Origin of the sequence: Bacillus sp. FSL R5-0416, from assembly GCF_037975425.1 — a bacterium.
Lineage (GTDB): Bacteria > Bacillota > Bacilli > Bacillales > Bacillaceae > Bacillus > Bacillus subtilis.
On sequence record NZ_CP150252.1, the window covers coordinates 2,135,273 to 2,250,615 of the forward strand.

The following is a 115,343-nucleotide window of genomic DNA, read 5'->3' on the forward strand; positions in this document are numbered from 1 at the left end:
TTCTGATTCCATTTCAAGCTCTTTTAGATCAAAAGCCATCTCTGAGTAAATGATCTGCACAGGCTCGTCTCTGTCAAGCACAAAAACAGTCCGTAATGCTTCATGCCGATTCACAAGTTCTGTGAGAACGCTTCTCAACCGCTGGCGATTCAGACTTCCGCGTAATTCAAGTACAGCTGGCATGTTATAACCTGTGCTGTCATCTGCCAGCTGGTGAAGAGCATATAATCGTTTTTGCGAGAAAGACAGCGGATAGACATCTCTTTGATCCGCAGGTTCAATCTGTGTAAAAGCGTGTTCTTTTAAGCTCATCAATTTGCCCGCCATGCTTTCAACCGTCGGATAAGAAAACACCTCACTGAGCGGCAGCTCGACATTAAGCTTTTTATGTATTCTTGATACCAGTGCGGCCGCTTTTAAGGACTGTCCGCCTAACTGAAAGAAATCATCACGAATGCCGATGTGCTGTTTATTCAGCACATCCTCCCATATATGTGCGAGATCAGCTTCGATTAAGGTTCGGGGCGCCATATATGTGACACTCGTATTGTTTTCTGGTTCAGGAAGCGCAAACCTGTCAAGCTTGCCGCTGGATGTTAATGGCATCCGGCTGATGTTGATAATACTTGCTGGGATCATATAGGACGGCAATGTCCCGGCAAGATGCTGATACAAGTCTGGGAGGCTGTTTCCCTTTTCTGGAACGATATAAGCAACAAGCTCCTTTTCCTCAGCAGAAACATCACGGGCCAGTACCGCGGCTTCCTTTACCCCCGGTGCTTGTCGAAGAACTGTTTCAATCTCTCTCAGTTCAATACGGTAACCCCTAATTTTTACTTGATCATCAAAACGTCCAATATATTCAATCGTTCCATCAGGCAAGAAGCGGCCTGCATCACCTGTTCGGTATAAACGCTCCCCTTCAAGGAATGGATGATCAGAGAATGCTTTCTGTGTCAGCTCTTGCTGTTTGTAGTATCCTTTCGCAAGACCCGCGCCGGAAATACACAGTTCACCCGCCGCGCCGATCGGCTGCATTTGATTTCCGTGCAAAACAAATACTTTTGTGTTTCTGATCGGGTGTCCGATCGTAATCCTCTCTTTTTCATTCAGATGCCGCAATATTGTTGTTGCCACACTGTTTTCTGTGGGCCCGTATTCATTTGCCAGTTCTGCAGAAGGACAAATCATTTGACTCAACTCAAGCAGATCAGGCGTGACCGCTTCACCCGCAAATGTCACAATACGAAGACTTTTTGCATCGTCAGCAGTCATCACTTCCAATAACACCCTGTACAGGGAAGGAACAATGATCATGTGGCTGACCTTATAACGAGCTATTTTTCGCTTAAGGGCCAGCACATCCTTCGCTTCGTCATCTGTTGTCAGCAGTACGCACGCACCAGATAAAAGCGGGGTAAATAAGCTCGTTACACAGCCGTCAAACACGTACGAAAACAAATGGAGGGATATATCCTGTTCGGTCATGCCATACTCTTCCCGTCTCCATTGCAATGTATTGGCAATACCGTGATGATCAACTAAAACCCCTTTAGGGCGCCCCGTCGTTCCCGACGTATAGATCAAGTAGGCTAGGTCACCTGGCGGCATATTTGGCGCTTCTGTTTGGTAACTTTCTGTATGTTCTATCGTTATCGTATTTCCTTCATAGGACGGAGGGATCAAAGAAATAAGGTCTTCTTCTATCAGCAATTGAGCCGCTTGACTGTCCTTCAGCAGGAAAGAAAGACGTTCTGCTGGAAAATGTGGATCAAGCGGCATATAAGCGCCGCCTGCTTTCCAAATCCCAAGCAGAGCTGCAGGCATTTCCATTGACCGGCCCATCATTACAGCAACGATATCTCCAGATCCAACGCCTTTTTCTATCAGGGCGTGCGCAATCTGATTGGCTCTTATATTTAATTGGCGATAGGTCCAGCGCTCGTCTCCCATTTTTAATGCTGCCGCTTCAGGTGTTTTGCGGGCTTGTTCCTCGAACAATTGGGGTATCGTTTTGTTCACATAAGGACGCTCAGTTTCGTTAAACGATTGGATAACCTGTTGCTCCTCCGGCGGCACGATATTGATGTCACTGACGGCAACATCGGGATTTGTCAAAATGCAATCCAGTGCTTGCTTTAGATGCCCCTGAATCCTCAGCATCTCCTCCCGCTCGTAAACGTCTGCGTTGTAGCTGAATTTGATATAAAATGATTCTCCCGGAACGATAACGATATTAAAGTCGTAATTGGTTTGTTCCGACATTGAAATGTCACTCAGCTTCAGAGCGCCTTCGTCATTTTCACTCTCCACGCTTAATGCCTGATGAAGCTGTACAGGGTAATTTTCAAAAACAAAAATATGATCGATCAACCCTTGCTTCAATGGACTATGGTTTTGAATCTCATAAAGCGGATAATAGCCATGCTGTTCAGATGATAAAATATCCTCCTGTACGGCTTTGACCAGCGAAGAAAACGTTATGCCTTCCGCAGATCGGATTCGCACTGGAACAGTATTGATAAACAAGCCGACCATTGATTCAATCCCGTCAATCGCTGACGGGCGTCCCGAAATGACGGAGCCAAAAACGGCATCATCTGCAGCATTATATCGATGGAGCAGCACGCCCCAAATACTCATAAACAGCGTGTTTAATGTCACTCCCCAGTTTTGGGCAGCCTCTGTCAGTTTCTCAACCATATCCGGCGCTAATGAAAAGCTGACCTGGGCGGCTTTATAATCCCCCTCTGCCGTGCGGCGCCTTATTCGGGGAATAGAAGCAGTATTGCCGTACTCCTTTAAATATTCGCTCCAGTAGGCAGCAGTCTCTTCTTGATCTTGTTCTCCGAGCCATTCAATATAACGGCTGTACGGCACCGTGCTGCCAAGCTGTACAGGTGAGTTATTTTTGAGCGAATCATACATGCTGAAAAACTCTTTAAGAATAATGCCGAGACACCACCCATCCATGATGATATGGTGATGTGTCCAGACACATGTATATTGGCTGTCTCCTCTATCAAAAAGGGCAAGACGCATTAAAGGATCTTTTTGCAAATCAAATCCTTTTTCCCGATCCTTAGTCATAAAAGCATCAATCAGCGCCTGCTGTTCTTGATCAGCCAGGCGAGAAATATCTTCTCTATATACTGTCAATTCCCGGTTTGATAAGACTACCTGCTGCGGACCTGTAAGATCTGGTACTTCTTTAATGAAAATCGTTCTGAAAATATCATATCTAGAAACAAGAAGGTTTAAGCTCTTTTGAAACGAGTCGACGCATAGATTCCCTGTGATCGTAAACGAGGTCTGTTCGATATATGCTTTCGAGCTGAAATCCATTAGTGAATGAAACAGCATTCCTTCCTGCATGTGCGATAACGGATAAATATCTTGAATTTGTGCCGATTGTGCCATCAATTCCACACACCTTTTCAAAAGTTAAAGATCTTTCACGAGATCTTCGATGCTAGATAATGCAGACAACGTTAATTCCTTATTGCTGAAATCGCTCAGTGTTTTTTCGCGTGCTTTTTTCTGCGAACAATGCTCAATCGTCTCGATAAGATGCCTGTGAAAACGATCCATAAAGTACTCAATTGAGTGCTTGCTGAACACCTGGGTGTATACCGCTTTTACTTGAAGCCGTCCGTCCGTAATGAGAGCATTGATGTCCAGCTCATACTCTCGTTCTCTCTCACCCGCTATTTCGTGACGGGGCTGGTAATATGATAATTGAAACGTATCAGCTTCCTTCTCTTCGCTAAATTGACCGAGATAATTAAAGCTGACCTCAGGCTCTTTATGCCGCAGTTCTCCTATGTGTGTTAACAATCCATATCCAGTTCCTTTGTTCGGTACTCTTCTCAGCATATCTTTTGTCGTCTTAATTCGGTATGCGAGCTGATCCTCGAAAGGCTCGGGAATACCCATGTCTAGCAGAATAGGATAAATGGAAGTAAACCATCCAACGGTCCTTGAAATATCAATGTTTGGCACATGCCCTTCTCTGCCGTGTCCCTCAGTGCTGATCACGATATGGTCATGCCCTGTCCATTCAGAAAGCGCCATTCCTAAAGCCGTAAGCAAAAGTTCGTTGGCATCAGTACCATAGGCTTGCTGGGTTTCAAACTGCAATTTTTCAGTCCAGTCCTCGGATAGTACAAACGCTGCTGCGTCGCTGTTCTTTTGGAGTCTGTCCGGCACATTTTCTATGTCCTTAGGAAGAAAAGCAGTGTGAGCGTCTAAAATCGTTTGCCAATACGGTTTCTCTGAAAGCAATTGTTTACTTTCAGCTATTTGGGTAAGACCATCGGCGTAGGATAAATAAGAATCCGTTTTTGGCGGTAATTGGATTTCTTTCTTTTCTAAAGCCTGTTGATATGCTGCAGCTAAATCTTCAAGCAGAATTCTCCAAGAAACGCCATCTATCACAAGATGATGAAGTGCAATCAGCAAATGATCCCCTTCTGCCGTTTTAAACAAGCCTGCTTGCAGCAAAGGCCCTTTTTCTACATTCATTTTGCTTTGAATGACGGTTTCCTCAGCGGCAAGTTTTTCATCAAGATGAGCCCTTTCCAGCGATGCTTTTGTCCAATCTGAAATATAAAGGCCAAACAGTTCATGATCCTTGTGATTGATTCCGCGATTAAACTGAATGACATGGCCGTTTTGGTCATGTTGGAAAATCATGCGAATGGCATCATGATGCTCGGTTATTTTACGCAGCGCTAGATGAAGCGCGTTAGCATTGAATCCTTTTTCACTGAAAAGCATGACGGACTGGTTGTAATGATAGTGAAAAGCATGTACCTGTCCGAAAAATCTTCGCTGAATCGGGGTGAGTTCAGCTTCACCTTCCGCAGGTCCCTGGTCCGCTTGAGATGCCAATGGTGTGATATGTCCGCATAGTTCCTGAATCGTTGAATAACGGAATAAGTCGCGTATTGTCATGCTCCAGCCTTCAGCTGCCAGACGTGCTGCCACTTGTAATGCTTTAATTGAGTCTCCGCCAAGCTCAAAAAAGGAATCGTGAATGCCGACTCGTGACATGCTCAGTACATCTTCCCATATATACGCCATCGTTTTTTGCATGTCGTTAACTGGTGCGGTATATGGACGCGATAACACATTATTTGGAGCCGGCAAGGCATTTCTGTCCAGCTTTCCGTTTAGGGTTAGCGGCATGTTTTCTAAAGGAATCAGATGTGCAGGAATCATATACGCTGGCAGCTCCTTTGTTAAAGCAGCACGGAGAGCATTCGTATTGACGTCTGAAGGCACAATATATGCTGCCAAACCAGCCTGTCCATTCTTATCATGCTGAACGGCAACAGCAGCTTCTCTGACAAGCCCCGTTTGAAGCAGAACACTTTCAATTTCTTCTGTTTCAATTCTGTATCCATTTATCTTCACTTGATAATCCATTCGGCCAAGAAGCCGGATCGTTCCGTTTGGAAGCCAGCATGCTCGATCACCGGTTCTGTACAGCCTTTCTCCAGAGACAAATGGATTTTCTGTAAATTTCATTTGCGTTAAGTCAGGTTTATGATGATAGCCTTTCGCAACACCTGCCCCGCCGATGCACAGCTCGCCGGCAACACCGATCGGCTGAATTTGATCAGTCTGGCTGAGTACGTACATGTGTACATTCGGCAGCGGGCTGCCGATTGGTACGTTATCTCCCGTACACTCTCCACCCATACTGGTTTCATAGAAACTCGAATCAATGGTTGCCTCTGTGACACCATAGCTATTAATGATGCGCATGCTTTGGCCAAAGCGATCTGTCAATGTTTTGAAATCTTGAGCTTTCACCATGTCGGAACCAAGAATCAGCATGTCTAAGTCAGGAAGCTTGAACTGGTTACGGTATACATACTCCATCACCGGGATAATGAGAGCCGGTGTCGACTCCATCACCGTGATTCTCTGAGAGTTCATGATTTTATATATTTCAGCAGGTTCCAGCCGTGTTTCATCTGGGCAAACGATTAGAGTCCCGCCGTTGGTCAATGTTCTCGCCAAATCTCCTGAGAAGACATCGAATGAAAAGCTCGCGATTTGAAGCAGTCTGACAGGCTTCCGATCCAGTTCATAAATTTGACGCCAAGCAAGAGCAGCATGAGTAAAGTTCTGATAGGTGACAATAACACCTTTAGGCGCACCCGTCGTTCCTGACGTATAAATGATATATACCGGCTCTTCAGGAGCAGGAGATAAGTTAAGGTTGCAGTTACTTTCTTCATAAGTGCTTTCATCGTCAAGGCAGATATGAGACATCTCAGATTCAGGAAAGTTTGAAATCAAATGCTTCAACTCTCTCTGTAAAAGAAGAATATCTGCCCCGCTATCACGAAGAATGTATTCAATACGGGCTTTTGGATAATGTGAATCGATTGGGATATACACTCCGCCAGCTTTCATCACTGCCAGCACCCCAACAATTGCATCGATGGACCGCTTGGCTAAAACAGCCACAGTTGGCTTTGGTCCTTTTCTGTTTTGCAATGTTCGTGCCAGACGATTGGCTCTTTCATTTAGAAGGCGATAGCTAATCTCTGTTTCGTTATCAATAACAGCTATATGTTCTGGAATTTCTTCAGCTTTCGCTTCAAATATGCGATGAAAAGGAACATCTTTTTGAGCAAATTCAACCTGAGTTTTGTTTAATCCAAAGACTATTTTTTGTTTTTCTTTATCACTAAGTACGTTTATTTGTGCAAGGCTTGTTTCAGGAGTTGAAAGTGCCGCATGCAGAAATTCGATAAAATGATCGGCCCAGCGTTCAATTGTAGCTTTCAGGAATACTTCTGTACTAAATTCCATTTCGCAGCAAATAGATCCACTTATTTCCGTAGCTATTAATGTGATATCAAATAAAGAAATGTGATGTGCGAAATTGGCAGGCCGGACTTTTATTTCTCTCAGATCTATGTCCTGTTTTTCCACATTTTGAAGGATAAACATCGCATCAAACACTGGGTTCCGGCTCATATCCCGTGTCAATCCAAGCTTATCGACAAGCTCTTCGAACGGGTAATCTTGGTGCTCAAAGGCTTCCAATGCTGTCTCACGCACTTCCTGCAAATACTGTACGAATGGCTTCCCGCCCTCCGGGCGTGTCCGAAGCGCCAGCGTGTTCACAAACATTCCGAGTATCGGCTCAAGATCCTTGTGCGGCCGGCCGGCAATTGGCGAGCCGACGATGATATCTTCCTGTCCGCTTAAGCGTGACAAGAACGCGGTGTAAGCCGCAAGGAGCACCATGTACAGTGTGCTTCCGTTTTCTCGTGCCAGCTTGTGAAGGCCTGATGCAACCTCTTGATCCAGCGTAAATGAGACCTTGTCACCCGCGAAGCTTCGCACCGGCGGGCGGGCATGATCAGCCGGAAGATCCAGCACAGGCAGCTCGCCCTCGAGCTGCTTCAGCCAGTACGCCTCCTGCGTTTTGTACGCATCTCCTGTTTTGAATCCTTCTTGCCATACGGCATAATCTTTATATTGAATGCGCAGCGCCGGAAGCTTCCGATTATTGTACAGCTCGCCGAATTCCCGAATCAGAATGTTGACGGAAACACCGTCTGAAATGATGTGATGCATATCAACCAGCAACAGGTGCCGCTCATCTGATACCTTTACGATTTGGGCACGGAACAGCGGCGCTTGGCTGAGATCAAACGGTTTGATAAATGCGGCTGCGGCCTCCTGTTCGGTTCGTTCGCCGAGAACTGTAGTCTGTAACGTAAACGGCACCTCGTCATGGATGCGCTGCACCGGATTGCCTCCTGCGTCCTGTTCGAAGGAGGTACGAAGCGACTCGTGGCGCTTGATCAGCTCTTTGAAAGCTCTGTCCATCCTTTCAGGGTTGAGCTTCCCTTCGAGCTCTAACACAGCCGGCATATTGTAGCCTGTCCCTCCGTCCTCCAGCTGCTGAAGGACATAAATCCGCTTTTGGACAGAGGAAACCGGATAGGTTTCCTGTTTTTCAGTGGGCTTAATCGCTTCATATGGACTGTCCGATCCTTCACGGATAACGGTAGCCAGTCCTTCTACTGTCGGATGGGCAAACACATCTTTTAGCGGCACCTGTACATCGAATTCTTTAGCGATCCGTGAGACAAGCGCCGTTGCTTTTAAGGAATGCCCCCCGCGGTCAAAAAAGTTGTCGTGAATCCCGACAGGGCCATTTTTCAGCACGTCCTCCCACAGCTGAGAAAGCTTCATCTCAGTCACGTTTCTCGGCGCCGTGTAGGTCTCCGCATCTGCCGCTCCGCCAGGAGCTGGCAGGGCGTTTCGGTCGAGTTTTCCGCTTGGCGTAACCGGCCACTGTTCCATCTCTATCATATAGGCTGGGATCATGTAGCCCGGCAACAGTCTCTCAAGCTGTGCCCGCACTTCGTTTCTTTGGAGCCCTTCTACATAAGCGCATAATTCCGGCTCGCCGCTGTCTGTCCGTACGGTAACGGCCGCCTCTCTTACACCTTCTATACTTCTTAGTGCCGCTTCAATTTCTCCCGGTTCAATCCGGTAGCCGCGAATTTTCACCTGATCATCCAACCGTCCCAGGAATTCAACATTCCCGTCAGGGAGCCAGCGCGCCACATCTCCTGTTTTGTACATGCGTTCCCCCGGGTAAAACGGGTCCTCAAGAAAACGCTCCTCCGTTAATGCCGGCCGATTCAAATAACCTCTGGCAACACCCGCTCCGGCAATGTACAGTTCGCCGGCGACACCGGAAGGCTGTACGGCTAAATGCGGATCTAAAACATACAAACGCGCACCAGGTACGGGCTTCCCAATCGGAATCCGCAAACGATCCCTGTCCCGTTCTGGATCTAACACGTAAAATGCCGCGTCTACCGTTGCTTCTGTCGGCCCGTAGCCATGGATTAATGATACCTGCGGCAATACAGAAGCAAAACGGGCTACCGTACGCGGCGCAAGCGGTTCACCTCCGGCGAATACACGCTTTAGGTTTGTCCCGTCACCAAGCGCTAACATTTCCGCTTGATCCAGAAAGCTATTCAGCATAGCCGGAATAAAATGAGCCATTGTCACTTTTTCCTGATGAATGGCTTTTACGATCAATGCCGGATCTTTCTCCCAGCCGGGCGGAAGCAGATACGCCGAAGCACCGGAAAGAGCCCACCAAAACAGCTGCCACACAGACGCATCAAAGGAAAAAGAGGTTTTCACCATGACAATGTCATCTTCTGAAAGCGGAAACTGGTACTGCATGCCGGTCAGAAAAGAAACAGCCTGGCGGTGCTCAACAGCTACCCCTTTTGGCTGCCCGGTGGACCCCGACGTATAAATGACATAGGCGAGAGATCCGTCGCTAACAGAAGCAGACACATGACGTTTTACTTCTTCACGCTCAAGAGATCTCATGTCCACTTCAAGCGTTTCGCCAGAAAAGTTCGGTGCGGAGCATCCCGGCTGTGTCAGCAAGAGCGATGCCCCGCTGTCTTTCAGCATGTAGCTCAGCCGCTCCTTTGGATACGCAGGATCAAGCGGCAAATACGCCCCTCCGGCCTTCAATACAGCAAGGACAGCGATCAGCATGTCAGGTGAGCGTTCAGACAGGATCCCGACGATACTTTCGTTTGTGACGCCGCGTGCCGCAAGGTGCGCAGCCAGCCGGCTGGCGTACATATCAAGCTCAGCGTATGTCAGCGAACCGCCTGAAAAGCGAATGGCCAGCCGCTCCGGTGTGAAAGCTGCCTGTCGCTCAAACAGCCCATGCAGGGTGAAAACTTTAGGCGAAACAGCTTCCGTCTTGTTAAACTCATACAACAATTTTTGCTTTTCTCTTGTATTCGTCATATCTAATTCTCTTATAAAGCTGTGCGGATGTTGAAGGGCGTTTTCCAGTATGGTAAGCAGATGAGATTGTATTCGTTTAATATCCTCAAGAGAAAACAAGGTATTTTGATAGTCGAAATTTAATTGAATGGTTCCATTGTCTATCCGTTCTTGTATTTGAACTGAAAGCTCGTTCGCGGTGTATCCGCTGAAATAAAGCGCTGTTTCATAGTCAAAATCATCTGCATTATGCCACTGAAGTGGCTGATACTGCATAGATATACCGATAAGGTTGTGTAAATCCTTCTGTTCATTTCTTAATTCATTTACAAGCAAATTATAAGGAAACCGTTGATGACGCATAACAGAAAGCTGTTCCCTGCCTATTGTGCGGACAAAGGAAAGAAAATCTGTGTCAGGATCAACCGTTATTCTGATTGGAAGAGAACTAACGAACATGCCGAGCATTTCTTTTTCAGCCTTTGACCCTCTGTTGCCATAGTAGGTGCCAATGGCAAGATCTTTTTTAGAAGTGATTCGGCTGATGCATATGTAAAATGAAGCCATAAATAAGGAAATGATATTGATCTTGTGTTCTTCGCAGAAGATTCGAATCGTTTGCTCTAGATCAGGTGAAAGAATGATGGTGTCTCTGGATGCAGAAGTGCTCTGTTTTTGTAAGGACGTCTGGTCGGCTAACGAGTGGTATTCCAACGGGTGCTCAAAGGTTTGCGTCCAAAATAAACGGTCCTTTGCAAACCGCGGAGATTGTAGATATTGACTCTCTTTTTCGATGTAACTCAAGTAAGAAGGTTCCGGCTGATCAGGTAAAGGATCTTTCTTTTTCATTTTTTGATAAAGATCTATAATTTGATTTCCCATCACATTTAAAGAGATTCCATCCATTATGATATGATGGAATTTCGCAAATAGCCAAACTTCATGAGAGTCAATTCTAAGGAGGTAAAATTGATAAAGAGGCGAGTTGAACAGTTTAAATGGAATGCTCGCTTGATCCTGAATCCATTGCTCTATTTCTATCATTTCAACATTTGAAAAATCAATTATTCTAAGTGGATAATATTTATATTCAGTAAGGTGCAATCGCGGCTCAAGCTCTTCTCCTTCTAACAGCTGAAATCTAATGGCGTCGTTGCGGGAGATGGAATGATTCAGCGCTCCCTCTAGAGTATCAAGCTCAATATTGCCTTTGAATTTCACACAGGCTGTGAGATTGCAAATGCTGGTATCTGGCTCCAGCAGTTCGGTAAACCACACTCTCCTTTGGGCATGGGTTAAAGAATAAGTATGTTCGCTCAACGGATTCCCTCCAGTTCTCATAATAAGAGGATAAGAAAAAGTAGAAAAAAACAGAAAAATGTCAATAAAAGAAATTATATGACTATATAATCCATATATGCACTATATTAACGGATATTTTTTAAAGTACAATAAAAAACATTAAATTTTTATAACATTTTTTTGAATATAGTATTATTTCTTTATTTTTCGTTTCTTTTTTTATCAAATTTCCGGATATAAAGTGATAAAAGTATTGTTTTACATAAGGTCTTATACACTACTTTTTAATCGAACTAATTTTCTTTTGTGCATCATTCTTCTAATTGTTGGAAGGTTCGACAAAGCGTTATTACAGACATAAAAAAACCTGTTTTCTCTTGGAAAACAGGTCTGCCGCTATTATTGATTTGCCAAAATGACAGCGATTTGATCCTCAATATCTTTTCCATCCTCTTCATCAATCAATCCATTTAGAAGAATAGAGAAAACAAGTTTTTTTCCGCTCTTTGTTTCTGCGTACCCCGATAGAGAGCTTACCGTACTGAGCGATCCGGTTTTTGCTCTTACTTTTCCTTGTGCAGGAGTGTCTTTCATGCGGTTTCTCAGCGTTCCGCCCACCATTCTGTCAGGATTGCCCGCAACAGGTAAAGAATTTAGATAAGCCGAGAACCAACTCTGATCCTGAATGTCATATAACAGCTGTGAAAGTTGATCTGAGGATACAGCATCAATATGTGAGATTCCTGATCCGTCTCTTAAGACGAGTGATTTAGAATCAACACCAAATTCCGGAAGCGTACTGTTTAACACTTCGAGCCCCTTTTCCCAGCTCCCTTCTCCTTTTTTCACTTTCCCCATCTCTTTTACGAGCACTTCGGCATGTCCATTATTACTTAATTTCATGAACGGCACAAAAAGTTTCGATAAAGGCATTGAGCGATGAGAGAGCAGCACATCTGAAGAACTAGGTGCTTCACCCGTCTTGATGTCCCCTTTCACAGTAATACCTTGTTTTTTTAGTGACTGCTTAAATAAATCTAAGGCATATCCGGCAGGCTCCCAGACAGAAATCCATTCCTTTGTCTTGTTTGCGTCAACCGGTACGCTCCCTTCAATTGTAATCGTGTTTGTTCCATGCTCTCTTTCGATTGTGAGGTCTTTCTCTGAACCGGCAGCTGTCGTTTCAGCATCGTTCTTTATCGTTATATAATCGTTTTTTGGAGAGACAGACACGGCAGGCTCTTCCCCTTCTTTTTGATTTGGGGTGACCTCAACAATCACAGTGCCTGCATCATAGTCTTCATTTGGAGACGCTGTTAGAGCGGAGATTGGCGCGCCATAATATGTGTATTCATCGCTCCAAGGCATATCAGGTGATAATCGCATGTCATCATGCCACGTATCATCACCGATCAGATTGCCTTTAATTACTTTTACGCCGGAATGTTTCAATTTCTCAGCCATTTTGTCAAAATCAGATGGTAAAAGTGTCGGATCGCCTTTCCCTTTCAAATAAAGGTTACCATTCAGCTTTTTCCCTTTCAGTGTTCCATCCGTCCGGACCTCGGTTGTAAAAGAATAGTTCTCGCCAAGGACAGAAAGTGCCGCGGCCGCTGTCAAAAGCTTTAGAGAAGAGGCAGGCCTCATTCGGGTTTCTCCTGAATGTTCATATAGAACAGCACCTGTTTCCGCAGAGCGAACGGTGATGCCGGCCATTGCGCCTTCGAGGGCAGGATGATCAGCTAAAATCTTATCGATCTGCCCGGAAAGTGCATCTTGTTTTTCAGCGGCAAGCGCAGCCTGATGCATATAAGGCACCGAAGCAACGACGAAAAGCAGTAAAACAGCAACATAAAGCTTTATGCTTTTTTTCATTCATTTCCCCGCCTCTCTGCGCTTCATCATTGGCTATTGATGATTCAGTTCAATGGTGATACTGCTTTTAGCTGTCGTTTCTTCTCCCGGCTCCAGCACTTGTAAACCAGTGAGTGACGAAGGTAAATCAAGATTCACAGCGTTTGTCACCCATGTGTAAGGTTCAGGGCATAAATACCCTTGTTTTCCGTCCGCATTGTATACAACCCAATGGTTAAAATGTTCATCTGCCTTATAAATAATGCTGATATGTGCATGCTGATGATAAATGACTGCCTGGTTTTCTCCGCCCCTCTTCTGATAGGAAGATAAAAAGACATCATCCAGCTGCTTGTGGCGCAAATCCATTCCTTCATGCAAAGCTTCTTTATTCGGTACATCCATCAGTTTCCCGGTCGGCAGCAGGCGTTCATCCAACTCCCATTGCTGATCTGCTGTCAGGGAGAATAACGAGCTTTCTGCCGGAAACACAAATGTAGTATGATACCCAATTCCCCAAGGAAACGCTTCCTTTCCTTTGTTCATGACCGTCGCATGTTTAAATAGGGTATTCCCCTTGATCGTGTATGTCATCCGAACGACGGCATGATGAGGAAATTGATTCTGCACATGGGGAAGCTCAGAAAGATCAATTTCTGTTTCAACAATCACTCCTTCATCAGTTTGCTTCGTGGTCACGACATTCCACTTTTCATGGTAAAGAAACCCATGAAGATGGTTGTGTTTATCCTTCTCGTTGATATCAAAATGATACGTTCTGCCCCGGAAACTGAATGTACCGTCACTTATGCGGTTAGGCGGGAACAGGATTGGAATGCCATACAATGTTGGTGTGTCGTGAAAACTTTCTGCTGTTTCCGGTTCACGCAAAAGCTGGACATTTGTTGTTTTGTCCACGAGAGAAATGACGTTGCTCCCCCACTCAGGGACAACAATCATTTCTAGATGTTCGTTGCCCGCTTTGATGGCCGGCGTTCCCAAATACGTGATTTTCTCAATAAAGTTTGCCATGTTTACTCAACCTCTCCTTGATTCATTGCTAGTATAAGAATTCAATGTACTGTGCCATATTTCCTCCATTTTATAGTTTCCCCTATCAAATAAAAAAACACCGTTCAAACTTATGAACGGTGTGATTCGGAGGCTATTGGATGAGACGTGTGATTTGTTTCTTTTTCCAGACGAATTGATAATACCCATAAATCAACAGCAAGCTGACGGCAAACGCAGCTGGATAACCAACCCAGACGCCGAGTATTTCAAGCTTTGTATAGTGAGAAAGGACGAAAGCAACAGGTACCTCTACTCCCCAGATTGCAAAAATACTGATGACGGTCGGCCATAAAACCGTTCCGCTTGCCCGCATCGTTGCAGAAATAATTTGGGCATTTCCAAACAGCAAATAGCTCCACAATGTAATCATCAAAAGACGGTGTGCAATGTAAAGCGTCTCTTGCTCGGTTAAAAATAACGATAAAATCTGATGTGAAAAAACATAGATCAGAATGATCAGTACGCCGCCAATGATATAATTCAGCCAAATCCCCACGCGAATGACCTGCTTTAAGCGGTCAAACTCGTTTGCCCCAATCGATTGCGCAGCGAAAATAGAAACCGCAATACCAAGGCTGACGGCCGGCATCTGTACATAGCTGGCCACCTGGTTGACCACTCCGTATGCAGCTGTTGCATTAGAGCCGTAATGATTGACGAATGAAATAACCGCTATCTCTGATAATGAGACAAGAATCATATTGATGCTTGCTGGGACCCCAAGACGCAGCAGGAGAACCAGCAGTTCCTTATCCATTTTCAAATAACGACGCACTGTTTTATCAAATTGCAGCGGGTGTTTTCGCTTTCGTAAATACACCATTAACACGAGAAAAGTCGCAATCGTGGAAATGACAGTTGCATATGCCGATCCGTATATGCCCAGTTTCGGAAAACCAAACATGCCAAGGATTAAGACAGGCAAAAGCGCGATGTTGATGACCGTGCTCACAATCAGCGTATAAAACGGTGTCTTAGAATCCCCTGTTCCGCGCAAAAAGGTAGTATATGCAAAATATAAAAACATAAACGGCATAGCATAAAATAAAATACGTGCATAGTTAGCGCTGACATGAATGACATTTTCAGGCGTGCCCATTAAACGAAGGATATCCAGGGTGAAAATACTGCCGATGACGGCTAACACAACGCCTAATAAAAATGTAAACGTGAGCGTCGTCCCGACAACAGCCTTTAGCCGTTCCTCATTTTTCGCTCCGTAAGCTTGTCCGATCAGAATCGAACTTCCTGAACCGATCCCAATCGTAAATGAGATTAAAAGAAAAAATAATGGGAAAAAGGATGATACAGCTGCCACTGCATCAACACCGAGCCATCTGCCTACAGCCATCATCCCGACTAGCTGGCCGACTGATTGCAGCACATTGCTCAGCAGAAGCGGCACTAAAAAGAGTGACATCGACCGCCAAACTGATGGTTTGCTTTTCTTTTGAGTTACAAGAGGTTCTTGTGATGTTTCCATATTAAAGGACTCCTTTATTTGAAATCGTTTTTAAACATGCCCTCATTTTTTGACAAAAACAGGATATGCAACATGTTATTATTCATCACTGCACATATGAAACCCTTCCCGATTCTTCTAATTTTACACATCTTTTTAGCTTATGAAGAATAAACTAGCAAGTAATGGCGTATTTTTTGTGAGTAAAAGAATAAAAAAATAATTTATGCAAAAGTATTGTAATCTATCCGTAATTATTGTAACATTTGTAACATAAGAGAAAGAGATTTTGAAGGAGAGAGCGATAATGAAAAAATGTCTTCTATTTCTAACAACCATTGCACTTATTCTGTCATTAAGCACAAATGCATTTGCGAAAAATACATCAGGCGATTTATCACAAAAACAAGCATTACAGTTGGCATTATCCGCTAGAGAACATTTTTGGAACACCATGAGCGGCCACAATCCGAAGGTGAAAAAAGCAGTTTGCCCATCAGGCACATTCGAGTATCAAAATCTTCAATATGTATACATGTGCAGCGATCTAGGCACTAAAGCAAAAGCGGTGAATTATTTAACTCCTATTTTTACAAAAACAGCAATCGAAAAAGGCTTTAAAGATTATCATTTCACTGTTTCAAAAGGAAAACTTGCTGTTCCAATCGGTGACGGAGACAATCTTTTGAATTGGAAAAAATCAACTGCTAAACTGATCTCTAAAAAAGGCAGCACAATCACATACGAATTTACCGTCCCTACATTAGACGGATCCCCTTCTGCAAAACGGAAAGTGACATTTGTGAAAGAAAATAAAAAATGGAAAGTCAATCAATTTGACGCAGTTATATAAGAAAAACGCCCGGGATAAGCGGGCGTTTTTTATTTGGTCTGCATAAAGAAAGACAACAGGCGAAAAGTGCCTGTTGTCTTTTTGTGAATATAACGCTCTAGGAGAGATTCGAACTCCCGACCTGCAGTTTAGGAAACTGCTGCACTATCCGCTGTGCTACTAGAGCTTTTGGTATTTATATAGTAGCTCTGATGATCAATATTTTCAAGCGATTTGTATTAAAGCCCTCCAAAAACCTTATACGCGGCTCTTGTTGTATCTTCATCAATACCAATATACCGCATTGTAATTGATGGTGATGAATGATTCAGTATTCTCTGCAGCTCGGCGATGTCTTTCGTTCGCTGATAAAAATGATAGCCAAACGTTTTCCGGAGTGTATGCGTCCCTATCTCCTCAAGTCCGCACGCCGCAGCGGCCTCTCTTAAAATTCTGTAGGCCTGAATGCGGGAAATCGGCTTCCTGGTCCGCACTGATTTAAAAAGATATTCGTTTTCCTTCATGTCTTTCGTATACTCGTATATTTCCTGTTTCAGCGATTCTAAAATAAGAATCTTTCTTTTCTTTTTCGTTTTGCTTTCAGTCGCCCATAAATGATCTTTATTTTGAACGTCCTTCACTTGCAGCGGCAGAATATCAGAAATGCGGAGCGCGCTGTTGATGCCGAAAATAAACAGAAAATAATCCCGCTTGTTTTTGTTAAGCAAATACTGTTTGACTTCTTGGATTTTCTCTAGACTGCGAATCGGCTGTACAATATGCATCAAAAAACTCCTTAAAAACCGTCATGTAACGTTTTGAGGTCTATGTTACTATTATAGCTGAAAAACGTTGAATGTCAAAGTGCGGCGGCGTTTATGTAACATAATATACATAGTGTTACATAAGCTGTTAAAAAAGCTTCTTAAAACCTTCACCCTATAAAATGAGCTTTAAAGCCTCTTATAAAGCTTTTAACCTCTTGGATACTTATCCCCCTACTAATCATCAAAAAACCTCTTAAAACGAAATCTGACACTCCCGATTTTCTGGAGCTTCCGCAAAAATATACAAAAAAAGACACAATTTCAAATTGTGTCCTAATCCTCATCCTTTACATCAATATCTTCCGGGATCGGTTCATTTAATATTTCATGCACCAGTGCTTTGTAATTCTCCAGCTGTTCGAGATGCGTTTTGAACTGTTCCTTATAAATCAAAAATTGCTCCCCGTCATGAACGGCTCTGATTTTCCCTTCGAGCACCAAGCTTTTAATATAATCCTCTGAAAGATTTGTATATTCTGCTGTTTCTTCAATCGTTAAATACATATAGCAGTCCCTTCTTAATCCGTATGCTGATTCTAATATAGCACATGGCTCATATCAATATAATCAATTTTGCACAGAAAAATGGCTTTATGTACTATATAATATACCATTTGTCACTTGTGAAAACGCTGTAATTTTTTTACGCTAAGATTGTAACAATACAGCTTCATATAGGAGGGAGAACATGAAAAGAACGTGGAACGTCTGTTTAACAGCTCTGCTTAGTGTTCTGTTAGTCGCTGGAAGTGTCCCTTTTCACGCGGAAGCTAAAAAACCGCCCAAAAGCTACGATGAGTACAAACAAGTAGATGTTGGAAAAGACGGCATGGTTGCGACCGCACATCCTCTTGCTTCTGAAATCGGTGCTGATGTGCTGAAAAAAGGAGGAAATGCTATTGACGCAGCGGTTGCCATTCAATTTGCACTCAATGTAACAGAGCCGATGATGTCAGGTATTGGCGGCGGCGGTTTTATGATGGTGTATGACGGAAAAACGAAGGATACAACGATAATCGACAGCCGTGAGCGTGCTCCAGCAGGCGCAACTCCTGATATGTTTCTGGACGAAAACGGCAAAGCAATTCCTTTCTCTGAACGTGTAACAAAAGGTACTGCCGTTGGTGTTCCAGGCACTCTGAAAGGGCTGGAAGAAGCCTTGGATAAATGGGGAACCCGTTCGATGAAGCAATTAATTACCCCTTCTATTAAACTCGCTGAAAAAGGCTTTCCGATTGATTCGGTGTTGGCAGAGGCCATTTCTGATTATCAGGAAAAGCTTTCACGGACTGCCGCAAAAGATGTATTTTTACCAAATGGCGAACCGCTTAAAGAAGGAGATACCCTTATTCAAAAGGATTTGGCTAAAACATTTAAGCTTATTCGCTCCAAAGGCACTGACGCTTTTTATAAAGGAAAATTCGCTAAGACGCTTTCTGACACTGTCCAGGATTTCGGCGGATCAATGACAGAAAAAGATTTAGAAAATTACGACATTACGATTGATGAACCGATTTGGGGAGACTATCAAGGCTATCAAATCGCTACTACTCCTCCTCCAAGCTCCGGCGGTATTTTCTTATTGCAAATGCTGAAAATCCTTGATGATTTTAACCTTTCACAATACGATGTCCGCTCATGGGAAAAATATCAGCTGCTTGCTGAAACGATGCATTTGTCATATGCCGACCGTGCGTCTTACGCAGGTGATCCCGAATTTGTAAATGTTCCTCTCAAAGGCCTGCTTCATCCCGATTATATTAAAGAACGCCAGCAATTAATCAACCTAGATCAAGTGAATAAAAAACCGAAAGCCGGTGACCCTTGGAAATACCAAGAAGGATCAGCAAACTATAAACAAGTTGAACAGCCGAAAGACAAAGTAGAAGGCCAAACAACCCACTTTACAGTTGCTGATCGATGGGGAAATGTTGTTTCTTACACAACAACAATCGAACAGCTATTCGGAACGGGTATTATGGTCCCTGATTACGGTGTTATTTTAAACAATGAATTAACGGATTTTGATGCGATACCAGGCGGAGCTAACGAAGTACAGCCAAACAAACGGCCTTTAAGCAGCATGACCCCGACGATTTTATTTAAGGATGACAAGCCTGTCCTCACTGTTGGATCTCCTGGCGGGGCCACAATTATTTCATCCGTTTTGCAAACCATTCTCTACCACATTGAATATGGTATGGAATTAAAAGCAGCTGTTGAAGAGCCGAGAATTTACACAAACAGTATGAGCTCTTACCGTTACGAAGACGGAGTTCCTAAAGATGTCCTCAGCAAGCTGAACGGTATGGGCCACAAATTCGGCACAAGTCCGGTGGATATCGGAAACGTGCAAAGCATATCGATCGACCATGAAAACGGCACCTTTAAAGGCGTAGCTGATTCAAGCAGAAACGGCGCGGCGATCGGCATTAATTTAAAACGTAAATAAATAAAAAAACTGTACTCGCTTCAAACGAGTACAGTTTTTTTATACACATCTTTAAAATAAAAACTGACAAACGTCTTTATTCTGCTAATGCACGTCTACCTTCATCTTTTCATTTCGTTTATCTCATCAAGAAATGTCTGAAACGCACTCGTAATAAAAAAGTCTTTCCTGTATATAAAGACGATCTCTAAGTCTTGATATGCTGGTGGCAATTGATGAATCCATACATTTGTACGATGCTCGGAGCAGTTAACAGCGGACTTTGGGAGCAGCGCCGTACCCATCCCGGCGGAAACACCTTTTATAATAGCCTCCAATGTGCCAAACTCTATGATTTTTTGATTGTGTATGTCTGCTTCCTCTAGTAATCTTTTGACCCTGTCACGATGAGAACAGCCAGCCCCAAAAAAGAGCATCGGCTGCGGAAGCATGTCTTCTGCCGTCCCTTCTCGTGATGAAATCAAAACTAATTCATCATGGGAGACATGGAGTTGTCTAACTGCAGCGTGCTCAACCGGCCCATATACAAAAGCGCCATCAACTTTATGATCAAGAACCTGTTGAATCAAATGATGCGTATCAGCTGTGTTCACTGATAAATCCACTTCAGGAAAACGCCTGAGGAAGGATGCTGCATGCTCAGGCAGATGCGTTACCGCCGTCGTTTCCAGTGATCCGATCCGCAAAGGCCCTTTTGGTTGCCTGCTCATTCGGGTCGATTTTTCAGCTTGGTCTAACAGCGATAGTACTTGATCTGCATATTGTAAAAGATTTTCTCCTGCAGCAGTCAGCTTCATCCCCCGATTCGTTCGATGAAAAAGCCTGATATTCAAATCTTCCTCAAGCTTATGCACTCTGGCTGTCACATTCGACTGAACATAATTCAGCATTTGGGCTGCTTTCGTTATGCTTCCTTCGCGAGCAACAGCCTGAAAAATTTTTAAATCTCCGCTTTCCACGCGCTCTCACCTGCTTGCTATGATGAAAAGTGATATTGGCTATCATATTTGTTCATTTTACTCAAAGAAAACCGCTATGTAAAATATGTAAAGATATGAGAATACAATTCAATGAGGAGGCAGACAGCATGAAAGCTGTAATTCACAACGGAAAAGCCGGTCTTCTGGGGTTATCAGTTCAGGACGTTCCATCAACAAAGCCTGGATACGGAGAGGTAAAGGTTAAATTGAAATCTGCAGGCCTGAATCATCGTGACTTGTTTCTTATGAAAAACAAATCTGAACAAGATCCTCACATGATACTGGGTTCTGACGGCGCGGGTATCATCGAAGAGATTGGTGAAGGCGTGAAAAATGTTACTGTTCAGACAGAAGTAGTCATTTTCCCGACATTGAACTGGGATTTGACAGAGACTGTTCCACCTGTACCTGAGATTCTGGGAGGTCCTTCAGACGGAACACTTGCTGAATATGTGATCATTCCTTCACAAAATGCAATCAAAAAACCTGCTTATTTATCTTGGGAAGAAGCGGGCGTTCTACCTTTATCCGCTTTAACCGCATATCGGGCTCTGTTTACAAAGGGGCAATTAAAAAAAGGCGAGCATCTATTGATACCCGGCATCGGCAGCGGTGTGGCAACCTACGCTTTATTGATGGCTAAAGCGATTGGGGCAACAGTAAGCGTGACCTCCCGCAGTGAGGAGAAAAGAAAAAGGGCGCTGCAATTAGGTGCTGATTACGCATTTGACAGCTACAACAATTGGGATGAGCAGTTGCAGGGAAAAAAGATAGATGTTGTTCTTGACAGCATAGGACCTGCCCTCTTTTCGGAATACTTCCGCCATGTAAAACCAAATGGCCGTATTGTCAGCTTTGGGGCAAGCTCAGGGGATAATCTCAGTTTTCCGGTGCGTTCTTTATTCTTTCCTCAGGTCAATGTTTTGGGAACCTCGATGGGAAGCGGTGAGGAATTTCACGATATGCTCGCTTTCATTGGCAAACATAAGCTGCGGCCTGTAATTGACCGGATATACCCTTTAGAAAAAGCATGTGAAGCATATAAAAGAATGCAGGAAGGCAGACAGTTTGGAAACATCGGGATCGTAATGGAATAAAAAAAGAAACCGGCTGGCAACCAGACCGGTTTCTCTTATATGATAATCCCCTTTATTTACGGAAGAACTGAACTCCCCATCAAATATCGATCCACTTCACGCGCCACTTCACGGCCTTCATTAATCGCCCATACGATTAAGCTTTGGCCTCTTCTTGCATCCCCTGCGGCGAATACACCATCGATATTTGTTTGATAATCCCCATATGCTGCACTGATTTTGTTATTTACTGAATCAACACCGAACTGTTTCAACAGCGGCTGTTCTGTGCCTTCAAAGCCGATAGCGATAAAGACAAGCTGAGCAGGCCATACTTTTTCCGTTCCAGGCAGCTCGCGGAACTCGTATTTACCATGCTCATTTTTCACTTTTTCCATTTGGATGGTATGAAGCTCTTTCAGCTTTCCGTTTTTATCCGCGACCATTTTTGTCGTTTGAATGGAGTATTCTCTCGGATCTCTTCCGAATTTTGCTTCTGCTTCCTCGTATGCATATTCAAGCGTAAAGACGTGTGGCTGTTCAGGCCACATATTGTCATTCGTGCGGGCTGGCGGAAGTTTCGGGTGTTTGCCGAATTGGTGCACACTTTTGGCTTTTTGACGCAGAGCGGTAGCCACACAGTCAGCTCCTGTATCTCCGCCTCCGATTACGATGACATCTTTCCCTTTGGCATCAATGAATTGCTTGTCTTTAAAATTAGAATCTAAATAGCTTTTTGTTGCAAGTGTGAGGTAGTCCATCGCGTAATGGACTCCTTTTGAGTCGCGTCCTTCAATTAAGAGGTCCCGCTGTTTTTGAGCGCCTGTGCATAAGATCACAGCATCAAATTGCTCCTTTAGCTCATCAGCTGTAATGTCAACACCGATTTCTGTATTCGTTACAAAATCAATTCCCTCTTGCGTCAGCAATTTAATTCGGCGTTCTACAATGCCCTTCTCAAGCTTCATGTTTGGAATGCCGTATGTTAAAAGGCCGCCCGCTCTGTCTGCTCGTTCAAAAACAGTGACGGAATGTCCCGCTTGATTCAGCTGGTCAGCACTCGCCAGTCCGGCTGGGCCTGACCCGACAATGGCCACTTTTTTGCCTGTTCGTTTTTTAGGAATTCTAGGTTGAATCCAGCCGTTCTCAAATCCTTTGTCGATAATGGTTCGCTCGATATTTTTAATTGAAACGGCCGGGTCTGAAATCGCTAAAGTGCATGATCCTTCACAAGGAGCGGGACATACCCGCCCTGTGAATTCAGGAAAGTTGTTTGTTTTCAACAGGCGTTCCAATGCTTCCTTCCATCTGCCCCGGTAGACAAGATCATTCCATTCAGGAATTAAGTTGTAAATCGGACAGCCGGATGTAAATCCGTTAATGTCCGCACCGATCTGGCAAAACGGTGTACCGCAATCCATGCACCGCGCCCCCTGCCGTTTCGATGCTTCTTCTGAAAAAGGAGCAGAATATTCTTTCCAATCCTTTAAGCGAGTGAGAGGGTCCCGCTCCGCAGGTTTTTCTCGTTTGATCTCCATAAATCCAGTTGGTTTCCCCATGTTCCTCTCCCCTTCCTTACTGTACTACCGCTTGTTTTTGTCCCGAAGCTGCTGTATTCTGCTTTGGCTTCGTGTTGGCCTCAAAAGCGAACATGATGGCTTCTTCATCTGATAAACCTGCAGCTTTTTGCTCTTCGATGCTTGCGAGCATTTGTTTATAGTTTTTCGGAATGACTTTGACGAATTTTTTCACACTGTCTTCCCATTGATCAAGCAGATCTTCTGCTTTTTGGCTGTTTGTATACGCAGTATGTCTTTCAAGCATTGCTTTGATTTGCTGGATTTCTTTCTCATCCTCTAATGATTCAAATAAAATCATCTCAAGGTTGCATTTGCGTTTAAACGCTTTGACATCTTCGGCCAGTACATAAGCGATTCCGCCGGACATACCTGCCGCAAAGTTTTTGCCTACATCACCGAGAACGACAACGCTGCCGCCAGTCATGTATTCACAGCCGTGGTCGCCAATGCCTTCTACAACTACGTTCACACCGCTGTTTCGAACGGCAAAGCGTTCACCAGCACGTCCGTTAATATATGCTTCTCCGCTTGTCGCACCGTAAAAAGCCACGTTGCCGATAATGACATTGTCATCCGAAGCAGAGTTGAATCCTTCTGGTGACTTGACGATGATTTTTCCGCCAGAAAGCCCTTTTCCGACGTAATCATTTGAGTCTCCGTCCAAATAAAGCGTCATCCCTTTAGGAACGAAAGCTCCAAAGCTTTGGCCGGCTGATCCGGTAAAGTGCAGCTTGATTGTATCTTCAGGAAGCCCTTCTTCTCCGTAGCGCTTTGAGATTTCACTGCCGGTTATCGTTCCGGCTACACGATTTGTATTATTGATTTCAATCGAAATATCAGCTTCTTTTCCAGATTCGATGGCTTCTTGTACAGCCGGGAGAATTGTTGTGATATCAAGCGATTGATCAATTTTATGATTTTGCGGCGATCGGAACGTCCGCACCCCTTCAGGCTGATAAAGAAGTGTAGACAAATCAAGCTGGCTTGCTTTCCAGTGCCCCTTCGCCCGTTCACTTACATGAAGTACATCAGTGCGGCCGATCATTTCATCAAATGTCTTGAAGCCTAACGCAGCCATGTACTCACGAACCTCTTCAGCAATGAACAGCATATAGTTCACAATATGGTCAGGATCCCCCATGAACTTTTTGCGAAGCTCTGGGTTTTGTGTCGCTACACCGACAGGGCATGTATCCAAATGGCAGGCACGCATCATGACACAGCCGAGTACAACTAACGGAGCCGTTGCGAAACCAAATTCTTCGGCGCCGAGCAAGGCAGCCATCACAACGTCGCGGCCCGTCATGAGCTTTCCGTCTGTTTCTAATACAACACGGTCACGAAGTCCGTTCAGCATTAGTGTTTGATGTGCTTCTGCAAGGCCAAGCTCCCACGGAAGCCCTGTATGTTTAATACTGGTTTTCGGAGAAGCGCCTGTACCTCCGTCATAGCCGCTGATCACAATGACATCTGCAGTCGCTTTGGCAACACCTGCAGCGATTGTTCCTACACCTGCTTTTGACACCAGCTTTACGCTGATTCTTGCGTCACGGTTGGCATTTTTCAAATCGTGGATCAGCTGGGCTAAATCCTCAATCGAATAAATGTCATGGTGTGGCGGAGGTGAGATTAATCCGACACCTGGCGTTGACCCGCGGACATCGGCAACCCATGGATATACCTTGTTGCCAGGAAGCTGACCGCCTTCACCCGGCTTAGCACCTTGAGCCATTTTAATCTGCAGCTCATCAGCATTGACGAGGTAATGGCTTTTGACACCAAACCGTCCGGATGCAATTTGTTTGATCGCACTTCTTCTATCATCGCCGTTCTCATCTGGAACAAAGCGTTTGGGATCTTCTCCGCCTTCACCGCTGTTGCTTTTTCCTCCAAGACGGTTCATTGCGATTGCTAAAGCTTCGTGCGCTTCCTTACTCAAGGACCCGAATGACATCGCACCCGTTTTAAAACGTTTGACAATCGATTCAGCGGATTCAACCTCCTCCAACTTCAAAGGCTTGCGGTTTCCGTCAAATGCGAACAAGTTCCGCAAAAATCCGATGCGTTCTTCATCAGCCGCTTTTGTATACTGTTTAAACAGACTGTAATCATTTCTGCGGCACGCCCATTGCAAAGTATGAATCGTTTTCGGATTAAACGCATGATGCTCTCCGCCATTTCTCCATTGGAAGTCACTCCCCGGTTCAAGCGTTTTGCTGTAATCATCCTGATACGCTTCCCGGTGGCGGCGCTGTGCCTCTTCTGCAATTGTTTGTAAATCGATGCCGCCTAGCTGTGATGCAGTACCTGTGAAATAGCGGTCGATCACATCGCGGCTGATTCCTACCGCTTCAAAGATTTGGGCGCCTCTGTAGCTTTGCACAGTTGAAATTCCCATCTTGGACATCACTTTTACGACGCCCTCAGTAATGCTTTTTCCATATTTGCTGACCGCTTCTTCATAGCTGATATCCAAACGGCCTTCATCAATTTCCTGCTTGTAGGTCGCATAAGCGAGATAAGGGTTAATCGCATCTGCGCCATAACCGATTAACGCTGCAAAGTGATGCACTTCACGTGCTTCTCCCGATTCCACAATAATGCTGACCTTCGTACGCAGCCCTTTGCGGATTAAGTACTGGTGCAGCGCGCTTACTGCCAGAAGCGGCGGAATTGGTGTCAGTCGTTCGTTCATCTTTTTGTCTGATAAAATTAACAAACTTACGCCTTGGCTGATGGCTTTCTCTGCTTGTGTGAACATGTCCTTTAATCCGCGTTCAAGATCCTCTGAAAACAGCACATCAATTTTTTGGCTTTTTAAATCTGGATGAACAATCGTTTTCAATGCGTAAAACTGTTCATTGGATAAAACAGGTGTATACAGTTTAATCCGGCGAACATTTCGTTCACTTGGATGAAGAAGATCGCCTTCCGCACCGAGCCAAGTCATCGTTGAAGTGACAAGCTGCTCACGAATCGCGTCGATTGGCGGGTTCGTTACTTGTGCAAACAGCTGTTTAAAGTAGTTAAACAGTGATTGCGCTCGGTCAGATAGTACAGCAAGCGGAGCGTCATTCCCCATTGAACCAAGGGGATCTTTGCCTTCTTTAATAACAGGAATTAGATACTTTTGGATATCCTCATATGTGTATCCGAATGCCTTCTGGCGAGTAAGAAGATCACTAAATTGTTCTTCTTCTCTTGACTCCGGATCAGGATTTACTTGTACAAGCTCTTCTTCAAGCCATTTTTGGTACGGATACTCAGTTGCAATTTGTGTTTTGACTTCTTCATCGGAGATAATACGGCCTTCTTCCAAGTCGATTAAAAGCATTTTCCCAGGCTCAAGGCGGTTTTTATATAAAACGTCCTCCTGTTCAACTTCAATAACGCCTACTTCAGATGAGAAAATAATATAATCATCTTTTGTGACATAATAACGGGCCGGACGGAGACCATTCCGATCAAGGATCGCCCCGATTTGTTTACCGTCAGTAAATGAAATAGCTGTCGGTCCGTCCCAAGGCTCCATCAGGGAGCTATGGTACTCGTAGAACGCCCTTTTTTCCTTGGACATATGCGTATTTTCCGTCCAAGGCTCTGGAATGAGCATCATTGCCGTATGTGCCGGTTTGCGTCCAGCCATCACAAAAAACTCAAATGCGTTATCCAAAATGGAAGAGTCACTGCCATCAGCATTGAGAATCGGCAAAATCTTGTTTAAGTCCTCACCGAAGCTTTCAGAAACAAATTGCTGCTCACGTGCTCTCATCCAGTTGATATTTCCGCGAAGGGTGTTAATTTCACCATTGTGAACCAAATAGCGGTTAGGATGCGCTCTTTCCCATGTAGGAAATGTGTTGGTACTGAAGCGTGAATGAACGAGCGCAAAAGCAGAAACGAATGCTTCGTCTTGCAGATCAGAATAAAATGCATCAACCTGTTCAGGTGTTAAAAGGCCTTTGTAAACAATGGTCTGGCTTGAAAGACTGGCAAAATAAAAATCAAGACCTTCCGTTACTCCCCAATTTTCAGCCTGTTTACGAATGACATACAATTTTCGTTCAAAAGATAAATTGTCCTTTAGATCAGAACTTGCGCCGATAAATACCTGACGGACAAACGGACAGCTTTTTTGCGCCACTGTTCCGATTTTTCCGACATTTACAGGTACAGTTCTCCATCCAAGAACGACTTGGCCTTCTTGTTCAATGAGTGCATTGATTTGCTTTTCAATTTTTTTTCTTTCATCTTCTTTCTGTGAGAAAAAGACCATTCCTACCCCGTAACGTTCTTTTTCTGGCAGATTGATGTCTTTGCACTCTTTTCTAAAAAAAGCATCAGGGATTTGAACCAGTAAGCCGGCTCCGTCTCCTGTATCCGGATCACTGCCTTGCCCTCCTCTATGGTCTAGCTGGCAAAGCATCTTAAGTCCTTGTTTGACAATGTCGTGAGTCTGCTTGCCCTTTAAGTGTGCATATAGGCCGATTCCGCATGCATCATGTTCAAATTCAGGACGGTAGAGACCTTGAGCTTTTGGCATTTGATTGTACGTCATAATTCCTCTCCCCCGATCAATTTCCGATAATACCGGTCATAAAATCTAACAACTCTATAATCATTGTAGGTTTTCAAAACGATATAAACAATATATAATTTAGATCAAAAGAATCTCAAAATGAGATAGATGGATGTGAGACAAACATGGAGCTGCGCCAACTGCGTTATTTCATGGAGGTGGCTGAAAGAGAACACGTTTCAGAAGCCGCTGATCATTTGCATGTGGCCCAATCAGCAATCAGCAGACAAATTGCCAATCTTGAAGAAGAATTAAATGTGACCTTATTTGAGCGTGAAGGGAGAAATATCAAACTCACGCCAATCGGAAAAGAATTTTTGATTCATGTGAAAACGGCGATGAAAGCCATTGATTATGCGAAAGAGCAAATTGATGAGTATCTTGACCCGCATCGCGGAACGGTAAAGATCGGCTTTCCTACAAGCCTCGCCAGCCAGCTTTTGCCGACTGTCATTTCAGCGTTTAAAGAAGAATATCCGCACGTCGAATTTTTGCTGCGCCAAGGCTCCTATAAGTTTCTGATTGAAGCTGTCAGAAACCGCGATATTGATCTGGCCTTATTAGGACCGGTGCCGACGAATTTCTCTGACATAACGGGAAAAATATTATTTACTGAAAAAATTTACGCGCTTGTTCCATTAAATCATCCGCTTGCTAAACAAAAAACGGTTCATTTAATCGATTTGCGCAACGACCAATTTGTATTGTTCCCGGAAGGATTTGTACTTAGAGAGATGGCAATCGATACTTGCAAACAAGCAGGCTTTGCTCCTCTCGTTTCCACGGAGGGTGAGGATTTGGATGCTATCAAAGGGTTAGTGTCCGCAGGAATGGGCGTTACCCTTCTGCCTGAAAGTACTTTTGCTGAAACAACACCTCGTTTTACTGTGAAAATTCCAATTGAGTTCCCTCAAGTAAAACGGACTGTCGGAATCATTAAACCGAAAAATAGAGAGCTTGCGCCTTCTGCGAATGATTTTTATGAGTTTGTCATTCAATTTTTCTCTAAGCTGGAGCAGTATCAATAAAAAAATGAACCCGAGCTTCTATATAGAAGCTTCGGGTTTTTTTCTGCAAATTAATTTACAGGTAAAGAAAAATCCACATGGCAAACAAAGGCTTCTTGATCAATTAGAGCTCTGTTTGTCAGTTCCTTTTTCTTTTCCGGTTCTTGAAGCTGTACAGAAGAGTAATTGACGATTCCAAGGCCGATTTCCGTCCCTTTTGAATCCATCAGCCGAACAACTGAACCGCTTTTGAATTTCCCTTTAATCTTCTGTACACCGTCCAGGTATAAACTCGATTGGCCGTTTGTTATTTTTCGTGAACAGTCATCTGATAAAAACATTTCACCTTCCGGACCGGAATTAAAAGCGATCCATTTCTCCTTTTGATTCAACGGAAGCGTTCCTTCTGCTTCAAAATAGGTGCCTTCCGCCTGTTCATGAACGGCGTGATATAAAATATCGCCAGCATCTGCCTGACCAAGGAAACCTTTAATGCCAGACGCCATTACGATTTTAAACGCATCAAGCTTAGAGCGCATGCCGCCGGTGCCAACGATGCTTCCAGTGTCACCTGCGAATGCTTCGATGTCAGGTGTTATTTCACTCACCCGCTGTATCCTTTTCGCTTCTGGATTTGTGCGCGGATTGCCGTCATATAATCCGTCTATATCTGATAAAATCACAAGCATATCTGCATCAATCAATCCTGCGACTTTTGCCGCGAGTGTATCATTGTCGCCAAACTTGAGCCGATTGACGGTAACTGTATCATTTTCGTTTATGATCGGGATGATGCCGCGCTCGAGCAGTACATTCATTGTATTCCTGACATTGTTGTATCGATATTCATCAGAAAAATCGCTTCTCGTAATTAAAATTTGGGATGCGACATAGCCGTGTGCCAAGAACAGCTTTGAATAAGCCTCCATCAGCAATCCCTGGCCGATTGAAGCTGATGCTTGTTTTTCTGGAAGCTTCTCGGGCCTTTGGATAAATCCGAGCTTGCGATATCCCGCCGCCACTGCGCCTGAGGAAACCAAAATCACTTCATAACCGGCGTCTTTGAGTTTGACGACCTGGTCGACCAACGCTTCTAATTTTCGAATGCTGATTTCTCCATGAAGGCTTGTTAATGAACTGCTTCCAATCTTCACAACGACTCTTTTCATGCTTGTATCAGGCGTCACTTTATCACTCCTGATAGCGGTGCTGCAGTTTTTTCGATATCTTCGCTGATTTCCTTTGAACGCTTAGCCGCATGCTTTATTGCTTGAGAAATCGCTTCTCCGCCGCCGCTCTTTTTCAAGGCTTGCAGCCCCGCTGCTGTCGTTCCGTTCGGTGACGTGATATTATCTCTTAAGATCTCAGGATGTTCTCCTGTTTCCATGAGCATTTTTGCGGCACCTAAAAGTGTCTGTGCGCCGATGCTTCGAGATAACTGTTTATCGAGGCCCGCTTCCTCGCCTGTCTTTTCAATGAATTCCATTAAATAATAAAAATACGCGGGTCCGCTGCCTGCAATTCCGGTGAATATATCCATTTGATTTTCTTGGATTGTATAGACTTCGCCCATGCATCCGAGCAATGCTTCGGCCAGCTTCTTCAGGTCTTCCGACACATATTTGCCAAGGGCAATAGCTGTTGCAGAAGCGCCAATCATACTGGAAGTGTTGGGCATCACTCTGACAACCGGCTGTTCATTAAGCAATGATTGTTCAATAAAAGAGGTGGTTATGCCGGCAAGGACCGACAATATTAATTGATGGGGTTGAATACGTGATTTTAGTGATGACAGAGCGTTTTCAGCGTCTTTTGGCTTCATTGCCAAAATGAGCACATCCATGTCTTCAATACATAGTTGGTTCGGCAAGGCGCCTTTAATGCCATATTGAAGTTCAAGTTCAGTTAATCGCTCTGTATTGCTGCGGTTTGTAACGCAGATGTTTTGTTTCGGGATTTTGTTGGCACGAACGATACCTGATATCATTCCTTCCGCCATAGATCCTGCTCCTATAAAGGCTACTTTCTTTTGATCAAAGATCGGTAACATCTCCTTTGTTCGCTTTTTTGTTCGCATTTTCACACGTTTAAAATGTTACCACGTGAGGAAATGATGTCAAGTTTGAAGGTCATCATTGATTTGTATTGTTTCTTTTCGACAAATATGTATAATGAAAAGCAGAAAACACCCGGTTCACACTGCTGCGCCGGGTGTTTGTTTCTATTAAAAATTATCTGAGAGGGCTTTTTCAATCAGTTTTTTACAGCGATCCAGCTCTACCTTCAGCTGTTTTTTATATAGCTTGGCGGCTTCGTAATCTTTAAATTGATAGAGGACGACTTCCTGGAGCTTAGCCCCTTCTTTTTTTACTTTAATTTGTTTTAGTATCCCGTCATCAAGAAGCTCATGCAAAGACCGGTATACTTCTGTATGATTTGGTTTAAAACCAATCTCTTTAAATTCAGACCGAAGTACTTCAAGCAGCTTTAACCCATAGAGTCTCTCTTGCTCTGTCATCGTTATCATATAAAGCTTCAAAAATGCGCGCTGTTTCACTAAAAAGCCTGTTGAACTCCTTTTTTCTTCTTTCATCATATGCACTCCTTCTTCTGTCACTGACAACACTATGTACTAAATATTCAATTTTCTTTTATTGTTTTCCTTCTTTATATTAAAGACTGATAGTCCAGTCATTTCATGTTTACTGATTATAGGTGTAGCGGAAAAAATAAATTTCGACTGAACATTTGGTACATAGTTTTCTTAGTTCTATTATAGCCTGCATTTACTGCTATCTTCAATTTAAACGATTGCCAGGGTTTACATATCTCATTTTACCGGTACGGATTTCATTCAAATAAAAAAACCTGTCGAAAGACAGGTTTTCATTTTTAAGGATTTGTTGACCATAATCCCGCTGTTTTGATGAAAATACGAGGATCTAATTTCAATTGTGCCACCATGTACTCAGCAAGATCCTCAGGCTGCATCACTTTTTCAGGATTACCGTCTGTTAAGTTCAATTCGATAGACATATCACTAGCGACAGTGCTCGGCGTTAACGCGCTGACTCTGATATTATGTTTTCTCACTTCTTGCATAAGAGACTCTGTTAACCCGAGAACGGCAAATTTAGAAGCGCTGTAAGCACTTGTTACAGCAGCTCCTCTTTGACCCGCTGTAGACGAAATATTAATGATGTCTCCGGCTTTGCGTTCGATCATTTCCGGAAGCACCGCGCGCGTGACATGGTACACACCCATTAGGTTGACTTGAATAATATTTTCCCACTCATCGGCTGACAGATCTAAGAAACCGCCAAATTTGCTGATGCCGGCATTATTAATGAGAATATCGATATCACCGAGCTGTTCCTTCACTTGAGCTACAGCTTGGTTAACCTGATCGGCATCTTTTACATCTGCAGCAGCAAATGCAGCTTTTACACCAAGCGCTTTGACTTCTTCAGCCACTTTTTCTACATTAGCGGAAGTCCGGCCAATTAACCCGATATTCACGCCTTCTTTGGCAAGCGCCAAAGCAGTAGCGCGGCCAATTCCTCTGCCTCCGCCTGTGATTAGTGCAGTTTTATGTTGTAAATTTTGCAATTGAAGCACCCTTTCTTTGTTTACATATGTACGATATCACATTATAAGTACAATACATCCAATACGCAAATCAAACGAACTGTGTAAATATCATTTCTTCTGATTAAAAAAACGGATACAGGGTATTGACATAAGAAAAGGAGTGAACATATGATTATTGTTTATATCAGTCTTGCAGTATTAGCAGTTTCTATTATCTTCTTAGGAGTTACCGTGATTCAAAACAAGAAAAAAATGGACCCTGCACTAAAGGAGCTTTCCTCTGTTACGCAGGCTATGCAAAAACAAATCGAAGGATTAAAAACAGAAACAGAGCTGCTGACGCAAAAACAAAAGAAGATTCAGCAGGATGTCCAAATAAAAAAATACACGTTTCAGCAGACCGCAGCTGAAGTGAAAAAAGTTCCTAAAGCTGTTAAAGAGGTGTGGCAGGCTGGTCATTTAAATAGCAGGTCATGATGAATGATATCCCGTTGTTTCGATCAGAATGGACAATGGGATATCATTTTTTGAGGAGGCTTTCGCATGATTGTAAACCACAGTTGCTTAAAGGAGTTCGCAGAAAAACTACATTCTCTTCCCTCTTCACTTACAAAGTCGGATTTACTTATTTCTCCATTTCATCTCCATCAAGAAAATGAACTTGACATCTACTATTCACCTCATAATGAATATATCAATCGGACTGCTACGATTGTGATTGCCGGGATCACGCCGGGTTTTTCCCAGATGAAAACAGCGTACGAAACAGCAGTCGAAAGTCTGCGGCAAGGCCGCACTCTTGAGCAAATGGCGGTAGATACAAAAATAGCAGCGGGTTTCTCCGGGTCGATGAGACATAACCTTATCACCATGCTGGATTTATGCGGGCTGCCGCAAGCTTTTGGCATTCAAAGCGCCGCAAAGCTTTTTGGAGAATTACGGCATATGCTCCATACAACTTCCGTTATTAAATATCCTGTCTTTATCCAGCAAAAAAACTATACCGGATACAAACCGGCTATCACTCATTCTCCTATTCTAAGCACCTATGCTTTTGGGCACTTCCCTGCGGAGCTTAACCATGTGACGGGACCAGCTCTTCTCATTCCGTTAGGAAAAGCGGCCGAAACAGTATGTGAAACATTGATCAGACAGCACAGCCTCCAGAATTTGATTTGCCTTAACGGCTTTCCCCATCCATCAGGCGCGAACGGCCATCGTTTGAAACAATTCAACAAAAACAAAGAGCAACTAGAAACACAAATTCGTTCCTTTGCTGCATTGGTTGATTTCGCTATAGAAAAGAGGAAATAAAAGGGATATGATAAACAAAAACACAAACGCGGGGAGTGGTTGAATGTTTCCTATATTAGAAACGGATCGGCTTATACTTAGGCAAATCACAGATCAGGACGCGGAAGCCATTTTTGCTTGTTTCTCAAACGATGAGGTGACACGCTATTATGGGCTTGAAAACATGGAATCTAAAGAACAGGCCATTTCAATGATTCAAACGTTTGCTGCCCTCTATCAAGAAAAACGCGGTATACGGTGGGGAATTGAAAGACTGGACACTAAAGAACTGATCGGAACAATAGGCTTTCACGCTCTGGCCCAAAAGCATAGGCGCGCGGAAATCGGTTATGAAATCATCCCGGAGCATTGGCAAAACGGATTTGCATCAGAAGTCCTTTCAAAGGTCGTATCTTACGGATTTTCTGCCCTTGGACTGACGCGTATTGGCGCAGTTGTATTTATCGCTAATGAAGCATCAAATCGTCTGCTTCTAAAAATGGGGTTTCAAAAAGAAGGCGTTTTAAGACAGTACATGTATCAAAATGGGACTCCATATGATACAAATGTGTACTCTATTGTGAAACCAAGAGAATGACGGTATTCTCTTGGTCTGTGCCACATCCCTTTTCCTTTAAAATGTCCGATTCATGACCTGCATCAGCTATGACGTTTTGATTCTTGATCAATCCCTACAAGATTTTCATCTCTTAAAACAATGCTAATAACTTTTTCCCCTACTCATAAATCCCTTTATTGGTTCTTCTTCTTGTGATAAAATCCCCAAGGAAACAAAACGCAGCCGACCACATCAAAATATAAATAACCTGAGTTTTGTATTCCCACATTGAATCCCCCATTTCTACCCCGTGAATGAAAATCATATACGCTTTTTGTGGCAGTATCGCACAAAGGGCATTTAATATTGGATGATGTGGAGCAAAAGAAATAAAACAGCCTGACAATACACACGTGATCACACTGATACCACTCGTCATCAAACTGATGTTTCGATCCATCACAGAAGCCATAAAGATAGCGAATGCTGTTGCAAGCACTGTAAGAACACCCAGTAACCCAGCAAGAATATTTAAACGGAAACCAATTTCAGCATGAAAGAGTACATTTGTAATTAGGATGGCCAAGTAAGTGGGTATGTATAAACATAAAAAAGTAAAGATAAACTGAACCAACAAATATTTCCCCACATGCACGGGAGACACTAAAATCCTTTTGAAGGTTTTGAGCATCCGGTCTTCTGGATATAACGCAGCTAATGCCACACCTTGCATCAATACAAGCATCATGATAAAGCCTAATATATTCGTTCCCGTTCCCCGTTCAGTCCTTAATTCATCCTCTCCCCGGTAGCTGCCTGGCATTTCTCCAGTCTCAAAAAATTGCTGAATCATTTTTTGATCCGCTTTACTTTTCAACGTGGTTACTTTGTAATCAAGTTGATTTTTTTCTACAATGGCTGCATATTTCCCTAACATCAGATCAGAAAACTTCGGCTTCTGATCTACCGTTACCACTCTAAATGCAGAATCACTCGGCAAATGATGAACTTCGTCCAGTTCTGTAACAAAAGCGATTGTTTCTTTGAAAACCGGCTTCCCGGAAAACATAATCGCAACGCCAATCATCAGAGGGATAATGATTAATGCAATGATAATAATGTCTTTTTTGGTCAGGATTCGCTCCCACCTGTTTTGGAATAAACTCAGCATATATATCCCTCCGGCTTAAATACAACATGAGAAACGGCAATACAAATGATTGAAGCCAATATTAGTCCTGACATAACAGGCTGCAGCATACTGAAATCATGATCATAAATGAGACGAAATGAACATTCTGTTACCCATTTAATCGGAGAAAGAATCGATATCTGATTGACGGTATCTCCAAATCTATGAATTCCGAAAAATACGCCACCAAAGAAAACAAAAAAAGCTATCGGAATTTGCATAATCCCATTCGCCTGTTCTTCATTCTTGAACAAACTGCAGAACATTGTGCCTAAACAGCAACCGAAAAATAAAAATACATACAATAAAAGCATGAAATACGTAAGATATTGTCCTCCAAAGTTCAAATGAAAAATCGTTTGGGCTATCAACACATTCATGCTGTACATAATGACACTGAATATAAAGGTTGATAGTAATTTAGAAAGATAAATACTAGTTGTCGAAACCGGCGCATACACAATACGAAGGTTCGCTTTCTTCACCTTTTCCTCCATAAACGTATTAGAGGTCGTCATAGCAATCAGAGCTGCAGTGAAAATCATCATATTCACTCCGTAATAATCATAAGAACTTACCCCGCCTGCTCCAAAGCTGCTTTTCGTAACAAAGCCCATGACCAGAATGAGAACGAAAGGAAAGGCCGTATTGGCTATTACAAGAACCGGATTCCTTAAAATATTCATAAAATCAAATGTTATCAATTTTAACAAACTCATTTTGCTCTCCTAATCTCTTAAATTTCTTCCCGTCAGCTCTAAAAATACCGTTTCTAACGATGCCTCTTTTTTGTTCATGTTTAGGATGCTGCAGCCTTGGGCACTCAATTCTAATATGATTTCACTCAGGTGATCTTGGTTCTTTTGAACGGTAACATTTAGTTGATGGTCAGAGAAATCAACTCCTGTCACTCCTATGATTTCTCTAATCGAGTTTTTATTTAATCGCTGAACATGCGCCAGTTGAAAAGCGTATGTTATTTCTTTATTGACTTCTCTGTACAGCTCTTCTTTTGTTCCATTGGCAATAATTCTTCCTTCATTCATGATCATAATACGATCTGAAATCACCTCGACTTCTTCCATATAATGTGTAGAGTAAATGATGCTTGCGCCTTTTGTTTTCAGCTCTTTTATCGATTCCAAAATGTGATGCCGGGATTGCGGATCGATTCCTACCGTGGGCTCATCCATGATAATCAGTTTCGGCTGATGAGCAATGGCGCACGCAATGTTTAATCTTCTTTTCATCCCGCCTGAAAACGTCTTTGGCTTGTCATCTTTCCGTTCATATAGCTGTACGAGCTCCAAAGCCTCTTTGACTCGGGCTTTCAGTTCTTCTCCTTTAAGAGAATAAAGACTGGCAAAAAAACGAACATTTTTCTCAGCTGAAATCTCCTCATAAATCGCGATATCTTGAGGCACAATCCCGATGCCTTTCTTCATTTCCTTTGACCCTTTTTTCACACTATGGCCCAATATCGAAACGTTTCCGGAACTGGCCGACAATACTCCTGATAAAATATGAATGGTTGTGCTTTTTCCTGCACCATTTGGACCTAGTAAGCCAAGCACTTCCCCCTCTCTCACTTCGAACGAAATCCCATCTACTGCCGTTTTGTTTTTATACTGCATTTTCAAGTTTTCTACTATTGCTACGTTGTTCATAGTTGGTTCTCCTTTTTACTTTCTCCGTTTTGCGAATTCCTGCAATAAATTTGTTTTCAAATTGTCTCGATTTTGTTCAATGTCAAAATCAGCAGCGTCTTCTTCAAAACCATCCTGTTCTTCTCCGTCAAAACTGTACAGTTTCTTCAATAAAATCCACAATGTTTCCAGCTCTTCCGTCGAAAAGCCTTTAAATAGATCGGCCATAAAATACACCGCTTTTTCACCGCATTCCTCCATGACACGCTTTCCTGAATCAGTAATCTTCACATTAACTGCACGCTTGTCGCGTTTACTTGGTACAGTGATGACATAACCTCTTTTTTCAATACCGCTGACAAGTCTGTTGATGTTTTGTTTTGATGTGCCTAATTTTTTTGCAATGTTGTTGAATGTCGTTTCCTCTTCCGGTAAATGCAGTATGGCAACCATTGTCATAAATTGCCTCGACGTTAAGCTTTCATAATAATCGTCTCCACGTGATTGAATTTTGTTTAAAGTGGAAAAAAGTGTAGCATAAGACTGTTGCATTAAAAATAAATCTTTCAGTTCCTTAGAATAATCCACGATGTTCCCTCCTCAAATAGACAACTTATTGTCTATTCATCATAACATTTCTCATTATATTGTCAATATGTTGTCTATTTTTCTTTAGAATCCCTCGATTATTCATAGAATAGTAATATACTGATCGATTCAGAAAGAGGTAATGTTGATGGCTCGTCATCGAGAATTCAATGAAGAATAAAGCGTTATGAATCTGTTTTGAGTGAACATTCATGACGAGCTAAGACGTGAAATTAACGTGGAACAAACGGCTCAGACTTATTTTCTGTTTCTTATCGGCTGACTGTGATGGTGAAATCCCGTTCAGATCAATCATTTTTGCGTCATTCCGTATCGGAAATCCTTACATTGCTGAACAAATGATAAAAAGCGCCCCGGAAAATGGGCGCTTTCTAATTAAGATGCATATTGAGGAGATGTTTCCTCCTTAACTGCTTTTTCCTCAGGTATATGAATACATTTCGTCAAGACCGCACTTGCAAGGTAAAGGGCCGCAAAGATCCAGACGACACCTTGCGCGCCGACGAGACCAATGAACAGCCAAGCGAGTGCGGGGCCGACAAACGCTGATAAACCTGCAGCCAAATTTAATACAGACATGGCTGCCCCTTTATCTTTTCCTGCCACCGTCGGCACAATTGCACCAATCGGCACATAGCCTGCCAGCAAACCGCCCCAAATAAAGCCGATCACGCTGACAACCGCTAAGCTTCCGCCGGAGAAAACAGGTGCGTAGTATAATAAGAGGGTGAAAATGCCGCAGCCGACTCCGCCGAACCAAATAACAGTATTTTTCCAGCCGAATTTATCGCCGACAATACCAAAGATAAGGTTAAACACAATGTTCCCCAGGAAAATCGTTCCCCAAATTTGCAGCCACACATTGGTTGAAATTCCATGCTGGGCCATGTGCATCGGCAAAAAGACTGGAAAACCATATGTACCAATACTGTTAATGATTCTGATGATTCCGCCTGTAAGCACGCGCGGATTTGTAAATAGAATCGTAACCCCTTTTAAAAGCTCCTCGGCTGTTTCTGATCTTTTTCTTTTCTTCTTTTCAAAACGGTCTTTATTGATAAACAATGCAAAAAATGCACCGAGACATACCCAGAAAATAGAGCTCCAAAGCGTATTCAAATAACCGAACGCTTTGATCGCGTAGCTTGAGTACCAAGCGCCAAACACAAACATGCCGAGGCAATATGCAATCCAAAACCAGCCGACAGCAGTGCTCAGTTTGCTTTGCGGTGTTCTGTAAATGACCCATGTCAAGAAAGAATAAGCAAAAAGCGGGTAACCTAACCCTTTTACGAAGTAAGTCACATACATCACTGGCAGGTTCAGCTGTTCAAATCCAAATACGATAAAAGCAGCTGTACCGATCACATAAAACAACAACCCCATAAACATCGTTCGTTTTGCGCCAAATGCTTCGAGACATACACCCGAAAACCAGGAAGCTATGGCAAGCGCAATTCCGTATATACTAAAAATGGAAGCGGACTGCTGAACGGTGAGCCCGTTTTCGATCAAAAAAGGACTGAGCCAGCCTTGTTCAAGGCCATCTCCCATCATAAACAAAACAACCCCTAAAAATCCCCAGGCAAGCCGCTTCGGTATTCCTATTTTATCCAACATATCTGTCTCCTCCTTAGATGCTTATATTCATTACCGTATTACCTTATTAAAGTTGAAAATTAAATGATTCCTCAAAACAGCAAAAATGCCGCCTTAAATCAATACTTTGCTTTCTGAACCTGAAAAAAAGCGCTGTGTTTGCTTCCATTTCTCATATAAAGCCAATTCGGTCTGACAGTCCTTCGGTTCGATCACCCGGACATTTGCTGACATCTCCTCCGTTAATTGAAAGGTTTCATTGCAAATGACTGCAGCTCCAACAACAGATGCCTGATGATATCCCTCTTGGACATAGACCTTTTTTTGAAGAAGATCCGCGATATATTGAGTGAGCGCTTTGCTTTGGAATCCCCCTCCGCACACCCAAACATAGTCACGTTCAAACGGAGTAACCTCTGTTAAAATGTCAAAGTTCCATTTAATTGAAAATGCGATCTCTTCTAGCGCTGCACGTACAAAATGTGCCCTCTTTAAATGTGCTGACAGCGGGGCATCAAAAAGAAAACCGCCTCTCGTTAACGCATTCTTTTCAGCCGATAAATAAGAGCCGAGAGCCGCTACACATGCATGGTCTTCTTTTGCAAGTGCAGAAATCTCCTCCTCCATTACTTCGTACGTTTCATTCGGATAAAAAATCTGTTTTAATTTTTGATAATTCAAGCCGGTAATTCCCGGATTCGTTTCCACAAGCCAATGCCCTTGATCCGTATGACAGTTCAGCCAGGCTTTATGTTTTGTGTCGCCATGATCCGCAGTAATTTTGGTTATTGGCGTTGTTGTCCCTGATACAATGACAATGTCCTCAAGTCCAGCTCCGGTGCTTTTGACAGCCAGCTGTGTATCCCCGCCCCCTGCTATAACCTTAGCATTTATTGAAAGGCCTAATTCGGATGCATATTCATTTGCTATCGTTCCAATTGCTGTTCCCGCTCTTACAAGAGGCGGGAGGATAGATGGAGAAAAGCCGAATATGTCGCACATCTCTTCTGACCAAGTGTTTTGCTTCACATCAAACAGCAGGGTTTCTGTTGCCTGTGATGGTTCATATGTTAATATTCCGCTCAGTTGGTACGTCACCCAATCACTGATGCTAGTAAAGCTTGCAGTCTTTTCCCATAAAGAGGGCTGGCGCTGTTTTAATCCATAAAGCTTGAGCGCGGAAAAAAGTGCGGTTGGCAGGCGGCCTGTGCGGCTGTATATCTCTTCCCAATCGGGAATGCTCGCCTCCCACTCTCGGCCGCGGTTATCGATGTTCGGCAGCCCGAGAAAAGGATTGCCGTTTTGATCAATCAAAACAATCCCCTGTCTTTGGCTCGTCGATGTCAAACCAATGATGTCAATATCATGCGAACGGGATAGCGCACGTTTTGCCAAATTCATCACCTGCTTCCACAGCACCTGAGGAGAAAAATAACGGCTGTCCGGGTAAAGCGTCTCTGTGGAATACACGATGTCCTCCCGTTCAACTGTTAAAACACTGCCGGTTACACTCACGACCGCTACCCTCGCATTGCCTGTGCCAATATCAAAAACGAGATAGCCTTTTTGTTTTTTCATTCTGTTAGCCTCCTTTCTTATACCCCTGTTTTCAGTTCGTCCTTGTTATACATTGTCGGAATATTAAGAGTTTTTTCACTCTTCCACTTTTTGAGGGCTTTATTCAGTATCGTCACGTGATGATCCTCCACTTCAAATGTTGCTCCAGCGAGATGCGGTGTTGCCAGAACATTAGGCAATGAAATCAATTCATAATCTGATTCCTCTGGAGGTTCATGATAAAAAACGTCTAATATCGCACCTCTGATTTTATGTTCTTTTAATACAGATAAAAGATCTTCACGGTTTACAACAACTGCTCTTGAAGTATTGACGAAAATCGCACTCTGTTTCATCAGATCAAAATACTTCCGATCAATAAGTCCAAGTGTTTCCTCAGTACGAGGCAGATGGACAGAAACGATATCACTGTCTGAAAACACCGTTTTAAGAGATACTTTTTCATACAGCGGATGATCGTCTTGAATGAATGGATCGTAATACTTTATTTTACAGTCAAACGCAGTCAGCAGTTTTGCAATCCTTTGACCAACCGCCCCGAACCCAATCATGCCAACCGTTTTTCCTGTTAATTCATTTCCTTTAAATTTGACATAAGCCTGCAGGTAATCACTGTTCCACTTTCCATCCTTCAGCCATTGATTCGAGGCGCTGGTATGGCGCAGAAAAGAAATCACATTTCCAATAAACATTTCAGCAACGGCTTGTGCATTCCGCCCTGGTGTATAAAAAACAGGTATGCCTCTTTTTGAGGCAGCTGCCACATCCACATTGGAGGGCATTCCCCTGCAAACACCGACAAATGAAAGTTCGGGAACAGAAGCAAATACGCTGTCTGTTACCTGATCAAGCTCAGTAATCAAGCCTGTCGCATTTGTTGCTTTTAGCAGCTGAATGAGTTCATCCTCCCGATATGCCCGGCCTTGTTCCTTCCAAGATTGATAAGCAACTGAGTCAAAAAAGTTTTCTAGCTCTTTTCGTCCTTCTTCGTTGTACGGTGCTGTAACCAAAACCGTCATGGTGCAAAACATCCTTTTCATCGTATTTTTTCATAAAAAAAAATCTCTTTCCGCAGATGGAAAGAGATTCATATATAGGCGCGCTCTGTTACAGGCAGACGCCGGTATAAACCTTGCTTTCCTATCTTTCAAGCTGACGCTTGCTGGAATTGGCACAATAATGTTGCCGAGGTTTCATAGGGCCAGTCCCTCCACCTCTCTGGATAGAAAATGTTGAGTATGTAATTTTTAGAATGAAGAATACGTTTATCATAAAGAAGTCTCAGATTGATGTCAATCTCTTTTTTCAGAATTGACGTTATCATCCGAAATGTTATAATTCTTACAAAATATCTAACTAGAGAGAGGAACTGGGCCATGAAATCTTTTGCCACACAACAAAACGGCATTTTCAAATCCGTTTGCTCGCTGGACTGCCCGGATCAGTGCGGATTGTTAATACATAAAAAAGACGGGAAAATCGTAAAAATGCAAGGAGACCCTGATCATCCTGTCACAGCCGGAAACATATGCAACAAAGTCCGGAATATGACGGAGCGCATATATGATGAAAAGCGGCTGACTACACCGCTCAAACGAACAGGTGCGAAAGGCCAAGCGATATTTGAACCGATTTCCTGGAAAGAGGCAATCGATACGATCACCTCCCGCTGGAAACAGCTGATTAAAGAAGAGGGAGCTGAAAGCATACTTCCTTACAGCTTTTACGGAAATATGGGGAAATTGACAGCTGAAGGAATGGACCGCCGCTTTTTTTACCGCATGGGGTCAAGCCAGCTTGAACGGACGATTTGCAGCAAAGCGGGATCTGAAGGCTATAAATATACAATGGGCATAAGCGCGGGAATCGATCCTGAGGAAACCGTTCATACAAAACTATTTATTTTTTGGGGAATCAACGCGGTCAGCACAAATATGCACCAAATTACGATCGCCCAAAAAGCGCGAAAACAAGGTGCCAAAATTGTCGTGATCGATGTGCATAAAAATCAAACAGGACGTCTTGCAGATTGGTTTATCCCAATAAAACCGGGAACCGACAGTGCACTTGCTCTTGGCATCATGCACATTTTATTTAAAGAAAACCTTCATGATGAAGCATTTCTGTCCGAGTACACGGTTGGCTATGAAGAGCTCCGTGAACACGTGAAACAATATGATCCTGAAAAGGTATCGACGATCACCGGTGTCAGTACCGAAGATATTTACCGACTGGCAAAAATGTACGGGGAAACCTCCCCTTCTTTTATCAGAATCGGAAACTGACCCCAGCATCACGATAACGGCGGGATGATTGTAAGGACGATTGCCTGTCTTCCGGCGATCACCGGCCAATGGCTGCACACAGGGGGCGGCGCAATTAAGCATAACAGCGGAATTTTAGAATATAACACAAATGCCTTGCAGCGGCCCGACTTATTGAAAGGGCGCACCCCGAGGTCGTTTAATATGAATCAGCTTGGCAGGGTGCTTTTGGAAACAGACCCGCCGATTCGCTCTCTATTTATTTACGGAACGAACCCTGCCGTCGTCGCGCCCGAAGCAAACAAAGTCAGACAGGGCTTGCTGCGGGAAGACTTGTTTACTGTGGTTCATGATTTGTTTTTAACGGAAACGGCTGCATATGCGGACATTGTACTGCCTGCAACATCCGCTTTTGAAAATACTGATTTTTACACCTCCTACTGGCACCATTACATTCAGCTTCAGCAGCCGGTGATTGAGAGATATGGGGAAAGCAAGTCTAACACTGAGGTTTTCCGATTACTGGCTGAAGCCATGGGATTCACAGACCAGGAGCTTAAAGATTCAGATGAAGAATTAATCCGCCAGGCGCTTGACCATCCAGATAATCCACATTTGGCAGAGATTGATTACGATGCACTTGCTAAGCATTCATTTATGAAAGCGAAACGCGAAAAGCGACTGTTTCCGGGCGAACTTCCAACGCCAAGCGGAAAAATAGAATTATATTCAGAACAAATGAAACAAGACGGCTTCCCTGCTTTACCGACATATACACCTCTTGTAACCGATAATGAACATCCGTTTATGTATGTTCCGGGGCCAAACCATAATTTCTTAAACTCAACATTTTCCAATAATGAAAAACACATCAAGCTTGAAAAGACGCCAAAGCTCTTTATCAACACAAAAGATGCTAAAGAGCACGGAATCGTTGATGGGGCACCTGTACGAATTTGGAACAGCCGGGGAGAATGCCAGCTGACCGCTGCAGTTGGAGAACAAGTGCTGCCAGGTGTCGTTGTCAGCCAAGGATTATGGGCGGATGAACAAGGAAAAAAACAGCTTGTAAACGCGCTAACCCCAGACCGATTGTCCGATATGGGCGGCGGCGCCACCTTTTTTTCAGGACGCGTGCAGATTGAAAAAGCATAAACGAAAAAACCGCCCAGATCATGTTCTGGCGGTTTTTTTTGGTTGATAATGAAACCCGGAGTATACCAAGCCCGTATAACATAACATCGACATAATGGAGGCATGCATATGGACGTTTTTTTAGGAATCGGTGTTGCTTTGGCTGGTTATTTTATCGGTGAAGGCTTAAAGCAGATGAACCATCCAAAAGCATATGAAAAAAGTGATACCTTGCTTATAAAAGAACGAGATATTTACTTTTACATCGGACATTTTTTAGGAATAACGACAACTGAGGCAAAACAGTTAGCCGGAGACATGACAGACCTGCCCTACATCGAAATAAACGGAAAAAAATATGTCCAGAAACATATGTTAAAAGATTGGACATTCACATTAGTTGAAAAACATCAGGGTGAATAAAACAAATCTGAGGAGAGCGAGATTCATTGTCACGCTCTCCTCTGTTTAGCTGTATGGATTGACCGCCACCAAAACTTTGTTCCATAAGCGCTGATAAAACGATAAACCACCATCTATGTTCTTTCCTCAAACAACTCAAGATGCCCGTTCCACAACAATAGTTTTTATATTCCGATGACGTGATGATCTTGATGAACGTATGTATCGTAAAACACTTAGAAAACCTATTCGGTTCGAATGTGTGCTCTCATTATGCCCCCATACTGCGCCTTTATCCGCGGAGGATTTTTTTAAAAAAATATGAAACCTAAAGCTTTTAGATCCTGAATTTTTATTGAACCTCCATATTTCTCCGATTGGTAAAAATCAGCCTATACACCGGAAGCTGTACGTTTATAAAGGATCAGAGAATCCCATAACCAGTAAATTACTGCAGCCGCAATACTTAACATATAATAAAAGTACGATTGCAATGTCCATGCTATTGACGCAGGTTCATTGATAACAAAAAACAGGAAAGCTGCGATAAAAGCAACCACACTGTAAATCAAGAGGTACATGACATTGAATGTTCTCGCTTTTTTCTGCAACTTCATTTGGAGCGGAACAGCAAAAAGGCCATACACCACAAAACCGTATAATAAAGCAATTGTTGCCGTAAACAATGCAATTATCATATCGCCATACATAACGAAAGAATAAAACCCTAAAAACAAACCAAATGTAAGGCTGGATAGCCCTAATGTCATTAAATAATATGATGCGATTTTTTTCATTTTTTCACCCCCCCTTGTTTGATTTATTCACAGTGCTGTTAGTATAAATTCACAACCTTTGTATTTCTTTTATCGAGATGTCTTCCCCAACGTGCTATACGCAATGCGCTAATAAAAGGTTTCAAAAATGACGTTCTTTTATTAGATAATACGCTGGCATGAAAACGCATCTCCTGATTGGCGAAAGCGCGAATGAAAAAAGTGAATGAATACCTGATCAACAGACAAAATAAGAAGAGTTGATATTCAACACTTTTCGTAAAGGAGTGAAACCAATGAGTAAAAAGGGAATTCAAAATTCAAGTATTGAACAAATGAGAAATGACCATGAGACTGAAACAGCTTTTAAAGCAGATGATCCTAAAAAACATGGTTCTGATCCTAAAAGAACGAAATAAGTTCTTACCCCCACTAAAATATCAATAATCTGGAGGAAGTAAAGTGACTCAAAAAAACGGTGCAGACAGACCTGATGATTATAAAAGATTTTCTTCATTAGACAAGGAATATGATTTTCAGCAATCTATAAGCAGCAATACTGAGACAGAAAGTGTAAACACTGAAACACAAACTCATAACAAAGAAAACAAAAATGACACAACAGATGTAGCCGGGAAATACTTTGAGCCCTCAGATTATAAAGGAAGCACGCAATTGGAAAAAGGATTGGCTGAAACTCATGAACAGGTGAGCGATGACTATTTTGAAGGAACGATCGATCAAAATTTGGACTAGCCATACAAACGGAGCTAACTTAAAAGAAGTCAGTTAGCTCCGTTTGTAGAAACAACCACAGTAAAAGTAGCCAACCCCCACCGAATAAGATGGGGGTTGCACGTAAGTAGCCTGTTTAATATTTAAAACGATTAATGACGGTTTGAAGCTCTTCTGCCAACTGAGATAGAGATTCTGCGGCATAGGAGATTTCCTCCATTGAATGTAGCTGTTCCTCTGATGATTTTGCAACCGCTTCTGTATTTGCTGACGTTTCTTTTGTACCAGCAGCCAATGTATGAACTGTGTGCTGAATCACTTCAACGCCTGAAGTAAGCTGTTGAGTTGCTGCTGCAACTTCTTGTATTTGAGAAGTGACCTGTTCCACCAGGTTCAGTATTTCATTGAAATTTCCTGTTGTCTCTTGAGAAAGAACAATACCTGAGCTCACATTTTCTTGAACAACTTTAATATTATTTACCGTTTCTATCGATTCGTTTTGGATGGTCGCTACCACCGATTGGATGTGGTTTGCAGATTTATTTGTTTCATCCGCCAACTTCCGAACTTCTTCTGCCACCACAGCAAATCCTTTTCCTTGCTCTCCGGCTCTGGCCGCCTCGATCGCTGCGTTTAGGGCCAGCAAATTGGTCTGCTCTGAAATCGTCGTGATAAGCGAGGAAATATCACTGATTTCTGCTGTGCTCGCTACCAATGCCTGTAATCCATTGCCGGCTGAATCTACAGATTTATCAATGAATTTCATCTGATCTAACATCTTGTTGACGGACTTAGAGCCTATTTCAGCCTTGTCTCTCATCGAAGAAGAAAGATCCGCTATGTTCCCTGTATTTGAAGCAACAGATGATATACTGTCTAATAATTCAGTAATGGATTCCGCACTCTTTTCTGTCATTGAGCTTTGTTTCACATTGCTTTCGGCAGCCATCTGCATGGCTCGGGAAATATGTTCAGATGTTGATTTTGATTCTTCTGCGCTTGCCGATAATTCTTCGGAGGAAGCGGCGACTTGTTCAGATGAACTGCTGATCTGCTTCATAATTTGAGATAATGAATGAGTAAAAGAATTAAAAGATTTGGCAAGCTGGCCAAATTCATCTTTATTTTTCACTATGACTTTTTTGGTTAAATCAGCCTCGCCATGAGCAATTTCCTCCAGCTGCTTATTTATGCTTCTTAGTGGCACCATAATGGACTTTAACAGCATTATGCTTAGAACAATGCCTAACATTACTGATATCCCTGTGACAATGATAATGAGCGATTGACTCATTTTCCCATTGCCCCGTATTTCATCCTTTAGATCCTCTACCTCTTGATCCAGGCGATCAGACAGCTTATTGACAGCCGGATCTACGACTTCTTTTCTTAATGTTCTTTCTTCTCCAAAATGGATGGTTTCTGCTTTTTTAGGATTTGAAGAGTAGGCTGTTACTACCTGCTGATTCAAAGCTCTATACTGAGTAAAACTTGTCTTAATGTCTTCAATATTGGATTGATACTTCTCTTCATCAATCAAGTCATTAACCCGGTCAAGGCTCTTTAAGACATCGTCTGCTTTTTCCTTCATACCCTCGTCGTATTCTTTGTCTCCGGTAATCAAGAAGCCTCTTTCATCATTTGATAACCCGGTCAATTCATATTGGATGTGTTTTATCTCTTTTTGGAATTCCATTTTGTCTTTAAGTTCTTCATTCTTTTTCACAGTAGAAGAAATCATAAATACTGAGGAGCCTCCAATTCCAATAATTGAAACAACTAATATTGATATAATCCCCAGCAATTTTGTTTTCACTTTCATGTGTCGTTTTTCCTTTCCGCACAATGTAATGGCTGAAATAAAATATGTTTAAGCGCGTTTAAATCCAATTCGCTTACGCTCATGTCCATAATATCGACACGTGTTATCAAGTTTTATAGTGATATTTTCATATGAATAAGCAAATTCTTTACGTCTCTGAATCTTCAAAAAGGCTTCAAGAAAAATTGGCTGTCTTTTGTCGTATAAGCTTCTTATTTTCTATTAGGCATACAAAAAAGGCTTTTCCCACCTCAAATTGGCTGAACCGGCTGTTTTCTCGAAAATATAATACAATACGCAGCAAAATATGAAGGAGCGAAACTTAAATGGGGATCATCAATGGAAAAGAATTCATTGACCGATTGAATAAACTAGAAAACGAAATATGGTATGATGGCGAAAAAATAAAGGGTAACATTTCTGAGCATCCTGCATTTAAAGGAATAATCAAAACAAAAAGCTCACTTTATGAACTGCAAACAAAGGATGAGTTAATACATGAAATGACTTATTGCCTTCCTGGAGATCATAATCGAATCGGCCTTTCCTATCTCCAGCCTAAAACCAAAAATGATTTGAAAAAAAGAAGGACCATGATTGAACATTGGGCTAGACATACTCATGGAATGATGGGGAGAAGTCCGGATTACATGAATACGGTTATGATGAGCTTTGCTTCGTCAGCGGAGCTTCTAAAAGATAAAGAGAATTGCTTTCCTGAACATATACTAGATATGTATGAACAAGCTGCTAAGCATGACCTTTCTTTTACCCATACATTCATTACTCCGCAAGTGAACCGGTCACAGTCCTATTTTGGGCTAAGTGAAAAACCGATATCTGCTAAAGTCATTGATAGAACCGAAAAAGGTTTAATGATTCATGGCGCACGACTGCTTGCAACACAGGGCGGATTGACCGATGAAATCTTGGTTTTTTCAGCGCCTAAATTTTTCTTTGAAACAGATGAAGCTTATGCTTTTTCAATCCCTTCTAATACAAAAGGCGTAAAATTCATCACAAGAGAATCATTTGTATTAAGCGACTCTTCCTTCAATCATCCCTTAAGCTCCAGGTATGAAGAAATGGATTCAATTGTGGTTTTTGATCATGTGTTAGTGCCGTGGAATCGTGTGTTTTTTTACGATAATGTGGAAGCAGCTAAAGATTTTATGACAAAAAGCTCTTTTCATGCCTTTACCTTTCACCAGGTTGTCATTAGGCAAATGATAAAAATTGAATTTCTATTAGGTGTTGCACAGCTTCTTGTCGACACCATTAATGTATCCGAATATCAGCACATCCAAGAAAAGCTCTCAGAAATCATTGTGGGATTGGAAACAATCAAAGCGCTCATTGACAAATCGGAAAATGATGCTCAGTTAGATGAATTCGGCTATATGCGACCCTCTTTAATTCCTCTTCAAGTCATCAGTACAATCATTCCTAAGCTATATCCTCGATTTACTGAAATCATACAATTAATTGGAGCTAGCGGAATGGTGACATTGCCTACCGAAAATGCATTTGACTCAGAGATACGGGAAGATCTTGACCAATATCTTCAAGCAACCAATACAAATGCTGAAGAACGTGTGAAAATTTTCCGTTTGGCATGGGATTTAACAATGAGTTCATTCGGAACTAGACAAACTCACTATGAAAGATACTTTTTCGGAGATCCTATTCGGATTTCAAGCAGGCTGTATACCAGTTATCCAAAGCAGGAGCAGTTGAACATGATTAAAACATTTTTACATGCAGATGCAGAACAATGAAAAAACAGCGGGAAAAGATCCGCTGTTTCGTATTTTTTATTCAGGAAACTGAACATGGCCCGGTACAGTATAGGCTTTGGACGTTCCGCTTTCAGGCAGCTTTGGAATGGTGTCTTTCACAACTTTTCCGCGGATGTCAGTCATTCTGACTTTGAGAGAGCCTGTACCTAAATTCGTACTCACAAAATGGTTATAGTCCATTTTCTCCATGTTGATCCACTTACCATCCTTTTCATATTCCATTTTCATAACAGGATACTTGTGATTTCTGACTTGGATTGCTGCCCACCACCTGCTGCTGCCTTCTTTGATCCGGTAGGTGAAATTGCCGGTGATTGGGGCTTTGACAACACGCCATTTAATATTGATTTTTCCGTCTTTCATATTGCCGATTTTACGGAAGGCATTAGGTGACAGATCAAGAGCTCCCCGAGCGCCTTCGGGATAAAGATCAGTAACATATACGGTTGTTTTCCCTTTTGGCCCTTCAACTTCCAAATAAGAGCCGGCAAGTGCTGCTTTTACTCCTCCGTAATTGAGATCCGCCGGATTTATTGCAGTAATCTCCATATCGGAAGGAATGGGATCCAGCAGGAAAGCTCCTCCTGAATAACCTGACCCTGTATACGTTGCATAACCTTCATGCAGGTCGTCATATGCTGCCGAAGCTTGCGGGGAAAAACAGAAGATCGTCAACAAAACCATACCAACAAATGCACTCATGATCTTTTTCATATTTGGTCCTCCTCAAACCAGACTTCAAATGAGAATCATTATCATTATAAGACTCAATCCATCTGGTTTGAAAGAGGAAATAGATTCATAGATGATTTTAAGGCAAATTCACTATCATTCATATATCAAATGTAGGTACTTATGAAAAAGCCAATACAAATGAACGAATGTGCACTTCAGCCGAATGTCTTATTTTCCCCTCTCAAAATTCGCACTTCAATAACGAAATGAAACAGGCTGTTGGCCTGATAACAGCTATACAGGAAAAGCTATTTTTCCCCGCTCAGTTTCAACTTAGCTGTCATCATGATGCCAAAGATCAGCACAATCGGAACCCAAATAATGAAGTGATAAAAATCAGGCTCAGCCAGAGCAACAATAATAGCCCCTACACAATACAAAATAATAGCCAGTGCTCTTAACACAGTATCTCTTAAGAAAGTCTTCTTTTGCTTCTTAAAAAACAAACGGCCGGATATATCCTCTAAAAGAGAAGCCAAAGTGCCGGTCAACACAGTTGAAGAAATACCTGCAATCCCCAGTTTTTTTGCTGCTGTAGTTTGAATCCCCATAGAAATGCTCATGAGTATAATCAGAATGTGCACTGGAACAAATGCCCGGTAAAAAGAAAGACAAGCAAAGACAAACAAAATGAATGCTTCAAGTGCGAGGGCTTTTGTCACAGCAGAAGGCCAAAGGGTATTTTCCGCCTTTCCGACCATCAATGTAGCAATGATCACGCCGCATATAAATCCGATTAGCGCAGTCAAGGAATTAAAAACAGTGACCTGAATGGATTTGCCTATAGCTAACCCCAATAATACAATGTTTCCAGTCATATTAGCTGTGAACACATGTCCCAGGCTTAAATACCCGATTACATCCACGATTCCAGCTGTTAAACATAAAAGTGATAGCAAGGTGTTTCGATAAGCTGCTGCAGTCAACGGTGTATCAATCCTTTCTTCTATTTCAATTGTTAGTATGTCTTTTGGCGCAATCTCTATTTTTTAAGTAACCCAACATTAATTAGGAAGATAGAACCTATCATTCCTTTCCATTAACTGTAATAATAATCCCGCAAGGAAATGATTAAAATTGAAAGGAAGCATATTGTGATGAAACGACTTTGTTTATGGTTCACCGTCTTTAGCTTGTTTTTGGTTCTCTTGCCTGGAAAAGCATTAGGTGCAGTCGATTTTCCGAATACCTCAACAAATGGCCTTTTAGGTTTTGCCGGAAATGCCAAAAATGAAAAAGGCATCTCTAAAACGGGCACAACGGGTGGAAAAAACGGGCAGATTGTTTACATTCAAAGCGTAAATGATTTAAAAACCCATCTAGGAGGATCCACTCCGAAAATTTTAGTGCTTCAAAATGATCTTTCCGCATCTGCGAAAACAACAGTTACCATTGGCTCAAATAAAACACTCGTGGGCTCTTACGCGAAAAAAACGCTGAAAAATATTTATTTAACAACTTCATCAGCTTCTGGAAATGTCATTTTTCAAAATTTAACGTTTGAACACAGTCCGCAGATTAACGGAAATAATGATATCCAGCTTTATTTAGATTCCGGTATGAACTATTGGATTGATCACGTCACATTCTCAGGTCATAGCTATAATGCAAGCGGAAGCGATTTGGATAAACTCGTGTATATCGGAAAATCCGCAGATTATATCACGATCAGCAACTCAAAATTTGCGAATCATAAATACGGTTTGATTTTAGGATACCCGGATGATTCTCAGCATCAATATGACGGCTACCCCCACATGACAATCGCCAATAATTATTTTGAGAACTTGTATGTTAGAGGCCCAGGTCTGATGAGATACGGTTACTTTCATGTTAAAAACAATTACAGCAATAATTTTAACCAGGCGATTACAATTGCTACAAAAGCAAAAATATATTCCGAATATAATTACTTTGGGAAAGGCAGTGAAAAAGGCGGCATCCTTGACGACAAGGGCACTGGTTATTTCAAAGACATAGGCAGCTATCCATCACTCAACAAGCAAACCTCTCCGCTGACTTCTTGGAATCCCGGTTCAAACTATAGCTATCGTGTCCAAACGCCGGAATATACAAAAGAATTTGTCACGAAATATGCCGGATCACAAAGTACAACTCTGGTATTTGGCTACTGATATAAAAGAGGCCATGCGTTAAAAACGCTGTGCCTCTTTTTATACTATAGGCTATTTTTAAGCGATCCTTGTAATTCCATCAAGATCCAGCGTCGGTCAAACTAAAAAGCATATGTTCTTTTCCACAATAACTTCTTAACTGGCTTTCTTATTATACCAGTTTATCGCAAGTGAAAAGAAATCATTGTTCTGGACCTGTATTAAATGAACGTTCGTCCCACAAACTATTCAAAAACCCCTAAAAAGGATGATGGATATGTGCGGCAGGTTTACTTTGTACTCTGCATTTGATGATATTATTGACCAGTTTGACATCGATCAATTTTTTCCTAAAGGTGAATACCAGCCAAGCTATAATGTCGCACCATCACAAAACATCCTTGCAATCATCAATGATGGATCAAATAATCGCTTAGGCAAGCTTAGATGGGGACTTATTCCACCTTGGGCAAAAGATGAAAAGATCGGTTATAAAATGATCAATGCTCGAGCCGAAACAATTACCGAGAAACCGGCCTTTCGAAGACCGCTTGTCAGCAAACGCTGCATCATACCAGCAGACAGTTTTTATGAATGGAAACGGCTTGATTCCAAAACCAAAATCCCAATGCGGATCAAATTGAAATCATCTGCTCTTTTTGCGTTTGCTGGCTTATATGAAAAGTGGAGCACACATCAAGGATACCCTCTTTATACCTGCACTATCATAACAACTGAGCCTAATGAGTTCATGAAAGATATACACGACCGAATGCCGGTTATATTGACCCATGATCATGAAAAGGAGTGGCTTAACCCCAAAAATACAAGCCCTGATTATCTGCAAAGTTTGCTGCTGCCTTATGATGCTGATGACATGGAAGCATACCAGGTTTCATCATTAGTAAATTCACCCAAAAATAATTCAGCTGAGCTTCTTGATGCAGAAAATCATATGTAGTGATTGAAATTCTCTAGCAAGAACTTGTCAAATAGCTTTGTTCCTTAGGTGCCAATCCCTCTAGTAATTATGAATATTTAGTACATAGATCAATTAGTTATTTTAGCATCAGTTTGAAATAATTTTATTATGTAAACTTAAATAAGCAATGTTATCCCTTTCATATAAAATAGTTTACATTTTTATAAAATCGCTTCACTTTTCTATTTTGTCAGTAAAAAAACTGAACCACATTAAACTTATGAAACCTGCCGCACCTGTGATTGCAAATATGATATAAGCCCATAGAGGTAAATCCATACACTTTCCCTCCTAAGAATTAAATGAAATTTCTTTCATCTTACATGAAGGTCTTCTTTCTTTTGTTTATCCAGTGTAATACTTAATAATATGTTGATGAATGCAGCTGGAAAATATATAAATCCCACTCCAAGAATGCCTAGTATCGTACTTAAACTTACTATGTAATTCTTTGTCATCGTTTGACTATCAATCAATATTAGAAGTGAAATCAATCCAGCTAAAACACCTATAAACCAAGCATCGCTAACAGCATAAAATCATCCAGCATCCCTAACCATCGCCCCAATATAGAGCTCCCAATGGCAGTCAAACTGGATAAAAATATGAGTGCTTTCATTTCTTGTCCTCCTTTAAAGCCAATCAAACTGGTAGAAATCGGCCATTGAATTCCCATTATCGAATGGTTATCATTTCCACATTAACATTTTAAAGCTCATTACAATACGATTCAAGCAGAAAAACCCTACATAACGTATATATAGGGATTTGATAAAACACAGGCCAAAATTCAACTCTAGTTACTTTAAGACCACTGTGTGATCGGTTCAGTCTTTACGTACCGGGATATTTCACAACAGGCACTTTCTTCTTACGCAGAGAATCAAGCATGACTGATCCAGCATTCAAGTTGCTTTGCACTAATTCTTTAGGCGTCAATGCCATCCACTGATTGAGTGACACATCTGCATAGCGGTCACTTTTGAACATTTCTAAAAACCATAATGTTTCTGTACCAGTGTTTTGTATATAGTGTCCAGCATTAGAAGGCACGTATCCAACGTCGCCTGCTCTATAATCAAATGTGCGCGCAGTCCCATTTCCGATAAATACCGTCATTCGTCCCTGTCCTGTTAGATAATATTGCCACTCATCGCTATTGGGATGCCAATGAAGCTCTCTCATCGCGCCAGGCTCAATCTGAACAAGTGCAGCGGCTATCGTTTTTGAAATTGGGAAGTTAGAAGAATCCACAATTCGTACACTCCCCCCTGGCATTTGAATTGGGGATTGATTTAACAGCTCGTGTTTAAAGGTCATGGGGACTTTTCCATATGGTGACTGAATGTCTTCACTGGCGACTGATCCCGGCACATTCCCTTGGTAAATATAGACTTGCTCAGACGGAAGAGAGTTGAAAGCATTCTCCGGGACACCGAAATTTGCAGACAGAACGTCTTTTGGTGTGTGTGCAAGCCAATCTGAAATGGTTAACGTTGAAAACTCAGAAAAGTTTCCATCATCGAATACGAGCAGAAACTCGCAGTGTTCCAATCCTTGTATGGAATGCGGAATTCCTGCTGGGAAGTACCAAAGGTCGCCGGGACCAACATCAGCAATGAAATTTCGTCCGTCTTGGTCAACAGCGGTGATACGTGCCCGTCCCAAAAGCATATAAGCCCACTCCGCTTGCTTATGCCAATGAAGCTCACGGACGCCTCCCGCAGTTAAGCTCATGTTTACACCTGCAATCGCAGTCGAAATCGGAAGCTGTCTTACGGTGATTTCTCTTGACCAGCCGCCGTGATCTAATTTCATGGGAGCGTCTGAGAATGAAAATCTCAAGTTAGGAATCATACCCTCATCTGTAACAGGCGGAACAAGTATATTCGGATTTTGAATATCCCGTATTATATTTCGCGGGCCTGCATCAATAGCTCCAGCTCCATCACTTCGAATAGGCTGCGGCACGTTTCTGTCTTCATGATTGATTGGTTGTTGTTCCAACAGCATGCACCTCGTTTTAGAAATGAACAAGATTTTATTTCAGCCTATGCAGAATCTTAGATTGCTGTGCCTAGGAATCCGCAAATAAAAAAGTGACCACCAATGTGATCACAAATACATCAAATAAGCTATTTTTTATACCATGGCTTCTTATGTAATTTGATTTCTTCTGTCTGTTTTTTCTGGCCTGTCTTCCACTCCACTTTCACTAATACATCATGTCCTATCACTTCATCTTCAGGCATATAATCAAAGGTGGCAATATGGTCCTCCATGCGTCCCCCACCTGGCATTTCATCACCTGTGTATTCTGACAAATCATAATTTTCCCTGTCATCATACATTTTACCATCTATGTATAAGGTGATTTTTTCTATGACAGTCCTCTTTTCGTCCTTCTTACTCCCCTGCCAATATAGATTTAGAAAATAATTAGGTCCAATTGAAGTTTTGTCTGATTTTTCAAGGTTAGACATCCACAGTCCGCTTTTCCCGCTGCCCTCATATTTCACTTTGTTTCCTGATACCATTACAAATAATGTGATGATGCAGATGATCAAGAATCCAGCAATGATCAATAGCCATTTCTTAATATTGTTCTTTTTTCTCATGCTTTTCCCCACTTCCCTAACTCGTTAGTAGGAAAATATGATCAAAATGTTACTAAAAAGAAAATTAAAAACTTCGAATTTAAATTAAAGCTCTTTCAGAGACAAAATTTAACCGTATATCACGCCTTACATACAATTTTGTTTTAAAATGGGCTTTTTATTTTGAAAAATCAAGCTAACAAGAGTTTATTAAGTGATTTTTCAAATTTATTTATACTCATGATCTCGTGAGTCACAAATCTCCCATCAAAAAAACGCTAAAAGTTGTCCAAATAGCTGGTGACTTTTGTTCCTCTTCTTTCGATGATAACTGAATTGACTGAAATTGAACTCTGAAAATTTCGAAATTAAAGATTTTTAATAACGAAACGGGCTGCACTTGTTTAGGTGTCACTGTCATTATCAGTAAAATGTTACGCTGAAATGCGCAGTCAGTCACAAAGTCTCTATTCGTATTCCATAAAGACTTTGTGATCATCGACAAACATTTCACTCCCATCGGATAAGTGTATCCAAAAAGCCTCCTCTGGTTCTTCTCTATAGTCATAAATCACAGTCACTTTGACATTTGACTCAGCTACGATGGTTTTCCAACAATTATTTTCGTTTTTTCCTCAGGCAAAGTAAGAGATCGAATCATCAAAGCCATTCTATCTTTACTGTCTAATTAACGCCATCTTCAGTGAATTTAAAGGTCTGTTTTAAATTGCGTCCTTCTTGCCCCTTCTGTGTCCAAATTATAACAACTTCTAATTCAGAGGCTTTATCTGCCAGCATAAAATGATTGAACTTCAGCGGTGAGCCATCATTTAAACTTTCAGCTAACATTTTAGAATCTTCTTTTGGTTTGACACAATTTTCATCGGGACATCCAAAAAGTGAAAACCTTGTGATTGAATCAGGGTCATTTCTATACAATTGCACATCCACTGTAGCTGCTTTTTCCCCTATATTTTTGACTTCCAAGGAATATACTTGATATTCTCCTTTTTGAGGTCTCGCAAATTCCTTTACATTTTTTGCTTCACTTACTTTTACTGACCACTGGTCTGTTTTTTGTGTAATAGGCAACACCGTAAAAGTCAGGGCATGCGCTTTTGATTGGCAAAACGTAAATCCAACTGCTGTAAAAACAATTACAGAAAATAATACCCTTTTCACTTCATTTATCCCTCCTTCCTTTCACTGGCTGCTCCTTAAAGAATTGATTTTGAGCAATCTACAAGCTCTCTTAACCAAAACCTTACCTGAGGTTTTGTCTTTTACTGCTCTGCATTTATTTCTTTCGGTATCCGAGATGGAGCCTTGGGGATTTTTCTCAATTTGCTGTTTATCACATCAGAAGAGTATAGCGTAATAATCATACTTCCCCCATACCTTTTTGCCCGAATTAAGATTGGTTGGTTATATTGGTTTTGAAAGCGAAAGTCAGGACCTCCCCAGCTTACCGTCGCATCCCGTCCGGGCGGTACATATGGTACACTTCTAGTATGAGAATAGCGCTGAACGATCTGCAGTCCTGCACGATCAACGGCATTAAATAGAGTTGAGGACACCTGACAAATTCCTCCTCCTACACCTTCAGACAACTCCCCTTTTACAATAATGGGTGCACTTTTATATCCTTTGTTCCGAGTTCTCTTTCCCACAACTTGGTTAAACGAAAACGTCTCATTAGGGAAAACAACGTGATTGTCGATTGCTTTTGCAGAAAGAGAAATATTGTGTGAACGGCTTTTATTGCTTGAGTTAAAATACGTCACGTACTGACCAAGCTGCTGCGTACTGATGTGAGCTAGCAGCTCGCTGTCAACTTTCGGATAAATGTTCATTTCCGGCACTTCTATCTTGGAGGGACCTTGCCCATAAAAATACGCATAAAACTTTTCCATAAACGCCTGTTGATACAGTTTGTAGCCAACCCTGCCCGGGACGATGCTTCCATGATCGTTAAGGACAGCATTTATCGGCTCACGGTACACTTTCTGATCAAGCTGTTTGATGAATTTACTGTATTTTTCATAGTCAACCATTGGAGTGCCGGGAAGAGGCATTGTAAAGTCTTCACGGTTAACAGTGGCAATCGTCCGTCCTTGCTGTGTGACCGTTAAACTGTCCTGCGGCTCACTCGGCTGAGCCAATAAAAAAAGACCAGTGATCAAAATTTGTATCATAAGTCGGTTTACCTCCCGATCATTAGTATGAACAGCCGCTTATCCTTTGATGTATTTCTTCCCATCGTTTGTTTGAATCTTTAGACGTTGATAAAAACCTTCATAAAAGAGCTTAGCTTTATGTTCACACCGATCCCTGAGCTCACTGAGGCAAACGGTTCATTCAGTCGGCAAGTTTGAAGTAGTTCAGCATCTCCCAGTGATGAGGGATGCTTTTTTGTCTTGTCAAAAATGAAAAGGGTCTCCTATAACAACAACAAATCAATCCATATCAATATTTTTTTATTGAGAAACGATAAATTTTTTGTTACATTCAATTAGACAACAAATAAATGAGGTGCTTGTTATGAATCGAATGTCGACAATTTTTTTAAAGATAGCTTTGGTTCTTATTGGAATTCCAATTCTTGCTTTATGCATTTTTTTAGTGCCTAAGATAGCCAACTATTCAGCAGAATTATTTCCAAATATCGCTTATATAAAATATCTCGTTTTCATCTATTTGTATGTAACGGCGATACCTTTTTACTTTGCTCTTTATCAAGCGTTCAAACTTTTAAGCTATATTGACAAAAACAAAGCTTTCTCGGGTTTGTCTGTAAGAGCTTTGAAGAATATAAAATACTGCGCAGTCACTATCAGTATCTTTTACGCAGCAGGCATGCCTGTCTTTTATCTGATGGCCGAGATAGACGACGCCCCGGGTATCATTGTGATCGGATTGGTTATTATTTTTGCTTCAATGGTGATTGCGGTCTTTGCTGCTGTTCTTCAAAAACTGTTAAAAGAAGCGATAGATATAAAATCAGAAAATGACTTAACGGTCTGAGGTGATGACATGGCGATTATTATCAACATTGATGTGATGCTTGCTAAGAGGAAAATGAGCGTAACAGAGCTTTCAGAGAGAGTTGGCATCACCATGGCTAATCTTTCGATATTGAAAAACGGAAAAGCAAAGGCTATTCGATTATCAACTTTAGAAGCGATTTGCAAGGCTTTAGAATGTCAGCCCGGGGATATATTGGAATACCGAAGTGATGAAGACACACAGGATTCGTAAAAAATATGTAAGATCAACAGAAAAATAAAGTGATTGGCGGTGAGCTTATGGACATAAACTTATATCCATCTAGCTGCTATACTAAGCGTCCCTTCCATACACGAAGAACACAACTATGGAGGAGGCATACATCATGAGAGCAATAAAACAAATCGTTCTTTTTGGCTGGGAACAAGCCCTTTCATGTTTGTTTCCTGCCGTTATTTTTGCCTCTTTGGCTATTACGCAAATCATCCCACTGCCCTTCTTGCCGCGATATGACTGGCTGCTCATTATCTGCGTTCTCATGCAATTGTGGATGGTGCGTTCCGGTCTTGAAACACGGGATGAATTAAAAGTGATCACATTATTCCACCTTATTGGGCTTGCTCTGGAACTTTTTAAAGTCCATATGGGCTCCTGGTCTTATCCAGAAGAAGGATACTCCAAAATATTTGGAGTACCTTTGTATAGCGGCTTTATGTACGCAAGTGTAGCCAGTTATTTGTGCCAGGCATGGAGAAGGCTTAAGGTTGAACTGGTTAAGTGGCCGTCTTTTTTTGCAGTTGTTCCGCTTGCCGCAGCAATTTATTTGAATTTTTTCACCCACCATTTTTCTATAGATATTCGATGGTGGTTATCTGGGCTTGTCATCATTGTCTTTTGGCAAACATGGGTTACATACGAGGTGAATGGAGCTCGTTACCGTATGCCGCTCGCACTTTCTTTTGTACTCATCGGATTTTTTATATGGATAGCGGAAAATATCGCTACGTTTTTTGGAGCTTGGAAATATCCAAACCAAATCGATACATGGAGTCTCGTACACCTTGGAAAGGTAAGTTCATGGCTCTTGCTAGTGATTGTTAGCTTTCTTATAGTAGCATCATTAAAACAAGTTAAGGAGCAGAGTCCCACAAAGGCAGAGATGGATGAATCTTTTTCTTAGCATACGCATACAAGGTCCCAAATAGAGTGAAAAGCAACGTTCAAATGGTTGCTTTTTTCTTTTATGTAACTCTGCCGGTGAGTATTCATCTTCTTCAAATTTCATCGCAACACGATAACTGATTCAGATTACAACTGCTTTCAACACTTTGACAAACTCATGCGCCGCCGGCGTTATCTCTTCAAATGAATGTGCGATGACGCCAATATCGCGTGTAACCCTAGGAAAGATGTCCTTTTTAATCAATTGATGCGGGACGGATGAAAGTGTAAAGTTTGAAATGATGCCGATACCCAAGTTATTTTTGACCATATTAATCAAGGTTTCGGCATTTTGCACAGTTAAGTTTTCCTTTAATTCGATGTTGTATTGCGAAAATGCGTTTGACATCGCGATTTCATGACCGCCTTTACAAAAAATGAGGTCATCTTGATATGTTTCAAGGTCGACATGCTTTTCAAGTTTTAATTCGTCACGCTGCGGCGGGATGACGGCCACCATATAGTCGTTACACAATAGCTGATTTTCAAACGGTTCAAATGGAGATGCTGCGATCCCGATATCAACCGTCCGATCTTCAACCCATCCTTTTATTTGGTCAGAGGTTCCTTCGATCAATTCTATGAGGATCAGCGGGTAGTTTGATCTGAATGCCGCAATCGCCTGTGGCATGATATTTGTTGAAACTGCAGGAAATGAACCAATTTTCACCTTCCCGTTTAACAGCTTGTTTTCCCGGTTGGCTACTTGATATATTTTGCTTTCAATTCCCTTCATTTGCCTCGCCAGCAGCAATATTTCTTTTCCGATGTCAGTCAGCATTAAACCATGATGTTTATCCCTGATCAATAATTTGAGCTGCAGTGAGCTCTCCAGGTTTTTTATCGCTTTACTTACCGCCGGCTGAGAGATGAACAATTCTTTTGCCGCTTCTGTAATATTTAATTTCTCCCCGACTTTTACAAATATGTGAAGATGGTTCATGTTCATAACCATTTGGTTATACCCCCAATAATAAAAATGTATTTCAGTTATACATAAATGTAACATATGATAGAAACCAGCACGATATTTTAACAAGAAAGGCGGCTTCATTATGGTAAAAGTTATGCTGGGAATCATATCTGTCACACTTATTTGGGGTTATACTTGGGTTGCGATGAAAGTAGGAATTCATGACATCCCCCCGCTTTTATTTTCGGGTTTGCGCCTGTTCATCGGAGCAGTTCCTTTATTTCTCATTCTCTTCATCCAAAGAAAAAAGCTTTCAATTCAAAAAGAACATCTCAAAAGCTATATCATCATGAGCCTGTTGATGGGGCTGGGCTATATGGGGATTTTGACGTATGGAATGCAGTTTGTCGATTCAGGGAAAACCTCTGTTTTGGTATATACAATGCCTATATTTGTTACGGTGATCAGCCATTTTTCATTAAACGAGAAAATGAATGTGTATAAAACGATGGGACTGGTCTGCGGCCTCTTCGGACTGTTATTTATATTTGGAAAGGAAATGCTCAATATCGATCAAAGCGCTTTATTTGGGGAGCTGTGCGTACTTGCGGCAGCGCTTAGCTGGGGAATCGCGAATGTGTTCAGCAAGCTACAATTCAAGCATATCGATATTATTCACATGAATGCCTGGCACCTTATGATGGGAGCCGTCATGTTATTGGTGTTTTCCTTTATATTTGAGCCGGTCCCTTCAGCCGAGTGGACATATCAGGCGGTGTGGTCATTGCTGTTTAATGGCTTGCTTTCCACCGGCTTTACCTTTGTCGTATGGTTTTGGGTGCTCAATCAAATCCAAGCGTCAAAAGCATCCATGGCATTAATGTTTGTTCCCGTATTGGCCCTATTCTTTGGATGGCTGCAATTGCACGAACAGATCACCATCAACATTATCCTCGGCGCACTGCTGATATGCTGCGGGATTTTTATGAATACATTTACATTTTCACGACGGAAAGTGTGAATGATATACATTTCCCCTGTCATTTGGGCTTCATGTGACAGGTGACGACTATTACGAGAAAGTCTTCTAGAATCCTGACGACAGCCTATAAAACAATGGAAAAAGCTAATGTCTGCATGTGAGACATTAGCTTGGCTGGCGTTTAGGCTGGTGAGAATCCAGATTCTTTTTTATTACCATTCTGGCTGATCAAACTGAAAACCGTATAGACCTTTTACTTTAACATCTCCGCAATCTGGATCTTTCGTCAAAATCAAATAATGAGTCTTATAAGGCATCGTCTCAACTCGATCAGTTGCACTCAAATCAAAATGATCCCCCGAGAAGTTTTTTTCACTAACGGTTATTTCATATCCTGACAAAGTCATTCGCATGATTCTTGCGTTAATTGTACATCCTTCAGTATCGAAAATGGTGAATCTGTACCCAAAGTGAGATGTCCAATGGTTTGAATTTAGGTTATCAGACTTCATAAACCATTTTTCATTCTCTGTCATTGTAAAACTCACTTTCTCCTCATCTTTCACGATAACGGCCGAAGCTTCCCCTACATGGATAGTCAAAGCCAAAAGAAATGTAAAAGCTAACATCAACATCTTTTTCAAAAGAGTTCCTCCCGACATCTTTTACTTCAATATATTGGAAGGGTCTTTTCTGATCAAGACAGTCTTCTCCAAATGAATCTTTAGCACCATGAAATGAGCCTTAATAAGAACAGTTTTAACCCAAATCAAACTCTATTCGAAATAAGGCTTACCAATCTATATTCTTTTTAAAAGTTTCTGCATTTCTTTATATAGCTCCTAGACACATATAAAAAATGCTCCCATAAGTTCAGGAGCACTACAAAAAACTGCTAAAGTGTTTTCTATCGATTTATTGTATTCATTAGCTCAAAGAAGTATTCAGGCTTTTGAGTCTTATTTAGCTTATACCATGAACGCAATGTATCTGGTGCAAATACATCTAATTTTTTCAATACTTCTACTGCAAATTCCAAAGGAGCAATTCCTGATGCAGTAACCAAATTTTTATCAGATACTGCAGGTTCCTTTTCATATAGTGTTTCTCCTTTGTAATTAGGGCAAACCATTTTCATATACTCTAGGTCATTGCTTGTGTGCTTTCTCGAATTTAAGTATCCTTCATTCGCGAGGCCCAAGGTTGCCCCACAAATTGCAGCAATAGTCGTGCCGAGCTTTAAAGCGTCGCCAACTTTTTTCAAGATCGGCTGATGAATAACTTCTCCCCAAGTGTTTCCTCCGGGTAAAATGATAAGATCTTGACTCCCAAGAATACATTCGTCAAGAGAAATATCTGGTTTTATGCTTAATCCTCCCAACGTAGTTATCATTTCTTTATTAACCCCTACTGTAACTACTTTTAAAGATGCTGCATCTTGTTTAAAGTATCTCCCTGAGTTTAGTTCCGCAATTAAATATCCATATTCCCAGTCTGACATTGTGTGAAATACGTAGAGATAAACTTTTCTCGTTTGCATCCAATAACACTCCAATCACAATTGATAAAGCTTTCTAATAGATGACTTTGCGACAGCCATTGTCAGCTTTTTTGTTGATTCTATTCTTATGCCCTTGTTCTCCCAACTTATAAAAATATAAGATCAATTGATTCTATGTTTACTAGCGCAATGGGGTTTGTTACACTAACTGTCATGGAAAACATTTCAAAGGTAATACAAAATCATTTGAATGAGGAGGCCTGATGAAGTTGAAAAATAAAGCGTCAATAAAATTCGGAATATGTGTTGGGCTTTTATGTTTAAGCATTACTGGTTTCACACCTTTTTTCAACTCAACACATGCAGAAGCAAAATCCATAGAAGACACAAACATGGCAAGCTGTATAACGAATAAAAAATTTGTTCAACTTGAGAAAAAATTTGATGCCAGGCTTGGTGTTTATGCAATTGATACAGGTTCAAACAAGACAATCGCCTATCGGCCGAATGAACGATTTGCTTACGCATCAACCTATAAAGTTCTAGCCGCAGCTGCTGTCCTGAAGAAAAACTCAATTGAAAAACTTAATGAAGTCATCCACTACAGCAAGGACGATCTTGTTACATATTCTCCAATCACAGAGAAACACCTAGATACAGGCATGAGCCTAAAAGAAATCTCGGAAGCGGCTATCCGTTACAGCGATAATACCGCTGGGAACATCTTGTTGCAACAGCTTGGCGGCCCTAAAGGTTTTGAAAAGTCACTGAAACAGATTGGGGATCATGTAACGAAAGCTAAACGATTCGAGACGGATCTAAACTCTGCGATTCCTGGTGATATTCGTGACACCAGCACCGCAAAAGCACTGGCAACCGATCTTAAAGCCTTCACTTTAGATAACACGCTCACGACTGACAAACGCACGATCTTAACCGATTGGATGCGAGGCAATGCTACTGGTGACGAACTGATTCGGGCAGGCGCTCCAATAGGATGGGAAGTCGGCGATAAATCCGGAGCCGGAAGTTACGGGACACGAAACGACATTGCTATCGTTTGGCCGCCAAACAGAGCTCCTATTGTTGTGGCAATTCTGTCAAACCGCTTTATGAAAGATGCTAATTATGATAATGCTCTTATCGCTGAGGCTGCAAAAGTCGTCCTTAACGATCTCAAATAAAGTGTTTAGCCTTTTGCCACAAAGGAAAAGACATTACTTTTTTAACTCCTACCGTTCATTTTTTGATGAACGGTTCTTTCATAAGACCTCTAGAATCATATATTTAAACACCACAAAATTAAACGTTATTATAATTAACGGCAAGTTTTCATTCTATGGAACAAGTAAAGTTTGACCTGACAAGAATTAAGATTAAGCACCCTAAAATCCATTTTCTTCTCCTTCAAGTAAACATACAATGCAGACAACTCTCTTAAGTCTCTTATTCTGTGACCAATTTGTAATACTCATTGATATTCGGACTCTCTTCCCAATATTTCGTCTCGTTCGAAGACACTAACATATCAAACCACTTGAATTAACATAACTGAACTTGATATTGGTCACTGGCAGTTTCAATGCAATAGAACAACATTTGTTGTCTCAGAGGTTATCTATATGAGAATTCAACAATTTTTTTATAATAATTCATATTTTTGTATCGTTGCACTTGGTGGATTTGACTCTTTAAGTGTATGGAACCACACTTTTATTTTTTCACCTCTTTTGAGATCATCTGTGTTATCAATCTCACTTAATCCTACAATTACTATGTTATTTTTAAACTTGTTCATAAGTTGTCCTTCAGAAAGATCGTAATCTTCTTTTACTGGAGCTTTTGTATCGTTAATGAGAATTGCTCTTTCATTGTCTTTAAGCACGACATAGCCTACTAGGCTCTGCATCTTTGTTTCGTCACCGTTTTGTTCACTTTTATTGCAGCCTGCAAGAAAAATAATGAGCACTATCAAGCTTACTCCAATTTTCGGCAACCTTTCTCCCTCCCGTCATGTTTAACAATCTCACTCCATAACTACATATCAATAAACTGTAGTGTAAATCTATCCAGAAACTTCTTCATTTTCTCATATTGAATCTTTTACAAGCTGGTAATACACAGACTAAATCGGGTAAAAATTCGTAGAGGTGATTTCATTGAATAATGATCATAAAGTAACTCATTACTCTTCATTTATTTTTTCAACAATCATGGTATTGGCGGTCGCCATCTTTCCACAATATACTTCTTGGTTTGTAACAGTTTTCTTCTTGGGTTTTGCACTTATCTATACATTCCAAAAACATAAAACAAGTTCTTCAAAAGCAATATCTTATATTTCGTATTTTTTATTCATTGTTTCATTGACTTACACTTTAGTTAATATGTAATAGTAATCCTCCCTTTGTGGGAGGATTTTTTGTTTAAGCTTATTTCTAAGTGCTTTTGGGCCACCTCTATCTATAATGATAAAACTATCTGAACCAATTTTTTCTTCCGATCTTTGTCTTCGTAAATAGCAACATTGTGGCGTGTCATTAATGTAATACCGCCCATTTTAAACTCTTTTTGATCTTTAAAATAAACAACAGGGACATTCACCAAACGGATCTACTTCTTTTTGTTCTTTCTCAAATGTTTGTATGTGGTTGCCTTCGAATCATACCCTTACTCTTATTCCGCTTTCAAACTCATTATTGCATGCTGCTTCTTTTTGGGTTCCAGCATAAATATACTTATCATTACTGTCGTCTACTATACATATATTTTCTCCCTTTAAAATCGAGATTTTTACTTTTTATGATCCATTATTCACTTTCAAAGTAACTTCCAATTACAACATAATATATGTATAAATTGTAAACGGAGTTGGTATAATTGAAGATTAGGAAAATCTTATCGAGTTCTGCTTTATCCTTTGGCATGCTCATATCCGCGGTTCCCGCAATGGCTGCTGGCACTTCGTCTGAGGTTGCAGTAAAAAGTGATGAATATGATTATGACACTATATACCGCATTAGTCCTCTGCCAATGGACTTCCAGCCAACAATAGAATACAACGGTTATACTTATACGCTTACACGTCATTATTTTGATTACTCAATCGGGTTTTACACGGCTATTTATACAAAAGTTGTTTAAATTTATAAAGGAGCTTTTTAGCTCCTTTTTCTCTTGTTTTAAGCACAAATACAAGTTTAAATGCAGGTAATAAACAATTCACTTTAAAGAAGCGCCGCCCGCAAAATGCGGCTTTTGCACACTACGCCAATTTTATATAGAAAAGCCAGACCTCCCCCAAGAGGTTCCAGCTTTTCTTAATGTGCTATCGATCTTCGTTAGTTCAACGGGAACTTTATCATTCGGTACAATTGCAGCCTCCCAACTTCTAGTTAGGGCTGGTGGGGAATATCTGATGGCTCTCTACACACATCAGACATTATAAGATTTCAATGTAGCCTTCTGTACCATGAACGCGAATTCGTTGCCCATCTTTTATCAGCTTGGCAGCATTTTCAACGCCAACAACTGCAGGTAAGCCATATTCACGGGCTATAACAGCTCCATGTGTCATCAGTCCCCCAACTTCGGTGACTAGGCCTTTTATGGATACAAACAATGGTGTCCAGCTTGGATCGGTAAAGGAGGTAACTAATATATCTCCATCTTCTAAATCAGCATCTTCCATGTTTAAAATGACACGCGCTCGCCCCTCTATCACTCCGGAGGAAACAGGTAGACCTACAATCGCTCCGGCTGGGAGATTTTCTCGTTTATACTCACCTGTAACGATTTCACCATCAGACGTGATAACACGTGGTGGAGATAGTTTTTCATATAATTTGTACTCGTCTTGTCGTGTACTGATGATTTGATAATCCAGTTTATGTGTGTGTACGACTTCGTGAAGTTCTTCAAAAGTGAGATAGTATATATCTTCTTTTTCTTGAATAACGCCCGCTTCTACGAGTCGTTCGGCTTCTTCCAGTAAAGCCTGCTTATAAACGAAGTATCGATTAATCATGCCGTATTTTGGATATTCCCTAAACCCGCTGAAATTTCGGATGATATCTATCATTCGTTTTGTTTCTTTGGCTTTTTGTTCACCATCCGGTAATTGCTTTAATCGATCTAATAACTCTTGCTCTTTCTTCAAAGCTTCCTGTCGCCCTTGCTCAAATTTCCGATGGCTGGCATTTGGCTCACTGTTATTGATATTATTAAGAATCATTGGGATAAGTGTAGTTGGTTTTTCACTCCATCGAGTTCTTGTAATATCAATTTCTCCGGTACATCGCATTCCGTATTTGCTGAGATAATCATAGATCGCGTCTCGGGTTTTGCTTCCGCCATCAAACTTAGCCAGTTCATCCAAAAAGTTATCATCTTTTACATGTTGTAAGTAATCAATTACCTCTGGATAAGGACGAATCACATCTGCGACGTCTAATAGCGCAAGACCCATTTCGGAAGTAATATTATGGGGTACAGATTGAGAAAGCGTATCTGCTGCGTTTTTTTCACCTAACCACTCGTTCATTTTTTCGTTAATCCATAATGAAGCATTCATAGCAGTTCGAATCACAACAGAACTTTCTGGGTTAAATAAAATCTTCTTTAATTCCTGGATATCTTCCAGAATAAAACGAAATAAATCTGATCCTGATTTCGTTTGGATGTTTTGTTTTAACTCTTCTATCGATGTTTGACTGCTCTCAATCAAATCAGACACGATTGTCGGATCGTTTTCAACTTGAGCCGGCATATCTGCATTGCCTCTGCTGGGATTTGGTGCTGTTTTATCATTTGGTATCGACTTTATGAAATCTCGTCGCTTTATTATGGTCATAAGTGCGTCTTTTAAGAGCTGATCGTGCTGCCCCATGCCTTTTAAGAAAACTTCTCTGCTGTCAGGGGATGCCAGATGATGTGCGACATCAACAAATAGCCTTCCACCGGCTTTACGCATGGGTGCAGCAGTCGTCAACAGAAAAAAAGACAATCCCAGTGGTTTTATGGGATCCGTCATCATTTGTTGATGACCAACAGAAATATAGACGTGATTTTCTTGGTCACTCGCTTCAGGGATGGGGAATAAAGTAGTGATTGGACGACTCTGTACAATATAAAAAGTATCGCGGGTCAAACACCATTCGATATCTTGCGGCTGGCCGAAATGAGCTCCGATCTCTCTTCCAATGCGTGCCAGCTGTAAAATTTGTTCATCAGTCAGTGTTTGAGCCTTTTGCTGATCAGAATCGATCTGCTGTGTTTCTGTTCCGCCTTCTTTTCGTCCGTAGATAGCCAATTTTTTAGTTGCTATTCTCTTATCGATGATTTGCCCATCCTGTACTTTATAACAATCGGCAGATACCAAGCCGGAAACCAGTGATTCACCAAGTCCAAAACCGGCATCGATGGATAACACCTTTCGGCTTGAGGTAATCGGATCAGCGGTAAATAAAATCCCCGAAGCCTGAGGGAAAACCATCCTTTGAACGATAACGGATAAATAGACTTGGCTGTGGTCAAATCCATTTTGCATACGGTAAATAACCGCGCGATCCGTAAATAGGGACGCCCAGCATTTACTGATATGCTGCAAGATTGCATCGACGCCGATAATATTTAAATAGGTGTCTTGTTGACCGGCAAAAGAAGCATGAAGTAAATCTTCAGCAGTCGCACTAGAACGCACGGCATAGGCATGTTCCTCGCCAAACTGGGAGAGATATTGAGCCACAGCTTTCACAACATCAGAAGGGATGTCTACTTCTATAATGATTTGCCGAATCTTTCTGCTGATGTTACCAACTTGATCTCGGTCCTCAACTTTTAGCATCGCCAATTGATCCAACAACACTTGTAACGTTTCGTTTTGTTCGATGGCTTTTTGATATCCTACTGTTGTGACACAAAATCCTTCTGGTACTTGTATACCTTGAATTTTTGATAATTCCCCTAAATGTAACCCTTTTCCTCCAACGAGCGAAAGCTGTGTTTTTTCAATTTCATGTAAACCGAGAACCAAAGAACTCATTCTACATCTCCCCTTCAAAAAAAATATTGACAAGAGCTTCCTAGCAGGATATAATAAAATTATAAGATGGATATCTATAACCTTTTAACTAGAAAGCGCACGTAGTGTGATTATATCACCGTGTCTGTTTTTGTGCAATATAAAAAGAACCTGGTGAAATTGCCCAGGTTCTTTTCTTAATTTCCATAGCTAGTCGCATTAAAAAACTTGGTTTGAGCTGATTCAATCCTCTAATAAGGAAATCCTAAAGTTGGGTTCTTTTTGAACTTACTTGCTTTGTTCGTAGAGTCCCCATTCATAAATTAGACTTTTTGTTCTTAACAGTCCCACCTTTAACTAGTGTAAAGTTATGAAGATTTGGTTAACTACTAGATATTTTTATTTTGAATAAGGCTTATGTTTGATAAAGAAGAGTTATGTAAAGGTGTCTGTTGTGAGCAAGCGCTGACTACAAAAAATTGTAGCATTCTCATTTAAATACCATTCTATTAACCTATAGGAAAAGTTATAAAACCAGATGGAGAATACCCTACCTCCAGCAATTGCAAGGCCGTTCACCTAGTAGAAAACAACCTTTAACCATTACTAACGATTTTAATAATCATTGATTATAAAACTTCTCAAGGAACGATCAGCAGCCCGTTAGCTACCCCTAATTAAAGATGATCTGTTACCACACTGTTACGTTAGAACTTCCACTACTTTGATATCCTTCTGTCGCCATGACTTGGTAAGCCCAATTACTGCCCAGATTCATTCCATGGCTCTTCCATGCGTTCACATGATTGCTGAAAGTGATTGTAGCGTTGCTTCCAGTTGGTCTCTTCGTCTGACGAACACTCCAGTACTGCGTAAAAGTAGTGCGATCGCCATCAATGGAAGGTGCGTTATAACGTGTAGTTGTATATATGTCATATGTACCCCCATCACTTTTTACAGTACCTTTATACGTTCCAGTAGGTCTATAAGTACCCCATGAATCCACTACATAATATTCTATGAGGGGTGATCTCGTCCAACCATATAAAGTTAAATATCCATTGCCATTCGGTGCCCAAACTCCGGCATTATAGTTTATCGTCCTAAATGGCGAACCTGTAGTCCAACCTTTACCAACAACAAAATTTCCGGTATTAGACCAATTAACACTGTAGTTCCCGCCAGACCCATTGACAGCGTTTACTATACCGCCCCCATCAGTCCAATTTTGCCAGTAGTCTGTGCTAGCTGCAGAGGCGGTTGCCGAAAACAAGCTAATACTCATTAAAGCTGCCGATAATCCAACTAAGAAATTCTTTTTAAACTTAAACATATGTTACCTCCTATAATATTTTTTCCGACTTTGAGGCAGCACTCGTATACATTTAAAACATTTTTAATTACTAACGCCAAAGCTTTTGATCGTCCCCTTCAGTATAATACCACGAATTCATGAGCAAATATTAAAAGTATTTGTAATTTAATTACAAATACCTAGAAACACATTATAAGTGGTCTTCTTCCACCATATCCTGATCCTTTTTTCGCAGGATCACAATTCTTGTTTCTAATTCAGATTGAGTAATATCTGTAATTAATCCCCATTGAACCATTGCGTATAAAGGAGATATTCAGTAGAGATTGTGAAATCATTGTAGCTGACCCAGGTGGTGCTCTTGACTTTGAAGCTGCAGTGCAACGTTTCATGTCCAAAAAATCAGTCCATAAGGTAGTTTACTGTGTCTTTGATGTAATTTGATGGGTATTCAATCGCTAATAAGCCACTCAGTGAACGCAAAAATATGCTTTTAGATCTCAACCTTGACCATGATAATGTATTTGTTATTGAAGGCCTGCAAGGAAACGAATTAGCTTACTTTAATCTGGCCAAAGAAAAGAAATCAGCTTATGATATTGCAGTGGACAATGGTTTTTCGGGAACTGTAAATGTGCACTCTTGATCTTCAGGCATCTCAAAAAGTCTCGATCCTGTTTTTCTTTTTTAAACGCAGGAGACGCAGCTGACACTACACTTCCCTGTCTCTCCATATTTCCTACAACAGCAAGATACTATGTTCAAGGATTAAGCCCCATTGCAACAGCCGATCCAGAAGTATAAAAACACAAAGTATATTCTTACGTAGAAATTGTGAGTAATCAATCATTGTATGTAACTCCTATGATGTTATTCATGTTGATATATACTGTGTTGTTATGTTGATCTTTAACGTAAAGCTTATGTTGTTAAAAATTAATGGAATGAACTCTGCCAACAGCATTTTCAAACAAATCCATAGTTGAAAAGTTTGAATTTCAAAATTCAAGTGCTTCAGAAACGAAAACGCCCATCTCTTCAATTTGTTGATCATCTCAATTTTTGATCCATCAATCAAATCTTGTTTAAGCTGTATTAAATGCTCTGGAAGCATCATTGATATCCATTGATTGTTCCCCGATCCCTAAACATATCGACTCACTCCTTTATTGATAATACTAAAATTGGAGAAAGAACATCGAGAGTATTCGCAAGCAAATAACCCCAATAAGTAAAACGCCCAGCATTTTATTAAGCTGGGCTCTGTCTCATAATTAATTTGAATTTTTATACGCATTAACTGCTTCATTTCGCAACAGCATATTATCTTTATTAAAGTTATAAGCTTTTTTGATAATATCTAATACCTGCGAATCTAGCGCAGAAAGATTGCCTCCTGGATTAAATCTTGATTTCCAATAATCTAAAGACTTATTCGGGTTTAACTACTTCATTTTTCTCAAGTTTTTCACAGAATTCACTAAAACCAATGGATCTACTGGGAGCTGAGTTATTTCCCCCGTATCCTTCTGTAGCCAAGCTGCAAAATGCTAAGAATTTTGGATTATAAATAAGATCGCTTGAGTTTACATTTACCACCGATAATCACGATCCTCTCAGAGCTTTTTATAATTGTATTGCCTTTTCCATTTTTACACATGTTAAATATCGACAATCCCTTAAATGATTTAATAAGGTTCTGTCAAATTTTAATATTGATAAATACGCAAAAATAAAAAGAAACCATAGTAGATAGGGTTTCCTTCAATCTTGTTTATGTAACGCACCCGATTCTGGAACAATTAATTTTCTCAAATAAGACGGTTCTCTAAAGATTCGATTGCCAGTTTTAGTGCAGTTAAGCGACGCTCATTTAATGTTTTTTGAGACCTGCCTTCTTTTGCTTTTGCTATTTGTTTTTCAATAAATGGAATGATATCTTGTAGAACTTCTTTAGAAGTCAATATGATTTCTTGCTCATAGCAAAAATTTTCACCATTCCAGGTACCTTTTAGGCTTTCTAAGCCAATTTTTACTGCGTTTAGTCTCTTTTTGACAAGAGTTGTGTTTGAACCTTTTTCTGTCGTACTTTTATAAGCATTTGAAAGTTTACTAAAAGTTGATTCCAAGGATTTAATGGACAAATCTTGAATTTCTTGGCTAACAATCTTCATATACAATCCTCACTTTTCATTTTGAAAATAACAAATCAACACTTTTTAACAATCCTACTCAATAGCTGAATTAGGATTACGCCTTGAATTTTGCGAGTCGCAAACTACCATATGTGTCTGTCATTTCAAATGTAATTGATGTTAATAGAAATTCTATTAAATGCTGTTGTCAATATATTGTTTGAATTTACAACGTCAAGGGGATTTAGTATAGTATAATATTTCCTGTACATTAAGTTTGCTCACTAAAGGGAGTCTTGCTCATCCCCTATGAAAGAGGGTGAGGCTATGTCAACATCCAGGCATTAATGCTAATGCTTGCATTCGGGTCATTTGTAATTGCCCTGTTGACATATATAAATAAAAAATAGACCTCCCTTGAGCCTAAGAACCTGAAGGGATAGGTCTACCAAGAAATCACATCGAGCAAGCCCTTTAGTGGGTAGCTTTAGTACAGAGACGGGGTGTTGATAGCACCCTAGTCTTTTTATTTTATGCATTTTTTATACCTTAAAAAGCATAATCCTTATCCTAATTATAACCATATAGAAATGTTATTTGAATACAATTGCTTTATGGATAAAACCATTATTTTATTTAGATTGAGGATGTGCAACTCAAGTGTATCTATTGAGCAATTGCAATATTTTTACTTAATCGTCCCAGTCTTCATCCTCTTCCCAATCATCTTTCGCTTCCTGAATCTTATTATAAAAAAATTCAATAAAGCTTTCTGCAACAGTATCTTGATAACCAACTACCCTATCCCATTCAACTACAGGGCATTCTCCGTCTTTCATTTTATTTGTATCTAGACAGTAAGCAAAGTAATCAACATCTTCAATAACCACAAGTCCATCAGTAAGGCCATAGTGTTCTTTATATTCATTAGTCCTATTTACAACTGATGCATGATCAAAGTTGTAGCCTAAAACTAAAACACCGAATAAACCACCAGCACCGTATTTTTCTAAAAACCATTTATAACTGTTGGGGAGATCGCATTGGAGGTTTTCTTCAATGCGACCAATGTTTTCATGACTTGCGCCTTCTGTAAATATAGCATTTTGTTTATTTTCATTAATAAAGTTCTCAACCTTCGAATAAATCATATAAACACCTCAATTCTCATTTTCAAATTGTTTCGCTCTCCACTTCCAATATCTCTTTCTAAAACTCTCGTATTGTGCTTTTAAAACCTTATCATTTCTAAAACTTTCACCATCAGACTTTAGCTGATGAATGACATCACTATATTTTGTATGTAAGCTATTCGGGATTTCAAGCATTGGGCCAGGTTCTTCTTGAATCAAGTGATGTAAATTAATCTGTGTACCGTCTTTTGCATAAGGGGCATTCCCGTTTTTCATAAGCTGAAGATTTGTAACACCGAATTCTGTTTTTTGATTAATATCAATATCTTTCATAGTATACACTCTACGGCTTACATCTTTAACTTTCCCCTTCGCCTTTACCTTCCCCTCTATTTCATATGCTTCATACTTTTCTTTATTTAGCCAAGGGGGGCTTATCTTTTGGCCAGTAAACGGTTTTCTTGTTCCATCCGGTATTTTCTTCGCATTAGTCAAAAGTTCATTCTTAAGGCTTTGGCTATCAACCACATTGTATGGCACGCCCCCTGCCATAGCAAAGTCGTACTTAGGATTATAAGGCAGCAAATCTGGAATCTTGACGTCTTTTATTTTCTTCCCTGCCTGACTTGCTTTGTTTATGACCTTCCCCGTTGCATCTGCTTTGTTAATGGCTCCTGCACCTTTTGTACCAACAACAGCTACAGCCACTGAACCAATAGCATAGGTAACCCATCTTGATCTAGAATAGGCATCTCCATTCACCATATCCTTTTGATATGACTCTTCTATGGCTACTGAAATGGCATCATATGTTTTCACTGGATGAATAACTGCATTGCCCAGCGCTAAGAGTGTTTCTCCTGGATCGGTGATGAAGTCCCATATGCCGGTTACAGTGTCTTTTCCTACATCATATAAGCCTACTCCTACACCTTTTACGATATCCCAAGTGATTTCTCCTGCTCCTTCTAGTTGCTTCGCTTGTTCAATTTGCATTGCAAGCTGTACTTGAGCTGGCTCCAGATTCTCGTACCCTACTTTCTTAGCAATCTCTAAATATTCATCAGGGTCAGAGACACCGTCATTAAGTTTTTTCTTTAATTCCTTGATTTCACGTTCCTTTGCTTCTTCTTTCTTCACGCTTAAGTAAGCTTCAGAATGCTTCTCTATGTCGCCTTTTTTCTTATGTATGTCACTTTCTCTATACGCTTTGGCGTTATAGTGAATCGGAGTGGCGTTCTTCCCTTTGCCTGTTGATTCCTGCAGCTTTTTAAAATCTTGCTGGATGAACTGTTCGTTAGGCTCTGTTTCAGCGTATTCTGTTTTTAAATCCTCATCAAGCTTGTTTAGCTTATCGATTGTTTTTTCACGTTTGTCATCTGCAGAAGAAAGTTTGTCTTTGAAGTCTTCTGTTGAGAATATTTCAAGGGGAAGAATATCATTGATGTCGTTTAATATGTCTTTCATTGCTTTTTTCTGTTCAGACATAATGGATTTTGATTTTGTATAGGCGTTAGCCAACTCGTGTTCTAAAAAGGATTCTTCTATGTAAGCATCAGACATCTTAGCATCTTCAAGTTTTGCAGACATGCTGCTTAAGAAAGCAATCTTCATGTCAATTAAATCAATCCATTGATCCGTAACACCGACATGATCATGATAAAATGCTTTAATGTTGTCAGCACCCTTGCCTGAAAACTCACTGTCATCTAGGTTAGCTACGTTTTGAAAAGCTTTTCTTAGCTTCACCATTTGCGACCTTAGTTCCTTATACTCTTTGGTTCTTTTATCGGCCTCAAAGAGTAATGAATCAGCCTCAAATACCTTCATATCATTCTCCTTCCTAGACTACTCTATGTAAATTTTACCACAGTAATCTATTTGAATAACAGAAAAAGACAGCCCAAATGACTGTCTTATACATCACACACTATCTTGTTCTATAATAATTTTCTGCGGTATAGTAGCGCCAATCCCAAAAAGGTTCTCCATTGGCCAATATATACCGGTCTAAAAATATTTCAAAGTTTACATTTAATGGATTATATTCTAAACCACTTTCAAATATATAGAGATAGTTGGGATCACCTTGGTTCACTTTATCTTTATCAATCATTAAATGGCATTCTTCCAATAAGTAGCCAATTGGAATACCATTGATATCTTCAAACAAATCCTCATATTTTAACTCCTCTTCAATCTCTTCAAGGCTAAATAGCTGAAGTCCTCCACCTATATTCTCCCCATCAGAAAGAATCTCAAAAATTTTCGCACCGTTATGCAGTGTCATGAACTTCTGATAATCCTCTGGAAGGGTAATCTGATGTTTAGCTTCAAAGCTTTGAATGTCGTTAAGGGTTGCTTTGTCCTGTGAAAATGTAACAAGGAACTCCATGATATCCCCTTCAGTACAAAACAATTGAATGGCTCCTTTTTCATCTAAAAGACTTTTCAAACCATTTACCGTCTTATGAACAAAGTTAGTCACATACATCACCCCTTTATTTCCTTTTAACAATAACCTTTCAAATTCCAAAAGATGTGAACAGATCGTGATAGGTGCTCTTTTCAGTGAATATAATGCAATAAATTCTAAAAAGAGGTGCCTCTAAAAATTGAATTCTCTAATGAATGATGACATGGTAAAGATCATTAGAAATGGCCTTAGCGCATCCCAGCATCCAAAGCATATTCTTGTTGTAGGAGCTGGATTGTCCGGGCTTGTATCAGCATCATTGCTGAAAAATGCCGGTCACAGAGTAACGATTCTCGAAGCGAGCGGCAGAGCGGGCGGCCGTGTCTGCACTTTGAGAGCTCCCTTTAGTGATGATTTGTATTTTAACGCTGGCCCGATGCGCATACCGAATAACCATTCGTTAACCTTAGAATATATAAAAAAATTCAAATTGCCAACAAATGTATTTCTCAACAGAACCCCGATGGACATCATTTATGCAAATGGAATCAAAACACGTCTCCAAGTTTTTGAACGAGCTCCTGGAATATTGAGATACCCAGTTGCACCAAATGAACAAGGGAAAACGTCTGAAGAGCTGATGCTTTCTTTACTGCAGCCTATTCTAAATTTTATCAATCAAAATCCAGCGAGAAATTGGCGGATTGTCGAAGAACAATACAAAAATCATTCGTTAAGCTCTTTTTTAAACACGTATTTTTCATATGGCGCGATCGATATGATTGGTGTACTTTTGGATATGGAAGCGTATATGGGGATGTCCCTTGTTGAAGTATTGCGGGAATCTATCTTTTTTTCATCGCCCGCTCACTTCTATGAGATAACTGGCGGCATGGATCTGCTGCCTCACGCGTTTCTTCCTCAATTAAAAGCAAACATTCTATACCATCAAAAAATGATGAAAATTTCTCAGGGGGAAAATCGTGTTACGATCCATTGTCAGCATCAACAAACGGCAGAATTCACATCATTCACAGCTGATCTCGCTATTGTAACCATTCCTTTTTCAACATTGCGATTTGTAAAAGTCGAACCATACCATTCATTCTCGTACTATAAACGAAGGGCAATCCGTGAGCTAAACTATATCAGTGCAACAAAAATCGGCATAGAGTTTAAAAGCCGATTTTGGGAAAAAGCCGGGCAGCGCGGCGGTAAATCTATTACTGATATACCCATTCGTTTTTCGTATTATCCAAGCAGAAATATTGGAGCAAATGGACATGCTGTCATTCTGGCCAGCTATACATGGGCTGATGAGGCACTAATATGGGACAGTCTTTCAGAAGGAGAGCGAATCCAGTATACTTTACTGAATTTATCTGAAATCTATGGTGATATTGTGTGGTCTGAATTTGTGTCTGGCACTTCTTTTAGCTGGAGCCAGTACCCGTATTCTGCGGGAGGTTTTACAGCTTTCGAACCAGGACAAGAATTAGAGCTGTATCCCTATATTTCTGTCCCTGAGGGCAGAATTCATTTCGCCGGAGAACACGCCTCACTCACTCATGCGTGGATGCAAGGCGCGATTGAATCTGGAATACGTGTTGCTTATGAGGTCAATCGCTTACCTTAGATCATGCTCACCTTCTGTACTAAAAGATTATTACATTTCATATAATAAGATCTTGATTAGACGGACAAATTCAATCACAAAAACAAAGTAATCCTTGCAATCCTTCGCCCTCCATGCTATATTCATATAGCGATGAGCTGAATTGTGTAAGCCGATGTACATGCCTTTACGGCACACACGAATGTGGCGTGTGGTGCATCGCCTCAATACGCAAAGACGTTTGCCTTAGGCAAACGTCTTTTTTTGCGTTATCCGATTTTTGTGCCGTTTGGGACAGGCTGATCCGGCTGCAAAAGGACGACGTCGGCCTGGCCGGGTATGCCGCCGAGGACCAAGACTTCCGATTTAAATCCGGCGATCCGGCGGGGCGGAAAGTTCACGACTGCTATGACTTGCTTGTTGATGAGATCTTCTGGCTTGTAACGCTTCGTGATTTGTGCGCTCGATTGTTTTATGCCAATTTCAGTCCCAAAATCTATCACAAGCTTGATTGCCGGTACTCTTGCTTCAGGAAATTCTTCCGCTTTTACAATTGTTCCCGTTCTGATATCCAATTTCTCAAAGTCTTCAATGACTGCCATATCAATAACTCCTTTTTCTCCTATTGTAAAGGAGATATTCAAGATTTGTTTAACCAAATAGCCATTATTTTTTATCTGAATATAAGGTGTTTCGATACAGGCGGGGCGGCATTCCTGTGCTTTTCGTGAACCATCTTGTAAAAGAAGAAAGGTTTTGAAAGCCCAGCGCCTCGCTCACGACGGTAAGAGTTTCATTTCTCTCCATCAGCATTCTTTTTGCTTCCTCAAGGCGAAGTTCGGCAATATAGTTCTGCGGGGACTTCCCTGTCTGTTTTTTGAACCAGCTTGAATAATAAGCTGGGTGATAATGCTCGATTTCTGCCAGCTTCTTAATCGTCAACCGCTCAAATAAATGGCTGTGAATGTATGCAATTGAGGCATAGCTATGGGATTGAAGCTTTTCTTTTATGTATTGTACTAGCATATGAAGCGAGTTGGCTGTTCCGGCCTTTGCTTCCTCTGTCAGCAAGTACCTGATCGAAGACCAGAAAGGATCGAGTGCAGCTTCAATTCCCGATCCTGCACGATACTCATCAATTTTCATTGCATGAAGCGGAACATCCAGTACAAGACATTCATTTCTTCCGATAGAACGGAAACGATGCTCACACTCCGGCGGAATATATAAAAAATGATCTGGCTTTAATTTCACCTGGCGCTCTTCAGTCTCAAGATCAATACTCCCTTCAAGCGGAAAAAGAAATTGGCTGTATGCGTGCTTATGTGAATGATAAAGGCGTGTGTATGTCCGTTTTTCGCAAATCATCTCTTGAAGCGAGTCCATCAGCAAACCCCTTCCTTTGGTCATCTTTTAATCCGGTAATGGTGTTCCGATATAGGCGAAAATCGGATCTTTTCATATAAAGAAACTGCCGCCAGATTGTCTTTCATCACTTGTAAAAACATGCGTTCCGCTCCGTTGTTTTTTGCCCATTCAGTCAACACCCTGATCACTTGGGTTCCTGCCCCTTTTCCTCTGTGCTCCTCAGCTACAACGATATTACTAAGTCCGCCATAACCATCAATGACAGAAACCGTGCCAAGCGCTGTCAGGCTTTCTTTGTCATACATCTTGAAAAAAGTTTTACACGGCGGCATGCGTTCGAAAATGTGTTTGTAACCTTTGTGACGCTCGGGTGAAAACCCTTCTAATTGAATAAATTCATCTATCCAAACAGATGATGGCTCTTGTTCCCACTTGTATGTAAATCGGCTGTTGTCATTTGTTCGGCTCATAATTGACCGGCACAACGCTGTCATCTGGAAGCACTCGTCTACCTTTTCATAACGGCTGTCTGCCAATGCGTCATCAAGCCCTTTCGGTGATGCGTTGCTAATATGAAAACAAACAGGTAAGCCTAAACTTTGATAAAAAAGTTCAGCCTCTAGCTGAAAATCCCCTTCTGGCATATCCGCAGACGTCCATACGCTATTTGCCCTTTTGGTTACGCCAAAATTCGCTCTGAGAAGCCATTGCCCTATGCTTTTTTGAAAATAAGCCGGCCATGAAGCTGCCGCTAACCGTTCAATCTTGTGAATGTCATCCATTGCATAATGCCTCTCCCCTATGTATACTCCCTTGATATTATACAATATTCAGAAATATAAGACATCCATTTATTTGTTTACATAATATTTTTATTGTTTATTAATAATCCCGACAAAAATGTCCGAATTGAAAATGACAGGCTTTCTAAAATGTCCTCTTCACGTTCAAATGCTTCTTTTGCGATTAAAGCAGTAAAGCCATGCAGCAGGCTTCTAAGCCCCCTTGTCGCATGAATGGCAGTCTTTTCACTTGCATAGCCGTTTTCAATGAGCAGCTTCGTCACAAGACAGACAATTTGGTCAGAGACGATTTCCGTCCGTTTGTCCTGAACCTTAAGCAGAGCCGCTTCATAATATCCGGGATTTTCAATTGCAAAATCAACATATGCATGTGCTAAAGAAAGCATAGCGGAATCTCCCTTTCGTTCGGTTACGGAGTCCGCCATTTGATCAAAAAGCTTTGTCAGTCCTCTGACAGCAAGTTCTGCTCTGATCGCTTGCAGCCCGTTGATATGGTTATACAATGACGGGGGGCGCACATTCATTTTTTTAGAAAGTGCCGCAAGTGAGACACCATTTACCCCTTCCTGATCGGCAATCTCCGCTGCAGCGTCTACAATCATTTTTTGGGTCAAACCTATTCTCGGTGACATGCTCATCATCCTTTCTTTGCTTTTTGGATCGCCTGTCTCATCCGCTCTGAAGGTGATCGCAGGAATTTTCCATGTCCGACAGCGAGACAGGAAGGCGCCTTATCGGCGAGCAATTGTGCACTTTTGATGGCCTCCTCCTTATTCCATGTGGCGAAAGCGGGAAAAGGAAACGCCCATTTTATCTGACCTGATACAGCGATTCCTCCGCGCAACTGAAACGCATCTCCTGCTATTAAAGTGCCGTTTCTTGTATCAAGAAATGACATGCTGCCCGGTGTATGGCCCGGTGTTGGAATGGCAAGCAGAGAACCAATTGTTTCACCGCCCGTCAGCAGTTGGTGAGGCTTTGTTTGTATGTGTTTCGGAATACCTCCTTTTATAGGCGTCTGCGGCTCATCTTGCCGCAAGGATGTGTCACCTTGAAGCAAGAATGAATCCCGTTCCGAGATCATGACCTTTGCATGCGGAAATGTTTGTGCCAATGTATCCAGTGATCCGACATGGTCCCCATGTGCATGAGTCAGTAAAATATGCTGAAGCGGTTTTCCAAGCTGATTCACAGCTTGAATAATCCCTTTATAGCTGCCTGGCAGTGCGGCATCAATAAGGGTGACTTCGTTTTCTTCCTCTACTAAATAGCAATTAACCGGAAACAATGCTGGAAAAAAAGTCAGCTGCCAAACCGTTTGGTACTGAGTAATTCTCATCTTTTTACCCTCCTAACAAAAACTAATGGCGTTAGTTTTATTATTAACTAACACCATTAGTTTTTCAAGAGTTTATTATTTTTTTATCGCTACATAAATGTTAACTTGTGCTCGCTGCGGCACTGCGGCACTTTGATCATACATCTCAAAATCACCTGTAAACGTGCGCAGATGCCGCTTATCCCAAGTCCAAATTTCCTTCCACGTTTCAAGCACAATCTCTTCAATAGGACCGATTCTGGAAGTGAAAACGGCGTAAGCGGAAGCCGGCAAATCAATGTTTTCATATGGTCCCGGAAGAATGTCGTCGTATTCCTGAAACGTTCCGACTGAAAACGTATAAAACCCATTCGTCTCTTGTTCATAATTCGAATATAAGGCAATAATGCTCTTGTCTTTTTCAGCCTGTGATAAAAGAGCGCTCATATCCTGCTTCCAGAATTGGTCCCACAGTGCCGGAATCCTCCTTTCTTCCGTCATTTCCAGTGCGTTGCTTGTCCGTTGTGACAGTCCGGCAAATCGTTTCCGGTCTAAGTGTGTTATATGTGAAAAGCCCATACGATCTCCTCCTTTTTTTAAGATTATAGACAAAGAAACCTGACAGCAGTGTGTCAGGTTTCATATATTTTTTGCATGTGATGAATGGTTTCTTTTACTCTATCCCGTATATGAAGAGGCTGCAGAACCTCAATATCCTTTCCGAACTGGAGCAAAAAACCGATCAGCCATTGATCTTCTGGAAGTGAAATCACTGCCCGGCAGATTTCATCTTCCTCACAGTGAAGGACATCATATCCGAACCATTCACCTATACGCTGACGTGCTGCCGGCTGAACAAGAATAACCAATTCAGTTAAACGGCCCTTCTGGTACCAATTCTTATCCCATGGCAAAGTGTCCAGCTGAATGTCTTTTCTGATAAAGGTCTGATGTAAGATAGCCAGATCTTTCATCCGGTTTAGTTTAAAAAAACGAAAATCATTTCTTACCAGGCAGTAGGCATATAAATACCAGTGCCCCGCCTTGCAAACCAATGTATAAGGTTCAGTTTCACGAAGAAGTGTTTCCCCGCTTGCGCTTGTATATGTAAAAGATATCGTTGACAACCGATCGATGGCAGCGCTGATTTTCTCGCGCAGCGTCTTTTGATCCTCAGTATGGCCCCAAGCCGTCATGTCAATAAACCATTTTTCTGTTTGGTGCTTAAATGCTTGAGCAGATTGCTCAGGTATAAGGTGTTTGATTTTTTGATAGGCTGTGCTGTGAGAAACGGGTTCATACATAGATGAAACGCTCTGCAAAGCGGAAGCAATTGCAAACAATTCCTCCTCCTTCAGCCACTCTCTTTCAAGCCGATACGTTTCCATGATGCCAATTCCGCCCCCGGAACCCTGTGAGGTCACAATCGGAATACCAGCCCTATTGATCGTCTCAATATCACGGTAAATTGTTCTGACAGATACTTCAAACAGCTCAGCAAGCTCTGCAGCCTGCACTTGTTTTTTGCTGATCAATAACACAACCATCGCTAACAAACGTTCCAGTTTCATTCTGCGCACCTTTTCTTCTTGTATTTTCCAACAAAACAATCATAACATTTTGATAAAGCTTGGGCATATCTATTATGCGGCGGAATACACCTTGCATATGCTATGAAAACAGGGGTTTCCCCTTCTTTTTTGTGTTCAGTATTTATTTCAGCTACTATTTCTGACCGGATAAGCATACACTTCTCAACGGAGGGGATTTCACATCATGCATCTTACACTTCAGAGCGTTTATCCTGCCATGATCATCATCTTTTTTCTGTATAAAAAAATTAAAAGGTCCATCGGATACCAGCCGCTGAAGCCCCGCTGGCTGTTCACCCGTATCATTCTTTTCTCGCTGTTTGCTTTTGGCCTTTCAATCTTCAGCGCCATTCACCCTTTTTTATATGGATATCTCATTTTGGGCATTCTTGGCGGATGGCTCCTTGTCTTTTTCGCTAAGAAAAACATCTCCTTTGAAAAACGCAGAGGAAAGATCTATTTTCGGACTCATATTTGGGTAGAGGTGATTCTCTTAACTTTATTTCTATCAAGATTTCTGTATCGAGTGACGGAGCTTTATCTTACCTCACCTGATCTAAACAGCCTTGGATCATACAGTCAGTCAATCGGAACGGACCCTCTGACAATTGGCGTCTGTTTTCTGATAGCCGTTTATTATATCGGTTTTTCTTCTTTTGTCATCAAGCTCAGCAGAAACGAACTCGAACAGCACGAATACAATAAAGAAAAAGACATCCTTGCCCGCTAACAGCGAGTTAAGCAAGGATGTCTTTTTCAATCATGCTGTGTATGATGGATCATTTGCTGAAGAACATCTAAAACATGTTCATCCTCCGGAGAGTAATAAATCGATGTTCCTTCTCTGCGCGATTTGACAAGCCGAAGATTTTTCAAAAATCTAAGCTGGTGGGACACGGTGGATTGCAGTAAATTCAGCTTTTCTGCAATTCCGTTTACAGCATGTTCTCCCTGGGACAATAAATGGAGAATCCTGATTCGGGTTGGATCAGAAAGCGCTTTGAATGTTTGCGCGACTAGAAACAGCGTCTCCTCGTCCAGATCAGCAGCCGATTGTTCCGTTTCTCTAAATTCAGTCATATGGTATCACCTTTCTTTATTCATAGTTTTATCTTATAACAAATGCGCTTGAGTGCAAACCAGCCTGCTTGTATTCCATTTCAATCTCATAGTTTAAATTTATGTTTCAAATCAGGTTTTTACTTGGTCTGATATACCGTCTTATGTCATAATAAAAAAGGTCATACTGCTCCAAACATTGAGGGTGAAACACAGTGAAGAAAAAGAGAAAAGGCTGTTTCGCTGCTGCGGGTTTTATGATGATTTTTGTCTTTGTCATCGCCTCTTTTTTATTGGTCCTGCTTTTTTTCAACCGGGATTTAGTCAAAAAACTTCCGATCGATACGAAAACGATTGTTTTGGAACGTTTAACCGATTACAAACCCTTGGTGGAAGAAGAGCTTGAAAGCCAAGGACTCTCTAATTATACATCACTCATATTAGGCATGATGTATCAGGAGTCAAAAGGAAAAGGCAATGATCCCATGCAGTCCTCTGAATCTCTGGGGTTAAAACGCAATGAGATAACAGACCCTCAACTCAGTGTTAAACAAGGCATCAAGCAATTTACCCTCATGTACAAGACCGGTAAGGAAAAAGGCGTGGATTTGGATACCATTATTCAAAGCTACAACATGGGGGCAGGTTACATTGATTTTGTAGCTGAACATGGAGGAACGCATACTGAGGAATTGGCAAAACAATACTCCGAGCAGCAAGTCAAAAAAAATCCTGATCTGTATACTTGCGGGGGAAATGCGAAAAATTTCCGCTATCCGTATTGCTACGGTGATTATACGTATGCAGAAAAAGTAAAAGAAAAAACAAAAACCGTTGAAGAATCTTTGCAGGTTGCAACACTTGAAACCATGGAATCCAAGGCTCATGAATAAGAGTCTATCAATTTACTGCCAAAAGCCCAAAAATGAATTTGGGCTTTTGCCATGTTTACACGTAAAAAAAGCCATACTGAGTATGGCTTTTAATAATACGGTGAAATCATCAAATATACAATAACGCCTGTAAGGCTTACATACAGCCATAGAGGCATTGTCCATCTCGCAATTTTTTTGTGGCGCTCCACCTGCATGCTGAAGCCTCTGATCAGCGTAAACAGCGCAAGCGGCACAATAATTGCAGAAAGGCAGATATGTGTAATTAAAATAAAGAAATAAATCGGGCGCATAATACCTTCTCCGCCATAGAGCGTGTTTTCCGCAATCGAGTGGTACGTCACATAGCAAATCAAAAATAGTAATGTTGTTGTGAATGCGGCCAAAATAAAGCGTTTGTGAGCTTTGATATTTTTCTGTTTAATCATAATCAGCGCGGCCAATAAGAAGATAAACGTAAAGCTGTTGAATATCGCATTCAGCATTGGCAAAATGTGAATATTCGCATGGCTGAACTGATCTAATTTAGGCATAAAAAACAGCACTGCGATTAAACCGTTAATCAGAACTGTCAGCGTAAGGACAATCCCCGTGTAATTTTTCGGTTTATTTTCTGTTTGGTTCATTTGGTGACCTCTCCTAATTTGTACTGGCTATCCAAATCGTATGCAAATTCAAAGAAGATGTCAACGGTTTCGATTCCTTCGTCAGAAATTAGACACACTTCAAAGGCCGGAGGCTATTAGCCCCGGCCTGTTAGGTTTACGCCTCTTTTATCAAATGTTCAATGACCTTATGTTCATTTTCATTCAGCAGGTTCTTTTGAATTTTCGAATGAATGGGTTTATTCATATGCTGATCCAAGATATCGGCCGTTTCTTTATCCCCGGCAATAACCATTCGTTCCCATCTTTTCGCGGCAGCTTTTTGATCAAGGCTGGCAGCCAGCCGCTTATACAGTCTCGATTGGTTCTCTGTTACATGTTCCCTCATCCGGTTCTCTTCAAATGGTGGCGCTTTGTCTACAGCGGAATGGCTATTCTTCCAAGACTCATTGATCATATCATACTCATAACGCTCCACCGCCTCAATTTTTCCTAAAACAGTTTCAATAATTTTCACTTCATGCTGCTGAGTTAAAATAAACGCCGTACTTGGGTATGCCTGGCGCAAACCCTTCAGCTGATCCAGGACAGCTGTTTCTTCCCAGTAAAATCTTGTATCTACAGGGACTTGAAGCTTAATAGGTTCCCATATGCCGCTGTCGGAAACAAAAAACACGAGACTGCGGGGCATGTCTTTTCCCATTGCATTCAAGTATTGATTCATTTTAGCCCTGATTCCATCCAGACACTTTTCCTCCTCTGGATCACTAGCTGCCAAATACTCTTTTAATCGGCTGAATCCTGACTTTAGGGCAATCTTCCATTCTCCCCCCTGCTGCTCTGGATCTCTCATGTCTGTATTGAGATACAGAGAGAGAATTTTATCCGGCGGTTCCAATTGGACATACTGTAATTTGTTAATCAATGAATCAATCGCCATTCCGATTCCTCCTTTTTCACAGGTTAGTTTTCTTTTTCCTCTCTTAAAAACGATCAAACCTGACTTTCCGCTAATTTCTAGTAATAATGGAATTGTTGTTTACAATACGCCTCTCTTCTAATACAATTGGTAACTGTGTTTCTAAGCTGATTTTTGAAAGGAGTTTGATCTTGTTTACTATTAAAGAAAAAAATCGTCAAGAGCTTGAAGAAGAACTAAATGATTTAGAATTTCAAATTTATCGCATGCAGGAGAATATGAAGGATTTATCTAAAGATGCCAAAGTGCTTGGTATTGATCAATCGAAACATGATGAGTGGATGATTGTTTCCTCGATTGATGATGGCCAAACATGCAAAATTATGCTAACTGATTGTAAAACGGCATACCGAGGAAAAGGCTGTTTTTCACTTGTAGCGTCTTACAAGGACGATGCCATTCATATAGGGGACATCAAAGGCCCTCCGAATCACGGGTTTGGCTCCATTTGCATGAAATATTTAAAAGATATTGCAAGAGACCACAATATACCGAAAGTCACCGGAGACATCGCCAAACGGGATTGGAATCATGTAGACCGGCTGATTCACTTTTATGAAAAACATCAATTCAAAGTATGTATCGATCATGATACCCAATCCGGCAGCATTAAGTGGGTTGATTTGTAAAAAAGTCTGGAAGAAAGAGCCAAGATATGCTGTAATGGTATAAAACCATTGATGGAGGGTTCTATGCACGCCTCAAAACTGAAAAAGGGAGACGAAATCCGGATCGTGTCTCCCGCGACCAGCATGTCTATATTAACAAATGAAGCAAAAATCCAAGCAAAAACGGCGTTAGAACGCTTAGGTTATCGGGTAACCATCGCTGAACACGCAAATGAATGTAACGAATTTGATTCATCCTCTATCGAGTCAAGAGTCCATGATCTGCACGCTGCCTTTTTTGATCCAGGCGTCAAAGCGATTTTAACGACACTCGGAGGGTTTAATTCAAATCAGTTGCTGCGTTATCTTGATTACGAGCAAATCAAACGACATCCAAAAATTCTGTGCGGCTATTCCGATATAACCGCTCTTTGCAACGCTATTTATCAAAAAACGGGTCTTGTTACGTATTCAGGTCCCCACTTCTCAACATTTGCAATGAAAAAAGGGCTTGATTATACACAAGAGTATTTTCTTTCTTGCTGCGCTTCGGACGACCCGTTTGAAATTCTTCCTTCAAGTGAGTGGAGCGATGATCGCTGGTTTTTGGATCAAGAAAACAGGCGTTTTTATCCTAATAACGGCCCTGTTGTAATCCAAGAAGGTTATGCGGAAGGCACTTTAATTGGCGGAAACTTATGCACGCTTAATTTGCTGCAGGGTACGGAGTATTTTCCTGAAACAGAACATACTATTTTATTGATTGAAGATGATTATATGTCAGACATCCATATGTTTGACCGCGATCTGCAATCACTCATCCACCTCCCCGCTTTTTCACATGTAAAGGCGATTTTGATCGGCAGATTTCAGAAAGCATCAAACGTATCAATGGATCTTGTAAAAGCCATGATCGAAACAAAAAAAGAATTATCCGGCATCCCGATCATCGCAAATATAAATGCCGGACATACCTCGCCAATTGCCACGTTCCCTATAGGAGGAACATGCAGGATTGAAGCTATTTCGGGTACATCACGCATATGGATTGATAAACATTAATCAGCTTGTAAATTTTTTTTACAAGCTTTTTTAGCGCAATCGGTTATGCATGCCGCACGAGACATGACAAATGTCATATAGGAGGCATGATGTGTGCTACTACAAAAGACTTCTCTCATTAGCGTATACTGAACCGAGACACACAATGAGAGGATACTTACTATGACTGAACAAACCATTGCACATAAACAAAAACAGCTGACAAAGCAAGTCGCTGCATTTGCTCAGCCTGAAACAAAAAACAGCCTGATTCAGCTTTTAAACACGTTTATCCCATTCTTCGGCCTATGGTTTCTTGCTTATCTCAGCCTCGATGTCTCCTATCTTCTTACGTTAGCATTAACGGTGATTGCCGCAGGTTTTCTGACAAGAATTTTTATCATCTTCCATGACTGCTGCCATCAATCTTTTTTCAAACAAAAACGCTATAACCACATTCTCGGTTTTCTGACAGGTGTCCTGACTTTATTCCCGTATCTTCAATGGCAGCACAGCCATTCGATTCATCATGCGACTAGCAGCAATCTGGATAAACGCGGAACAGGAGACATCTGGATGTTAACAGTAAACGAATATAAAGCTGCATCCAGACGAACAAAGCTTGCATACAGACTTTATAGAAACCCGTTTATCATGTTTATTCTCGGACCGATTTATGTTTTTCTGATCACGAACCGTTTTAACAAAAAAGGCGCAAGACGCAAGGAACGTGTAAACACATACCTTACGAATCTGGCAATTGTCGCGTTGGCTGCCGCTTGCTGTCTGATCTTTGGCTGGCAATCGTTTTTACTGGTGCAAGGCCCGATATTTCTGATTTCAGGTTCAATCGGTGTTTGGCTGTTTTATGTGCAGCATACCTTTGAAGATTCTTATTTTGAAGCGGATGAAAACTGGAGCTACGTTCAGGCTGCTGTTGAAGGCAGTTCATTTTATAAACTCCCGAAACTGCTTCAATGGCTAACAGGCAATATTGGTTACCACCACGTTCATCATTTGAGTCCAAAGGTGCCTAACTATAAGCTTGAAGTTGCTCATGAACATCACGAACCATTAAAAAACGTACCGACAATCACCTTAAAAACAAGCCTGCAATCACTCGCGTTCCGTCTTTGGGATGAAGATAACAAACAGTTTGTGTCATTTCGGGCTATAAAACATATACCTGTAAGCCTTCCGCCTGATTCACCAGAAAAACAGAAGCTGCGGAAGAATGCCTGATGATAAAGGAGGTCTTCTAATATACTAGAAGGCTTCCTTTTTATTGTTGGAGGGTGCATTCTGGCTTTCACAATGATAAAGTTACAAGTAAGATGAAAAGCTGAAAATGAGGTAAGATCATGATTAAAAATCATTTTACATTTCAAAAACTAAACGGGATTACGCCCTATATATGGACGATATTTTTCATCCTCCCCTTCTACTTTATATGGAAATCATCATCTACATTTGTTATTATTGTCGGCATCATTTTGACGCTTTTATTTTTTTCGGTATATCGATTTGCTTTTGTCTCAAAAGGCTGGACCATTTATTTGTGGGGATTTTTATTAATTGGCATTTCAACCGCCTCCATTACCCTGTTCAGTTATATTTATTTTGCTTTTTTTATCGCGTATTTTATTGGAAACATTAAGGAACGCGTCCCTTTTCATATTTTATATTATGTCCATTTAATAAGCGCAGCCGTCGCAGCCAATTTCAGTCTCGTATTAAAAAAGGAATTCTTTCTGACACAAATTCCTTTTGTCGTCATTACCCTCATCAGCGCAATTTTATTGCCCTTTAGTATAAAAAGCCGCAAGGAGCGCGAACGGCTTGAAGAAAAGCTCGAGGATGCAAATGAACGGATTGCAGAACTGGTAAAATTAGAAGAACGTCAGCGAATTGCCCGCGATCTCCATGATACGCTTGGGCAAAAACTTTCTCTTATTGGGTTAAAAAGCGACTTAGCAAGAAAATTGATATACAAAGATCCCGAACAAGCAGCTCGTGAACTGAAAAGTGTTCAGCAAACAGCGCGAACTTCTTTAAATGAAGTAAGAAAAATCGTTTCCTCTATGAAGGGCATCCGGCTCAAGGATGAACTGATCAACATCAAACAAATTCTCGAAGCAGCTGACATTATGTTTATCTATGAAGAAGAGAAATGGCCTGAAAATATCTCATTGCTGAATGAAAACATTTTGAGCATGTGCTTAAAGGAAGCTGTCACAAATGTCGTCAAACACAGCCAGGCTAAAACTTGCCGAGTAGACATTCAGCAGCTCTGGAAGGAAGTTGTGATTACAGTGTCTGACGATGGAACATTCAAAGGAGAAGAAAATTCCTTTTCAAAAGGACATGGCTTACTCGGGATGAGAGAACGGCTTGAGTTTGCAAACGGAAGCCTTCACATCGATACCGAAAACGGAACCAAGCTTACCATGGCAATTCCTAATAATTCAAAATAAACATAAAGGATGGCTTATATGATTAGTATATTTATTGCAGAAGATCAGCAAATGCTGCTGGGCGCTTTAGGATCACTTTTAAACCTAGAAGACGATATGGAAGTCGTAGGCAAAGGTACAACCGGCCAAGATGCTGTTGATTTTGTCAAAAAACGCCAGCCTGATGTATGTATTATGGACATTGAAATGCCCGGAAAAACAGGGCTTGAAGCTGCTGAGGAGCTAAAAGATACAGGCTGCAAAATTATCATCTTAACCACCTTCGCCAGACCCGGTTACTTTCAGAGAGCTATTAAAGCTGGCGTTAAAGGCTATTTGTTAAAAGACAGTCCTAGTGAAGAGCTGGCCAACGCCATCCGTAGCGTCATGAATGGAAAACGCATCTATGCACCTGAGCTGATGGAGGACTTATACAGCGAAGCTAACCCTCTTACAGATAGAGAAAAAGAAGTGCTTGAACTTGTGGCTGACGGTAAAAACACAAAAGAAATCGCTCAGGAACTCAGCATCAAAAGCGGGACGGTGCGGAATTATATCTCAATGATTCTAGAAAAGCTTGAAGTGAAAAATCGAATTGAAGCCATTACCCGGTCAAAGGAAAAAGGCTGGTTTAAATAAAAAAGGATCTTGGCATCTGCCAGGATCCTTTTTGTTAACCTGAAATTCCCGTTTGAGAACCTCGCCGCAACCAGAATTAAATTGATCGATATCCTCGCTCCTATACCCGCTGAACGATTGCTTGGTTAACAGCCCAATAAAAGACTGGATTGAATGATATCCCTGTTAAAATGGTCGGCCATTGCACATCAGCAGAATTTCTGATATTGATTATTTTGTATTTTCAGTATGACAAAGTTGTGCCACTTCGCTCCCGAAGCTGCCATGCCCAACTGCAAGAGCCTAATATCACAATAAAAAACCGTCTGAAATCAATCCGATTCCGTTCCGTAAATGGCATCTGCTACATCCAACTGCTTATTATCTGCCAAAAACACCAGCTCGTTTCGCTGATCAAAGATATTAACAACCAGCTATAAATGTCATGATGCCGAATGTCTCTGTAATGTGGAATCAATCATTTAACCCGAGAGCCCCTGAATCGCACATAAAGAGAAAAACGGGACCACTTTCTTTTATCAGCATATGATATAAACAGCTCTAAGCAGAACAAAAAAAGACACAAGCCAAAAGCTCATGTCTTTTATCACAATCTATATTATTAGTTTAAGACTTTAACACTTACAGTTTTGACGCCCCAATTAGAAGCATCACTTTTACTTGGTACAAATACGTCGATTTTATTTCCTTTAATAGCGCCGCCAGTGTCTGCTGCTGTTGCTTCCCCGTAGCCTTCAACATAGACTTTAGAACCTAGCGGAATTACATTAGGATCAACCGCAATAACTTTCGCGTTCGGGTTCTTATTTAAGTCAATGCCTGTAGCTGTAACGCCGGAAATGCCGCCGTCGTTAGCAGTGTAAGCAGTAGCAGTAACTGTTAGTTCTTTTGAAGCTTCTTGATTATTTGTATTTGATTGAACAGCCTTCTCTTCTGTGTTAACAGAAGTTTCTGCCTCAGCCTTTGTTTCTTGTTTAGGTTGCTGTTGTACAGCTTCTTGTTTAGGTTGCTCTTTTTGCACAGCCTCTTGTTTTGGCGCAGCTTGAGGTGCGTTTGTTTGCGCATTCTCAGTAGCTGTGTTTGCTGCTGTTGCCTGACCTTTTACTGAAAGAGTTGATCCAGCATAGATCATGTCAGAGCTTAAGTTATTCCAAACTTTCAGGTTGTTGACTGTCGTGCCGAATTTTTGAGCAATCTTAGAAAGCGTATCTCCCGCTTTAATTGTATATTGCCCAGTCGTGGTTGTTTCTTCTGAAGAAATGGTCAGTTTTTCTCCTGCAATGATTTTATCAGAAGTTAACTTGTTCCATTCTTTTAAGTCCTTTAGGTTCACTCCATTTTTCTGAGAGATTCCCCAGAGCGTATCACCCTTTTGCACCGTAATTTCTTTTGCAGAAGCGTGAGCTCCGAATGCAGTTGTTGAAAGTGCAGCAACTGCCACAAAGGACATAATCGTCTTCTTCATAAGTAAATCCTCCCTTGTTAGCTTTTTATTGGCGGCTAACAGGTGATATCGTAACACACGTAAATGTCAAATCAATAACAAAAAGATATGATTTAGATTACAGTTCCTTTACATGAAGGATTTCTCTCTGATGGAAAGACTTGCTGAACCCTTGATATAATAGGCTTCGCAGGTCTTTTTATTTTGAGACGAAACAGAGAAAATAAAATGTGTTTTTTATAGAAAAAAAGATTGATTTTCTGTTTTATTAGTCTGTCATCCTTGCATAAGCTTGTATTTCTTGTAAAAAAAGCCGGCCGTATTTTGCTCTTTTTTGTTCTCCGACTCCTTTTATAGACAAAAGTTCATCATCATTTACGGGCTGTTTTCCTGACATTTCTTTTAACGTTTGGTCAGAGAAAACAACAAATGGCGGAACACCCTGCTCAGCCGCAATTTCTTTCCGAACCATGCGCAATCGTTCAAATAGCTCGTCATTTTCAGTAATCGCTGCCGCTTTTAACGCTTCTTTTCTCGCTACTGATAATTCTCCTTTCAGCACATTTCTTCCTTTACTGCTGACAAAAAGAGTCGGAAACGTTCCGTCTGACATCCTGATGAAGTCGTCAGAAATAAGAAATTCGATAAAATCACTGATTTCGCCAACGGATTGGTGTTTTAATATCCCGTATGTTGAAAGGTCTGAAAAGCCATTTTCAAGAACTTTTTTATTTTTGGAGCCGGCAAGCACCTGGGCAACCATCGTCTTGCCAAACCGTTCTTTCATGCGAATGATACAGGATAAGACCATTTGCGCCTCCCGCGTCACGTCATGGGCCGCTCTTGTATCGGTACAGTTTCCGCACTGTCCGCACGCATCAGGCTCCTTTTCTCCGAAATACATAAGGATAAAACGCTGCAGACAATCTTCCGTATGACAGTAGTCGACCATTTGTCTCAGTTTTTTTAAATCCTGCTTTTGTTTCTCTTCATGTTCTGATTGCTCAATTAAGAAGCGCTGCACCATAATATCCTGCGGTGAAAACAGGAGAACACATTCACTGGCAAGACCGTCCCGTCCAGCTCGTCCTGCCTCTTGATAATAGCTTTCCATATCTTTCGGAATTTGTGCATGCAGAACAAATCTGATATTTGATTTATCAATACCCATTCCAAAAGCAGAGGTTGCCACCATCACTTGAAGCTCATCATTAAGAAACCTTTCCTGCTGCTCTTTTCTCACATCATCAGCCAAACCTCCATGATACCGGCCTGCCCTGACATGGTTTCGTTTCAATTTCTCATATATCCGATCAGCTTCTTTTCTAGTCGCTGTATAGACAATTCCTGCTTCATGCCTGTTGTTTTGCACATATTCGTCTATAAACCGATCTTTATTTTCTCCTTTTACTACTTTAAAGGTTAAATTCTCTCGGGAAAATCCGGTATATACCGTGTTTTCTTTTTGAATATGCAGCTGTTTGCAAATATCATCATGAACCTCGGGTGTGGCTGTTGCTGTTAACGCCATGATGACAGGCTTGTCGTGTAATTCACGGAACAAGATTTCAATATTCCTGTAGCTTGGCCTGAAATCATGGCCCCATTGAGAAATACAATGCGCCTCGTCTATTGCGACCAAAGGAACATCTATGCCCTGCAAAATCCGGATAAACTCTATGGACGTTAGTCGCTCTGGTGTAATGTAAAAAAGCTTATAAGCCCCTTCTTTGAGTCCGTTCAGCCTCTCATATATTTCCTGATTGGATTGTGTGCTGTTAATGTAGGCGGCGTTAATCCCCGCTTCTTCTAACGCATCAACTTGATCCTTCATCAAGGAAATCAACGGTGATATGACGATCGTCGTCCCTTCAAACATTAATGCCGGAATTTGATAGCAAATCGATTTGCCGCCTCCCGTCGGCATAATGCAGGCCGTATTTTGCCTCGCTTCCGTCACCAAGCGGATCGCTTCATCTTGGCCGCTCCGAAACTTCTCATAACCAAAATAATGAGCCAGAAGGGATTGGGCTCTATGTAACATAACGTGTAAACCTCGCTTTTCCTTGAATTTCTCCCATCATATCATAAAAAAGCGGCCTTCATTTCTTTCACACAAAAATGGAATATTCACTATACCAAACCTTTTTAGATAAAATAAAAAGCCATTTCCGAAAAGGAAATGGCTTTCGCTACGTCTTGCCGTATGCAAGTAAGAAAGTTTTAAACCACCACTCCTCAAAGTGGGTGTTTGCAGAAACGTTCCTGTCGTCCTCTGCAATGGAGGCATGACATTCCGGCTTCGATATAAAACTCCCTATTACAGCTTAAAGGTTAAAACTTAATTAACAATACGCACAAAGTAGCTTCTTTAATATAGTACACCATCAGGCGGTTTTAATCAAGAGGTCAGAACAATTGTTTAGAAAAACTTTTTCCAGTGAATAAAACTGCTTTTTCTCCAAAATACCTGACAATTCGACAAACAAAAAATATATTACAATAAAAAAAAACAGCCTTTTTCGCTAAAAGCGAATGATTATTTTCTTCTATATTAATGTGTATATACAAAAAGACTCCTATTTGTAACGATAGGAGTCTTGGCTTTATTAGAATTTTGCAGCAAGATCTTTTGCTTCTTGTAAACCTTTTTCAACGATTTCTTGCGCTTGATCAGGTGCTGCGTTATGTCCTTCGATGACAACTGTGTGCAAGTCTTGAACACCCCAGAAACCAAGAACTGTTTTCATGAAGTTTAATGACATTTCAAGTGCAGCCATTGGTCCTTCTGAGTAGACACCGCCGCGAGCGTTAAGAAGCGCAACTTTTTTGCCGCCCATTAAACCGACTGGTCCTTCTTGTGTGTATTTGAATGTAACGCCTGCGCGAGACAGATAATCAACATAAGTATGAAGCACTGCTGGCACTGTGAAGTTCCAAAGCGGGAATGCGAAAACAACTTTGTCAGCTTTTACAAACTGGTTCAGATATTTGTCAGCAATTGCTGCTTGTTTTTTCTCATCTTCTGTCATTTCCATTCCTTGACCTGCTTTAAATGTTCCGTTAATCATATCTCTGCCAAGGTAAGGAAGGTTTTCCTTATGAAGATCTAATTCAACCACTTCATCATTAGGGTTGTTTTCTTTATAAGCAGCTAAGAAAGCTTCGTAAAGTTTAGTTGAAACGCCTTCTTCAGCTGTACGGTCGCTTGATTTTACAAATAAAACTGTAGACATTTGTATTCCTCCCGGTAAACTTTTTATATTTACTTACAAATAGTATGTTACTTTCTTTTTTACGCAAAGTCAATCACTTTATTTTGAATATGAGATTTTTTTTCAAAAAAAAGCAAGTACATCTAATATCGGTGTACTTGCTTGGCATTTTTACTTCGAATCTTGTTCACGATCCAAGATTTCATACGTCTGCGAGCTTTTTTGATCAATTGTTTCTTTGTTGGATAAGTCTTTTACCTGTTCATGAAACTCTCTTTCATAAGAAGGAGCATCTGTCTCCAGATCATCCTCCACATCAGCTTGGGCCTCAACTGTCATTCTTGCATAAGGAACAGCTTCAAGTCTTTCGTAAGGAATCTCTTGGCCGGTTTTTTCACACACGCCGTAAGTTCCGTCTTTCATCTTTTGTAATGCACGGTTGACCTCCTCTAACAGCTCCCGGTCAATCTCTTTCACTGTTTGGTCAGTCATCCGGTCTGTGACGAGCGTCCCGTGGTCTGCCATATGGTTGTCAACCCCGTTGGAAAGCTCCCCCACTTCTTCCGTCATTGATTCTGTTTCCTTTTTCTCGCCAGACAATTCTTTTTGCATATCGAGCAATTTATGATAGAGATGTTGTGTTTGTTCTTTTGTCAGTGCCATGTATATCCTCTCCTTTCTATCCTGTTTCCCGTTTTGCCTTCTGTCAAACATGGGAACATCGATGGAAAGATGAGCTACTGCCTTTTTGAACGGATCGTGACCGCTGGCGTCGATGGTGCTTCGGGTTTTCGTTGGCACTTTTTGTTCTTCTCTTCTGGCGGTATATAATAGGTTGCGCCTATATTTAATCTGCCGCTCAGTTCATCAATGGTCAGCTCGCCGAATTCAAGATGATAGTCAATTTTTTCGACATTCAGCGTTTCAATATGTATATAGGTTTCTTCAGACTCCTGTTTGCTGCTTTGTTTCTGTTTCTCAAGCACTGAAAGTCTTTCTTCACATTCACGCAGTTTGTCAAGTTCTGGTTTCAAGCAATGCCTGATCAGCGACCGGAACATTTTTTTCATGACATCACGACCCTTTGCATACTCCTCTTTCGTCTACATATATAATGAGGTATATCCCATAGAAAGGAGAGGTTTTCATGCTTCCGACTAACATCAATATTTCTCATCTCAAGACTAACTCGATAGGCACCGGCTCATCCCTTACCTTTGGTTCTGCGGAGTTAAGGAACAGGTGCTCTGCTATCAAAAGAAATAACGGTTTTGGGGAACAAAATGCAGATGTTATTGTCATGGTCATTCCGATTGAATCAATTGATGACCGTGATGGGGCAGATGCACTCAGTATGAAAATCAATCATCAATAACAATGGTTTTCGCTTGACCTTCGTCTTTTTGAATGGTGATGTATAGGATTCCGTCTTTAAAAATGGCATTCATCTTTCCATGAAGATGGTCGGAAAGCGGAATTTTCTTTTCAAAACTTCCGTATTTCCCTTCTTTTTGGCGAAAGTCCTGTTCATTAAAATAGGAAAAGCGCTGCCCCTTCACCACTAAATAATCTCCGTACGATAATATGTGAACGTCTTGTTTACGATAGCCTGGAAGATAAATTAAAAACTGCACTTCCGCAACGGTATCTACAATATCCATGCTCGGAAATGAAGCATCTCCTCTCCCTCGCTGATCTTGCTGCGCAAACGGAAACGGAGATTGGCCATTTGTCATAAAAGGGGTTTTTTGGTCTTCATCAAATACCTGTTTCCAAAAGTCACCGCCGTACATCTGCTGTGCGAATTCCATCCACTGCTTCATCTTTTCGAAATCCATTTGAAGCCCCCTGTCTTAACATACTTTATAACCGCCAGCATACAACTATAGAAAGGAGGTTTGCCTGTGGTTCAACCAACTCCGTATATCAATATTAATATTTTCATGCTGAAAATTAATTCCTTTGAAAATGCTTCAGCGGTTAACGTAGGACAAAATTTATTGGCAGAATGGCAAAATTCAGATAAAAAAAATCAAGGCTACGGACAGAATTTTGGAGATGCGAGCGGATTTATGGGCACGAGAAGCCATGTGGATGACAGAGACCAAATTGATTCTCCGGCCTCTTTTGAAAGTGAAGCGGTTAACTCCTCAATCAAAAGGAAGTGATGAGATGTTCTTTTCTCCCTCCGTCGTGAATGTCGGCGGATTTAAAATCAATACGATGGACCGTGGTTCCTCTTTAACACTCGGTCCGTATCAGCAGGTCGATTACTTTTTATCAGCTAAAATAAATCAAGGGTTTGGAGAAGAAAATGGCGACTTTACTCCTCTTGTCGTACCGATTTCAAATGTATTAGATGCAGATCTTGTTGATTCGAACTCAGCGAAAAACAGTGTGGTGTAATAAGAACAGGGCGCACATGCCCTGTTCTTTTTTTTATATATAAAAAAAAGCCTAACCATTTTTTGAACGGCTGGCTCATCAAATATTCAGCTGCACAAATGCTTTGTCAGCACCGCCTGAACCTCGCTTAAATCGGTGTCTTTCGCAAATTCTAATTCGAACGTTTTGCTTCTTGTCATCAATAAAAGCCCAGTGTCCGGATCAAACATTCCCGCTTCTTGGATGGCAAAGCTTTCAATTGTTTTATATGGAAGAAATACACGAACCTTCTTTTTGGAAAACATTTTATTGTCAAAGAAAATGATCCGCTTATTTGTAAAGCAAATTTGGTCCACTCGGAGCTTATAAATCGATTCTATTCTTTCCCCTTCAACGAGCAAAGCCTCAAGCTTCTTTGCGTCCGTTGATCTGCTAACAGAAAAAATACCCAATGAAGAACCCCTCTTTCTGCATTTATCTATTTGTTTTATCATTCACTACATAAAAATAAGTCCTTTATCCCTATATAAGAATACGACATAGAAGACATTTAAACCATTACGAACAGATTACATTTTTCAAATTTTTGATTTGTTTTTTGGCTTTTAAGCTGTTGTCATCAAGTAATACGCACAGATAGAGAAAAAAGTTTCAATATTCAGCAATGTTTTTATAAAAAAGTGGTTTTTAATGATTTTTTTAATTTTGTTTTATATTTCCTGTTTTAACCACAAAAAAACCGCAGCTGAGCTGCGGTTTTATGTATCGACTGCTTTTAACAAAATCTGTTTGATGCTTCAAGGAAGCATTACATCTCTTCGAAGTATTCTTTATAATAGCCGCCGACTTTATTCGTATTGTCGACCACAAAGAGAAACTCCTCTGTTTCATTTTTTACTTCATATTCTTTTCCCGGCGTTAAAACGCGGTTTACGATATATTTTTTTGCGTTTGTCTGCACACACTTTACTTTTTTAATTGTTTCTTTTTCAAGCCAATTTTTATGAATCATGATGAAATCTCCTTTTCTTATCTATAAGCTTATTGTAGCTTTTTTCTTTTGTAAATTGCAATATCGGTTATTCATTGATTTTGCCTTGATTTCTATTATAGAATGTTTGTATACGCTTACGTTTGAAGCAACTATCACAGCTTATTTCTGCTATTCAATCCAGGAATCAATGTCTATCACCAAGAATCTCAGAACAGACCATAAAAAATGACTGGAGGTTTGTTACGGATGAGTTCTTTAACGATGCAAGTGACGAAAAGGCTGGAGACATTTTTACAGGGAACAAAGAAGCTTTATATTGACGGAAAGTTTGTTCCGAGTGCCTCAGGGGCAACCTTTGACACTCCAAACCCGGCGACCGGCGAAACCTTGATGACGCTGTATGAAGCCCAGGCTGCGGATGTGGACAAAGCGGTTAAAGCTGCCCGAAAAGCCTTTGACCAAGGTGAATGGAGAACAATGTCTCCAGCTTCGAGAAGCAGACTGATGTATAAGCTGGCAGACTTAATGGAAGAGCATAAAACTGAGCTTGCTCAGCTTGAAACACTTGATAATGGGAAACCGATCAATGAAACGACTAATGGAGATATTCCGCTGGCTATTGAGCATATGCGCTATTACGCCGGCTGGTGTACAAAAATAACAGGACAGACGATTCCGGTTTCCGGCGCTTATTTTAATTATACGCGTCATGAGCCTGTCGGTGTCGTCGGCCAGATCATTCCATGGAATTTCCCGCTCCTGATGGCGATGTGGAAAATGGGCGCGGCACTTGCAACAGGCTGTACAATCGTCCTCAAACCGGCTGAACAAACACCGCTTTCAGCTCTTTATTTGGCAGAATTAATTGACCAAGCCGGTTTCCCTGCCGGTGTAATCAACATCATCCCGGGATTCGGTGAAGATGCGGGAGAAGCGCTGACGAACCACGAAGCGGTTGATAAAATTGCCTTTACCGGTTCCACTGAAATCGGAAAGAAAATCATGTCCACCGCAGCGAAAAGCATTAAGCGTGTTACATTGGAGCTGGGCGGAAAATCACCTAATATTCTTCTGCCGGATGCGAATTTGAAAAAAGCCATCCCGGGCGCTTTAAACGGTGTGATGTTTAACCAGGGCCAAGTCTGCTGTGCGGGCTCACGTGTCTTCATTCATAAAGACCAATATGATGAAGTTGTTGATGAAATGGCGTCCTATGCTGAGTCACTCCGCCAAGGAGCGGGACTTCATAAAGATACTCAAATCGGGCCTCTCGTAAGCAAGGAACAGCATGAGCGCGTTCTTTCCTATATTCAAAAAGGAAAAGATGAAGGAGCAAAAGCAGTGACCGGCGGAAGCTGTCCTTTTGAAGCAGGATATTTTGTCGCACCGACTGTGTTTGCGAATGTTGAAGACGAAATGACCATCGCAAAAGAAGAAATTTTCGGACCTGTGCTGACTGCAATTCCGTACGAAACTGTCGATGAAGTTATTGAACGGGCAAACCATTCAGAATATGGGCTTGCGGCCGGACTATGGACAGAGAACGTCAAGCAGGCTCACTATATCGCGGACCGACTTCAAGCCGGAACCGTTTGGGTGAACTGCTATAATGTGTTTGATGCGGCGTCTCCATTTGGCGGTTATAAACAGTCAGGACTCGGACGAGAAATGGGATCATATGCCTTGGATAATTACACAGAAGTCAAAAGTGTATGGATAAACCTTGAAGACTAACATGTATGTTTAAAAAACTGCTGCCTGCCAGCAGTTTTTTTCTTTCTGTAATGGCAGTAAAAGACGCTGAATATATATGCTTCTGAAGGAGTTGAGCGTGATGGGCACACTTCAGGAGAAAGTGAGGCGTTTTCAAAAGAAAACCATTACGGAGTTAAGAGATAGGCAAAATGCTGATGGATCATGGGCATTTTGCTTTGAAGGACCAATCATGACAAATTCCTTTTTTATTTTGCTCCTTACCTCACTAGATGAAGACGAAAATGAAAAAGAACTAATATCAGCCCTTGCAGCCGGCATTCATGCAAAACAGCAGCCCGACGGCACATTTATCAACTATCCCGATGAAACGCGCGGAAATCTAACGGCTACCGTCCAAGGATATGTCGGGATGCTGGCTTCAGGATGTTTTCACAGATCTGAGCCGCATATGAAGAAAGCTGAACAATTTATCATCTCACATGGCGGTTTGAGACATGTTCACTTCATGACAAAATGGATGCTTGCCGCGAACGGGCTTTATCCTTGGCCTGCTTTGTATTTACCATTATCACTCATGGCGCTCCCCCCAACATTGCCGATTCATTTCTATCAGTTCAGCTCATATGCCCGTATTCATTTTGCTCCTATGGCTGTAACACTCAATCAGCGATTTGTCCTTATTAACCGCAAAATTTCATCTCTTCACCATCTCGATCCGCACATGACAAAAAATCCTTTCACTTGGCTTCGGTCTGATGCTTTCGAAGAAAGAGATCTCACGTCTATTTTTTCACATTGGAAACGCGTTTTTCATGCACCATTTGCTTTTCAGCAGCTGGGCCTACAGACAGCTAAAACGTATATGCTGGACCGGATTGAAAAAGATGGAACATTATACAGCTATGCGAGCGCAACCATATTTATGGTTTACAGCCTTCTGTCACTTGGTGTGTCACGCTATTCTCCTGTTATCAGGAGGGCGATTACCGGCATTAAATCACTGGTGACTAAATGCAACGGGATTCCTTATCTGGAAAACTCTACTTCAACTGTTTGGGATACAGCTTTAATAAGCTATGCCCTTCAAAAAAATGGTGTGACCGAAACGGATGGCTCTGTTACAAAAGCAGCCGACTTTTTGCTAGAACGCCAGCATACCAAAATAGCAGATTGGTCTGTCAAAAATCCAAATTCAGTTCCTGGCGGCTGGGGGTTTTCAAACATTAATACAAATAACCCTGACTGTGACGACACTGCAGCCGTTTTAAAAGCGATTCCCCGCAATCATTCTCCTGCAGCATGGGAGCGAGGGGTATCTTGGCTTTTATCGATGCAAAACAATGACGGCGGATTTTCTGCTTTCGAAAAAAACGTGAACCACCCACTGATCCGCCTTCTGCCGCTTGAATCCGCCGAGGACGCTGCAGTTGACCCTTCAACCGCCGACCTCACCGGACGTGTACTGCACTTTTTAGGCGAGAAAGTTGGCTTCACAGAAAAACATCAACATATTCAACGCGCTGTGAAGTGGCTTTTCGAACATCAGGAACAAAATGGGTCTTGGTACGGCAGATGGGGTGTTTGCTACATTTACGGCACTTGGGCTGCTCTTACTGGTATGCATGCATGCGGGGTTGACCGAAAGCATCCCGGTATACAAAAGGCTCTGCGTTGGCTCAAATCCATACAAAATGATGACGGAAGCTGGGGAGAATCCTGCAAAAGCGCCGAAATCAAAACATATGTACCGCTTCATAGAGGAACCATTGTACAAACGGCCTGGGCTTTAGACGCTTTGCTCACATATGAAAATTCCGAACATCCGTCTGTTGTGAAAGGCATGCAATACCTTACCGACAGCAGTTCGCATAGCGCCGATAGCCTCGCGTATCCAGCAGGGATCGGATTGCCGAAGCAATTTTATATTCGCTATCACAGTTATCCATATGTATTTTCTTTGCTGGCTGTCGGGAAATATTTAGATTCTATTGAAAAGGAGACAGCAAATGAAACGTGAATCTTATCAAACGGAGATGTTCAATTGGTGTGAAGCCCTGAAAGATCAGATTCAAAAGCGAGGACAGCTTGACCAGTTTGAAGATCAAATCGACAAGATGATTGAGGCTCTGGAAGATGACCAAACAACAGAAGAAGATTGGTATAAACAGGCCGCTGCCCTTTACCGGGATATTACAGAATCAGATGATACAAGTGAAAGACGCGCATATGTCCCTATAGGGAAACACGTGCTGCCAAAGCTTCCTTACAAATACTCCGCCTTAGAACCTTATATTTCACGCGATATTATGGTCCTTCATCATACAAAACATCATCAAAGCTATGTCGATGGCCTGAACAAAGCAGAATCAGAGCTTAAAAAAGCGAGAGCAACAAAGAATTATGACTTAATCACTCATTGGGAAAGAGAGCTTGCGTTCCATGGAGCAGGCCATTATTTGCACAGTATTTTTTGGTTTTCTATGCATCCAAACGGAAAACGGCGTCCTACAGGGGCATTATTCCAAATGATAGACCTTTCATTTGGAAGCTATTCCGCTTTTAAAGAACATTTTACCCAGGCCGCTAAAAAAGTGGAAGGCGTCGGCTGGGCCATTCTGGTCTGGGCACCTCGATCAGGACGGCTGGAGATTTTAACGGCAGAAAAACACCAGCTCTTTAGCCAATGGGATGTGATCCCCCTTTTACCGCTTGACGTATGGGAGCATGCCTACTATTTGCAATACAAAAATGACCGGGCCAGCTATGTCGATCACTGGTGGAATGTCGTGGATTGGCGCGAGGCTGAAAAACGTTTTGAGCAGGCAAAAGAAGTCGTTTGGAAGCTCTATTAAAAAAAGCCCCCTTTCCTCGGGGGCTTCGTGTATTAAAAAATGCCTATCACATGCCAAAACACGATGATGATGGCAACAGGAGATAAATATCGAATGAGCAGCAGCCAAACCGCAAACCACTTTCGTTTGAGATTGGAACCGCTTTTCAGCTCGTCAAACAAATCCTGTTTCGGTATTTTTAGCGGAACAAAAATCGAAATCAGTAACGCACCTAACGGCATTAAAATATTGCTCACAAGATAGTCAGCCGCATCAAAAATAGACAGATGAAATATAGTGACGTCACTTAAGACACCGTATGATAATGCAGACGGCACACCGACAATAAAAATAGCAATACCGCCTAACCAAGCGAATCGTTTTCTCTTATTGATATCGCCTTTCGACAGTACTGCGACCAAAATTTCCAGCATTGAAAAAGCAGATGTCAATGCAGCAAATAAAAATAGAAGTAAAAATGCTAATAAAAAGATAATTCCGAACGGCATTTGATTAAACACAGTCGGCAGAACGTTAAATAACAGAACCGGGCCTTGGTCTGGCTTGAGGCCGAATGAAAATACAGCTGGAAAAATCGCAATTCCGGCCATTACAGCAACAAGCATGTTCATAACAGTTACAGATACAGCGGACTGTACCAGATTTTCCTGTTTCTCTAAATAAGCGCTATACGTTACCATGACAGATACACCGACACTTAATAAGAAAAAGGATTGTCCCATTGCATATAAAATGGTATTGGCATCAATTGCAGTTAAATCAGGCATGAGGAAAAATTTGATTCCTTCCATCGCGCCATCAAGTGTAACCGAACGCACCATTAAAATGATGAATAATAGAAAAAGCGCCGGCATTAATACTTGGCTTGCTTTTTCAATTCCGCTGCTTACCCCTTTTGCAACAACTAAAATTGTTACCACCATAAAGAGCAGCTGGCCTCCTACAGCCAAATAAGGATTTGAAATGGTACTTGCAAATATCGTATCAAAACCAGATGTTTGCGATAAACCGCCAGTGAAGCCTTTTATAATATAAATTAAAATCCATCCGCCTACGACACTGTAGAAAGATAGAAGAATAAAGCACGTCACCATGCCTAAATAACCGATCCAATGCCACTTCGTTCCTGGAGCAAGTGTTTTATAGGACTGAACGGCATCTTTCTGTGTTCTTCTGCCTATGATGAATTCACCTAACAATAAAGGCAGTCCGATTAAAACCGTAAATAAAATAAAAATAAGTAAAAATGCGCCTCCTCCGCTGGTTCCGGCAACATATGGGAATTTCCATATCGCACCAAGCCCGATAGCTGATCCTGCCGCGGCTAAAATAAAGCCGAGCTTCGAAGACCATTGATTTGCTTCCTTCACCGTATCACTCCTATTTGATCTAACCATTATAAAGGTTCATTGTAAGAATATCTTCCTATATAGTCAAGAACATTTTGATTAGTTTACATCTTATATCTATATACATCTGCCAAAAACTAATATTGAATTATTCAGAAAATTATTTATAATAAGAGAATGTTATGAAATTTGTAAGAATTTCTGCTGAAGTTCTTGATAAGTGTGTTAGGAGTGTTTTTATGGACATCATTAGAAAAATAAGTCATTTCGCAGGACAAACCTTTGGCATATGGGTCATTGTTTTTGCAGTGCTGGGATTTTCTTTCCCATCTTTATTTACGTGGATCAGTTCTTATATTACGATTTTTCTTGGCATTATCATGTTTGGGATGGGCCTTACACTGCAAGCCGATGATTTCAAAGAGCTGGTCAGAAAGCCTTGGCAAGTTATTATTGGAGTAATAGCTCAGTATACGATCATGCCGCTCGTTGCTTTCGGCCTCGCATTTGGGCTTCATCTTCCAGCTGAAATCGCAGTTGGTGTTATTCTTGTCGGCTGCTGTCCCGGGGGAACTGCATCTAATGTTATGACATTCTTAGCAAAAGGAAATACTGCCCTTTCTGTTGCGGTTACGACAATTTCTACCTTATTGGCACCTGTTGTAACACCGTTGTTGATTATGCTGTTTGCCAAAGAATGGCTTCCTGTCTCGCCGGGGTCTTTGTTTATCTCAATTTTACAGGCGGTTTTATTTCCGATCATTGCAGGTCTGATTGTCAAAATGTTTTTCAGAAAACAAGTGGCAAAAGCCGTACATGCCCTTCCGCTTGTTTCTGTCATTGGCATCGTTGCGATTGTCTCAGCTGTCGTCAGCGGCAATCGGGAAAATCTGCTTCAATCGGGGTTGCTCATTTTTTCAGTTGTTATCCTGCATAACGGTATCGGTTATTTACTTGGGTTTTTTTGTGCAAAGCTTTTAAAAATGGATTACCCGTCTCAAAAAGCGATTGCAATCGAAGTCGGCATGCAAAACTCCGGGCTTGGGGCTGCACTTGCCACGGCTCATTTCTCACCGCTATCGGCCGTACCAAGCGCAATATTCAGTGTGTGGCATAACCTTTCAGGTTCTATGCTTGCAACATATTGGTCAAAAAAAGTGAAAAAGAAACAAGCTGGATCCAAAAGCAGCAATCTATCACTTTAAATATGCATCAAAAAAGGTACATCACTTTATCTCGTGATGTACCCTTTTTTATTATCCTTCTAATAAAAGCTGTTCAGGATCTTCCAGTAAATTTTTGATTGTCACGAGGAAGCCAACCGCTTCTTTACCGTCTACAATCCGGTGATCATAAGATAAAGCGAGATACATCATCGGACGGTTTTCGAAACGCTCTTCATCAATTGCTACTGGCCGCAGCTGAATCTTATGCATGCCCAGTATACCGACTTGAGGGCTGTTTAAGATCGGAGTTGACATCAGTGAACCGAAAGTCCCTCCGTTGGTAATCGTGAAGGAACCTCCCTGAAGCTCGCTAAGGGTTAATTTATTGTTTCTTGCTTTTTTCGCAAGCTCGCCGATCTCTTTTTCGATTCCTGCAAATGTCAGGCGGTCCGCATCTCGTACTACCGGTACGACAAGGCCTTCATCAGCAGCAACAGCGATACCGATATCATAGAATTTCTTAACGATCAACTCATCGCCCTGAATTTCCGCATTCAACAGCGGATATTTTTTCAATGCAGCCACGACCGCTTTCGTGAAGAAAGACATAAAGCCGAGCTTCACTTCGTTTTGCTCAAAGAATTGATCTTTGCGGCGTTTTCTGAGATTCATAACAGCCGTCATGTCCACTTCATTAAATGTAGTCAGCATCGCCGATGTTTGCTGCACCTCTACAAGGCGTTTTGCAATCGTTTGTCTGCGGCGTGACATTTTTTGCACTTCGACAGGTTTATCAAAGCTTTGCTGTGCTTTTGGAGCCTGAGGCTGCTGCTTTTGCTGAGGAGCCGGTTTTGATGCCGGTTTTTCGTACGCTTCGACATCCTGCTTGCGCACTCTTCCAAGCGGATCTCCAGTTGGAACTTGAGACAGGTCAATTCCTTTTTCTCTCGCCAGCTTACGGGCCGACGGAGAAGCAATCGTTCTTGATTTTGCTTCAGATTGTGCTTCCTCGCTCACCTCTTGTGCAGCTGGTTCAGCCTGTTTCTCTTCTTTCACGCTTTCCTTGCTTTCTGCTTTCTCTGTAGGAGCAGGGGCAGAACTTTCACCCGCGCCTTCTGAAATCGTACCGATAATTTCTCCGACCTGGACGGTATCACCCGAATCTTTCAATACCTCTTGAAGTACACCCGATTCTTCTGCTGTCAATTCAACATTCACTTTATCCGTTTCTAGTTCAAGCAGATATTCACCCTGTTCTACATAGTCACCAGGCTGCTTTAACCATTGGGCTATTGTTCCTTCTGAGATTGATTCTGCTAATTCAGGTACCTTAATTTCCGCCATTTTTTCATTTCCCCCTTAGTTTTTGCGAGTCAAGCTATCAGATACAATACGTTCCTGTTCTTTTTTATGAACTGTCGGATCTCCCTCTGCAGGGCTGGATCGTCTTCTTCGTCCAATATATTGAACGCTTACTCCCTCTGGTGCAATCTCTGTCAAATACGGGCTGATATAACCCCAAGCCCCCATGTTCTGCGGCTCTTCCTGCACCCAAACGATTTCTTTCAGGTTCGGAAGTTTTGCAAATAACTCTTTGACTCCTTTTGCCGGGAATGGATACAACTGTTCAATTCTCGCAATGTGAAGCCACTCTTTACCGTCTTCTAACTTATTAAAATGATCACTGATGTCTATAGACACTTTACCGCTGGATAATACAAGTCTGGTTACTTTTTCATAGTCATGAGAAAGTCCCGACTGTTCATAAACAGGCTGGAAGCGGCTTTCGCTGAGCTCCTGCACTTCCGACACCGTATTTGGGTTGCGAAGAAGGCTCTTCGGCGTCATAATGACGAGCGGTCTGATTTCTTCACGAAGCAGCATTTTAGCCTGTCTTCTTAAAATATGGAAATACTGTGCCGCGCTTGTCAGGTTGGCAACCGTCCAGTTGTTTTCTGCTGCAAGCTGCAGGAATCGCTCGATTCTTCCGCTTGAGTGCTCAGGCCCCTGTCCCTCGTAACCGTGCGGAAGCAGCATGACTAATCCGGATTTTTGGCCCCATTTCGCGCGTCCGGCAGAAATAAATTGGTCAAAATACACTTGAGCAGCGTTGGCAAAATCTCCGTACTGCGCTTCCCACAAAACAAGCGTTTCCGGTGAATGCACGTTATAGCCGTATTCAAAACCGAGAACCGATCCTTCAGACAGCGGGCTGTTATGAACAGCAAATGATGTGCTGCAGTCAGATAAGTGATGAAGCGGCACAAATTCTTCGCCCGTCTCACTGTCATGAAGCACAAGGTTTCTTTGGGCGAACGTTCCGCGCTCGGAATCCTGTCCTGTTAAACGAATCGGTGTTCCGTCTTTCAAAATTGAAGCAAACGCGAGTGATTCTGCCAAAGACCATTCCACTTTTCTGTCATCATCGAACGCCTTGGCGCGTCTTTCTAAAATGCGCTTTAGCTTGCCGAAAACATTAAATGACTCCGGCCAGTTGATCAATTCGCCATTCAGCTTGCGGAGCACATCAAAATCAATCGAAGTGTCCACATCTGGGAAACCGTTTGATACAGGCTCTGGAAGTTCAATTTCACAGGCAGTGTGTTCCTTTTTAGACGGAACTTTCTGATATGCATCCTCAATGCGCTTCGTTACCGATTTTTCGATGTTTTGAACAACTTCCTCGGTAAGCACGCCTTCTTTTACCAGCTTTTCAGCGAAAATTTGTTTGACGGTCGGATGCTTTCTGACAGCGTCATACAGCATTGGCTGAGTGGTTGACGGTTCATCCATTTCGTTGTGTCCATAGCGTCTGTACCCGATCAAATCAATCAGAAAATCCTTGTTGAATGTTTTTCGGTATTCGACCGCAAACTTAACAGCTGAAAGACAAGCTTCAGGATCGTCCGCATTCACGTGAACAATCGGAATTTCATAACCTTTGGCCAGGTCGCTGGCATATTTTGTCGATCTGGATTCAGCGCTTTCTGTTGTGAATCCGATCATGTTATTGGCGATAATATGAATCGCACCGCCTACTTGATACCCTTTTAAAGAACTTAAATTCAATGTTTCAGCTACAATTCCTTCCCCAGGGAATGCAGCGTCTCCATGGATTAAAATGGCCAGCGATTTTGTTTCATCTTGTACCGGGTATCCGCTTTGTGTTCGCGTTTCCTGTGCCGCTCTTGTGCTGCCTTCAACAATCGGATTGATAAATTCCAAGTGGCTCGGGTTGTTCGCTAACGTAATGCGCGCTGATTTTGTTTCAGCGTCTTGAAGCTCCCGATTCGCCCCCAAATGGTATTTGACATCCCCTGTCCATCCGTAGCTGATTCCAATTGATCCCTCAGACGGGACAAGATCTTTATTCGGCGCATGCTGGAATTCAGAGAAGATGATTTCATACGGTTTGCCGAGCACATGTGCCAAGACATTCAGGCGTCCCCTGTGCGCCATCCCGATGTTGACACTTGTCGTACCTGATTTGACAGATTGTGCAATAATGTCATCAAGCACTGGAACAAGAGCGTCCAGACCCTCAATGGAAAAGCGCTTCTGCCCGACGAATGTGCGGTGCAAAAACTGCTCGAAGCCCTCTACTTCAGTCAGTCTTTCCAGCACAGCCGACAGTTTTTCAGCTGAGTTCTTCTGGAACAGCTCGCCAGATTCAATCTTTCTTGTCAGCCACTCGCGCTCTTTGAAGTCATGCACATGGTCAAATTCAAAAGAGATGGTTCTTTTATACGTATTTCGTAAATACTGAATGGCTTCTAAACCGTTCGTAATGTTTTTAGGAGCGTCTTTGCAGATGACAGACGCAGGTATTGCTTTTATTTCCTCTTCTGTTAGCCCGTAATCGGATAATGGAAAAAGTTCGCTCTTTTTCCCATCCTTTCTGAGCGGATTGACGGAAGCGTTCAAATGGCCATAGGTTCGGATATCTTCTGCAAGTCTGACTGCGGATGCGATCTTTTGAATCAGATCGGCTGTAACACGTCCCTTTTCTTTTGTTCCCGAGGCCTCTTTTATATCGCTTGGCGGAGCACCGAGCTCGTCGAACATTTCCTTCAAATCCGGGTCAATGCTGTCCGGATCCTGGGTATATTGATCGTAAAGCTCCAGCGCATAGCCGAGGTTCGGACCGTAAAAATCTTCCCAATTCATTCGTTGTTTCATACTATTTTGAAACATTTGAATATTACCCCCAACTTAGATAATCAAGTGATTGATTCACTATCTTGAAATAACTTTCGAACGCTGTGTCCAAAATTATGTAATAAAAACGCTTCCAACGATATTTTACCACTGTTTGCAATTTGATTCTACCTTGATTGTTCACAAAATAGTAAAAAACCTTTATAAAAAACAAAAAATTTAATCATTCGAAAAAACAAACGCCAAAAAGCATAGGATTAAGGGCTACCCTATGCTTTTATGAAGCAGTTTTTTCAGCAGCGGATACAGAACATCCGGTAACTGATCAACATCCGGGACAAATATACTGAATTTTCCGTACATATCCTGGATCGTCTTCATTTGCGATTCTTCTATTTCTGAGTTGGAGAGAAAAACATTTATCACTTCTATTCCTCTTTTTCGGGCTTCGATAACCGCCTCACTTGTATCGACGATCCCATTTTGTTCGTAGCCAAATGCGGCCGGCTCTCCATCTGAGAAAACAATTAAGAACTTTTGCGCCTCGCTGCGATGCAGCATTTTTTTCGTCATCTGCCTAATTGCGTACCCGTCACGGTTATCTTCTTCTGGCTCAAGCTGCATAATGGCCGGTCCAGACTCTTGTCTTAATGATGATTGGAAGGGAATAACCGTATTGAAATAGTTTGGCTGGCTTGTTTCGGTTGCATCATTTGTGTCCTCCCAGAACCCGACAATCTGATGCGGAACCGCTACCGATTTCAACGCTTCGTGAAACAGCACGATTCCTCGTTTTGTTTCGTCCATTTTGTCGAACATGCTGGCTGAACAATCGACCAGCAATGTAAAAACTGCGTCGATTTCTGAAGATGGTTCTTGCTTTTTGTAGAACAGGCGCGGATTTCGCTCAGTGAAGTAACGAAGAAGCTTATTATTCAGTCTCCCGGCATGAAGATCTGTTCTCGGCAATGTTTTTTTATGTTCAAGCGTTTTTTGAATCATTTGTTTCAAACGCTTTTGATACGATTCAATCGTTTTTGCCTGCTGTTTATAAGAAAGCTCTTCTTCACTGGTTGCCGGCTGCGGTTCTTTATAAATTGGAAATGCATATTTATTTTCTTTGCCGTCAGCCATACCCGCTCCGTTCGGCTGGTCTTTTTGGGACTCCAGCGCTTCCAGCTTGGAATAGTCTTTCCGTTTCGTTTGTCTGGCTGATCCTTGAACAGAGCCAAGGGCCTGATCTCCATCGTCGCCTTCCCTTGAAGCATCTTTTCCTAAATCTGATTTTGCGCCGTGTTCAATATCAAATTGAAGGAAGCTTTTAGACGGTGCTTCTGTTTCCCGGTGCCATGTCGGCATTTCTTCTTCATGGATATCCTCATCACCGTCTGATTGTTTTGGAAGCGTGATGTCATCACTCAGCTTCGGCGCTTTTTTCTCTTCTTCAAATAACGGCTGTTCTGCAGCTTTTGCGTAGTCAAGCTCAGGCAAAAAGAAGTAGGTGTTCAACATGTCTTTATCGAGCACCTCTTCAAGCCCATCCATGAGGTCCTCAACAATTTTCAGAACCTGCCGTGTCGAATCTGCTTCATACACACGCAAGAGCTGCTGCTCAATAAACGGGCGCATCAAATCGATATCTTCACGCATGGACGGAAGGGTCTCAAGCGGCGATTCCGCTGTGAGCTTGACATAGATCGCGCAAAAGAGCGCATCGGTAAAAATGCTTCGTTCCAAATTTAAGGTCAGCTGAGTTGAGAAATGTTTTCTGTACATGTCTTTTCGCTTCGCAAATACATGTTTCGTACCCGGACGCTCATGTTTGATGCGTTCTTCGATTCTAATGTCTTCAAGCAGCATAAAGAGCTGCTTGGCAAAACTTTTAAACGTAAGATGGCGATGGATATCATTCAAAAAGTTCGCAAACTCATGCAGCGAGCTATATCTTGTTCCGACTGAACGCAGGTAGACGTCGCTTTTCAGACCCGCTTCCATGTCCTCAGCTGCCCTGTCTTTCCAAAAGTGGCTCATATAGATTTTCTTTTCAAATGGATTGTAATAGGACTGAACGCCATACTCCACTTCTACCGCTTCACTCTTGGTGAGTGTTTTGGCCAAATCAGTCAGCATCATAAATAAAAATGAATCAATTGTGCTGTCGTTAAATTTGATAAATTTCATCGCAGCCCCCTCATTCAAACAGAGTTTCTGCAATATTTCGGACGGCCGCTTTTTCCCGATCATCATCAAGCTTTTCTACAATTCCCCGCTCAATGGCACGACGCGGCGGAATATAAGCAGCTAAATCACATGTATCGATTAAAGCTCTGATGGATGCCGCTTCTTCAGACACCTGTCCGTTATTGGCCTGAACGATCAAGTCAGAGGAAAGCGTGATAAATCTGTCAATCAATTTCTCGTCTTTCAGGGCTGACTGAGACATGAGCACTTGTTTCAGCAGCTCGCCTTTAATATAAGGCACATCAATGATGACAAAACGGTTTTTCAATGCTTCATTCAGAGGAACAGTTCCGACATAGCCTTCATTGATGGCTGCAATGACCCCGAAACCGCTTTTAGCCCGTATGACCTCGCCTGTAAACGGATTTGTCATCATTTTTCTGTAATCTAATACACCGTTTAAAATAGGCAGTGTTTCCGGCTTCGCCATATTGATTTCATCTATATAAAGAAAATGGCCTTCCTTCATTGCCTTTGTAACAGGTCCTGAAACAAACTCGATTGTTGCCTGGCCAGATTGATTTTCAATCGTTTTATAACCGACCAATGCCTCAGCGTCCAAGTCGACTGAACAGTTGACGCTGTGCATCGGTTTATGAAAATAGCTGGACAATGTTTCTGCCAGCTTTGTTTTTCCTGAACCTGTAGGCCCTTTCAGCAGGACATTTTTCCCCATGGCTAATGCAATAATGGCGTCAAATAAAATGGCTTCATCCTCCGCCTCATAGCCTGATGTTCCTATAAGCGATTGAAACTCTGGGGAAATAGGCTGCTCTTTATATGATAAAAGCTTTTGTTGTATATCTTCCGGCAATGTTAAGTGCTGTAGTTGAGTTGTCATAGACAGATTCCCTTTCCTATTCATATTCCATTAACGAGTATACTAAAAAAGCCCCTGTATGCTCAATACAAAAGGGCCTGGATGATATTACTGCTTCTCGTTATTTCCCAAAAGGGCTCCGCAGACAATACGCGCACCGGAATTGCCGCTTGGGTTTGTCAGATAATCGTCGGCTTGTTCATGAATAATAAATGCACTTCCGTCCTCGTCGAGAATATTTAGTTTACTTCCTTTTTTCAGTGAAGTGTCAGGCGCATTCATAATGACATCTACCTTTCCATCAGCACCGACTTCAAGATTAGGCAGATCTCCGGCATGATGCCCCATCGGATTGTTGAAGCCGTGTTCTTTGTTCAGTGGATTAAAGGGACCGCCCGCTGATTCAAAATCCGGCCTGACACAAGAACCTTTCTCATAAATATGAAAACCGAGAGAAGCACCTGGACGCAGGCTGTTTGCGGAAATATGAATATCGAGGCCTTCATCATCTGATTCTTTGATCTCTATAAAACCGACTGCTTTCCCTTCACGATTGACCAACTGGACATGATGACCAAACGCTGACGTTTCAACCACTTTTTTTTCCGGCACCCGGTTAGGAGGGTCTGGAGGTTTTTTTTGTCCGCATCCGGCAACTCCCAGTGCCGTCAGCATCATCAACAGCAAGAGACGGTACATACTGTCTCCCCCTTGTTTTTTCTAACAGTGTGGTCAATCATTGTCTGGTATAAACAAAAAAGCCTATAAAAGGCTTTTTGTCATACTCATTTTTAAAAATAACTTCTTGCGCCCAAGTACCGCTGTTTCCAATACGAATTACTGAGATTGGAAATGTCGACGCCCGATGAGCTTGCATGAATAAAATCACCGCCGCCTAGATAAATCCCCATGTGAGACGGGCCGGATTTATATGTGGTAAAGAAGACAAAGTCTCCTACTGACGGCTGGCTGACTTTCTGCATGACATTCCAATATCCTGCCGTACTCAATCTTGATATAGATGATACATTATTAATGAGGTAATAAATGAAGCCGCTGCAATCAAAACCGGCAGGCGTGTTTCCGCCCCATCGGTAAGGCACTCCGACATATTTTTTCGCTTC

99 protein-coding genes, 1 tRNA gene, 1 other RNA gene, 12 pseudogenes and 1 riboswitch (2 of these 114 running past the window's edge) are annotated in these 115,343 nt (G+C 41.5%); of the genes and pseudogenes, 38 read left to right on the forward strand and 75 right to left on the reverse strand.

Features of this window, described 5'->3' with window-relative positions; genetic code table 11:
- The 5 genes from ppsB to NYE20_RS11215 form a co-directional block, all read right to left on the reverse strand.
- A protein-coding gene (gene ppsB, locus NYE20_RS11195; RefSeq protein WP_161621613.1) for a plipastatin non-ribosomal peptide synthetase PpsB crosses the window boundary here: on the reverse strand, window positions 1-3,420 show its 5' portion. It extends 4,263 nt beyond the left edge of the window; only the first 3,420 of its 7,683 coding nucleotides appear in the window; it begins with the start codon at window positions 3,418-3,420; its stop codon lies off the left edge, out of view.
- Between the two features lie 24 nt (window positions 3,421-3,444).
- Window positions 3,445-11,130, reverse strand: coding sequence for a plipastatin non-ribosomal peptide synthetase PpsA (gene ppsA / locus NYE20_RS11200; RefSeq protein ID WP_161621614.1), 7,686 nt, complete (start codon window positions 11,128-11,130; stop codon window positions 3,445-3,447).
- 381 nt (window positions 11,131-11,511) lie between these two features.
- On the reverse strand, window positions 11,512-12,987 hold the full coding sequence (gene dacB / locus NYE20_RS11205; protein WP_161621615.1) for a D-alanyl-D-alanine carboxypeptidase/D-alanyl-D-alanine-endopeptidase: 1,476 nt from the start codon (window positions 12,985-12,987) through the stop codon (window positions 11,512-11,514).
- A gap of 33 nt (window positions 12,988-13,020) precedes the next feature.
- A complete protein-coding gene (gene galM, locus NYE20_RS11210) occupies window positions 13,021-13,998 on the reverse strand; it encodes an aldose 1-epimerase (protein WP_046160453.1) in 978 nt (325 codons plus the stop codon).
- Between the two features lie 133 nt (window positions 13,999-14,131).
- On the reverse strand, window positions 14,132-15,523 hold the full coding sequence (locus NYE20_RS11215) for an MATE family efflux transporter (protein WP_004399508.1): 1,392 nt from the start codon (window positions 15,521-15,523) through the stop codon (window positions 14,132-14,134).
- A 286-nt stretch (window positions 15,524-15,809) separates the two neighbouring features.
- On the opposite strand from NYE20_RS11215, the gene iseA reads away from it, so the two are divergent.
- On the forward strand, window positions 15,810-16,355 hold the full coding sequence (gene iseA / locus NYE20_RS11220) for a DL-endopeptidase inhibitor IseA (protein WP_004399558.1): 546 nt from the start codon (window positions 15,810-15,812) through the stop codon (window positions 16,353-16,355).
- 93 nt (window positions 16,356-16,448) lie between these two features.
- On the opposite strand, the gene NYE20_RS11225 is transcribed toward iseA, so the two are convergent.
- From NYE20_RS11225 to NYE20_RS11235, 3 genes are all read right to left on the reverse strand, one after another.
- Window positions 16,449-16,521, reverse strand: a tRNA-Arg gene (locus tag NYE20_RS11225).
- A 52-nt stretch (window positions 16,522-16,573) separates the two neighbouring features.
- Window positions 16,574-17,119 (reverse strand): site-specific integrase, encoded by a 546-nt coding sequence (locus NYE20_RS11230; protein WP_003231473.1) that lies wholly within the window; start codon window positions 17,117-17,119, stop codon window positions 16,574-16,576.
- Window positions 17,120-17,434: 315 nt separating this feature from the next.
- Window positions 17,435-17,665: an excisionase family DNA-binding protein gene (locus NYE20_RS11235; RefSeq protein WP_032721965.1), complete on the reverse strand. Its 231-nt coding sequence runs from the start codon at window positions 17,663-17,665 to the stop codon at window positions 17,435-17,437.
- 184 nt (window positions 17,666-17,849) lie between these two features.
- Between NYE20_RS11235 and ggt the strand changes: the two genes are divergently transcribed.
- Window positions 17,850-19,613 (forward strand): gamma-glutamyltransferase, encoded by a 1,764-nt coding sequence (gene ggt / locus NYE20_RS11240; RefSeq protein WP_014476980.1) that lies wholly within the window; start codon window positions 17,850-17,852, stop codon window positions 19,611-19,613.
- Between the two features lie 101 nt (window positions 19,614-19,714).
- On the opposite strand, the gene yofA is transcribed toward ggt, so the two are convergent.
- Entirely contained in the window at window positions 19,715-20,572 is an 858-nt protein-coding gene (gene yofA / locus NYE20_RS11245; RefSeq protein ID WP_124048230.1) for a LysR family transcriptional regulator YofA, read from the reverse strand.
- A 128-nt stretch (window positions 20,573-20,700) separates the two neighbouring features.
- Here yofA and NYE20_RS11250 point away from each other — a divergent pair, with 128 nt between their 5' ends.
- Complete coding sequence (locus tag NYE20_RS11250; RefSeq protein WP_032725865.1) at window positions 20,701-21,690, forward strand: zinc-binding dehydrogenase; 990 nt, start codon at window positions 20,701-20,703, stop codon at window positions 21,688-21,690.
- Between the two features lie 56 nt (window positions 21,691-21,746).
- Here the strand turns inward: NYE20_RS11250 and gltD are convergent, their stop codons facing one another.
- Window positions 21,747-23,228, reverse strand: a complete 1,482-nt coding sequence (gene gltD, locus NYE20_RS11255) for a glutamate synthase small subunit (RefSeq protein ID WP_014476983.1) — start codon at window positions 23,226-23,228, stop codon at window positions 21,747-21,749.
- A gap of 16 nt (window positions 23,229-23,244) precedes the next feature.
- On the reverse strand, window positions 23,245-27,807 hold the full coding sequence (gene gltB / locus NYE20_RS11260; protein WP_339182996.1) for a glutamate synthase large subunit: 4,563 nt from the start codon (window positions 27,805-27,807) through the stop codon (window positions 23,245-23,247).
- A 146-nt stretch (window positions 27,808-27,953) separates the two neighbouring features.
- Between gltB and gltC the strand changes: the two genes are divergently transcribed.
- Entirely contained in the window at window positions 27,954-28,856 is a 903-nt protein-coding gene (gltC, locus tag NYE20_RS11265) for a glutamate biosynthesis transcriptional regulator GltC (protein WP_004399246.1), read from the forward strand.
- A 50-nt stretch (window positions 28,857-28,906) separates the two neighbouring features.
- Here gltC and proB read toward each other — a convergent pair whose 3' ends face one another.
- The 4 genes from proB to NYE20_RS11285 all read right to left on the reverse strand — a co-directional run bounded on the left by proB (window position 28,907) and on the right by NYE20_RS11285 (window position 32,444).
- On the reverse strand, window positions 28,907-30,022 hold the full coding sequence (proB, locus tag NYE20_RS11270) for a glutamate 5-kinase (protein ID WP_049141139.1): 1,116 nt from the start codon (window positions 30,020-30,022) through the stop codon (window positions 28,907-28,909).
- The gene (proC, locus tag NYE20_RS11275; protein WP_010886524.1) at window positions 30,019-30,912 is read right to left on the reverse strand and encodes a pyrroline-5-carboxylate reductase; all 894 of its coding nucleotides are present in this window, start codon (window positions 30,910-30,912) and stop codon (window positions 30,019-30,021) included. Before proC ends, proB begins: the two co-directional genes overlap by 4 nt.
- Before the next feature lie 147 nt (window positions 30,913-31,059).
- Window positions 31,060-31,428 (reverse strand): replication termination protein, encoded by a 369-nt coding sequence (gene rtp / locus NYE20_RS11280; protein WP_003220337.1) that lies wholly within the window; start codon window positions 31,426-31,428, stop codon window positions 31,060-31,062.
- 299 nt (window positions 31,429-31,727) lie between these two features.
- Entirely contained in the window at window positions 31,728-32,444 is a 717-nt protein-coding gene (locus NYE20_RS11285) for a 3-ketoacyl-ACP reductase (RefSeq protein ID WP_015483302.1), read from the reverse strand.
- 150 nt (window positions 32,445-32,594) lie between these two features.
- On the opposite strand from NYE20_RS11285, the gene NYE20_RS11290 reads away from it, so the two are divergent.
- The 3 genes from NYE20_RS11290 (at window position 32,595) to NYE20_RS11300 (ending at window position 34,317) form a co-directional block, all read left to right on the forward strand.
- Entirely contained in the window at window positions 32,595-32,903 is a 309-nt protein-coding gene (locus NYE20_RS11290) for a DUF948 domain-containing protein (protein WP_029318089.1), read from the forward strand.
- A gap of 66 nt (window positions 32,904-32,969) precedes the next feature.
- Window positions 32,970-33,740 (forward strand): hypothetical protein, encoded by a 771-nt coding sequence (locus NYE20_RS11295; protein WP_085187593.1) that lies wholly within the window; start codon window positions 32,970-32,972, stop codon window positions 33,738-33,740.
- Between the two features lie 43 nt (window positions 33,741-33,783).
- Window positions 33,784-34,317, forward strand: coding sequence for a GNAT family protein (locus NYE20_RS11300; RefSeq protein WP_049141140.1), 534 nt, complete (start codon window positions 33,784-33,786; stop codon window positions 34,315-34,317).
- A 139-nt stretch (window positions 34,318-34,456) separates the two neighbouring features.
- Here NYE20_RS11300 and NYE20_RS11305 read toward each other — a convergent pair whose 3' ends face one another.
- The 7 genes from NYE20_RS11305 to NYE20_RS11335 all read right to left on the reverse strand — a co-directional run bounded on the left by NYE20_RS11305 (window position 34,457) and on the right by NYE20_RS11335 (window position 41,942).
- Complete coding sequence (locus tag NYE20_RS11305) at window positions 34,457-35,449, reverse strand: ABC transporter permease (protein WP_161621617.1); 993 nt, start codon at window positions 35,447-35,449, stop codon at window positions 34,457-34,459.
- A complete protein-coding gene (locus NYE20_RS11310; protein ID WP_041849908.1) occupies window positions 35,443-36,189 on the reverse strand; it encodes an ABC transporter permease in 747 nt (248 codons plus the stop codon). Before NYE20_RS11310 ends, NYE20_RS11305 begins: the two co-directional genes overlap by 7 nt.
- A 9-nt stretch (window positions 36,190-36,198) precedes the next feature.
- Window positions 36,199-37,137, reverse strand: a complete 939-nt coding sequence (locus NYE20_RS11315) for an ABC transporter ATP-binding protein (RefSeq protein ID WP_161621618.1) — start codon at window positions 37,135-37,137, stop codon at window positions 36,199-36,201.
- Window positions 37,138-37,152: 15 nt separating this feature from the next.
- On the reverse strand, window positions 37,153-37,704 hold the full coding sequence (locus tag NYE20_RS11320) for a MarR family transcriptional regulator (RefSeq protein ID WP_014479988.1): 552 nt from the start codon (window positions 37,702-37,704) through the stop codon (window positions 37,153-37,155).
- Window positions 37,705-38,100: 396 nt separating this feature from the next.
- Entirely contained in the window at window positions 38,101-39,345 is a 1,245-nt protein-coding gene (locus NYE20_RS11325) for an MFS transporter (RefSeq protein ID WP_021481398.1), read from the reverse strand.
- A gap of 93 nt (window positions 39,346-39,438) precedes the next feature.
- Window positions 39,439-40,902, reverse strand: a complete 1,464-nt coding sequence (locus NYE20_RS11330) for an FGGY-family carbohydrate kinase (protein ID WP_161621620.1) — start codon at window positions 40,900-40,902, stop codon at window positions 39,439-39,441.
- A gap of 17 nt (window positions 40,903-40,919) precedes the next feature.
- Window positions 40,920-41,942 carry a 2-hydroxyacid dehydrogenase gene (locus tag NYE20_RS11335; protein ID WP_161621621.1) on the reverse strand — a complete coding sequence of 341 codons (1,023 nt, stop codon included), beginning with the start codon at window positions 41,940-41,942 and terminating at the stop codon, window positions 40,920-40,922.
- A gap of 97 nt (window positions 41,943-42,039) precedes the next feature.
- Window positions 42,040-42,131: riboswitch (SAM riboswitch) on the reverse strand.
- Window positions 42,132-42,278: 147 nt separating this feature from the next.
- On the opposite strand from NYE20_RS11335, the pseudogene NYE20_RS11340 reads away from it, so the two are divergent.
- Window positions 42,279-44,321 (forward strand): annotated as a pseudogene (locus tag NYE20_RS11340) (molybdopterin oxidoreductase family protein).
- Between the two features lie 108 nt (window positions 44,322-44,429).
- Window positions 44,430-44,723 (forward strand): hypothetical protein, encoded by a 294-nt coding sequence (locus NYE20_RS11345; RefSeq protein ID WP_161621622.1) that lies wholly within the window; start codon window positions 44,430-44,432, stop codon window positions 44,721-44,723.
- 371 nt (window positions 44,724-45,094) lie between these two features.
- Here NYE20_RS11345 and NYE20_RS11350 read toward each other — a convergent pair whose 3' ends face one another.
- Together NYE20_RS11350 and NYE20_RS11355 are read right to left on the reverse strand one after the other, a co-directional pair.
- The gene (locus tag NYE20_RS11350) at window positions 45,095-45,499 is read right to left on the reverse strand and encodes a UPF0715 family protein (protein WP_339183012.1); all 405 of its coding nucleotides are present in this window, start codon (window positions 45,497-45,499) and stop codon (window positions 45,095-45,097) included.
- Between the two features lie 89 nt (window positions 45,500-45,588).
- Window positions 45,589-45,706: pseudogene (locus tag NYE20_RS11355) on the reverse strand (hypothetical protein); the annotation flags it as partial.
- 68 nt (window positions 45,707-45,774) lie between these two features.
- Here NYE20_RS11355 and NYE20_RS11360 point away from each other — a divergent pair.
- Both NYE20_RS11360 and NYE20_RS11365 read left to right on the forward strand, forming a co-directional pair.
- Entirely contained in the window at window positions 45,775-45,897 is a 123-nt protein-coding gene (locus tag NYE20_RS11360) for a hypothetical protein (RefSeq protein ID WP_014477000.1), read from the forward strand.
- 43 nt (window positions 45,898-45,940) lie between these two features.
- A complete protein-coding gene (locus tag NYE20_RS11365; RefSeq protein ID WP_014477001.1) occupies window positions 45,941-46,234 on the forward strand; it encodes a YozQ family protein in 294 nt (97 codons plus the stop codon).
- 115 nt (window positions 46,235-46,349) lie between these two features.
- On the opposite strand, the gene NYE20_RS11370 is transcribed toward NYE20_RS11365, so the two are convergent.
- The gene (locus NYE20_RS11370; protein ID WP_161621623.1) at window positions 46,350-48,035 is read right to left on the reverse strand and encodes a methyl-accepting chemotaxis protein; all 1,686 of its coding nucleotides are present in this window, start codon (window positions 48,033-48,035) and stop codon (window positions 46,350-46,352) included.
- Window positions 48,036-48,361: 326 nt separating this feature from the next.
- Here NYE20_RS11370 and hpaB point away from each other — a divergent pair, with 326 nt between their 5' ends.
- A complete protein-coding gene (gene hpaB, locus NYE20_RS11375) occupies window positions 48,362-49,813 on the forward strand; it encodes a 4-hydroxyphenylacetate 3-monooxygenase, oxygenase component (RefSeq protein ID WP_134157009.1) in 1,452 nt (483 codons plus the stop codon).
- Between the two features lie 36 nt (window positions 49,814-49,849).
- On the opposite strand, the gene exlX is transcribed toward hpaB, so the two are convergent.
- Together exlX and NYE20_RS11385 are read right to left on the reverse strand one after the other, a co-directional pair.
- On the reverse strand, window positions 49,850-50,548 hold the full coding sequence (exlX, locus tag NYE20_RS11380) for an expansin ExlX (protein WP_003231419.1): 699 nt from the start codon (window positions 50,546-50,548) through the stop codon (window positions 49,850-49,852).
- 269 nt (window positions 50,549-50,817) lie between these two features.
- The gene (locus tag NYE20_RS11385) at window positions 50,818-51,495 is read right to left on the reverse strand and encodes a YoaK family protein (protein ID WP_004399503.1); all 678 of its coding nucleotides are present in this window, start codon (window positions 51,493-51,495) and stop codon (window positions 50,818-50,820) included.
- Window positions 51,496-51,666: 171 nt separating this feature from the next.
- Between NYE20_RS11385 and NYE20_RS11390 the strand changes: the two genes are divergently transcribed.
- Both NYE20_RS11390 and NYE20_RS11395 read left to right on the forward strand, forming a co-directional pair.
- Complete coding sequence (locus tag NYE20_RS11390; RefSeq protein ID WP_004399365.1) at window positions 51,667-52,704, forward strand: polysaccharide lyase family 1 protein; 1,038 nt, start codon at window positions 51,667-51,669, stop codon at window positions 52,702-52,704.
- Window positions 52,705-52,960: 256 nt separating this feature from the next.
- A complete protein-coding gene (locus NYE20_RS11395; protein WP_072174305.1) occupies window positions 52,961-53,644 on the forward strand; it encodes an SOS response-associated peptidase in 684 nt (227 codons plus the stop codon).
- Between the two features lie 335 nt (window positions 53,645-53,979).
- On the opposite strand, the pseudogene NYE20_RS11400 reads toward NYE20_RS11395, so the two are convergent.
- The 7 genes and pseudogenes from NYE20_RS11400 to NYE20_RS11430 all read right to left on the reverse strand — a co-directional run bounded on the left by NYE20_RS11400 (window position 53,980) and on the right by NYE20_RS11430 (window position 58,457).
- Window positions 53,980-54,284, reverse strand: a pseudogene (locus NYE20_RS11400) (hypothetical protein).
- 215 nt (window positions 54,285-54,499) lie between these two features.
- Window positions 54,500-55,678 (reverse strand): oxalate decarboxylase, encoded by a 1,179-nt coding sequence (gene oxdD, locus NYE20_RS11405; protein WP_077671330.1) that lies wholly within the window; start codon window positions 55,676-55,678, stop codon window positions 54,500-54,502.
- A 122-nt stretch (window positions 55,679-55,800) separates the two neighbouring features.
- On the reverse strand, window positions 55,801-56,283 hold the full coding sequence (locus NYE20_RS11410) for a DUF4944 domain-containing protein (protein ID WP_015714060.1): 483 nt from the start codon (window positions 56,281-56,283) through the stop codon (window positions 55,801-55,803).
- Window positions 56,284-56,453: 170 nt separating this feature from the next.
- Window positions 56,454-56,614 (reverse strand): annotated as a pseudogene (locus tag NYE20_RS11415) (YoaP domain-containing protein); the annotation flags it as partial.
- Window positions 56,609-56,843: pseudogene (locus NYE20_RS11420) on the reverse strand (hypothetical protein); the annotation flags it as partial. The pseudogenes NYE20_RS11420 and NYE20_RS11415, both read right to left, overlap by 6 nt.
- A 103-nt stretch (window positions 56,844-56,946) precedes the next feature.
- A complete protein-coding gene (locus NYE20_RS11425) occupies window positions 56,947-57,444 on the reverse strand; it encodes a hypothetical protein (RefSeq protein ID WP_015714062.1) in 498 nt (165 codons plus the stop codon).
- A gap of 101 nt (window positions 57,445-57,545) precedes the next feature.
- Window positions 57,546-58,457, reverse strand: coding sequence for a VanW family protein (locus NYE20_RS11430; RefSeq protein ID WP_161621624.1), 912 nt, complete (start codon window positions 58,455-58,457; stop codon window positions 57,546-57,548).
- A 346-nt stretch (window positions 58,458-58,803) separates the two neighbouring features.
- On the opposite strand from NYE20_RS11430, the gene NYE20_RS11435 reads away from it, so the two are divergent.
- From NYE20_RS11435 to NYE20_RS11445, 3 genes and pseudogenes are all read left to right on the forward strand, one after another.
- On the forward strand, window positions 58,804-59,286 hold the full coding sequence (locus NYE20_RS11435) for a DUF2975 domain-containing protein (RefSeq protein ID WP_015251949.1): 483 nt from the start codon (window positions 58,804-58,806) through the stop codon (window positions 59,284-59,286).
- 9 nt (window positions 59,287-59,295) lie between these two features.
- Window positions 59,296-59,548 (forward strand): annotated as a pseudogene (locus tag NYE20_RS11440) (helix-turn-helix transcriptional regulator).
- A 105-nt stretch (window positions 59,549-59,653) separates the two neighbouring features.
- Window positions 59,654-60,448 (forward strand): DUF817 domain-containing protein, encoded by a 795-nt coding sequence (locus NYE20_RS11445; protein ID WP_041849916.1) that lies wholly within the window; start codon window positions 59,654-59,656, stop codon window positions 60,446-60,448.
- A 123-nt stretch (window positions 60,449-60,571) separates the two neighbouring features.
- Here NYE20_RS11445 and NYE20_RS11450 read toward each other — a convergent pair whose 3' ends face one another.
- Window positions 60,572-61,444, reverse strand: coding sequence for a LysR family transcriptional regulator (locus NYE20_RS11450; protein ID WP_120028147.1), 873 nt, complete (start codon window positions 61,442-61,444; stop codon window positions 60,572-60,574).
- Between the two features lie 100 nt (window positions 61,445-61,544).
- Here NYE20_RS11450 and NYE20_RS11455 point away from each other — a divergent pair, with 100 nt between their 5' ends.
- Window positions 61,545-62,423: a DMT family transporter gene (locus NYE20_RS11455; protein WP_021481420.1), complete on the forward strand. Its 879-nt coding sequence runs from the start codon at window positions 61,545-61,547 to the stop codon at window positions 62,421-62,423.
- Between the two features lie 173 nt (window positions 62,424-62,596).
- Here the strand turns inward: NYE20_RS11455 and NYE20_RS11460 are convergent, their stop codons facing one another.
- Together NYE20_RS11460 and NYE20_RS11465 are read right to left on the reverse strand one after the other, a co-directional pair.
- Window positions 62,597-63,028 (reverse strand): hypothetical protein, encoded by a 432-nt coding sequence (locus tag NYE20_RS11460; protein ID WP_064671128.1) that lies wholly within the window; start codon window positions 63,026-63,028, stop codon window positions 62,597-62,599.
- A 263-nt stretch (window positions 63,029-63,291) separates the two neighbouring features.
- A complete protein-coding gene (locus NYE20_RS11465; protein ID WP_072174149.1) occupies window positions 63,292-63,924 on the reverse strand; it encodes a type 1 glutamine amidotransferase family protein in 633 nt (210 codons plus the stop codon).
- Window positions 63,925-64,148: 224 nt separating this feature from the next.
- Here NYE20_RS11465 and bla point away from each other — a divergent pair, with 224 nt between their 5' ends.
- Window positions 64,149-65,069 carry a class A beta-lactamase gene (gene bla / locus NYE20_RS11470; protein ID WP_161621625.1) on the forward strand — a complete coding sequence of 307 codons (921 nt, stop codon included), beginning with the start codon at window positions 64,149-64,151 and terminating at the stop codon, window positions 65,067-65,069.
- A gap of 262 nt (window positions 65,070-65,331) precedes the next feature.
- Here bla and NYE20_RS11475 read toward each other — a convergent pair.
- Window positions 65,332-65,421, reverse strand: a pseudogene (locus tag NYE20_RS11475) (SMI1/KNR4 family protein); the annotation flags it as partial.
- Window positions 65,422-65,527: 106 nt separating this feature from the next.
- Complete coding sequence (locus NYE20_RS11480) at window positions 65,528-65,881, reverse strand: DUF3221 domain-containing protein (RefSeq protein ID WP_161621626.1); 354 nt, start codon at window positions 65,879-65,881, stop codon at window positions 65,528-65,530.
- A gap of 163 nt (window positions 65,882-66,044) precedes the next feature.
- On the opposite strand from NYE20_RS11480, the gene NYE20_RS11485 reads away from it, so the two are divergent.
- Entirely contained in the window at window positions 66,045-66,278 is a 234-nt protein-coding gene (locus NYE20_RS11485) for a hypothetical protein (RefSeq protein ID WP_070549138.1), read from the forward strand.
- 272 nt (window positions 66,279-66,550) lie between these two features.
- Here the strand turns inward: NYE20_RS11485 and NYE20_RS11490 are convergent.
- Window positions 66,551-66,652, reverse strand: a pseudogene (locus tag NYE20_RS11490) (hypothetical protein); the annotation flags it as partial.
- A 113-nt stretch (window positions 66,653-66,765) separates the two neighbouring features.
- On the opposite strand from NYE20_RS11490, the gene NYE20_RS11495 reads away from it, so the two are divergent.
- Window positions 66,766-67,029: a hypothetical protein gene (locus NYE20_RS11495; RefSeq protein ID WP_049141156.1), complete on the forward strand. Its 264-nt coding sequence runs from the start codon at window positions 66,766-66,768 to the stop codon at window positions 67,027-67,029.
- Between the two features lie 298 nt (window positions 67,030-67,327).
- Here NYE20_RS11495 and ppsA (NYE20_RS11500) read toward each other — a convergent pair whose 3' ends face one another.
- The gene (gene ppsA, locus NYE20_RS11500) at window positions 67,328-69,928 is read right to left on the reverse strand and encodes a phosphoenolpyruvate synthase (RefSeq protein WP_161621627.1); all 2,601 of its coding nucleotides are present in this window, start codon (window positions 69,926-69,928) and stop codon (window positions 67,328-67,330) included.
- A 670-nt stretch (window positions 69,929-70,598) separates the two neighbouring features.
- Window positions 70,599-71,240: an endo-1,4-beta-xylanase XynA gene (gene xynA / locus NYE20_RS11505; protein WP_015251938.1), complete on the reverse strand. Its 642-nt coding sequence runs from the start codon at window positions 71,238-71,240 to the stop codon at window positions 70,599-70,601.
- A gap of 306 nt (window positions 71,241-71,546) precedes the next feature.
- Between xynA and NYE20_RS11510 the strand changes: the two are divergent.
- Window positions 71,547-71,805, forward strand: a pseudogene (locus NYE20_RS11510) (ATP-dependent DNA ligase); the annotation flags it as partial.
- Between the two features lie 62 nt (window positions 71,806-71,867).
- On the opposite strand, the pseudogene NYE20_RS11515 reads toward NYE20_RS11510, so the two are convergent.
- From NYE20_RS11515 to NYE20_RS11530, 4 genes and pseudogenes are all read right to left on the reverse strand, one after another.
- A pseudogene (locus tag NYE20_RS11515) lies at window positions 71,868-72,072 on the reverse strand (UV damage repair protein UvrX); the annotation flags it as partial.
- Window positions 72,065-72,374, reverse strand: a pseudogene (locus NYE20_RS11520) (YolD-like family protein). The pseudogenes NYE20_RS11515 and NYE20_RS11520, both read right to left, overlap by 8 nt.
- 122 nt (window positions 72,375-72,496) lie before the next feature.
- Window positions 72,497-72,821: pseudogene (locus NYE20_RS11525) on the reverse strand (hypothetical protein).
- A gap of 212 nt (window positions 72,822-73,033) precedes the next feature.
- Window positions 73,034-73,396, reverse strand: coding sequence for a hypothetical protein (locus tag NYE20_RS11530; protein ID WP_049141160.1), 363 nt, complete (start codon window positions 73,394-73,396; stop codon window positions 73,034-73,036).
- Between the two features lie 314 nt (window positions 73,397-73,710).
- Here NYE20_RS11530 and NYE20_RS11535 point away from each other — a divergent pair, with 314 nt between their 5' ends.
- Window positions 73,711-73,767, forward strand: coding sequence for a putative holin-like toxin (locus NYE20_RS11535; RefSeq protein ID WP_224912973.1), 57 nt, complete (start codon window positions 73,711-73,713; stop codon window positions 73,765-73,767).
- 282 nt (window positions 73,768-74,049) lie between these two features.
- On the opposite strand, the gene yobK is transcribed toward NYE20_RS11535, so the two are convergent.
- The 3 genes from yobK to NYE20_RS11550 form a co-directional block, all read right to left on the reverse strand.
- Entirely contained in the window at window positions 74,050-74,508 is a 459-nt protein-coding gene (yobK, locus tag NYE20_RS11540) for a type VII secretion system immunity protein YobK (protein ID WP_015251924.1), read from the reverse strand.
- Between the two features lie 9 nt (window positions 74,509-74,517).
- Entirely contained in the window at window positions 74,518-76,320 is a 1,803-nt protein-coding gene (gene yobL / locus NYE20_RS11545; RefSeq protein WP_161619361.1) for an LXG family T7SS effector ribonuclease toxin YobL, read from the reverse strand.
- 100 nt (window positions 76,321-76,420) lie between these two features.
- Window positions 76,421-76,978 carry an SMI1/KNR4 family protein gene (locus NYE20_RS11550; protein ID WP_142388234.1) on the reverse strand — a complete coding sequence of 186 codons (558 nt, stop codon included), beginning with the start codon at window positions 76,976-76,978 and terminating at the stop codon, window positions 76,421-76,423.
- A 127-nt stretch (window positions 76,979-77,105) separates the two neighbouring features.
- Between NYE20_RS11550 and NYE20_RS11555 the strand changes: the two genes are divergently transcribed.
- Entirely contained in the window at window positions 77,106-78,542 is a 1,437-nt protein-coding gene (locus NYE20_RS11555; protein ID WP_142388233.1) for a flavin monoamine oxidase family protein, read from the forward strand.
- A gap of 248 nt (window positions 78,543-78,790) precedes the next feature.
- Here NYE20_RS11555 and csaA read toward each other — a convergent pair whose 3' ends face one another.
- The 7 genes from csaA to NYE20_RS11590 form a co-directional block, all read right to left on the reverse strand.
- Complete coding sequence (csaA, locus tag NYE20_RS11560; RefSeq protein ID WP_032725963.1) at window positions 78,791-79,123, reverse strand: chaperone CsaA; 333 nt, start codon at window positions 79,121-79,123, stop codon at window positions 78,791-78,793.
- Between the two features lie 64 nt (window positions 79,124-79,187).
- A complete protein-coding gene (locus NYE20_RS11565) occupies window positions 79,188-79,913 on the reverse strand; it encodes a helix-turn-helix domain-containing protein (RefSeq protein WP_103804344.1) in 726 nt (241 codons plus the stop codon).
- Window positions 79,914-79,927: 14 nt separating this feature from the next.
- A complete protein-coding gene (locus tag NYE20_RS11570) occupies window positions 79,928-80,671 on the reverse strand; it encodes a GNAT family N-acetyltransferase (protein WP_103804341.1) in 744 nt (247 codons plus the stop codon).
- Between the two features lie 77 nt (window positions 80,672-80,748).
- Complete coding sequence (locus NYE20_RS11575; protein WP_017697555.1) at window positions 80,749-81,324, reverse strand: TetR/AcrR family transcriptional regulator; 576 nt, start codon at window positions 81,322-81,324, stop codon at window positions 80,749-80,751.
- Window positions 81,325-81,329: 5 nt separating this feature from the next.
- Window positions 81,330-82,031 (reverse strand): MBL fold metallo-hydrolase, encoded by a 702-nt coding sequence (locus tag NYE20_RS11580; protein WP_003231294.1) that lies wholly within the window; start codon window positions 82,029-82,031, stop codon window positions 81,330-81,332.
- A gap of 75 nt (window positions 82,032-82,106) precedes the next feature.
- On the reverse strand, window positions 82,107-82,589 hold the full coding sequence (locus tag NYE20_RS11585; protein ID WP_014480008.1) for a GyrI-like domain-containing protein: 483 nt from the start codon (window positions 82,587-82,589) through the stop codon (window positions 82,107-82,109).
- Between the two features lie 53 nt (window positions 82,590-82,642).
- Window positions 82,643-83,581, reverse strand: coding sequence for a YafY family protein (locus NYE20_RS11590; RefSeq protein ID WP_038829954.1), 939 nt, complete (start codon window positions 83,579-83,581; stop codon window positions 82,643-82,645).
- A 205-nt stretch (window positions 83,582-83,786) separates the two neighbouring features.
- On the opposite strand from NYE20_RS11590, the gene csk22 reads away from it, so the two are divergent.
- Window positions 83,787-84,332, forward strand: coding sequence for a mother cell-specific sporulation protein Csk22 (csk22, locus tag NYE20_RS11595; RefSeq protein ID WP_014480010.1), 546 nt, complete (start codon window positions 83,787-83,789; stop codon window positions 84,330-84,332).
- Window positions 84,333-84,358: 26 nt separating this feature from the next.
- Here the strand turns inward: csk22 and czrA are convergent, their stop codons facing one another.
- Window positions 84,359-84,682, reverse strand: a complete 324-nt coding sequence (gene czrA, locus NYE20_RS11600) for a Zn(II)-responsive metalloregulatory transcriptional repressor CzrA (protein WP_003231284.1) — start codon at window positions 84,680-84,682, stop codon at window positions 84,359-84,361.
- Window positions 84,683-84,876: 194 nt separating this feature from the next.
- Here czrA and NYE20_RS11605 point away from each other — a divergent pair, with 194 nt between their 5' ends.
- Window positions 84,877-85,554 (forward strand): lysozyme family protein, encoded by a 678-nt coding sequence (locus NYE20_RS11605; RefSeq protein ID WP_014480011.1) that lies wholly within the window; start codon window positions 84,877-84,879, stop codon window positions 85,552-85,554.
- A gap of 89 nt (window positions 85,555-85,643) precedes the next feature.
- On the opposite strand, the gene NYE20_RS11610 is transcribed toward NYE20_RS11605, so the two are convergent.
- Both NYE20_RS11610 and NYE20_RS11615 read right to left on the reverse strand, forming a co-directional pair.
- Entirely contained in the window at window positions 85,644-86,180 is a 537-nt protein-coding gene (locus NYE20_RS11610) for a DUF420 domain-containing protein (protein WP_003231280.1), read from the reverse strand.
- A gap of 136 nt (window positions 86,181-86,316) precedes the next feature.
- Window positions 86,317-87,099 (reverse strand): VLRF1 family aeRF1-type release factor, encoded by a 783-nt coding sequence (locus NYE20_RS11615; protein ID WP_015251912.1) that lies wholly within the window; start codon window positions 87,097-87,099, stop codon window positions 86,317-86,319.
- Between the two features lie 170 nt (window positions 87,100-87,269).
- Between NYE20_RS11615 and NYE20_RS11620 the strand changes: the two genes are divergently transcribed.
- The 5 genes from NYE20_RS11620 (at window position 87,270) to desR (ending at window position 91,879) form a co-directional block, all read left to right on the forward strand.
- Window positions 87,270-87,767 carry an N-acetyltransferase gene (locus NYE20_RS11620; RefSeq protein WP_014477061.1) on the forward strand — a complete coding sequence of 166 codons (498 nt, stop codon included), beginning with the start codon at window positions 87,270-87,272 and terminating at the stop codon, window positions 87,765-87,767.
- A gap of 63 nt (window positions 87,768-87,830) precedes the next feature.
- The gene (locus tag NYE20_RS11625; RefSeq protein WP_015714091.1) at window positions 87,831-88,808 is read left to right on the forward strand and encodes an LD-carboxypeptidase; all 978 of its coding nucleotides are present in this window, start codon (window positions 87,831-87,833) and stop codon (window positions 88,806-88,808) included.
- 162 nt (window positions 88,809-88,970) lie between these two features.
- The gene (gene desE / locus NYE20_RS11630; protein WP_004399588.1) at window positions 88,971-90,029 is read left to right on the forward strand and encodes a fatty acid desaturase DesE; all 1,059 of its coding nucleotides are present in this window, start codon (window positions 88,971-88,973) and stop codon (window positions 90,027-90,029) included.
- Between the two features lie 119 nt (window positions 90,030-90,148).
- On the forward strand, window positions 90,149-91,261 hold the full coding sequence (gene desK / locus NYE20_RS11635; protein WP_003231271.1) for a two-component sensor histidine kinase DesK: 1,113 nt from the start codon (window positions 90,149-90,151) through the stop codon (window positions 91,259-91,261).
- Window positions 91,262-91,279: 18 nt separating this feature from the next.
- The gene (gene desR / locus NYE20_RS11640; protein ID WP_004399356.1) at window positions 91,280-91,879 is read left to right on the forward strand and encodes a two-component system response regulator DesR; all 600 of its coding nucleotides are present in this window, start codon (window positions 91,280-91,282) and stop codon (window positions 91,877-91,879) included.
- Between the two features lie 601 nt (window positions 91,880-92,480).
- Here desR and NYE20_RS11645 read toward each other — a convergent pair.
- From NYE20_RS11645 to NYE20_RS11670, 6 genes are all read right to left on the reverse strand, one after another.
- The gene (locus NYE20_RS11645; RefSeq protein WP_003231267.1) at window positions 92,481-93,344 is read right to left on the reverse strand and encodes a 3D domain-containing protein; all 864 of its coding nucleotides are present in this window, start codon (window positions 93,342-93,344) and stop codon (window positions 92,481-92,483) included.
- Between the two features lie 247 nt (window positions 93,345-93,591).
- The gene (recQ, locus tag NYE20_RS11650) at window positions 93,592-95,367 is read right to left on the reverse strand and encodes a DNA helicase RecQ (RefSeq protein ID WP_212082206.1); all 1,776 of its coding nucleotides are present in this window, start codon (window positions 95,365-95,367) and stop codon (window positions 93,592-93,594) included.
- 141 nt (window positions 95,368-95,508) lie between these two features.
- A non-coding RNA gene (ssrS, locus tag NYE20_RS11655) (6S RNA) lies at window positions 95,509-95,695 on the reverse strand.
- A gap of 237 nt (window positions 95,696-95,932) precedes the next feature.
- Complete coding sequence (azoJ, locus tag NYE20_RS11660; RefSeq protein WP_003231260.1) at window positions 95,933-96,559, reverse strand: FMN-dependent NADH-azoreductase AzoJ; 627 nt, start codon at window positions 96,557-96,559, stop codon at window positions 95,933-95,935.
- 150 nt (window positions 96,560-96,709) lie between these two features.
- Window positions 96,710-97,201 carry a TraR/DksA family transcriptional regulator gene (locus NYE20_RS11665; protein ID WP_003231259.1) on the reverse strand — a complete coding sequence of 164 codons (492 nt, stop codon included), beginning with the start codon at window positions 97,199-97,201 and terminating at the stop codon, window positions 96,710-96,712.
- 74 nt (window positions 97,202-97,275) lie between these two features.
- Window positions 97,276-97,608, reverse strand: a complete 333-nt coding sequence (locus tag NYE20_RS11670; RefSeq protein ID WP_024573296.1) for a hypothetical protein — start codon at window positions 97,606-97,608, stop codon at window positions 97,276-97,278.
- A gap of 77 nt (window positions 97,609-97,685) precedes the next feature.
- Here NYE20_RS11670 and NYE20_RS11675 point away from each other — a divergent pair, with 77 nt between their 5' ends.
- Entirely contained in the window at window positions 97,686-97,913 is a 228-nt protein-coding gene (locus tag NYE20_RS11675) for a hypothetical protein (RefSeq protein WP_015383862.1), read from the forward strand.
- Here the strand turns inward: NYE20_RS11675 and yocM are convergent.
- Window positions 97,900-98,376, reverse strand: a complete 477-nt coding sequence (gene yocM, locus NYE20_RS11680; RefSeq protein ID WP_024573297.1) for a salt stress-responsive protein YocM — start codon at window positions 98,374-98,376, stop codon at window positions 97,900-97,902. The genes NYE20_RS11675 and yocM overlap by 14 nt on opposite strands.
- 66 nt (window positions 98,377-98,442) lie before the next feature.
- Between yocM and NYE20_RS11685 the strand changes: the two genes are divergently transcribed.
- On the forward strand, window positions 98,443-98,706 hold the full coding sequence (locus tag NYE20_RS11685; protein ID WP_004399338.1) for a hypothetical protein: 264 nt from the start codon (window positions 98,443-98,445) through the stop codon (window positions 98,704-98,706).
- Window positions 98,707-98,710: 4 nt separating this feature from the next.
- Window positions 98,711-98,944 (forward strand): hypothetical protein, encoded by a 234-nt coding sequence (locus NYE20_RS11690; RefSeq protein WP_003231251.1) that lies wholly within the window; start codon window positions 98,711-98,713, stop codon window positions 98,942-98,944.
- An 86-nt stretch (window positions 98,945-99,030) separates the two neighbouring features.
- On the opposite strand, the gene NYE20_RS11695 is transcribed toward NYE20_RS11690, so the two are convergent.
- Together NYE20_RS11695 and NYE20_RS11700 are read right to left on the reverse strand one after the other, a co-directional pair.
- Window positions 99,031-99,375: a PH domain-containing protein gene (locus tag NYE20_RS11695; protein ID WP_003220141.1), complete on the reverse strand. Its 345-nt coding sequence runs from the start codon at window positions 99,373-99,375 to the stop codon at window positions 99,031-99,033.
- 356 nt (window positions 99,376-99,731) lie between these two features.
- Window positions 99,732-99,935 carry a DUF6501 family protein gene (locus NYE20_RS11700; RefSeq protein ID WP_003231245.1) on the reverse strand — a complete coding sequence of 68 codons (204 nt, stop codon included), beginning with the start codon at window positions 99,933-99,935 and terminating at the stop codon, window positions 99,732-99,734.
- 228 nt (window positions 99,936-100,163) lie between these two features.
- Here NYE20_RS11700 and dhaS point away from each other — a divergent pair, with 228 nt between their 5' ends.
- The 3 genes from dhaS to NYE20_RS11715 all read left to right on the forward strand — a co-directional run bounded on the left by dhaS (window position 100,164) and on the right by NYE20_RS11715 (window position 104,485).
- On the forward strand, window positions 100,164-101,651 hold the full coding sequence (gene dhaS, locus NYE20_RS11705) for an aldehyde dehydrogenase DhaS (RefSeq protein WP_015714095.1): 1,488 nt from the start codon (window positions 100,164-100,166) through the stop codon (window positions 101,649-101,651).
- 100 nt (window positions 101,652-101,751) lie between these two features.
- Window positions 101,752-103,650 (forward strand): sporulenol synthase, encoded by a 1,899-nt coding sequence (gene sqhC / locus NYE20_RS11710; protein WP_032725974.1) that lies wholly within the window; start codon window positions 101,752-101,754, stop codon window positions 103,648-103,650.
- On the forward strand, window positions 103,640-104,485 hold the full coding sequence (locus NYE20_RS11715; RefSeq protein WP_015251901.1) for a superoxide dismutase: 846 nt from the start codon (window positions 103,640-103,642) through the stop codon (window positions 104,483-104,485). The genes sqhC and NYE20_RS11715 overlap by 11 nt, the downstream gene beginning before the upstream one ends.
- Window positions 104,486-104,517: 32 nt before the next feature.
- On the opposite strand, the gene NYE20_RS11720 is transcribed toward NYE20_RS11715, so the two are convergent.
- Window positions 104,518-105,855: a sodium-dependent transporter gene (locus NYE20_RS11720; protein ID WP_277708735.1), complete on the reverse strand. Its 1,338-nt coding sequence runs from the start codon at window positions 105,853-105,855 to the stop codon at window positions 104,518-104,520.
- Between the two features lie 218 nt (window positions 105,856-106,073).
- Here NYE20_RS11720 and NYE20_RS11725 point away from each other — a divergent pair, with 218 nt between their 5' ends.
- On the forward strand, window positions 106,074-107,039 hold the full coding sequence (locus NYE20_RS11725) for a bile acid:sodium symporter family protein (protein ID WP_024572776.1): 966 nt from the start codon (window positions 106,074-106,076) through the stop codon (window positions 107,037-107,039).
- A 51-nt stretch (window positions 107,040-107,090) separates the two neighbouring features.
- Here the strand turns inward: NYE20_RS11725 and odhB are convergent, their stop codons facing one another.
- The 6 genes from odhB to cwlS all read right to left on the reverse strand — a co-directional run.
- The gene (gene odhB / locus NYE20_RS11730; protein WP_033884553.1) at window positions 107,091-108,344 is read right to left on the reverse strand and encodes a 2-oxoglutarate dehydrogenase complex dihydrolipoyllysine-residue succinyltransferase; all 1,254 of its coding nucleotides are present in this window, start codon (window positions 108,342-108,344) and stop codon (window positions 107,091-107,093) included.
- 15 nt (window positions 108,345-108,359) lie between these two features.
- Window positions 108,360-111,194, reverse strand: coding sequence for a 2-oxoglutarate dehydrogenase E1 component (gene sucA, locus NYE20_RS11735; RefSeq protein ID WP_024572778.1), 2,835 nt, complete (start codon window positions 111,192-111,194; stop codon window positions 108,360-108,362).
- A gap of 228 nt (window positions 111,195-111,422) precedes the next feature.
- Window positions 111,423-113,339 carry a nitric oxide reductase activation protein NorD gene (locus NYE20_RS11740; protein WP_086343943.1) on the reverse strand — a complete coding sequence of 639 codons (1,917 nt, stop codon included), beginning with the start codon at window positions 113,337-113,339 and terminating at the stop codon, window positions 111,423-111,425.
- A gap of 10 nt (window positions 113,340-113,349) precedes the next feature.
- A complete protein-coding gene (locus NYE20_RS11745) occupies window positions 113,350-114,264 on the reverse strand; it encodes a MoxR family ATPase (RefSeq protein ID WP_010886530.1) in 915 nt (304 codons plus the stop codon).
- 63 nt (window positions 114,265-114,327) lie between these two features.
- On the reverse strand, window positions 114,328-114,918 hold the full coding sequence (locus NYE20_RS11750; protein ID WP_015251895.1) for a superoxide dismutase family protein: 591 nt from the start codon (window positions 114,916-114,918) through the stop codon (window positions 114,328-114,330).
- A 92-nt stretch (window positions 114,919-115,010) separates the two neighbouring features.
- Window positions 115,011-115,343, reverse strand: partial view of a D-gamma-glutamyl-meso-diaminopimelic acid endopeptidase CwlS gene (cwlS, locus tag NYE20_RS11755; RefSeq protein WP_103803554.1) — the 3' end only. The gene runs 912 nt beyond the window's last position; only the last 333 of its 1,245 coding nucleotides appear in the window; its start codon lies off the right edge, out of view; the stop codon is at window positions 115,011-115,013.

Bases quoted from the DNA above. Each gene is read 5' to 3' on its own strand.
- dacB (WP_161621615.1), bottom strand. From the start codon at position 12,987: ATGAAAAAAAGCATAAAGCTTTATGTTGCTGTTTTACTGCTTTTCGTC.
- galM (WP_046160453.1), bottom strand. From the start codon at position 13,998: ATGGCAAACTTTATTGAGAAAATCACGTATTTGGGAACGCCGGCCATC.
- NYE20_RS11215 (WP_004399508.1), bottom strand. From the start codon at position 15,523: ATGGAAACATCACAAGAACCTCTTGTAACTCAAAAGAAAAGCAAACCA.
- iseA (WP_004399558.1), top strand. From the start codon at position 15,810: ATGAAAAAATGTCTTCTATTTCTAACAACCATTGCACTTATTCTGTCA.
- NYE20_RS11230 (WP_003231473.1), bottom strand. From the start codon at position 17,119: ATGCATATTGTACAGCCGATTCGCAGTCTAGAGAAAATCCAAGAAGTC.
- NYE20_RS11235 (WP_032721965.1), bottom strand. From the start codon at position 17,665: ATGTATTTAACGATTGAAGAAACAGCAGAATATACAAATCTTTCAGAG.
- ggt (WP_014476980.1), top strand. From the start codon at position 17,850: ATGAAAAGAACGTGGAACGTCTGTTTAACAGCTCTGCTTAGTGTTCTG.
- NYE20_RS11250 (WP_032725865.1), top strand. From the start codon at position 20,701: ATGAAAGCTGTAATTCACAACGGAAAAGCCGGTCTTCTGGGGTTATCA.
- gltD (WP_014476983.1), bottom strand. From the start codon at position 23,228: ATGGGGAAACCAACTGGATTTATGGAGATCAAACGAGAAAAACCTGCG.
- gltB (WP_339182996.1), bottom strand. From the start codon at position 27,807: ATGACGTACAATCAAATGCCAAAAGCTCAAGGTCTCTACCGTCCTGAA.
- gltC (WP_004399246.1), top strand. From the start codon at position 27,954: ATGGAGCTGCGCCAACTGCGTTATTTCATGGAGGTGGCTGAAAGAGAA.
- proC (WP_010886524.1), bottom strand. From the start codon at position 30,912: ATGCGAACAAAAAAGCGAACAAAGGAGATGTTACCGATCTTTGATCAA.
- rtp (WP_003220337.1), bottom strand. From the start codon at position 31,428: ATGAAAGAAGAAAAAAGGAGTTCAACAGGCTTTTTAGTGAAACAGCGC.
- NYE20_RS11290 (WP_029318089.1), top strand. From the start codon at position 32,595: ATGATTATTGTTTATATCAGTCTTGCAGTATTAGCAGTTTCTATTATC.
- NYE20_RS11295 (WP_085187593.1), top strand. From the start codon at position 32,970: ATGATTGTAAACCACAGTTGCTTAAAGGAGTTCGCAGAAAAACTACAT.
- NYE20_RS11300 (WP_049141140.1), top strand. From the start codon at position 33,784: ATGTTTCCTATATTAGAAACGGATCGGCTTATACTTAGGCAAATCACA.
- NYE20_RS11305 (WP_161621617.1), bottom strand. From the start codon at position 35,449: ATGCTGAGTTTATTCCAAAACAGGTGGGAGCGAATCCTGACCAAAAAA.
- NYE20_RS11310 (WP_041849908.1), bottom strand. From the start codon at position 36,189: ATGAGTTTGTTAAAATTGATAACATTTGATTTTATGAATATTTTAAGG.
- NYE20_RS11315 (WP_161621618.1), bottom strand. From the start codon at position 37,137: ATGAACAACGTAGCAATAGTAGAAAACTTGAAAATGCAGTATAAAAAC.
- NYE20_RS11325 (WP_021481398.1), bottom strand. From the start codon at position 39,345: ATGTTGGATAAAATAGGAATACCGAAGCGGCTTGCCTGGGGATTTTTA.
- NYE20_RS11330 (WP_161621620.1), bottom strand. From the start codon at position 40,902: ATGAAAAAACAAAAAGGCTATCTCGTTTTTGATATTGGCACAGGCAAT.
- NYE20_RS11335 (WP_161621621.1), bottom strand. From the start codon at position 41,942: ATGAAAAGGATGTTTTGCACCATGACGGTTTTGGTTACAGCACCGTAC.
- NYE20_RS11345 (WP_161621622.1), top strand. From the start codon at position 44,430: ATGGACGTTTTTTTAGGAATCGGTGTTGCTTTGGCTGGTTATTTTATC.
- NYE20_RS11350 (WP_339183012.1), bottom strand. From the start codon at position 45,499: ATGAAAAAAATCGCATCATATTATTTAATGACATTAGGGCTATCCAGC.
- NYE20_RS11360 (WP_014477000.1), top strand. From the start codon at position 45,775: ATGAGTAAAAAGGGAATTCAAAATTCAAGTATTGAACAAATGAGAAAT.
- NYE20_RS11370 (WP_161621623.1), bottom strand. From the start codon at position 48,035: ATGAAAGTGAAAACAAAATTGCTGGGGATTATATCAATATTAGTTGTT.
- hpaB (WP_134157009.1), top strand. From the start codon at position 48,362: ATGGGGATCATCAATGGAAAAGAATTCATTGACCGATTGAATAAACTA.
- exlX (WP_003231419.1), bottom strand. From the start codon at position 50,548: ATGAAAAAGATCATGAGTGCATTTGTTGGTATGGTTTTGTTGACGATC.
- NYE20_RS11390 (WP_004399365.1), top strand. From the start codon at position 51,667: ATGAAACGACTTTGTTTATGGTTCACCGTCTTTAGCTTGTTTTTGGTT.
- NYE20_RS11395 (WP_072174305.1), top strand. From the start codon at position 52,961: ATGTGCGGCAGGTTTACTTTGTACTCTGCATTTGATGATATTATTGAC.
- oxdD (WP_077671330.1), bottom strand. From the start codon at position 55,678: ATGCTGTTGGAACAACAACCAATCAATCATGAAGACAGAAACGTGCCG.
- NYE20_RS11410 (WP_015714060.1), bottom strand. From the start codon at position 56,283: ATGAGAAAAAAGAACAATATTAAGAAATGGCTATTGATCATTGCTGGA.
- NYE20_RS11430 (WP_161621624.1), bottom strand. From the start codon at position 58,457: ATGATACAAATTTTGATCACTGGTCTTTTTTTATTGGCTCAGCCGAGT.
- NYE20_RS11435 (WP_015251949.1), top strand. From the start codon at position 58,804: ATGAATCGAATGTCGACAATTTTTTTAAAGATAGCTTTGGTTCTTATT.
- NYE20_RS11445 (WP_041849916.1), top strand. From the start codon at position 59,654: ATGAGAGCAATAAAACAAATCGTTCTTTTTGGCTGGGAACAAGCCCTT.
- NYE20_RS11450 (WP_120028147.1), bottom strand. From the start codon at position 61,444: ATGGTTATGAACATGAACCATCTTCACATATTTGTAAAAGTCGGGGAG.
- NYE20_RS11455 (WP_021481420.1), top strand. From the start codon at position 61,545: ATGGTAAAAGTTATGCTGGGAATCATATCTGTCACACTTATTTGGGGT.
- NYE20_RS11465 (WP_072174149.1), bottom strand. From the start codon at position 63,924: ATGCAAACGAGAAAAGTTTATCTCTACGTATTTCACACAATGTCAGAC.
- bla (WP_161621625.1), top strand. From the start codon at position 64,149: ATGAAGTTGAAAAATAAAGCGTCAATAAAATTCGGAATATGTGTTGGG.
- ppsA (WP_161621627.1), bottom strand. From the start codon at position 69,928: ATGAGTTCTTTGGTTCTCGGTTTACATGAAATTGAAAAAACACAGCTT.
- xynA (WP_015251938.1), bottom strand. From the start codon at position 71,240: ATGTTTAAGTTTAAAAAGAATTTCTTAGTTGGATTATCGGCAGCTTTA.
- NYE20_RS11530 (WP_049141160.1), bottom strand. From the start codon at position 73,396: ATGAAGATTGTTAGCCAAGAAATTCAAGATTTGTCCATTAAATCCTTG.
- yobK (WP_015251924.1), bottom strand. From the start codon at position 74,508: ATGATTTATTCGAAGGTTGAGAACTTTATTAATGAAAATAAACAAAAT.
- yobL (WP_161619361.1), bottom strand. From the start codon at position 76,320: ATGAAGGTATTTGAGGCTGATTCATTACTCTTTGAGGCCGATAAAAGA.
- csaA (WP_032725963.1), bottom strand. From the start codon at position 79,123: ATGGCAGTCATTGAAGACTTTGAGAAATTGGATATCAGAACGGGAACA.
- NYE20_RS11570 (WP_103804341.1), bottom strand. From the start codon at position 80,671: ATGGATGACATTCACAAGATTGAACGGTTAGCGGCAGCTTCATGGCCG.
- NYE20_RS11575 (WP_017697555.1), bottom strand. From the start codon at position 81,324: ATGTCACCGAGAATAGGTTTGACCCAAAAAATGATTGTAGACGCTGCA.
- NYE20_RS11580 (WP_003231294.1), bottom strand. From the start codon at position 82,031: ATGAGAATTACTCAGTACCAAACGGTTTGGCAGCTGACTTTTTTTCCA.
- NYE20_RS11585 (WP_014480008.1), bottom strand. From the start codon at position 82,589: ATGGGCTTTTCACATATAACACACTTAGACCGGAAACGATTTGCCGGA.
- NYE20_RS11590 (WP_038829954.1), bottom strand. From the start codon at position 83,581: ATGAAACTGGAACGTTTGTTAGCGATGGTTGTGTTATTGATCAGCAAA.
- csk22 (WP_014480010.1), top strand. From the start codon at position 83,787: ATGCATCTTACACTTCAGAGCGTTTATCCTGCCATGATCATCATCTTT.
- czrA (WP_003231284.1), bottom strand. From the start codon at position 84,682: ATGACTGAATTTAGAGAAACGGAACAATCGGCTGCTGATCTGGACGAG.
- NYE20_RS11610 (WP_003231280.1), bottom strand. From the start codon at position 86,180: ATGAACCAAACAGAAAATAAACCGAAAAATTACACGGGGATTGTCCTT.
- NYE20_RS11615 (WP_015251912.1), bottom strand. From the start codon at position 87,099: ATGGCGATTGATTCATTGATTAACAAATTACAGTATGTCCAATTGGAA.
- NYE20_RS11625 (WP_015714091.1), top strand. From the start codon at position 87,831: ATGCACGCCTCAAAACTGAAAAAGGGAGACGAAATCCGGATCGTGTCT.
- desE (WP_004399588.1), top strand. From the start codon at position 88,971: ATGACTGAACAAACCATTGCACATAAACAAAAACAGCTGACAAAGCAA.
- desK (WP_003231271.1), top strand. From the start codon at position 90,149: ATGATTAAAAATCATTTTACATTTCAAAAACTAAACGGGATTACGCCC.
- desR (WP_004399356.1), top strand. From the start codon at position 91,280: ATGATTAGTATATTTATTGCAGAAGATCAGCAAATGCTGCTGGGCGCT.
- NYE20_RS11645 (WP_003231267.1), bottom strand. From the start codon at position 93,344: ATGAAGAAGACGATTATGTCCTTTGTGGCAGTTGCTGCACTTTCAACA.
- recQ (WP_212082206.1), bottom strand. From the start codon at position 95,367: ATGTTACATAGAGCCCAATCCCTTCTGGCTCATTATTTTGGTTATGAG.
- azoJ (WP_003231260.1), bottom strand. From the start codon at position 96,559: ATGTCTACAGTTTTATTTGTAAAATCAAGCGACCGTACAGCTGAAGAA.
- NYE20_RS11665 (WP_003231259.1), bottom strand. From the start codon at position 97,201: ATGGCACTGACAAAAGAACAAACACAACATCTCTATCATAAATTGCTC.
- NYE20_RS11670 (WP_024573296.1), bottom strand. From the start codon at position 97,608: ATGAAAAAAATGTTCCGGTCGCTGATCAGGCATTGCTTGAAACCAGAA.
- NYE20_RS11675 (WP_015383862.1), top strand. From the start codon at position 97,686: ATGCTTCCGACTAACATCAATATTTCTCATCTCAAGACTAACTCGATA.
- yocM (WP_024573297.1), bottom strand. From the start codon at position 98,376: ATGGATTTCGAAAAGATGAAGCAGTGGATGGAATTCGCACAGCAGATG.
- NYE20_RS11690 (WP_003231251.1), top strand. From the start codon at position 98,711: ATGTTCTTTTCTCCCTCCGTCGTGAATGTCGGCGGATTTAAAATCAAT.
- NYE20_RS11700 (WP_003231245.1), bottom strand. From the start codon at position 99,935: ATGATTCATAAAAATTGGCTTGAAAAAGAAACAATTAAAAAAGTAAAG.
- dhaS (WP_015714095.1), top strand. From the start codon at position 100,164: ATGAGTTCTTTAACGATGCAAGTGACGAAAAGGCTGGAGACATTTTTA.
- sqhC (WP_032725974.1), top strand. From the start codon at position 101,752: ATGGGCACACTTCAGGAGAAAGTGAGGCGTTTTCAAAAGAAAACCATT.
- NYE20_RS11715 (WP_015251901.1), top strand. From the start codon at position 103,640: ATGAAACGTGAATCTTATCAAACGGAGATGTTCAATTGGTGTGAAGCC.
- NYE20_RS11725 (WP_024572776.1), top strand. From the start codon at position 106,074: ATGGACATCATTAGAAAAATAAGTCATTTCGCAGGACAAACCTTTGGC.
- odhB (WP_033884553.1), bottom strand. From the start codon at position 108,344: ATGGCGGAAATTAAGGTACCTGAATTAGCAGAATCAATCTCAGAAGGA.
- sucA (WP_024572778.1), bottom strand. From the start codon at position 111,194: ATGTTTCAAAATAGTATGAAACAACGAATGAATTGGGAAGATTTTTAC.
- NYE20_RS11740 (WP_086343943.1), bottom strand. From the start codon at position 113,339: ATGAAATTTATCAAATTTAACGACAGCACAATTGATTCATTTTTATTT.
- NYE20_RS11745 (WP_010886530.1), bottom strand. From the start codon at position 114,264: ATGAATAGGAAAGGGAATCTGTCTATGACAACTCAACTACAGCACTTA.
- NYE20_RS11750 (WP_015251895.1), bottom strand. From the start codon at position 114,918: ATGTACCGTCTCTTGCTGTTGATGATGCTGACGGCACTGGGAGTTGCC.